The sequence below is a fragment of the Nocardia sp. NRRL WC-3656 genome (assembly GCF_000720265.1).
Classification (GTDB): Bacteria; Actinomycetota; Actinomycetes; order Mycobacteriales; family Mycobacteriaceae; genus Nocardia; species Nocardia nova.
On sequence record NZ_JOJF01000001.1, the window covers coordinates 514,061 to 600,599 of the forward strand.

An 86,539-nucleotide genomic window follows, 5' to 3' on the forward strand; every position below is an offset into this window, starting at 1 on the left:
GGCCGATTCGGCCCCCGTGGCCGAAACCCCTGCGGCGGCAGCGCGTCCCGATGCGGTGAAGCCCGGTCCGGCCGTCAGGCCCGGTCCGAAGCCGGCCGCTCCTGCGGCCTCCGCCGGTGCGGCGCCGTCGGCGTCCGCTCCGTCGGCTCCGGCGCAGCAGCCCGGTGCCCGGCCGGCCCAGGGCGCGCCGCGTCCCGGTCAGCCGCGCACACCGGGTGGGCAGCAGGGTGCGCCGCGTCCGGCGACGCCCGGCCCCAAGCCCGGTCCGAAGACCCCGCGGGTGGGCAACAATCCGTTCTCCTCGGCGCCCGAGCGCCCGGCGCCGCGTCCGGCTCCCGGCCCGCGTCCGGGGCCCGGTCAGGGTGCGCCGCGTCCGGGTCAGGGCGGTCCGCGCCCCGGCCAGGGTGGCCCGCGTCCGGGCCCGGGTCAGGGCGCGCCGCGTCCGGCCGCCGGTCAGGGCGGTCCCCGTCCCGGTGGCCCGCGTCCGTCTCCCGGCTCGATGCCGCCCCGGCCGAATCCGGGTGCGATGCCCGCTCGTGCGGCCCGTCCGGGCCCGTCGGCGGGTCGTCCGGGTCGTCCCGGCGGTGCGCCGGGTGGCGGTGGCGGTCGTCCCGGTGGCGGCGGCGGCGGTAACTACCGCGGTGGCGGCGGTGCCGGTGGCGGCGGTGGCGCGGGTGCGCCCGTGGCCGGTGGTTTCCGCGGTCGTCCCGGTGGCGGCGGTGGCCGTCCGGGTGGTGGCGGCGGTCGCGGCGGTGCCGCGGGTGCCTTCGGCCGTCCCGGTGGCGCCCCCCGCAAGGGCCGCAAGTCGAAGCGGGCGAAACGCGCCGAATACGAGAACATGCAGGCACCGTCGGTCGGTGGCGTGCGGCTGCCGCGCGGCAACGGCGAGATCATCCGTCTCGCCCGCGGCGCGTCGCTGTCGGACTTCGCCGAGAAGATCAACGCCAACCCGGCCTCGCTGGTGCAGGTGCTGTTCAACCTCGGTGAGATGGTCACCGCGACCCAGTCGGTCAACGACGAGATCTTCGAGCTGCTCGGCGGCGAGATGAACTACGTCGTGCACGTGGTCTCGCCCGAGGACGAGGACCGCGAGCTGCTGGAGAGCTTCGACCTCAGCTACGGCGAGGACGAGGGCGACGAAGGCGACCTGCAGGTCCGCCCCCCGGTCGTGACCGTCATGGGTCACGTCGACCACGGTAAGACCCGACTGCTGGACACGATCCGCAAGACCAACGTCCGCGAGGGCGAGGCCGGCGGTATCACCCAGCACATCGGCGCCTACCAGGTCCTCACCAACGTCAACGACGAAGAGCGCCTGATCACCTTCATCGACACCCCGGGTCACGAGGCGTTCACCGCCATGCGTGCCCGTGGTGCCAAGGCCACCGACATCGCGATCCTGGTGGTCGCCGCCGACGACGGCGTCATGCCGCAGACGGTGGAGGCCATCAACCACGCGCAGGCCGCGGATGTGCCGATCGTGGTGGCGGTCAACAAGATCGACAAGGAAGGCGCGAACCCGGAGAAGGTCCGCCAGCAGCTCACCGAATACAACCTGGTGGCCGAGGAGTACGGCGGCGACACCATGTTCGTCAACATCTCGGCGCGTCAGGGCACCAATATCGAAGCCCTGCTCGAGGCCGTGGTGCTGACCGCGGACGCCGCACTGGACCTGCGGGCCAACCCGGATATGGACGCCCAGGGTGTCGCCATCGAGGCGCATCTGGACCGCGGCCGTGGTCCGGTGGCCACCGTGCTGGTGCAGCGCGGTACCTTGCGCGTCGGTGACTCGATCGTGGCGGGTGACGCCTACGGCCGCGTCCGCCGCATGGTCGACGAACACGGCGAGGACGTGGACGCGGCGCTGCCGTCGCGTCCGGTGCAGGTCATCGGTTTCACCTCGGTGCCGGGCGCGGGCGACAACCTGCTCGTCGTCGAGGAGGACCGCATCGCCCGCCAGATCGCGGACCGGCGCAATGCGCGCAAGCGCAACGCTCTGGCCGCGCGCAGCCGCAAGCGGATCAGCCTGGAAGATCTGGATGCCGCTCTGAAGGAGACCTCGGAGCTCAACCTGATCCTCAAGGGCGACAACTCCGGTACGGTCGAGGCCCTGGAAGAGGCGCTGCTCGGCATCGAGATCAGCGACGAGGTCCGGCTGCGGGTCATCGACCGCGGTGTCGGTGGTGTCACCGAGACCAACGTCAACCTGGCCTCGGCGTCGAACGCGATCATCATCGGGTTCAACGTCCGGGCCGAGGGCAAGGCCACCGAACTCGCCAACCGCGAGGGTGTGGACATCCGCTACTACTCGGTGATCTACCAGGCCATCGACGAGATCGAGAAGGCCCTCAAGGGCATGCTCAAGCCGATCTACGAAGAGGCCGAACTGGGTCGCGCCGAGATCCGCGCGGTGTTCCGCTCCTCGAAGTTCGGCAACATCGCCGGCTGCATGATCACCTCCGGGACGGTCAAGCGCAACGCCAAGGCCCGCCTGCTGCGCGACAGCGTGGTGATCGCCGATACGACGATCCAATCGCTGCGCCGGGAGAAGGACGACGCCACCGAGGTCCGCGAGGGCTTCGAATGCGGTATGACGTTGGGCTACAACGACATCAAGGAAGGCGACATCGTCGAGGCCTACGAGCTTCGGGAGAAGCCGCGCGACTGAGTCGTCCACAGTGAACGAACGTCACGTTCGGTGCAGGCATTGACCGGACGTGACGTTCGCTTCGCGGGCGCTGTGTCGCGACACGTGAAGAGGTGAGCCGTTGTTCGTCGGTGCGCTGGAGTTCGACATCCTGCTCGGCGATGTGCACTCGTTGAAGGAAAAGCGGTCGATGATCCGCCCGATACTGGCCGAACTGCAGCGCTTCGGCGTCAGCGCGGTCGAGGGCGGAGATCACGATCAACACCGCCGTTCACAGTTGGGCGTCGCACTGGTCAGCTCCGAGATGGGACATCTCACAGCGGTGCTGGACAAGTGTGAACGCCACGTGGCGGCCCGTCCGGAGTTACAGTTGCTGGCAGTACGCCGCCGCATCTTCGGACCCGAAGACTGAATGACAAGTGAGGAGGGCCCGCCATGGTGGATCAGGCCAGGGCACGCCGACTCGCGAAGCGGATCGTCTCGATCGTCGGGACGGCGATCGAATACGAGATCAAGGATCCGCGGCTGCGTTTCGTCACCGTCACCGATGCCAAGGTGACCGGTGATCTGCGGGAGGCGACCGTCTATTACACGGTGATGGGTGAAACCCTCGCCGCCGAACCGGATTTCGCGGGCGCCGCGGCCGGACTGGAGAAGGCCAAGGGTGTGCTGCGGTCCAAGGTGGGCGCGGCCACCGGGATCAAGTTCACGCCGTCGCTGAGTTTCGTCCTCGACACGGTGCCGGATGCGGCGCGCGAGATGGAACAGCTGCTGGCGAAGGCCCGTGCGGCCGACGAGAAGGTGGCGCAGGTCGCGGCCAACGCCACCCATGCCGGCGACGCCGATCCCTACAAACCCGACCCCGACGAGGAAGACTGACCGCGACGGCGGTCGACGCGGTGGACGGGCCGGGCTCGCGAGGCGGTTCCCCGGTTCTGTCGCCGGTGAGTCGAGCGCCGGAGAATCGAGCTTGGAAATGACAGCTGTGACGTCGTCGGCGGATCCGGCCGCGGCCGTCGAAGTATTGGCGGCCGCGCGATCGGTGACCGTGCTGTGTCATGTGCAGCCGGACGCCGATACCGTCGGCAGTGGACTGGCACTGGCGCAGGTGCTGCATCGGCGCGGTGTGCCGGTGCAGGTGTCCTTCGCCGAGCCGGCCGAACTCCCGGCATCGATGCGCTCGCTGCCCGGCGTGGAGTTTCTGGTGCCCCCCGAACAGGTGGCGGAGCGAGTGGACCTGCTGGTCACCGTCGACTGCGGCAGCGTCGGGCGCCTGGGCGCGCTCGCGGACCGAATCGACGGCGCCGCAACCACTGTGGTGATCGACCATCATCGCTCCAACACCCGCTTCGGTGATGTGAACCTGATCGACGAGACCGCGGAGTCCACCACCAGTGTGCTGGCGCGGCTGTTCGACGCCTGGGGTGAGGAGATCGACCGGGACATCGCGCACTGCCTGTTCGCCGGTCTGGTCACCGATACCGGGTGTTTTCGCTGGGGCGGTCCGGGCACCCATCTGCTAGCCGATCGTTTGCTGTCCACCGGAATCGACGGCGCGGGAATCACTCGCACGCTGATGGACACCCATCCCTTCGGCTGGTTGCCGATGTTGTCGCGGGTGCTCGGATCGGCGCGACTGGAACCGCGGGCGGCCGGCGGCGCCGGACTGGTCTACGCCTTCGTCCGCAGCGACGACTCCGACGGTTTGCGGTCGGAAGAGGTGGAAAGCGTCATCGACGTCGTCCGCACCACCGCCGAGGCGGATGTGGCGGCGGTATTCAAACAGTCCCGCACCGACGCCGGCTGCTGGACGGTATCGCTGCGCTCGCGCGACAGCGGTGTCGGCACCGGCGATGCCGTCGACGTCGCCCGGGTCGCGACCGGTCTGGGCGGTGGTGGCCACCGCTACGCCGCCGGCTATACGACATACGGGACGTCCGAAGACGTGGTTGCCGATCTGCTCGCGGAATTGGCCCCCGGCCGGGAGAGCTGAGCATGGGACGCGGCGGGTGGCCGGCAGCGGTCCCCGCGGACGTTCGCCGCGGCCTCCGAGGCCGGGTCTGACGGCATGGTCGAGACACATCCCGAAGGCGGTGTCACGGCCGTTGCCGGCGCCGCGCGCCACGATGCGGGTCCGCGGCGCATCCTAGGCATCGCGATCCCCACGCTGGGAGTGCTTGTCGCCGAACCGATCTACCTTCTCTTCGATATGGCGGTGGTGGGCCGGCTGGGAGCGCTGGCGCTCGCGGGACTCGCCGTGGGTGGCTTGATACTCGGTCAGGTCAGCACGCAGTTGACGTTCCTGAGCTACGGGACCACCGCTCGCTCAGCGCGCCGCCACGGCGCCGGTGACGAACGAGGCGCGGTCGCCGAAGGGGTGCAGGCGAGTTGGCTCGCGGTGGCCGCCGGACTGGCGATCGTCGTTGTGCTGCAAGTGTTCGCACGACCCGTCGTGGATGTGATCGCGGGCGGCGCCGATATCGCGGACGAGGCGTTGCGCTGGTTGCGGATCGCGCTGTTCGGAGTCCCGTTGATCCTGCTGACCATGGCCGGTAACGGCTGGTTGCGCGGGGTGCAGCAGACACGGCGTCCGCTCGTGTATGTGATTGCGGGACTGGTTGTTTCGGCACTGCTGTGCCCGCTGCTGGTGCACGGCCTGCTGGGGGCGCCCCGGATGGAACTGGCCGGATCGGCCGTGGCCAATGTGGCCGGGCAGGTCGTCTCGGCCGGGCTGTTCGTGGCCGCGCTGGTGCGCCGGCGGGTGCCGCTGCGGCCCCATCCGCGAGTCATGCGGGCGCAGTTGGTGCTCGGCCGGGATCTGATCGTCCGGAGTCTGGCGTTCCAGGCCTGTTTCGTCTCCGCCGGTGCGGTCGCCGCCCGGTTCGGCGCCGCCTCGGTGGCGGCGCACCAACTCGTGCTGCAGCTGTGGAATTTCCTTGCCCTGACGCTCGATTCGCTGGCCATCGCGGCGCAGACCCTCACCGGTGCGGCGCTGGGCTCCGGCGACGCATCCGGCGCGCGCGTGCTGGCCCGCCGGATCACGGTGTGGTCCACCCTGTTCGCGGTGGTGCTCGCCGTGATCTTCGCCGCCGGATATGCCGTCGTCCCACAGGTTTTCACCGACGATCCGGCGGTCCTGGACCGCGTGCATGTGATCTGGTGGTTCTTCGTGCCCCTCATACCCGCCGCCGGGGTGGTCTTCGCCCTCGACGGTGTGCTGCTGGGCGCGGGCGACGCCTCGTATCTGCGCACCACCACGATGGCCGCGGCGCTGCTGGGATTCCTGCCCGCGATTTGGCTGTCGCTGCGCTTCGACTGGGGTATCGCCGGGATCTGGTCCGGGCTGAGTGCCTTCATTCTGCTGCGCCTGATCGCGGTGAGCTGGCGGGCGCTGTCGGGACGCTGGGCTCGAGTCGGCAGTGAGATCCCGCGGTCGGTATGACCGCACACGATGTCGTATCCGGAAGCGTGTCGGTACCCGGCCGCCGACGTGCGCACCGCGGACGGTGTGCGAAATACGCGGCGCCGGGTATGTCCGCACGCGAGGGTCGGGTGTGCTCGCATCACGATGATCATGGGATGGTGGAACGGTGATTCCTAAGTTGATGGCGGTGAGCGATATCCATGTCGGTCATCAGGGGAACAAACCGGTGGTCGAGCAGATCCGCGCGGATTCGCCCGAGGACTGGCTGATCGTCGCCGGTGACGTGGGGGAGAAGACCGACGACATCCGCTGGGCGCTGCGTACCCTGCGGGAACGCTTCGCCAAGGTGATCTGGGTCCCGGGCAATCACGAATTGTGGACCACCACCAAGGATCCCGTGCAGATCAAGGGCGCCCCCCGCTACGACTACCTGGTCGCGCTGTGCCGCGACCTCGATGTGGTGACCCCGGAGGACGAATTCCCGGTCTGGGAGGGCGCGGGCGCCGAACAGTACGGCGGGCGGGTGACGATCGCGCCGCTGTTCATCCTCTACGACTATTCGTGGATGCCCGAGGGCGCGTACACCAAGGCCGAGGCGCTGGCCATCGCCCGGGACCGCAATGTGGTCGCCACCGACGAATTCCTGCTGGCCAGCGACCCCTACCTGACGCGCGACGCCTGGTGCCGGGCTCGCGTCCAGTACAGTAGGCGCCGGCTCGACGCGCTGGAGCCCGATACCGCGGTGGTGCTGATCAACCATTTCCCGATGCTGCGCGAACCCACCCGGATGCTGTTCTATCCGGAATTCTCGCTGTGGTGCGGGACCGAGGACACCGCCGACTGGCACACCCGCTACAACGTGGTGTGCTCGGTCTACGGCCACCTGCACATCCCGCGCACCACCTTCTACGACGGTGTCCGGTTCGAGGAGGTTTCGCTCGGCTATCCGCGCGAATGGCAGCGCCGCGGCCTGCCGGACAAGCTCCTGCGCCAGATCCTGCCCGCCCCGGAATACGGGCCGGACGACCTGAACGAATGGGGCGGCCACTTCAAGATCACCCCCGAGATGCGGGCGGCCGCCGAAGAGATGCGCCGCCTCGCCGACCGCCGCCGCGGCGTGCGCTGACCGCGCGGGCGTGCGCGCCGACCTGCGGTGACAGGCCGCAGCGGCGTGCGCGGGACGGCGCGTCACCACGGACGCCGGTGTGCGCCGCGGTAGTCCAGACATGCGCTGCCGGGCCGGCCCGCCCGGGGCGATTCGGTGTGCTCGCGGTAGATCCGCAGCCCCTCACGGATCTTCCACGCGGCCCGCTCGAGCTGATCGGGGGTCAGCGCCTTGTCGAAGGCGGCTGCGTCGACCAGTTGGGCTCGTACCTGTTCCAGGTTCAGTCGTGCGTACTCCAGCGGGGTGAGCTCCATGCGCGGGAGATTACTCCAATTCGAACATACTTTCGATACCAGGCTTCGCTCTGTAGTGGTCGGTGTCCGGTGTGCGGACGCTCGCCGGTTCAGCGGAAGCGATGCACCATGGTCACGCTCGTCGTACCGGCCCGGTTGACGACATGCGAGCCCGGGACGATGTCGAAACCGAGTCGCTCGTACAGCCGCAGCGCCGGATTGGATTGCCGCACACTGAGACTCACCGCGTCGTAGCGCTGCCGGGCATCCGCCAGCAGACGGCGCAGCAGGGTGGTGCCGAGCCCGCTGCCGCGCAGCTGTGGCGCCACTCCGATCGCGAGTTCGGGTGTCGCGTCGTCGACGTATCCGTAACCGGGGTTGTCGGCGGGAAACAGTCGCAGCCAGGCGGCACCTGCGCCGCCGGTAGGCCCGCCGACGACCCCGAGATCCCCCTGGCGGCCCCACCCCTCGACATAGCGTGCGAGTTCGGGCACCGAGCGCAGTTCGTCCGAAGTCATGTTCTGTTCGGCCGCGTGGGAGGCTTCGAACAGCATCGCCCACAGCAGGGGCTCGTCAGCAGGTGTGGCGGTGGCGACCGAATGGGGCATGTCGCGCGACTCTACGGCCTTCGACCCCGACGGATCCTCCCATTTTCCGGTGCGCCTTCTGCGGTGGGCCGCTGCCTCGTCCCCAAAGCTGGCTGAGTCCGGGTACCGCCCGCACCGCTAGGCTCGTAGCGCAGACAGGGTCGACTCAGGAGGCGGTCATCGAGGAACAGGCGCGCGTCATCGGCAGCATTCTGCCCGCGGGAGTTGCCGCGGCGGAGCTGTTGCGGTATCCGGAGGATCTGAAACCGCATCCCGGTGAGGAACATCTGATCGCGCAATCGGTCGAGAAGCGGCGGCGCGATTTCATCGGCGCCCGGCACTGTGCGCGGCTGGCGCTGGCCCAGCTCGGTGAGCCGCCGGCGGCGATCGGCAAGGGCGAGCGCGGGATGCCGCTGTTTCCGCGCGGAGTCGTCGGCAGCCTCACCCACTGTGACGGGTACCGAGCGGCGGTGCTGGCGCATCGGCTGCGCTGGCGGTCGGTGGGCATCGACGCCGAACCGCACGACACGCTGCCCGAGGGGGTGCTGGACTCGGTGAGCCTGCCCGCCGAACGGGACTGGCTGCGCGGCGCGATCCCCGCGACCGGACTGCATATGGACCGGCTGCTGTTCTGCGCGAAGGAGGCCACCTACAAGGCGTGGTTCCCGCTCACCCAGCGCTGGCTCGGCTTCGAGGACGCCCACATCACCTTCACCGTCGACGACACCGGCACTGCGGGCACCTTTCACAGTGCGCTGCTGGTTCCCGGGCAGACCCTCGACGGCGGTGCGCCGCTGACCGCGTTCGACGGCCGCTGGACGATCGCCGAGGGGCTGATCCTGACCGCGATCGTGGCCGGCTGATGGCCGAACGCGAGGCGATCGTCGATCCGCTCGGCGGTCTGCTGATCATCGACAAGGACGGTGGGCAGACCAGCCACGACGTGGTCGCACGCTGCCGGAAGATCCTGCATACCAGGAAGATCGGCCACGCCGGCACGCTCGACCCGATGGCCACCGGCGTGCTGGTGCTCGGCGTCGAGCGCGCCACCAAACTGCTGGGCCTGCTGAGCCTGACCACCAAGTCCTATGCCGCGACGATTCGCCTCGGCCAGGCCACCGTCACCGACGATGCCGAGGGTGAGGTGCTGGCCACCATCCCCGCCGGCCATCTCGCCGACGCCGATATCGCCGCGGCCGTCGCCGCGCTCACCGGCGATATCGAGCAGGTGCCCTCGACGGTGAGCGCGATCAAGGTCGACGGTGAGCGGGCGTACGCGCGCGCCCGGGCGGGTGAACAGGTGAAACTGGCGGCCCGGCCGGTCACGGTCTCCCGGTTCGATATCCTGGACCGGCGTGATATCGACACCGGCGCAACGACATTCGTCGATCTGGACGTCGAGGTCGACTGTTCCTCGGGCACCTACATCCGGGCGCTGGCCCGCGATCTCGGCACCGCGCTGGGGGTCGGCGGACATCTGACCGCGTTGCGCCGCACCCGGGTCGGCCCGTTCACTCTCGAACACGCTCGCACCCTGGAGCAGCTCGCCGACGATCCGAGCCTGAATCTCGACGTCGATGCCGCTGTGCGCCTTGCCTTTCCGCATCGGGAGATCGACGCCGAACAGGCCGAATCGCTGCGCGACGGGCGCTGGCTGGACCCGGTCGGCCTGCGCGGTGTGCACGCGGCCACGACCACCGACGGCCGGACCATCGCCCTGCTCGAGGAGAAGGGCAAGCGCTCCTCGCCGGTCTTCGTGGTGCGCCCGCGCGGGCTCATCGACTGAGTGCAGGTCTATCCTTCGCCGATCTGCTCACGGAGCCGATCGACCGCGTCGCGCATATGCCCGACGAGCAGTTCGTGCACATCGCGCGGCGGGCCGGCGGCGATGGCCTCGCGCAGCGCCACATGTTCGCGGACCTGCTCGCCGAGGTCGGTGTAGGTCGTCTGCAGGGCGCCCAGGCACATCCGGGTCTCGATCAGCAGTGTCCGCGCGGCCCGCACCAGCCGCGGGCTGTCGGCGCTGGTGACCAGCGCCTGATGGAATTCGTGGTCGGCATCGGTGACGCCGGTGGCATCGCCGCGTTCGGCACAGGCTTGCATATCGGCGACGCTCGATTGCAAGGCCTCGTAGGCGATCTCGCGGCGGCCGTCCAGGATCAGGTCCAGCGCACCGCCCTCGATCGCGGTGCGGGCGCGGTAGATGTCGACGACGTCGGCCAGGCTGAGTTCGATGACGAAGATGCCGCGATGCCGCACGCTGTGCAGCAGCCCTTCGGAAACCAAGCGCTGCATGGCCTCCCGGACGGGTCCGCGCGAGACGTCGAACTGCGCGGCCAGTTCGGCCTCCACCAGTTGGGTCCCCGGCGCCAGCGTGCCGCGCACGATCGCCGCGCGCAGCCGGTCGGCGATCATCTCCGCCGTGGACTGCCGATTCACGGGTTCGAACTCAATCACCGACATGAATCGGCCTTTCCGAGAAGAGCGTTCCGAGCCCCGGTCCGGACGCAGGCGTGTGGGCGGGCAGTCCCGCCAGTCGCAGCCCGTGCCAGACGGTGACCTGGTTCGCGGTGAGTACCGGCTTGCCGAGCGCTGATTCCAGCTCCGGAAGCAGTTGTATCGTATGCATCGCGGTATCGGGAATCAGCAGCGCCTCGGCGTCGGGATGGTCGTTCGCCGCCGCCAGGTCCAGCACCTGCGACGGTGTCAGCGTCCCCACTTCGGCGGCCGTGTCGATTCCGGCGCTCGACATCGAGACCACCCGGATGCCGGCGGCGTCGAGGAAGTCCACGAAGAGGGCGGCGACCTCGTCCGGATAGCTCGCGCACACGGCGACGCGGCCGGCGGCTATCGCCCGCACCGCCTCCACGAACGCGAAACTGGTGCTCGACGCGGGGACGCCGCAGATCCGGGAGAGCTCCTCCGCCTGTTCGCGCGCACCCTGCGGCCCGTAGACGAAGCTGCCCGAGGTGCAGGCCCACACCACAGCCAGGGGATCGAAGGGCGCCAGCAGATCCGCGCCCCGGCGCAACTTGTCCGGACTGCCCAGCTCGAGCAGTTCGGGCACCGCGTGCAGGTCGGTGCCGTAGATGTGCGCGACACGAAGATCGACGCCGAGATGCGCTGCTGCCCAGGGATATTCGTCCTCGGCGGCGTGATCGGGATAGATGAATCCGACGGTCGGTGTCCGTTCCACAGCGCCTCCTAGAAAACGTTCTGCAGCCACTTGCCCGGGCCCATCATCGGCAGTTTCATCCGTCCGAGACAGGCCCACATGGTCAGTTGGTTGGCGGTCAGGACCGGTTTGCCGAGCAGCTGTTCCAGCGGTTCGACCAGGTCGTAGGTGGGAAGGTTGGTGCAGCTGACGAAGATGGCCTGCGCGGCGGGATCGTCGGCGGCCATGATGCGCTCGGCGATCGTGCGATAGCTGACCTTCCAGATGCCGCCGCCGAGTCCCAGATGATCCGATCGCAGGACCTCGCAACCGGCCTCGTGCAGGAACTCGTGCAGCTTCGTGGTCAGAATCTCGTCGTAGGGCGTGATGACCGACATCTTGGACAACTGCAGTTTGTGCACGGCCTCGACCAGTGCGCCGGAGGTGGTGATCGCGTCGCGGGCGCCGGCCCGGCAGATGGTGTCGCGCAGCGCCCGTTCGTAGGCCAGCCCCTTGATGAAGCTGCCCGAGGTGCACAGATAGGCGATCACCTCGGGTTCCACGTGCAGGACGTTGCGCGTCGCCGCGGTCAGATGTGCTGCGTCGGAGACCAATTCGGCCATCTCGAGCGAGACCGGCACCGGCTCGTACGGCGTGCGCGCCAGATGCAGGCTCACTTCCAGGGGAGCCCACCGCCACAGTTCGCGCTCGAGCGCCAGATCGAACGGCGCGATGATCCCGATGCCCCGTTGCGCGACAGGCCCGTCCAACTCGGGAAAATTCAGTTCCACGAGGGCCCCTCTCGCGTTCGGGCGACAATCCTCCGCGCACAATCGGATTGTTGACAAGCATACGATGGGTTTTTAGCCTGTCAATATGAACGCGGGCCCAGTTGTCACCGTCCTGCACGACGGCGTCGAGCCCGACGCGGAATTTATGCGTCCGGTGTTGGAGCAAGCCACCGTCCGCTTCGCCGACTGGGCGTCGCTCGCGGACGCGCTGCCCGGCGCCGAGGCGCTGTTCGTCTACGACTTCCGCAGCACCGCCCTGCCCGGCGCCTGGGATCGCGCCGATCGGATGCGGTGGGTGCATGTGGGCGGCACGGGTGTCGACGCCGTGATGTTCGACGCACTGATCGACAGCGACGTACAGGTCACCAACACCCGCGGCCTGTTCGACGAGCCCATCGCGGAATACGTTCTCGCCCAGGTGCTCGCCTTCGCCAAGGATCTGCCCGAATCGCTGCGGCTGCAGCAGCGTCACCAGTGGCGCCACCGCGAATCCGAGCGGGTGGCGGGAGCCGCGGTGCTGGTGGTCGGCACCGGCTCGATCGGACGCGCGATCGCCCGCCTGCTGCGCGCGGCCGGGATGCGGGTGCGCGGGGTGGGGCGGACCGCGCGCATCGGCGATCCCGATTTCGGCACGGTGGCAACCGATTTGCACGCCGAACTGCCCGGGGCGGATTACGTGGTCTGCGTGACGCCGCTCACCCCGCAGACCCGGCACATGTTCGACGCGAGCGCCTTCGCGGCGATGAAGCCACATGCGCGTTTCATCAATGTCGGGCGTGGGGAATCCGTGGTCACCGACGATCTGGTCGCGGCGCTGCGCGGCGGTGTGCTCGCCGGTGCGGCGCTGGACGTGGTCGATCCGGAACCGCTGCCGGCCGGCCACCCGCTGTGGGATCTGCCCAATGTCGTTGTCACCCCGCACAACAGCGGCGACTTCATCGGCTGGCGGGCGGAGATCGTCGCCGCGTTCACCGAGAATTTCGAGCGGTGGGCAAGCGGTCAGCCCTTACACAATGTGGTCGACAAGAAGCTGGGTTACGTGCCCAGCTGAAGGGAGTCACGATGGCCCACCCCGATACAGGGACCGACCCCGCGGCGATGACCGCGGCCGAGTTGGCCGCCGCCTATTCGGCCGGGGTCTTGTCTCCCGTCGAGGCCACCCAGGCCGCGCTGGACGCGATCGCGGCCCGCGACGACGTCCTCGACGCGTTCTGCCTGGTCGACCCGGAGCGGGCGATGGTGCAGGCCAAGGAGTCCGAGGCGCGCTGGCAGGGTGGTCATGCGCAGGGCCTGCTCGACGGCGTGCCGATCTCGATCAAGGACATCTTCCTCACCGAGGGGTGGCCGACGCTGCGCGGTTCGACCTCGATCCGGCCGGATGTGCCGTGGCCGGTCGACAGCCCGGCCACCGCCCGGCTGCGCGAGGACGGACTCGTGTTCCTGGGTAAGACCACCACGCCGGAGCTGGCGTGGAAGGCCACCACCGACAGCGCGCTGACGGGAATCACCCGTAATCCGGTCGACCCGGACAAGACGTCCGGCGGTTCCTCCGGCGGTTCGGCGGTGGCCGTCGCGGCCGGCATGGGACCGGTGTCGATCGGGACCGACGGCGGTGGCAGCATCCGGATTCCGGCCTCGTTCTGCGGCGTGGTGGGATTCAAGCCCACCCACGGCCGCGTCCCGCTGTACCCGGCCAGCCCGTTCGGGCCGCTGGCACACGCCGGGCCCATCGCGCGCACCGTCGAGGACGTGGCGCTGCTGATGGACATCCTGTCGCTGCCCGATCACCGCGATCCGACCGCGGGTGCGCCGCCGCTGCTGACCTTTCGTGGCGAACTGCAGCGCGAGGTGCGCGGTGCGACGGTCGGCTTTTCGGCGAATCTCGGTTTCGCGCAGGTCGATCCGGAGGTCGCGGCGGTCGTCGCGGCGGCGGTGCGGGCGCTCGACGAGGCCGGTCTACGGGTGGTCGAGGCCGATCCCGGATTCGCCGATCCGCGCGCGGCGTTCGAAACGATGTGGGCGGCCGGTGCAGCGGCCATGCTCTCGACGTTCCCCGAGGGCACCCGGGAGCGGGTCGATCCCGGCCTGGGCGCCATGTGGGACCGCGGCCGCACGCTGAGCGCGGTCGACTACATCGAGGCGCGTGCGGTGGCGGCGGAGATCGGCATCGTGATGGGGGCCTTCCATACCGCCTACGACGTCCTCGTCACGCCGACGATGCCGATCACCGCATTCGACGCGGGATACGATGTGCCACCGGGTAGTTCGATGGACAGCTGGCCGCAGTGGACCCCGTTCACCTATCCGTTCAATCTCACCCAGCAGCCGGCGATCACCATTCCCGCCGGGCGGACCGCGGCGGGAATGCCGGTGGGGCTGCAGATCGTCGGGCCGCGCCACTCCGACGATTTCGTGCTCGCGGTGGCCCGCTTCGCCGAGGCGGTGCTGAGCTGAAATGCGACGCGGCCCGGACCTGTTCGGACCGGGCCGCTCAGTCGCACCTGCGACGTGTCGTTACTCCGAAGACCGTGTGAAGGACAGTGTTTCGCCTTCCACGCCGCGCAGCCACAGCGCGTTGCACGCGGCGGCCAGCTCCGGCAGTCCTTCCTCGATGGTCGCGAACACATTGCCCGGAACCCAGCCCATATCGCCGTTGATCAGCAGGTTGTTGCGGTCGTAGAACAGTGCCAGATCGGTGGCGCCCTGCGCGTCGTGCGCGGCCGAGCCCGGTTCGTAGCCGTAGGCGGGATTGCCGATCTCCCACGGTTCGAAGTCGAACAGGCAGACGTCACCGGGAATCGGTGTGACGGTGGGGTTTTCGCGATGCGGCGCGGCGGTGATGCGCGGCACGAGGGTGTACACCTCGTTGCGGGCGTATTTGGCGTGGAATGCGTCGCCCTCCTGCGGCAGCGCGTCCCACACCGCCGCGCAGGTGTGCGGGGCCGGCTCGTCCAGCAGTCGCGCGCGAGCCCGCACGCCGGCCTTGGTCAGGGTGATGGTGATGTATCGGGCCATCGAGATCTCCTGTTCCGCTCGGGACGTGGGTATCGCTACAGCTCGTCCAGGACGCCGGTCCACAGCGCCAGCGCCTCGTCGACCTGCTCCGCGGTCACGATCAGGGGCGGGATCATTCGCACGACGTTGCTGTAGGCCCCGCAGGTCAACAGGAGCAGGCCGCGCTCGGCGGCCAGCCGCTGGGCCGCCGCGGCCGTGGCGGTATCGGGTTCGCCTGCCGCCGTGGTGAATTCGCTGCCCACGAGCAGGCCGAGGCCGCGCACGTCGCCGATCGCCTTGGTGGCGCAGGCCCGGGCGCCTGCCAGCAATTGGTCCCCGCGGGCGGCGGCGTTGTCCACCAGCCCCTCGGATTCGATGACGTCGATCGTGGCGACCGCGGCCGCGCAGGCCACGGCATTGGCGCCGTAGGTGCCGCCTTGAGATCCCGGCCAGGCCTTGGCCATCAGCTCCTGTGGCGCGGCGATTCCCGACAGCGGAAAACCACTGGCCAACCCCTTGGCTATGGTGATGACGTCGGGCTGCACGTCGAAATGCTGGTGCCCGAAGAACTTTCCGGTGCGGCCGAACCCGGTCTGGATCTCGTCGAAGATCAACAGGATGCCGTGCCGGTCGGCGCGCTCGCGCAGGCCCTGGAAGAACCGGGTGTTGCCCGGGATGTAGCCGCCCTCGCCGAGCACGGGTTCGACGATGAAGGCGGCCGTCTCGGCCGGGGCGGTGAGCGTGGTGAGGATGTAGTCGAGCTCGCGCAAGGCGAAATCGGTCGCCTCCTCCTCCGACCAGCCGTAGCGGTAGGCAGTGGGGAACGGCGCCACGTGCACACCACCCATGAGCGGGCTGAAACCGGCCGAGAAGCGGGTTCCGGACGTGGTCATGGTCGCGGCGGCGACCGTGCGGCCGTGGAAGCCGCCGTGGAACACCACCACATTGGGGCGGCCGGTGGCCTGCCGGGCCAGCCGCAGCGCGGCCTCCACGGCCTCGCTGCCGGAGTTGGCGAAGAACACCGAATCCAGGTGGGCGGGAAGCACATCGGCGAGCCGTTCGGTCAGCCGCAGCAGCGGCCGGTGCATAACCGTCGTGTACTGGCCGTGGATGAGGCTGCCGATCTGTTCGCGCGCGGCCTCGACCACCCGCGGATGACAGTGCCCGGTGCTGGTGACGCCGATCCCGGCGGTGAAGTCGAGGTACCGGCGACCGTCGGTGCCGTACAGGTAGCAGCCCTCGCCGTGATCGACGGTGACCGGCGTGGCCTGCCGGAGAACGGGGGAAAGTGCAGTCATGGTGATCCGCCTCCCGGGCGACGGGAAATCCGCACCGGTGACGGCCGGATTCTTATTGTCGGATTGTTGACAATGTGTATAACATGGCCGCGACGGTGACGGCAACGACTGCGCCGAACCGACCTGCTGTTCCGAGAAGAGGAGCGAGCGATGACGTATACCGTTGCGGATCCGGATGCCGCGACGCGCGCGGCGATCGACAGCGTGCCGACCGGCCTGTTCATCGGCGGGCGCCGGCGCGAGGTCGCCACCCGGCTGGACGTGGAGGACCCGGCCACCGGTCAGATCCTGACCGCCGTCGCCGATGCCGGTCCCGAGGACGGCGTCGCCGCGCTGGCCGCGGCCGCAGCGGCTCAGGACGCGTGGGCCGAGGTGCCCGCGCGGACCCGGTCGGAGATCCTGATGCGCGCCCATCGGGCCATGCTCGACGACACCGACCGGCTCGCCCGCATCGCCACCGCCGAGATGGGCAAACCGCTGGCCGAGGCGCGCGGCGAGGTCGCGTACGCGGCGGAGTTCTTCCGCTGGTTCGCCGAGGAGGCGGTGCGGCTGGACGGCGGATATATGCCCGCGCCGGCCGGTGGATCCCGCTTCGTGGTGGCGCGCCGGCCCGTAGGACCGAGCATCCTGATCACCCCGTGGAACTTCCCCATGGCGATGGCGACCCGCAAGATCGGCCCGGCCCTGGCCGCGGGCTGCACCTGTGTGGTCAAACCCGCAGAGCAGACGCCGCTGTGCACCCTGGCGATCGCCGAAATACTGTCCGCCGCAGGGGTTCCCGACGGCGTGGTCAATGTCGTGACCACCTCCGATCCGGCGGCGGTGACCGGCGCGATGATCGCGGATCCGCGCTCGCGCAAACTGTCGTTCACGGGATCGACCGCGGTCGGGAAGTTGCTGCTGGAACAGTGCGCGAGATCCGTGATGCGCACGTCGATGGAATTGGGCGGCAACGCCCCGCTGATCGTGTTCGACGACGCCGATCTCGATACCGCGGTGGAGGGCGCGCTCGCGGCGAAGATGCGTAATATCGGCCAGGCCTGCACCGCGGCCAACCGGATCTACCTGCAACGCGGCATCGCCGACGAATTCACCCGCCGCTTCACCGAACGCATGGCGGCCCTGCCGATGGGCCGCGGGGCCGATCCCGGCGTGGTGGTCGGACCGCTGATCGACGCCGCCGCGGTCGCGAAGGTGTCGGAACTGGTCGCCGATGCGCGCCGGCGCGGCGCCACCGTCCTGCTCGGCGGAAACGCCGCCGAAGGACCCGGATATTTCTATCCACCCACGGTGCTGACCGGTGTCCCGGACGACGCCGCGATGTTCGGCACCGAAATCTTCGGCCCCGTAGCGGGTTTGGCCGTCTTCGACACCGAGGACGAGGTGATCGAACGCGCCGACGACACGCCCTACGGTTTGGTGGCGTACGTGTTCACCGAGAATCTGCGGCGCGGATTGCGGGTGAGCGAAGCGCTCGACACCGGCATGGTGGGACTAAACCAGGGCGTGGTGTCCAATCCGGCGGCGCCGTTCGGCGGAGTGAAGGAATCGGGTCTCGGACGCGAGGGCGGCTTCACCGGCATCGACGAATTCCTGGAGACCAAATACATCGGTGTGGCACTGTGATGCCGGTGTATCGCATTGCCACCATTCCCGGCGACGGTATCGGCGTGGACGTCACGGCCGAGGCGGTCAAGGTTCTCGACGCGGTTCTGCCCGGCATCGCCTGGACCGAATTCGACTGGTCCTGTGAGCAATATCTGCGCACCGGCGCGATGATGCCCGAGGACGGTCCGCAGCAGCTGACGGATTTCGACGCGATTCTGCTCGGCGCCGTGGGATTTCCCGGTGTGGCCGACCATATTTCGCTGTGGGGTCTGCTGATCCCACTGCGGCGCGCCTTCGGGCAGTATGTGAATCTGCGCCCGGTCCGGCTGCTGCCCGGCACCGAATCCGCGCTCCGCGGACGCGGCGCCGACGATCTCGACATCCTCATCGTGCGGGAGAATTCCGAGGGCGAATATTCCGCGATCGGGGGTATGCACAATCCCGGGCGGCCGGACGAATTCGTGGTTCAGGAATCGATATTCACCCGCACCGGATGTGAACGCATCATCCGATACGCGTTCGAGCAGGCGCGCCGGCGCGACCGCAGACTGTGTTCGGCCACCAAGTCCAACGGCCTCATTCATTCGATGCCATACTGGGACAGCGTTTTCGAGCGGATCGCCGCCGAGTATCCGGACGTCGAGACGCGGCAGATGCATGTCGATGCGCTGGCCGCGGAGATCGTGCTGCATCCGGATCGGCTGGACGTGATCGTCGGCTCGAATCTGTTCGGCGACATCCTGTCCGACCTCGCCGCCGCGGTGACCGGCGGGCTCGGGCTCGCACCCTCGGGGAATATCAATCCCGCGCGCGAGGCGCCCTCGATGTTCGAGGCGGTGCACGGCAGTGCGCCCGATATCGCGGGTATGGGCATCGCCGATCCGGTGGCGCAGATCCTCGCCGGCGCGATGATGCTCGACCACCTGGGCGAATCCGCGGCGGCCGCGGCCGTCGACCGCGCGGTCTGCGATGTGCTGGCCGCGGGGGAGGTGCTCACCCCCGATCTGGGCGGTACGGCGACCACTGCCGAACTCGGCACCGCGATCGCCGAGCGCGCCGCGGCGCTGGTCACACAGTAGGGACGGCGATACGCCGCGACTCCCGGTGCCGGGGCGGCGCTGCGGTGGCCGGTCAGGAGGTCAGCCAGATCGCTTCTGCCGCAGGGCTTCCCAGGTCGATGGTGTGCTCGCCGATCCGCACCGCGATGGTGCCGGCGAAATCGCGCCGCTCCACCACGGTGATCACGGTGTCGAGCGCGATGCCGACGGAATCGAAATACCGCAGCATGGCGGGATCGAAATCGGAGATGCGCGCCACCCGGCCGGATTGTCCGGCCTGGAAGTCGCTGAGCTGATGGGCGGGCGGTGTGGGGACCGCACCGTCGACGGAGGGGATCGGGTCGCCGTGCGGATCGCGATCGGGATGGCCGAGTTTGGCGTCGATGCGTTCCACCAGGGTCTCCGACACCGCGTGCTCGAGCACCTCGGCCTCGTCGTGCACCTCGTCCCAGCCGTAGCCGAGCTCGCTGACCAGGAACGTTTCGATCAGCCGATGGCGGCGCACCATGGCGACGGCGGCCCGGCGGCCGTTGTCGGTCAGCGTGATGGCGCCGTAGCGGGCGTGTTCGACCAGGCCCTGATCGGCGAGTTTGCGCACCGCCTCCGACACCGTCGACGCCGACACACCGATCCGCTCGGCCAGCAGTTTGGTCGACACCTTCTCCTGCGACCACTCCTGCGCACTCCAGATGACCTTCAGATAATCCTGAGCGACCGACGACAGCGATGGGGCCACATTCGCCGCGCGCCCGGCCGCCCCCGCATCGGGAGACGCTTGTGACGCAGCGGAATCTGCCAGCTCACGCCGGGTGGCGACATCACGTTTTCCGGGCACGTATCGAGCTTAGCGGGGGCAGCGTTGCGGCCGGAGGAGGCAGCCTGCGTAACCACGGAGGCCGCCGCGAACCCCGCGATCGAGCACAGCGGGGGCGGCGTTGCGGCCGGAGGAGGCAGCCTGCGTAACCACGGAGGCCGCCGCGGACCCGCCATCAGGTACAGCGGGGCCATTGCGGCCGCAGCCCGCAAGCCCGCACAACCTCGCGCTCGCCGCGTGCGGGTGACGGTCGGGTGAACAACCGCCCCGCCGAATCCCGGTTCGTGACCGCGCTTGCGTAGGCTTCGGTGTGTGCAGAGATGGCGAAGTCTCGAGGAAATGCCACCGGACTGGGGTCGGTGTGTGCTCACCATCGGCGTGTTCGACGGTGTGCACCGCGGTCACGCCCAATTGATCAGCCGTGCGGTGAAATCCGCTGCGGTGCGCGGTGTTCCCTCGGTTCTCATGACCTTCGACCCGCATCCGATGGAAGTGGTGCGTCCCGGATCGCATCCGGCGCAGCTCACCACGTTGACCCGGCGCGCGGAGCTGGTCGAGGAACTCGGTATCGATGTGTTCCTGGTGATGCCGTTCACCCAGGACTTCATGAAGCTCACCCCCGGCCGCTACGTGCACGACCTTCTGGTCGAGAAGCTGCATGTCGCCGAGGTCGTGGTCGGCGACAACTTCACCTTCGGAAAGAAGGCGGCCGGCACCGTCGAGACCATGCGCGAGCTGGGCGGCCGGTTCGGCTTCGAGGTCGACGGTGTGAAGCTGGTCGGCGAACACGCGGTCACGTTCTCCTCCACCTACATCCGGGCCTGTGTCGACGCCGGTGACATGGCCGCGGCCGCCGACGCGCTCGGCCGCCCGCACCGGGTCGAGGGTGTCGTCGTCCACGGCGACGGCCGCGGTCGCGAACTCGGTTTCCCGACCGCCAACGTGGCTCCGCCGATGCATGCGGCGATCCCGGCCGACGGCGTATACGCGGGCTGGTTCACCGTGCTGGCCGCCGGAGAGACGGTCGGCGTCACACGGCCGGGCAAGCGGGCCATGGCCGCGATCTCGGTGGGCACCAACCCGACCTTCTCCGGCCGCACCCGCACGGTCGAGGCCTTCGTCCTCGACACCGAGGCGGATCTGTACGGCCAGCACGTCGCCGTGGACTTCGTGCAGCATCTGCGCGGTATGCGCCGCTTCGACTCGATCGACGATCTGGTCCGGGCCATGGGCGACGACGTCGAACAGACGCGGCAGGTGCTGGCCGCCGCCGAGGCGAGCGACGCCCAGCGCTGAGCGAATCCGCCGGCCGAACAGATCCCCGGTGTGGGGCCGGCCGGCTCGGGCCGATTCGGTCCGACGTGCGGTGATCCGGTAGGCTGGCTCGTCGGGTCTGCTGCGGTCCGCGGTGGCGCCCGCCCGGGGTTTCCCGGTCTCCTCGAGCGCGGACTGAAAAACAAGGAGTGAATTCGTGGCTCTGACCACCGAGCAGAAGTCGGCCATCCTCAAGGAGTACGGCCTGCACGAGAAGGACACCGGTTCGCCGGAGGCCCAGATCGCGATGCTGTCCAAGCGGATCTCCGACCTGACCGAGCACCTGAAGGTGCACAAGCACGATCACCACACCCGCCACGGCCTGCTGGGCCTGATCGGTCGCCGCCGGCGGCTGTCGAAGTACCTGCAGGACAAGGACATCGAGCGCTACCGTTCGCTGATCGAGCGGCTGGGACTGCGGCGTTGATCTGTTCGCGCCCGCACGGACGCGAGACAGACGCGCTGACAATCACAGGTAGTTAACGCGCAGCCGACGGGGAGGCATAGAATCTCCCCGTCGGCTAGTCGTATATCGGCACCGCACCAGCCGTATGCACCCGCACGCGTGGCGTCGGTCTTCGGTAGTGGCCTTTCGGCGAGAGTTGCCGGCGGGCTTCGATCGATGACCGCCTCCGCGTCGCCGGTTCCATGGGGGATCGGCCGGGTGTCGCGCCACAGCCAGGAGGGCTGTCGCGCGCCCGAGCCCGGGTACGGCTGCCCTCGCGCAGACAAGCCGCTGCCTCCGGGCAGGGATGAAACAGCGCGGGGACACCCAGCCGGATCGCGCCTCGACGGCGTTCGATCCGGCGAGACGAGAGGTTGAGACAGAAATATGACCGAATCCCAGACGAGCTCCGCCATCGAGGTCGAACCCGGTGTGTTCGAATCGGTGGCCCTGATCGACAACGGGAGCTACGGCACCCGCACCGTCCGGTTCGAGACCGGGCGCCTGGCCAAGCAGGCCGCCGGCTCCGTCGTCGCCTACCTGGACGACGAGACCATGCTGCTGTCGGCCACCACGGCCGGTAAGCACCCCAAGGACCAGTTCGACTTCTTCCCGCTGACGGTCGACGTCGAGGAGCGGATGTACGCCGCGGGCCGCATCCCCGGCTCGTTCTTCCGTCGCGAGGGCCGGCCCTCCACCGACGCGATCCTGACCTGCCGCCTGATCGACCGTCCGCTGCGCCCGTCGTTCGTCGACGGCCTGCGCAACGAGATCCAGGTCGTGGTCACGGTGATGAGCCTGGATCCCAACGATCTCTACGACGTGGTCGCCATCAACGCGGCCTCCGCCTCGACTCAGATTGCGGGACTGCCGTTCTCGGGTCCGGTCGGCGGTGTGCGGGTGGCCCTGATCCAGGGCCAGTGGGTCGCATTCCCGACCGTCGAGCAGCTCGAAGAGGCCGTGTTCGACATGGTCGTCGCCGGCCGCGTGGTCGAATCCGGTGACGTCGCGATCATGATGGTCGAGGCCGAGGCGACCGAGAAGGTCATCGCCCTGGTCGAGGACGGTGCTCAGGCGCCGACGGAAACCGTTGTGGCCGAAGGTCTCGAGGCCGCCAAGCCGTTCATCGCGCGGCTGTGCAAGGCGCAGGCCGACCTGGCGGCGCTTGCCTCCAAGCCCACAGAGGAGTTCCCGCTCTTCCCGCCGTACGAGGCCGACGTCTACACCGCTGTCGAGGGCACCGCGAAGAACCCGCTGGGCGAGGCGCTGTCGATCGCCGGCAAGCAGGAGCGCGAGGAGCGCATCGACGAGATCAAGCTCGAGGTGCTCTCGGCGCTGACCGAGGACTTCGAGGGCCGCGAGAAGGAGATCGGCGCGGCGTTCCGCTCGGTCACCAAGAAGCTTGTGCGCCAGCGCATCCTGTCCGACGGCTTCCGCATCGACGGTCGTGGCCTGGCCGACATCCGGGCACTGTCCGCCGAGGTCGCCGTGGTGCCGCGGGCGCACGGTTCGGCGCTGTTCGAGCGCGGTGAGACCCAGATCCTGGGCGTCACCACCCTCGACATGGTGAAGATGGCCCAGCAGGTCGACTCGCTCGGCCCGGAGACCAGCAAGCGCTACATGCACCACTACAACTTCCCGCCGTTCTCCACCGGTGAGACCGGCCGCGTCGGCTCGCCCAAGCGGCGCGAGATCGGCCACGGCGCGCTCGCCGAGCGGGCGCTGGTTCCGGTACTGCCGAGCCAGGAGGAGTTCCCCTACGCCATCCGTCAGGTGTCGGAAGCGCTGAGCTCCAACGGATCCACCTCGATGGGTTCGGTGTGTGCCTCCACGCTGTCGCTGCTCAACGCGGGTGTGCCGCTGAAGTCGCCGGTCGCCGGTATCGCGATGGGCCTGGTGTCCGACGAGGTCACCAACGACAAGGGTGAGACCGAGACCCGCTACGTCGCGCTGACCGACATCCTCGGCGCCGAAGACGCCTTCGGTGACATGGACTTCAAGGTCGCCGGAACCCCGGACTTCGTCACCGCACTGCAGTTGGACACCAAGCTCGACGGCATCCCCTCCAAGGTGCTGGCGGGTGCGCTGAACCAGGCTCGCGACGCGCGCCTGACCATTCTGGACGTGATGGCCGAGGCCATCGCCACCCCGGACGAGATGAGCCCCTACGCGCCGCGCGTCACCGCGATCAAGATCCCGGTCGACAAGATCGGCGAGGTGATCGGGCCCAAGGGCAAGGTCATCAACCAGATCACCGAGGACACCGGCGCCAACATCTCCATCGAGGACGACGGCACCGTGTTCGTCGGCGCGACCGACGGCCCGTCGGCGCAGGCCGCGATCGACGCGATCAACGCCATCGCCAACCCGCAGCTGCCGAAGGTCGGCGAGCGCTTCCTGGGCACGGTCGTCAAGACCACCGCCTTCGGCGCGTTCGTCTCGCTGCTGCCGGGCCGCGACGGTCTGGTGCACATCTCGAAGTTGGGCAACGGCAAGCGGGTCGGCAAGGTCGAGGACGTGGTGAACGTCGGCGACAAGATCCGCGTCGAGATCGCCGATATCGACAACCGCGGCAAGATCTCGCTGGTCCCGGTCGCCGAAGAAGACGCCGCAGAGGCATCCGCCCCCGCCGCCGACGAGGCTCCGGCTGCAGCCGAGGCCGCGGCCGAGTAAATAGTTGGATGTGACGAAGAAGAAGTCCTCGGCGCGCGCCGCGAAGCCCTCGGTTTCGACGCGCGCGCCGGGCAGCACAGCTCGCGCGCCGAAGACGAAGCAAGCCTCGCGCGCGAGGACTCCGGCGAAGACCCCCAGCGCCGACGCCCCCTTGCTCGCCCTCGAGCAGGGGGGCTCTTCGCTGGTGCTCGCCGAGGACGGTTCGTTCTCCGACACGGGGGTCCGGCGTACGGTACTGCCCGGCGGATTGCGGGTGGTCACCGAACATGTGCCCGGCGTGCGATCGGCATCGATCGGCGTGTGGGTGGGTGTGGGTTCGCGCGATGAGGGCCCCACCGTGGCCGGCGCCGCGCATTTCCTGGAACACCTGCTGTTCAAGGCGACCCCGACTCGGACGGCGCTGGACATCGCCGAGGCCGTCGACGCGGTCGGCGGAGAACTCAACGCGTTCACCGCCAAGGAGCAGACCTGCTACTACGCGCACGTACTGGACGACGATCTGCCGCTCGCGGTCGACGTCGTCTCCGACGTGGTGCTGAACGGATTGTGCCGGCCGATCGATGTGGACGTGGAACGTCAGGTGGTGCTCGAGGAGATCTCGATGCGCGACGACGATCCGGAGGACCTGGTCGGTGACTCGTTCCTGACCGCGCTGTTCGGCGATCATCCGATCGGGCGGCCGGTGATCGGCACCGTCGACTCGATCGAGCAGATGACGGCCGCGCAGCTGCGCGGGTTTCATCTGCGGCGTTACCGTCCGGACCGGATGGTCGTGGCGGTGGCCGGCAATATCGAGCACGAACACACCGTGGAGCTGGTGCACCGCGCGTTCGCCGACCGGCTCGATCCGTTGCGGGAACCGGCGCCGCGCCGGGAGGGCCACTTCCGCAAGCGCACGTCACCGCAGTTGCAGTGGACCTACCGTGACAGCGAACAGGCGCATCTGGTGTTCGGGGTGCGCGCGTTCGGCCGGCACGAAGGGCATAAGCGCTGGCCGCTGTCGGTGCTGAACACCGTGCTCGGCGGCGGGCTCAGTTCCCGTCTCTTCCAGAAGATTCGGGAGGAACGGGGCCTGGCGTATTCGGTGTACTCCAGTGTCGACACCTTCGCCGACACCGGCGCGTTCTCGGTCTATCTGGGATGTCAGCCGGAGAACCTGGCCGAGGTGACGACGCTGGCGCGCGAGGTGCTGGACGAGGTGGCCACGAACGGGATCACCGACGCCGAATGCGCACGGGCCAAGGGCTCGTTGCGCGGCGGGCTGGTGCTGGGCCTCGAGGATTCCGGCTCCCGGATGAACCGCATCGGCCGCAGTGAACTCAGCTACGGCAATCACCGCAGCGTCTCGGAGACGCTGGCGCGCATCGATGCCGTCACCACCGCGGAGGTCTCCGCGATCGCTCGCACCCTGCTGGCGCGGCCGTACGCGGCCTCGGTGGCGGGGCCGTATCGGCGCGCGCGCGACCTGCCCGGTGCGGTGAAGCGATTGGTGGACTGAGTCAGTCGCGCGGTGCGGCGCCGGAGTCGCCCGCGCGATTGGCGGCGCCCACCACCGCCGCGAGCAGTCCGGGCAGGGCGTGCTCGACCTCCTCGGAGCGCAGCCGGGCATAGGTCTGGCCGTCGGCGACGATGCGTTCGGTGACCCCGGCCTCGCGCAGGATCTTCAGGTGGTGGGTCGCGGTCGATTTGTTGATGGTGTCGTAGAGCATGCCGCAGCGCACCGGGCCGCCGGCATTGCTGAGCCTGCGCACCATCTCGAGTCGTACCGGGTCGTGCAGGGCACCGAGCACCTCCTGCACGGTGGCGACCGGATGCGATTCCACGGTCTTGTTGCTGTCGCTCATGATCTTTCTCACGGGAAATTCGGTTTGATGGGAATCAAACCATCGCTACGGTGGTTGAGTTCGATCGCAATCAAACTTACCTGATGGAGAGAATCGATGGCCGCAACTGTCACGGTTGCACCGGCTCAGCGGACCACACAGTCCTGGGCCTATGCACTGATTCTGGTCGCCAGTGGAGTAGCGCTCGGTGTGTCCGGTGTTCCCGCGCCGCTCTACGGCCTGTACCAGAAGGAATGGCATTTCTCGCCGCTGACCACCACCATCGTCTTCGCCGTCTACGCCGTCGCCGCCCTGGCCGCGGTGCTGGTGTCGGGCAAGATCTCCGATGTGGTCGGCCGCAAGCCGGTGCTGCTGGGCGCACTCGCCACGATGGTGCTCGGGCTGATCGTCTTCCTGTTCGCCGACAATGTCGCGATGTTGCTGGTGGCGCGGGCGCTGCACGGTGTGGCCGTCGGTGCCACCGTCGTCGCCGGGGCGGCGGCGCTGCTGGATCTGCGTCCCCAGCACGGCGCGCGGTCGGGGCAGCTGACGGGTGTGGCCTTCAATGTCGGTATGGCCGTGGCCATTCTGGGGTCGGCACTGCTCGCCCAGTACGTTCCGCATCCGCTGCGCACGCCGTATGTGGTGATCACGGTGTTCTGCCTGCTGATCGGCGTGGGCGTGGTGGTGATGACCGAAACGCACACCGCGCGGATGTCGGGTCCCATCCGGATCGCGAAACCGGCGGTACCGCAGGAGATCCGGGCCGATTTCTGGTTCTCGGCGCTGGGCGTCATGGCGGCCTGGTCGGTACTGGGTGTGCTGCTGTCGCTGTATCCCTCGCTGGCCGCGGAGAAGACCGGCGTGCACAATCTGGTCTTCGGTGGTGCCGTGGTCGCCTCGACCGCGACGGCCGGGGCGCTGGCTCAGCTGTTCGCGACCGCGATTCCGGCGCGTCGCGCGGCCGTCGGCGGTGATACCGGGATGGCGATCGCGCTGCTGCTGACCATTCCGGCGCTGGCGACCCACAACTGGGTCGTGGTGCTGCTGGCCGGTGTTCTGCTCGGCGCGACCTTCGGCCTGGGCTTCGGCGGATCGCTGCGGCATCTGTCGAATGTGGTGCCGCAGCACAAGCGCGGCGAGACCATGTCCGCCTATTACCTGCTGGCCTATACGGCGATGGCCCTGCCGACCGTGCTGGCCGGTTGGGCGGCCACGCAGTGGGGGATGGGCACGATCTTCCCGTGGTTCGTGGTGGTGGTCGCCGCGGCCTGCCTGACCGCGGCCGCGATCGGGGTGCGCGGGAGTCGCGCGGCGAACTGATCGGCGCGAAACAGTCTGCCGGACAAGACGATGCGGCGTCCGCCCGAAAGGCGGGCGCCGCATCGTCGTTCGGCCGGGCCGAATCCTCCACCGGCTGTGGCGGATCCGGAATTGTCGTTACTATGCGCCCATGGCTCGGCGGGGGACATTTGTGCAGCGGCAGGCTCAGCGGATACAACGTTCGGCATTGCTGGTATCGGTCGTCTCGGTGGTGCTCGGCGGTTTGGCGATCGCGGGTATCGCCTGGTGGGTGCTGTGGCTCGCGCTCGGCGCGAAGGCCGATACGCCGAACCAGCTGGATCTGACGAAGATCGCGTTGTCGGTCTCGGCCGGTGTGGGCGGTGCGGTAGCGCTGGTTGTGGCCTATCGCAAACAGCGCGACAACGAACGCGGCCGCTTCGCGCAGCTGTTCGGGGCCGCCGCGGCGCAACTGGGTAATGCCGATGTCGCGGTGCGCATGGCGGGCGTCTACGCGATGGCGGGGGTGGCCGACGAATTCGCCGCGCGCGGCATGCGCCAGCAGTGCATCGACGTGCTGTGCGGCTATCTGCGACTGCCCTACGACCCCGACGAAGGGGCTACCCACCTGAGCTCTCGCAAGATCACCGACGGAGCGGGCGGGCCGCAGGTGGAGCGCGCCTACCAGCTGCGGCAGAACGATCGCGAGGTGCGGCGCACCATCGTCGCGGTGATCGTGACCCATCTGCGCCCGCAGGCCGAAACATCGTGGTCGCACTGCGATTTCAACTTCGACGACGCGGTGCTCGAGGATGTCGACTTCCGCTGGGCGGTCTTCGCCGGCGGGCATACGCATCTGCGCGGTACCCGCTTCATCGGTGAGCGGTCCGCCAACTTCGAGAACGTGGAATTCGTCGGCACGCACGTGACGTTCCACAGCGCGCACTTCGAGAGCGACGCGCTGTTCCGGGGCACGAAATTCACCCCGACCTCGGGTGACGTCTATACCGGGCGCGCCGGCACCAGCTTCGTAGGTGCGGTCTTCCGCGGGAAGGCCGACTTCACCGAGGCCGAATTCGGCGGGCCCCGAACACGATTCACCGGCGCCCGGTTCACCGGCCCGACGACGTCGTTCAGCCGGGCGCGTTTCACCGCCGACAGCACCTTCTTCGACGGCGTCGAGGTGGCGGGGGACAGTGCGCGTTTCGACGGCATCGTGGTCGTCAGCTCGCGAATCACCTGTGCCGACACACGTTTCGACTCCGGCGACACGGTGTTCGACAACGCTCGCATCGGTGGCGAACGGGATGTGCCCGATGTCGATCTCCGGGGAGTCACCTGTCGTGGCACGGTGTCGGCGGAGCACGCCCTCATCCCGGGGTGGCCGTGCGGCCCGAGCGCACCGGACCCGGCGCCGGTGGAGTCGGATGCCGAGGAGGCGGGTCTTCCCGCCGGCGCCGGTTCGGTCGTCGGACCACTGGAGGACTGAGTAGTCGGCGCCGGTACTCGGCGCGGCGCTCGCCCGGTACCGTCGGTGCCATGAAGATTCGTGGTGCTGTGCTGGAGCGGATCGGCGACCCGACTCCCTATGCCGATTCGACCCCGATCGTGATCGAGGATCTGGAGTTGGCGGAGCCGGGACCGGGGGAGCTGCTGGTCCGGATCGAGGCGGCCGGACTGTGTCATTCGGACCTGTCGGTGGTGGATGGAAACCGGGTGCGGCCGGTGCCGATGCTGCTCGGCCACGAGGCGGCCGGACGGGTCGAGCAGGTGGGTCCCGGCGACAGCGATCTGCGGGTCGGCCAGCGGGTCGTGATGACGTTCCTGCCGCGCTGCGGACAGTGCGAGGGCTGCGCCACCGACGGCCGCACCCCGTGTGTGCCGGGCAGCGTCGCCAACAACGAGGGCGAGCTGCTGGGCGGCGGCCGCCGACTGCGCCGCGCGAACGGACCCGTCCACCACCATCTCGGCGTCTCCGGATTCGCCACCCACGCCGTGGTCGATCGGCGGTCGGTGGTGCCGGTCGACGACGATGTCCCGCCGGAGGTCGCCGCCGTACTGGGCTGCGCGGTCCTGACCGGCGGCGGGGCCTTGCTGAATTCGGCCCGGCCCGGCGCGGGGGACCGCATCATGGTCGTCGGTCTCGGTGGCGTGGGTATGGCCGCCGTGCTGGCGGCCGCCTCGCTGCGGGACAGCCTCGGCGCCGAGGTCATCGCCGTCGACACCGTGCCCGAAAAGCTCACGCTGGCAAAGGAATTGGGCGCCACGCAGGTCTACACGCCGGTGGAGGTGGCCGAGCGCGGCATCGCGGCGGAGGTCGTGGTGGAGGCCGCGGGGAATGTGCGGGCCTTCGAGACCGCGGTGGCGGCCACCGCGCCCGGCGGCACCACGGTGACCGTCGGGCTACCCAATCCCGAAGCGCGCGCGAGTATTTCACCGCTCGGTCTGGTCGCGCAGGGACGTTCCATCGTGGGCAGCTACCTCGGCTCGGCGGTTCCGGCGCGCGACATCCCGGAGTACGTGCGGATGTGGCGGGAGGGCCGGCTGCCCGTCGAACGACTGGTCTCCTCGCGTATCCGGCTCGACGAGATCAACCACGCCATGGACGAGCTGGCCGCCGGGCACGCCTTGCGTCAGGTGATCGTCTTCGACTGAGTCGCCGGCCTCGCCTCTGCCATCGGCTCTCGGTGGTCGCGCCGGGTGACGCACGCGACTTCCGGGTGACCGGTGTGGTGGCGCCCGGCACCCCTGCCGATAGGCTCTGACGGCAACGGGCATCGAACGGTATGTGAGGAGTTCACGGTGGCGACGAACCGGATCCGGGTGGGCGTACTCGGCGCGCAGGGCAAGGTCGGGCAGGCGATCTGCGCGGCGGTCGAGGCCGCCGACGACCTGGAGCTGGTCGCCGGGGTCGACAAGGACGACGCGCTCGAGGCCTTCACCGAGGCCGGCGCCCAGGTCGTGGTCGACTTCACCCACCCCGACGTGGTGATGCCGAATCTGAAGTGGTTGGTGGAACACGGTATTCACGCCGTGGTCGGCACGACCGGTTTCGACGAATCCCGGCTCGCGCAGGTGCGCTCCTGGCTGGCGGACAATCCCGAGGTGGGCGTGCTGATCGCCCCAAACTTCGCCATCGGCGCGGTGCTGTCGATGCGGTTCGCCGAACAGGCCGCCCGCTGGTTCGATTCGGTCGAGGTCATCGAACTGCACCACCCGAACAAGGCCGACGCACCCTCCGGCACCGCCTATCGCACCGCCGGCATCATCGCCGAGGCCCGCAAGCAGGCCGGCGTGGGCCCGAGCCCCGATGCCACCACCACCGAACTCGACGGCGCGCGCGGGGCGAGCGTCGACGGGGTGCGGGTGCATTCGGTGCGGCTGGCCGGGCTGGTCGCGCATCAGGAGGTGCTGTTCGGCACCCAGGGCGAAACGCTCACGATCCGCCACGATTCGATCGACCGCACCTCCTTCGCACCGGGTGTACTGCTGGGTGTGCGCCAGATCGGCGCCCGCCCGGGCCTCACCGTCGGGCTCGATCCGCTGCTGGACCTGTGAACGAGCGCGACAGCGGGCGACAGGTGCTGCGCATCGTCGCCTTCATCGTCTTCCTGGTCGTCGCGCTGGCCTTCTACTTCCTGCTGCTGGGTCGCATCGCGATCGAACTGATGACCTCGGGCAAGCCCGCCGCCGTCGCGATGGGCGTGGGCGTGCTGATCCTGCCGATCCTCGGAGTGTGGGTAGTGGCCACCAGCATTCGCGCCGCCCTCGCCCACCAGCATCTGGCGCGGCGCATCCATGACGAGGGCCTCGAACTCGACGTCTCCGACCTGCCCCGGCGCCCCTCCGGCCGGCTGGAGAAGGCCGCCGCCGACGAACTGTTCGAACAGGTCAAGAAAGAGTGGGAAGCCGACCCCGACAACTGGCGCACCAACTATCGCGCCGCCCGGGCCTACGACTACGCCGGCGACCGCTCGCGCGCTCGCGAAACCATGCGCCGCGCCGTGGAACTCGAGCGCGTCGAACGCCGGACCGGGTCCTGACGCACCGCCGGCCCCACTAGGCTCGCCTGGGTGCCGACGTTGCTGATCATCCATCACACGCCTTCGCCGTTCCTGCAGGACATGTTCGAAGCGGTGGTCGCGGGCGCCACCGACCCCGAGATCGAGGGAGTCGAGGTGGTGCGGCGGGCGGCGCTGGCGGTGACCGCGAGCGATGTCCTCGCCGCCGACGGCTACGTGCTGGGCACGCCGGCCAATCTGGGCTACATGTCGGGCGCGCTCAAACACGCCTTCGACACCTTCTACTACCCCTGCCTCGACAGCACCCGCGGCCGGCCGTTCGGGGTGTACATCCACGGCAATCAGGGCACCGAGGGCGCCGAACGCAGCATCACGACCGTGACGACCGGGATGGGGTGGCAACAGGCCGCCGCGCCCGTGATCGTCACCGGTCAGCCGGGCAAGGACGACCGGGAGAAGTGCTGGGAACTGGGCGCGACGATAGCGGCGCAATTGACCGCCTGAGCCGGTGACCCGATTTCTGGTGTCTCACACCGATATCACCGGCACCGTCATACTCGACGGCAGGACGTCGCGTTCCCGGCCGGGGCGCGGCGTGGTGTTCGGGTTTCGGGAAGGGTGAGGACCATATGACGCCACCGCGGCGGATCGGTCTGGTCGAGGACCACGAGTCGGTCGCGCTCGGCCTGGCCAGCATGCTGGCCGGCGAAAGCGATCTGGAACTGGTCATCACCGCCGGAACGGTGTCCGAATTGCTCTCGGCGGCACCGGAACTGGATCTGGTGATCCTCGATCTGCGGCTCGCCGACGGCTCCACCCCGCAGTCCAATGTGCAGGCCCTGCGCGACCGCGGGCTCGAGGTGCTGGTGTTCACCGGAGCCGATAATCCGTTCCTGGTGCGCTCGGCCGCGCGCGCCGGGGTGCTGGGCGTGGTGCGCAAATCCGAGGATGTGCAGACCGTGGTCGCCGCGGTGCGCGCCGCCGCGAGCGGCGAACAGGTGGTCACCACCGATTGGGCGGCCGCCATCGACGGCGATCCGCAGCTGCGCGATGTCGGATTGAGCCCGCGTCAGCAGGAGGTGCTGACCCTCTACGCATCCGGCGAGAAGGCTTCCCGGGTGGCGCGGCTGACCGGGCTCTCGGAACAGACGGTCAACGACTACCTGGGCCGGATCCGCCAGAAATACGCCGACGCCGGCCGCCCCGCGCCCACCAAGACCGACCTCTACAAGCGCGCGGTGGAGGACGGATGGCTTCCGGTGCCCGAACGCAACAACCAGGCATGATCGCGGTCGACGCACCCGGAGTCTTCGCACGCACCGCAGCCGCGGCCCGCATCCGGGTTCCCGGCCGCGCGCAGGTGCGCTCCGATACGCCTGCGGTGGAGCGCGTCATGCGCCGGCTCGGGCTCTCGATCGGCGCGGGTGGGGTGATCATGGGCCTCGCCGATCTTCCGGAGATCACCGAGCAGGCGCGGTTCACGCCCGCCTGGTGGACGCCGAGTGCCAGCGCGCTGGCGTTCGGACTGTTCCCGGTCCTGGCCGTGCTGTCGATCCGGTCGAGCCCGCGCACCATCCGGCTGGTGTCGAGTTGCGCCGCGGTGGCCTTCCTGTCCGCGGTGGCGACCATGCTGATCGGGCTCGACACCCACAGCATCGGCGCGAATTCGGTGTGGCTGTATCGGATGCTGCCACTCGGTGTGCTCGCGGCGACGTTGGCGTGGCCGGCGCTCGTCGCGGTGGCGTATCTGCTGATCGGGTCGGCGGCCGTCGCGTTGACGAATATCTATCTGGCGGAACAGTTCACGGCAGCGTCCGTGCTCAGCGCGTTCGCCCGCGCCGTCGGGTTGTCGGCGCTGTTCCTGTGGTGTGTGGTTTCGGCGCTGTCGGCCGCGGCCCGGGTGGACCGCGAATCGGTGGCGGCGAGTAGACAGGCTGCCGAAGCGGCCGCGGCCGCGGCGCGCGACAACGAGAGCGCCCGCTTCGCCGCCCTCATTCACGACGCCGTTCTCTCCACGCTGCTGGACGCCTCGCGCGGCAGCGAACCCTCGGACGTGTTGCGCCGGCAGGCCGAACGCACCCTGGACCAACTCGACGAGATCCGCGTCGAATCGCGCGAACCCGATATGCTCGACGCTCGTGCGGCCGTGGCTTTCCTGCGCGCCTCGGTGCACGAGGTGAATGCCGGCATTCGGTTCACCACCAGGACCTGGCCGGGCTTCGACGACCTGCGCATGCCCGCCGCCGCCGCGCGCACCCTCGCCGCCGCCCTGGCCGAAGCGGTCCGCAACAGCCTGCGCCACGCGGCAGTGCCCGGTCGCGCGGTGACGCGCACGGTGACCTGCACGATCAGCGCGGGCAGCATCCGGGTCGTCTTCACCGACGACGGCGCGGGATTCGACGTGAACGCGGTCTCCGCGGACCGCCTCGGCATCTCGGTGAGCATTCTCGGCCGCATGCGCCAGCTGGCCGGTGGCGCCGGATTCGTGGAATCGCAACCCGGGGAGGGCGCCGCTGTGACCTTGGTATGGGGCGGTGACGGTGCGCACTGAATCCGGTCGTGAACAAGCGTTCGGGTTGCGTGAGCTGCTCGGACTGCGCGGTCCTACCGCGTGGCTGTTTCTGGTCCTGCTGGAGGGGACCATCACCCTCTACATGGTCCGCAACCTCGACTCCACCACTGCGCTGCCGGCGGTGACCGCGCTGATCGTGATGGTGGTAGGCGGTGCACTGGTGCTGGTGGTCCCCGGCGATCCGCTGCCCTGGACCGTGACGATCTTCGTCGCCGCCGCCGGACCGGTCGCCACCGCCCTGACCTCGGTCGCTCCCGGCATACCGGAAACCCGGCAGATGGTGTGGACCACCTTCGCGACCTCGTATGTGCTGGCCGTGCTGGTGCTGCGCGGCCGGATGGGCACGGCGTGGCTCGGCGTGGCCGGAGTCGCGGTCGTCATCGGTGTCGACGGCGCGCGGGCCTGGCTGAACGCGAGCGCGATCGTCGCCGCGATCGTGCCCATCGGCACCGTCATCGCCATCTCGGTGTTCGCGCAGATCATGCGACCCACCCAGCGTTCGCTGCGGGGGTTGCGCGAGGAAGCGAGCGCCCAGGCCGCCGCGGAGGCGACGATGGCGGCCGCCGACGGCGAACGCACGCGGCAGCTGGAGCGCCTGGACCGGGTGGCCCGCCCGATCCTGGAACGGATCGCCGACGGCGCGGTCCTCACCGTCGGTGAACGGGAACAGTGCCGGCTCCTGGAGGCGGAACTGCGCGACGGACTGCGCGCCCCGCAGTTGATGACCGAGGAGCTCAGCGGTGCCGCGCGGGGTGCGCGGGCACGCGGGGTGGAGGTCGTCCTGCTCGACGACGGTGGGTTCACCGATGCGCCGAAGTGGTTGCGCGAACGCGTCATCGACGTCGCCACACGGGAATTGGACGCGGCCAACGCCGGTTCGGTGACGGTGCGCATCCTGCCGCCGGGGCGGCGGGTGCTGTCGACGGTGCTCGCGCAGGCGCCCGACCACGACCGCCGCACCGAGATCGGCCCCACCGGCACCGTGACGGTGATGGACTGACTCAGCTGTCGCAGCGCCCGGGGCCGCCCTTGCGCATCTGATCACGCAGGGCGCCCTGTACCGCGCCGGAGAGCCAGGAATTCAGCGATTGACCGCTCTGGGTCGCGGCCTCCTCGGCCCGGGCCTTCAGATTCTCGACCATGCGCAGGGTGACCCGGCTGATGTCGCCGGTCATCTCCTCGAAGGTGGGGTGCGACTCCTCGCTCGCGATGCGGCGTACCTCCACCTGCGCGTCGGTACCCGACAGCGAGACGTGCACGGTGCGATCGTCGAGGGTCGCGTTGACCTCCTCGGCCAGGTCCGAGAGCGCGGCCAGCAGCGTCAGCCGCAGCGAATTCTCGGTGGCGGCGGCCAGCGCGGCGGCGGTCGCCTGGGTCTTCTCGTCGCCCAGGGCGGCCGCCGCGATGAGATCGTCGCGCAGGCGGGCGGTGTACTTGTTCAGATCCATGACATCAGTATGACGTCATTTGTGACATTACGCCACCGCCAGGATGTCGTCACGGTTGCTGTCATTGCTGGAATGTGACCGGAATGTCTGCCGATATCACGGGCGACGGTTCGGTGTCGTCTCCGCGACCGGGTAGCCTTTCTGACCATGACGAACGGTGAATCGACGCGAATAGGGCTGCGCGCGTCCGGCACGGTCGGTGTCGCGATGGTGACCCCCTTTACCGCCGAGGGCAAGCTCGATGTCGATTCCGGCGTCGCCTTGGCCGCACGCCTGGTCGACCGCGGTGTCGACCTGCTCGCCATCTCCGGCACCACCGGGGAATCGCCGACCACCACCGAATCGGAGAAGTTCGACCTGCTGCACGCCGTCGTCGACGCCGTGGGCGACCGCGCCACCGTCATCGCGGGCGCCGGCACCTACGACACCGCGCACAGCATCGAGCTCGCTCGCAACGCCGAGCGTGCGGGTGCGCACGGTTTGCTGGTGGTGACGCCGTACTACTCGCGTCCGTCACAGGAAGGCCTGCTGGCGCATTTCACCGCCGTCGCCGATGCCACCGATCTGCCGGTGACGCTCTACGACATTCCGCCGCGCTCGATCGTGCCGATCGCCCCGGATACGCTGCGTCGCCTGGCCGAACATCCGAATATCGTCGCGGTGAAGGACGCCAAGGGCGACCTGGGCGCGGGGGCGGAACTGATCGCCGACACCGGACTGGCCTACTACTCCGGGGACGATGTGCTCAACCTGCCGTGGTTGTCGGTCGGCGCGGTCGGATTCATCAGCGTGATCGGGCATCTGGTGCCGGAGCGGCTGGTGCAGCTGCGCGACGCGTACGCGGCCGGTGAGGTCGCGCTGGCGCGCGACATCAACGCCGGCCTGCTGCCGGTCAACCGCGCGATGGCCCGCGTGGGCGGCGTGGCCCTGATCAAATCCTCGCTGCGACTGCTCGGAATGGATGTCGGCGAGCCGCGGCTGCCGCAGCTGATGCCCGTGGGTGTGAACTTGGAATCGATCGTCGCCGAACTGCGGCTGGCGGGAGTGCTTGCATGAGTGAACCGGTGAACCGTCGTCCGCGCCGGACCGCGAGCCGAGTGGCGGGAGCGCCGGCTCCGGCGCCGCCGCCCGCGCCGCGCAAGGAGCCCGAAGCGCCTGCGGTGCAAGAGGTTTCAGCGCCCGCGACGCAACAGGCGCCGCCGCCGGAGCCCGCGCGCGCCGCCGAACCGGCCGTCGAGCGCCGGACCGCCCCTGAGCGACGCGAATCTGCTCCCGCGGCCCAGCGCGAAACCGCTCCCGCGGCACAGCGCGGCGAATCGGCTCCCGCGCAGCGCGGCGAGCAGATCGGCGACCGAGGCCGTTCCCGGCGTTCCGGCCGGGGCCGCCAGTCGGGCCGTGGTCGTACGGAACAGGCTGCGCCGCAGCCGGTTTCGTCGGAATTGCCGATCGGGCTGCCGCCCAAGCTGCCGAAGCAGGGCCTGCGCGTCTACGCCCTCGGCGGCATCGGTGAAATCGGCCGCAATATGACCGTGTTCGAATACGACGGCGCGATGTTGATCGTCGACTGCGGTGTGTTGTTCCCCGAGGATCAGCAGCCCGGCGTCGACCTGATCCTGCCCGACTTCCGGCCGATCGAGGACCGGATCGACGAGGTGGCCGCCGTGGTGCTGACCCACGGGCACGAGGACCACATCGGCGCGGTGCCGTTCCTGTTGCGGCTGCGTCCCGACATCCCGGTCGTCGGTTCGAAATTCACGCTCGCGCTGGTGGCCGCGAAATGCCGCGAACATCGCCTGCAGCCCAAGCTGATCGAGGTCATCGAGGGCCAGCGGACCACCCACGGCCCGTTCGACTGCGAGTACTTCGCGGTCAACCACTCCATTCCCGACGCCATCGCGGTCGCGGTGCGCACGCCGGCCGGACTGGCCCTGCACACCGGTGACATCAAACTCGATCAGTTGCCGCTCGACGGCCGCCTCACCGACCTGGCCGGGTTCTCCCGCCTCGGCGACGAGGGTGTGGACCTGTTCCTGGTCGATTCGACCAACGCCGAGGTCCCCGGCTTCGTCACTCCGGAACGGGAGATCGGCCCGGTCCTCGACAGTGTGATCGGCAAGGCCAAGGGCCGCGTGATCGTGGCCTCCTTCGCCAGCCACGTCCATCGCATCCAGCAGGTCGTCGACGTGGCGCAGCGCTACAACCGGCGGGTGTGCTTCGTCGGTCGTTCGATGGTCCGCAATATGCAGATCGCGCAGGATCTCGGGTATCTGAACATTCCCGAGGGCATCGTGGTCGATCTGGATCAGGCCGCGAATCTGCCCGTGCACAAACTGGTGCTGATCTCGACCGGCTCGCAGGGCGAACCGCTCTCGGCGCTGTCGCGGATGGCGCGCGGCGACCATCGTCAGATCAACATCCGCGCCGACGATCTGGTGGTGCTGGCCTCCTCGCTGATCCCGGGCAACGAGAACGCGGTGTTCGCGGTGGTCAACGGCCTGGCCCGGCTGGGCGCCACCGTGGTGACCCAGCAGAGCGCGAAGGTGCACGTCTCCGGGCACGCCTCGGCCGGTGAGCTGCTCTACCTGTACAACGCGGTCCGCCCCACGAATGCCATGCCGGTGCACGGCGAGTGGCGGCATCTGCGCGCCAATGCCGCGCTCGCGGTGGCGACCGGCGTGCCCGAGGAACGGGTCATGCTCGCCGAGGACGGTGTGGTGGTCGACCTGGTCGACGGCATCGCCTCGATCGTCGGCCGCTATCCGGTCGGGCAGGTTTACGTCGACGGTTTGTCGGTCGGCGACGTGGGTGAATCGACGCTGTCGGACCGTCTGGTACTCGGTGAGGGCGGTTTCATCGCGATCACCGTGGTCGTCGACGAGACCACGGGTAAGGCGGTCAGCACGCCCGAGGTCAGCGGCCGCGGCTTCTCCGACGATCCGGGTGCGCTGCTGGGTGCGCAGGAGCTGGTGGAGGCCGAACTGCTGCGCCTGGCCGGGGAGGGTGTCACCGATACGCACCGCATCGCGCAGGGTGTGCGGCGCGTGGTGGGCCGCTGGGTCGCCGACACCTACCGCCGCCGCCCGATGATCGTGCCGACCGTCATGGGCGTCTGATCCTTCGGGATGTGGCCCCGCCCGCAGCGATGAGCCCGGGCGGGGCCGCTGCGCAGTGCCGATGAAGCGCAGGAACACCTGTGGGGTGACGCTGCCTACCTCCACCGGGCTCGGAACCATTACGCTCGGCCCATGAGTATGGCTCAACGGGAACGCCGGGCCCTGGTGTCGACCATGACGGCGGTCGGTCCCGACGCCCCGACCCTGTGCGGTACCTGGACGGTGCACGATCTGGCCGCGCATCTGGTGGTACGGGAACGCCATCCCGCGGCCGCGCCGGGGATTCTGCTGAAACCTCTTGCGGGATATCTCGATTCGGTGCAGGCGAAGGTGTCCGAGAAGCCGTTCACCGAACTGCTGGAGCAGATCCGCACCGGGCCGCCGTGGTGGTCGCCGCTGAAGCCGGTCGACGCCGTGGTCAACCTGACCGAGATGTTCGTCCACCACGAGGACGTGCGCCGCGCCGACCCGGAGTGGAAGCCCCGCACCTTGTCGGCCGAGGACGAGCGCAAGTTGTGGTCGGCGACGCGGCGGATGGCGCGGATGGCGTATCGCAAATCCCCGGTCACCGTCGTGCTGGCGACGCCGGAGGGTGATCGCGTGACGGCGCACAACGTCGGCGGCGATGCGGTGGTACTCACCGGGCAGCCCTCCGAACTGCTGCTTCACGCATTCGGGCGCAACGAGGTCCGCATCGATGCCGCCGGCGGGGTGGACGATGTGGCCGCGGTCTTCGCCTCCGATCGCAGCGTCTGAGGCCTTCGCGCGCGTCGTTTCCGGCCGCTGACGGCGTTGTGAGGTCGGCAATGATGTGGTTGGGATGGGTGTTGCGGATGGTCCCGATGGGGCTGTTGCGGCTAGCCTGAGGTCATGGCAGGTAAGTCCCGCGGCACCACGACGTCGAGTTCGCGGGCGGGATCCACCCGGGGGCGGGCTCCGGCGCGGACTCGCTCGGGAGGCGGACGCACCCGATCGGCGCCGCGTGGCCGCACCACCGCGACCCGCCGGCCGGTGCGCCGGTCACCGCAGACCGCGCCGCTGGCGGTGCTCGGACGCGGTATCGGCAACGGCTGGTCGGTGCTGGCGCGCGGATTCGGCGCCACCACCCGCACCATCAGCCGCGCGGGGGAGATCGAACACGGTCACCGCCGCGACGGAATCGCGTTGGCGCTGGTCGCTTTCAGCGTCGTCATCGCGGCGGCGGTCTGGATGTCGGCGGGCGGTCCGGTGGGGCACTGGGTCGACACCGCGGTGCGCGCGATCGCCGGATCCGCCGCCGCCGTGCTGCCGTTCGTGGCCTCCGGTATCGCGGTGGTGCTCATGCGCACCGAACCGCGGCCCGAGATCCGGCCCCGGCTGGTGCTCGGCGGATTGCTGGTGGGACTGCCGGCGCTCGGAATCTGGCATATCTTCGCGGGCGCGCCGTCCGATGCGCACGGGCGCGCCCATGCGGCGGGTTTCGTCGGCTATGTGCTGGGCGGGCCGCTTCGCAACGGGCTCACCGCGTGGCTGGCGGTGCCGCTGCTGTTGCTGGCCATGCTCTTCGGACTGCTGCTGGTGACCGGGACGACCGTGCGCGAGGTCCCGCACCGGCTGCGTGAACTGTTCGGCCTGCCCGATCCCGAATACGGCGACGACGACGGGCAATACGGGCTCTACGACCCGGAAAACTATGACGCCGACGGCTTTCCGATGCACAAGAGCCGTTCCTCGCGGCGTCGCCGCACCCCGGAGGAGAATTATCCGACCGACGAATTCGGTGGCGCCGACGCCGTCACCGAGGTTCTCGGCGAACCGCCGTTGCGCGATGCGAAGGATATCGCCGAGCCGGACGAAACACCGCCCCCCGCAAGCAAACCCAAGACGCGCAAGCCGCCGAAGGTCGTCGACCAGACACCCGAGCCGCAGCCTCCGCAGCAACTGGAATTCGTCACCGACCGCGAGGTCGACGGGGATTATCAGCTGCCGCCGCTGACCCTGCTGACCGACGGCGATCCGCCGAAGAAGCGCAGCGCCGCCAACGAATCGATGATCGAGGCGATCACCGAGGTGCTGGTGCAGTTCAAGATCGACGCGGCGGTCACCGGTTTCGTGCGCGGTCCCACGGTCACCCGGTACGAGGTCGAACTCGGCCCCGGTGTGAAGGTCGAGAAGATCACCGCCCTGGCCCGCAATATCGCTTATGCGGTGGCCACCGAGAATGTGCGTTTGCTCGCACCGATTCCGGGCAAGTCGGCGGTCGGTATCGAGGTGCCGAACGCCGACCGCGAACTGGTCCGGCTGGCCGATGTGCTCAAGGCGCCGTCCACGCGAAACGACCACCACCCCTTGGTGATCGGCCTCGGCAAGAACATCGAGGGCGAATTCGTCTCCGCGAATCTGGCGAAGATGCCGCATCTGCTGGTCGCCGGTTCCACCGGTTCGGGTAAGTCGAGTTTCGTCAACTCGATGCTGGTCTCGCTGCTGGGCCGCGCCACTCCGGACGAGGTCCGGATGATCCTCATCGACCCGAAGATGGTGGAACTCACGCCGTACGAAGGCATTCCGCATCTGATCACGCCCATCATCACCCAGCCCAAGAAGGCCGCTGCCGCGCTGGCCTGGCTGGTGGAGGAGATGGAACAGCGGTATCAGGACATGCAGGCCAGCAAGGTCCGCCACATCGACGATTTCAACAAGAAGGTGAAATCGGGCCAGATCACCACGCCGCTGGGCAGCGAGCGCGTGTACCGGCCCTACCCCTACATTTTGGCGATCGTCGACGAGCTGGCCGATCTGATGATGACCGCGCCGCGCGACGTCGAGGACGCCATCGTGCGTATCACCCAGAAGGCGCGCGCGGCCGGTATCCATCTGGTGCTGGCGACCCAGCGGCCCTCGGTGGACGTGGTGACCGGTCTGATCAAGACCAACGTCCCCTCCCGGCTGGCGTTCGCGACGTCCTCGCTCACCGACTCCCGCGTCATCCTGGACCAGCCGGGTGCGGAGAAATTGATCGGTATGGGCGACGGCCTGTTCCTGCCGATGGGCGCATCCAAGCCGACCCGATTGCAGGGCGCGTTCATCTCCGACGAGGAGATTCAGGCCGTCGTCGACTTCGCCAAGAATCAGGCCGAACCCGAGTACCAGGAAGGCGTCACCACCGCCAAGGCCGGGGAGAAGAAGGACGTCGACCCGGATATCGGCGACGATCTGGACGTCTTCCTGCAGGCCGTCGAATTGGTCGTCACCTCGCAGTTCGGTTCCACCTCGATGCTGCAGCGCAAACTGCGCGTCGGATTCGCCAAGGCGGGCCGCCTGATGGATCTGATGGAGACCCGCGGCGTGGTCGGCCCGAGCGAGGGCTCCAAGGCGCGCGACGTGCTCGTCAAACCCGATGAGCTGGACGGACTGCTGTATTCGATCCGCGGCGGTGGAGAGGCGGAGCCGGCGGCCGAACCCGATGCGATCGATGCCTAGGCTCCCGGCGTAGGCCTCACCCGGTGTAGGCCCAGCCGGTGACGGTCCGGATCTTGACCCGGATGACCGGTCCGCGCGGGGCGTTGTCGCGATACTGCGGGTATTTCGCGGTGAGCCAGGCGATCGCCTCCGCGCGTTCGGTGTCGCCGGTGGCGACGGCGGCGGTGCCGTCGAGCCGGACCCACCACAGCCGCGACCAGTCCTCGTCGTATTCGTCGGCCAGCACCGAGACCCGGTTCTCGGCCGCGATATTGCGCAGCCGCCGCAAATCCGTCGTCGATTTGGGCTTCTGATCGACCGCGGTGACCAGGATGCGGTCCGTCGGAGAGAGCGCGAAGGTCACGGGCACCAGGTGGGGCCGGCCGGTCGGATCGGTCGTACCCAGCCGGGCCACGCGGGCCGCGCGAACTCGCGCCAGCGCCGTATCGGGGTCCAATCGCACCGGTTCACGGTAGATCGCCGGACGGCGCGGTGTGGCCTACAGCGTCGCGTTCTCTCGCTGGATCTGCTCGGCCGCCTCCGCCTGGATGCGCTCGAACTGCGCACCCATCGCCGCGGCCAGGGCATTGGCCGCCGAAAGCGGACGGACCATCACCATCAGATCGTCGATGCGGCCCGCCTCGTCGGTATGGATGAAATCCGCGCCGGTGACGTGCTTACCGTCGACCGTCGCCTCGAAAATCAGCGTCGAGTCGTGCCCGCCGGCGTCGGTGATCTCGCGGACGTAGCGGAAGTCCTCGAACACCCGCATGACGCCGCGCAGAATCGCGGCGGTGATGGCCCGGCCGGGGTAAGGCTTGAACGCCACCGGGCTGGTGAACACGACGTTCTCGGCGAGCAACGCCTCGATCGCCGCGCTGTCACGTGCCTCCACGGCCTGTCGGAATGCCTGCATCGCCACCTCGCATATGCAACTGGTTGACTATGCCGAGCATCGTAGCGGGCTTCGCCGCGCCTGCCTAGGCGTTCGGCGCCGCCTGTGCCGAGAAGGCGCCCATCACCGGGGTCCATTCCAGGAATCGCTTCGCGTCGATCAGCCCCTCCCGGGCGAACGGATCGGCCGCGAGCAGCTCCTCCAACGCCGCGGCATCGTCGGCGCGGAACAGCAGCAGCGCGCCGGAGCCGTCGGCATACGGCCCGGTCGACAGGACCACACCCCGGTCGACCAGATTAGACAGCCATTCCCGATGGCGGGGCCGACGCTCGTCGCGCCCGGCGACGGTGGCATCGGAATAGGTGTAGTGGACGGCGAAGATCGGCACGCGAGCTCCCGAAAGATTCAGAGGGTCAACAGCATTCGAGTATTGCCGAGGGTGTTCGGCTTGACGTAGCTGAGGTCGAGGAATTCGGCCACACCGGTGTCGTAGGAGCGGCACATCTCCGCGAACACTTCCGCCGTGACGGGCGTGCCGTCGATCTCGGCGAACCCGTGCCGGGAAAAGAACTCCACCTCGAAGGTCAGCACGAACAATCGCTGCAGCTGGAGTTCGCGGGCGGTCGCGATCAGCTGATCCACGATCAGGCGCCCGACGCCCTGTCCTTTGGCATCGGGGTGGACCGCGACCGTACGCACCTCGCCCAGATCGGCCCACAGCACGTGTAATGCGCCACATCCGACCAGGCGCCCGTCGACCTCGGCCACCCAGAATTCCTGGACCGACTCGTAGAGTGTGACGAGATTCTTCTCCAGCAGAATGCGGCCCGCGTAGACGTCGACAAGGCTTTTGATCTCGGGCACATCCGAGGTGCGGGCGCGTCGGACGACCACGGTGCCGGGGCCGGTGGCGCCGATCGAATCAGTGTGGTGTGCCCGCGTCGTCATGGGGTGCACAGTAGTCGGGTCGTTAACCGATAGTCTGGTGGAGTGCCGCACATCTCGTCCGCCCGCCTGCCTCGATCCGCCGGGGGCCGCGGCTGCGTGCATTCCGTCCGGGGGTGCCGGTGAGCGTGCAGAGCGACGACATGGACCGGACCTGGGCCGAGGCCGGCAGAGCGCGGGCGAATCTCGTTCCGCCGCAACCGAAGCGGACGGTCGAGCCGTCCGCGGTGCCACTGATGAACATCGCCAACATTCTCACGGTCCTGCGCATCGTGATCGTGCCGATCTTCCTGCTGGCGTTGTTCGCCGCCGGCGGCCACGACACCGGGTGGCGGATCGCCGCGGCCGCGCTGTTCGGCGTCGCGGCCATCACCGACCGCATCGACGGACAGCTCGCGCGCAAGTACGGACTGGTCACCGACTTCGGCAAATTGGCGGATCCGATCGCCGACAAGGCGTTGATCGGTGCGGCCCTGATCGGATTGTCGGCGCTGGGCGATCTGCCGTGGTGGATCACCGTCGTGATCTGTGCCCGCGAGATCGGCGTGACGTTGCTGCGACTGGCGGTGGTGCGCCGCGGCGTGATTCCGGCCGGCCGCGGCGGTAAGGCCAAGACCCTGGTGCAGTCGGTGGCGATCGCCGTTCTGCTGCTGCCGCTGGCGGACGCGTGGGCGAGCGCCGGAATGGCGCTGATGTATGTCGCCGTGGTGCTGACCGTGGTGACCGGACTGGATTACGTGGTGCAGGCGGCCCGATTGTGGGCGCGGCCGGTCGAGCGGCGGTGACGCCGGTGGGCACCGAGGTGGCCGCCGCCGACCCGCTGGCCGCTGTCCCCGAGGCCGCCGAGCTGGTGGCGACGCTGACCCGCATCGGTCAGACCGTGGCCACCGCCGAATCCCTGACCGCCGGTTTGCTCGCGGCCACCATCGCGGGGGTGCCGGGAGCCAGTGTGGTGTTGCGCGGCGGAGTGATCGTCTACGCCACCGATCTCAAACATCGCCTGGCCGGCGTGAGCGAGGACACCCTGGCCACGGACGGGCCGGTCGCGGCGGGAACCGCCGAACAGCTCGCCGTCGGCGCGCGCACGGTGTGCGGGGCCGACTGGGGAATCGGATTGACCGGCGTCGCCGGGCCGGACCCGCAGAACGGCTGCCCGGTCGGCACCGTCTTCCTGGGGCTGAGCGGGCCCGAAGGGACCGAGGTGGTGCGGTTGCAGCTGGCCGGGGACCGGTGGACGATCAGGATGAGCGCGGTTCGCACGGCCGTCGCGGAGCTGCTGCGCCGCGTCGGTGGCGGCGACCGCATCGGCACCGGCTGACGACGGCTTTCCGGTGGCTGCCGATCGGTTCCCGCGGACGGGAACCAACGGGGTGGCATGCGACGTTGGCACTGTAGACGGAGGGTGCGTCACGCTCGACGGCGGTCGCGCTCGGCCCGGTGAGGCGAGAACGTGAGGAGAACGAGATGACGCTGCTTCGAGAGGCCATCGGCGAGAGTCTGCGGCGCGCTCGGATCGCCCAGAGCCGGACCCTGCGCGAGGTGTCCACGTCGGCACGCGTGAGCCTGGGCTATCTGTCCGAAGTCGAACGCGGCCGGAAAGAGGCCTCGAGCGAACTGCTGGCCGCGATCTGCCAGGCGCTGGACGTGCCGCTGTCGCAGGTGCTGGTCGACGTGAGCGCCACCATGGCCGACGCCGACGCCCCGGCCCCCGCGACGGAGACCGCCGACACCGCGCCCGCCGCGAGTGCGTCGGCCCGTGCGGGAATCGCCGAGGACACCCGGATCGTGATTCCCGCCCCGAAGGCCGAGAAACTGGTCTTGGTGCAAGCGAAGTGACTCGCCGCGAACCGGCGATCACAACTGCCGGCGCCGGATCGGCGCCGGCAAGGCTGTACGACGGAGCGGAAACCGATAGATTCTCTGTAAGCGTCGGTTACGGGTGGTTCGGCAGCCCGGATCCGATGCCGTGGAGGATAGGGACACAGGGGTGCGTGACGGTCGCGCACCGCCGCCGTGCTGGGGCGCGGCGTAGTCAGATGGAGGCGGGATCAATCGATGGCTAATCCGTTCGTGAAGGCCTGGAAGTACCTGATGGCCCTCTTCGATTCGAAGATCGAGGAGCATGCGGATCCGAAGGTGCAGATTCAGCAGGCTATCGAGGAAGCCCAGCGTCAACACCAGGCCCTGTCGCAGCAGGCCGCGTCCGTGATCGGTAACCAGCGCCAGCTGGAGATGAAGCTCAACCGTCAGCTCGACGAGGTCGAGAAGCTCAACGCCAACGCGCGCCAGGCCGTCCAGCTGGCCGATCAGGCCAATGCCGCCGGCGACGCCGACAAGGCGATCCAGTACACCAACGCCGCCGAGGCGTTCGCGGCCCAGCTGGTCACCGCGGAACAGTCCGTCGAGGACCTGAAGGTGCTGCACGACCAGTCGCTGCAGGCCGCCGCCCAGGCCAAGAAGGCGGTCGAGCAGAACGCCATGCTGCTGCAGCAGAAGGTCGCCGAGCGCACCAAGCTGCTCAGCCAGCTCGAGCAGGCCAAGATGCAGGAGCAGGTCTCCGCATCGCTGCAGCAGATGGATTCGACGCTGTCCGCACCCGGCAGCACCCCCAGCCTGGACGCGGTGCGCGAGAAGATCGAGCGTCGCTACGCCAACGCGCTGGGCGCCGCCGAGCTCGCGCAGAACACCGTGCAGGGTCGCATGATGGAGGTGCAGCAGGCCAGCGTGCAGATGGCCGGCCACAACCGCCTCGAGCAGATCCGCGCCTCCATGCGTGGCGACGCGCTGCCCTCGGGTGACTCCGCCGGTCAGTCCATCGCCAACCCGGCTCAGCCGCAGGTGAACAAGGGCCAGGCCGCGCAGCAGTAAGGCGCGCAGCGGGTCGATCGGAAGGCTGGGCAGATGGGACGAACGCGGGCAGGTAACGAGCCCGCGCCGACCCGCGCGCGGCCCTGGTCCCGATCCGCTCGCGGCGCCGCGTCTGCGCCGCCCGCCTCCGCCGCACCGTCGGCCGATGCGGCGCGGACGCCACTGACGACCTCCCCACCCGTCGCCGACGCCGCCGCGTGGCAGTCGATCGCCGAATCCATTGAGCGGCATCGCGTTTCCGGTGCGGCCGCGCCTTCACCGGCTTTCGAGGAGAACGCGGTGACCGGCGTCGACGCACCCTCACCGCCGGGCGTGACCGGATCCGCCGCGTATGCCGAGCCTGAAGGTGCCGGTGCACACCGTCGATCGTCCGAGGCGGTGGACGACACGGGTACGGACCGGAACTCCCGGGCCGAGGGCCGAGACGTGAACACCCGTCGCCGCGCGGCGCGCGAGATTCTGCGCGGTCGTCGTGTAGCGCCGTCCGGTCGTCGGTCTCGTCGGCGTGGTAAGGCTGCCGATATCGAATCCGATGGCCGCCGAACGATAGTCGATCCCGCATCGGACACGGACAACCCGAGCGCTCACGGCGTCGACCACGAGACCCGTGAGCCGGACAGCGGGCCCACGTGGTCGCCCACCGGATCACGCGGAGTCGGTGGGAATGCGCGCGAGCGCCGTCGTTCGCCTGGCCGAGGTGCGTTTCGCGATCCCATCGCCCACACCGTGGCCGCGGAGGAGCCGCTCGCACGCGCCGGGCGGGTTCCGGGCGCGCTGCGCGACGCCGGGGAATTCGCCTTGCATGCGGTCCGGAAGTGGGCCGACCCGCGGGAGCGGGAACTTCGCCGCCGGCGGCGGGTGCGGCGGCGCAGCCTCCGCTGGAGCGCGGCCTCGGGCGTGACCGCGCTGGGAACGGCCGGACTGGTCGCGATCTCGGCGCCCGTGTGGGCGGTTGTCGTGGTCGGTGGTGGTGCGGCCGCGCTGGTGACCGGCGCGGCGGTGAGCACCCGCCGATACCTGGAGTTGCGTCGAAACCCCTTGCCGCCCGCGGCGTTCGTACCCCGGCGGCTGCCCGCAGTGCAGTCCGCGGCGCGGGCGCCCATCGCCAGGTTGGTCCGGGCGGAACGCGCCTTTCACGCCCTCGGCCGTCAGATCGAGGCGAGCGGGCGAATCCCGGCCGACGATTTCGCCGACACCGTGGCGACCGCGGCATCCGGCGCGGCCGCCCTGCACGCTCTCGCCGGGGATATCGCGGCGATGGAGAAGGCGCTCGCGGTGGTTGCGACGTCCCATGCCGGGGCGGGATTGCGGCAGCAATCGGCCGCGATGGTCGGCCGGCTGGAATCCGGCGTGACCGAATACGAGCAGCTTGTCGCCGCAGCCGGTCAGATCCTGGCGGCCGGGGCGAGCGAAGCGCCGACCCCGGCGGACGAATTCGGCTGGGCCATGTTCATCCTGCGCGAGGCGGCCGACCGACTGGACGGCTGGGCTCAGGCGCTCACCGACCTGGCCGACCGGCACTGAGCGCGGGCGCCTGGGCGGCGTCGGGTCCCTGGGGCCGGTGGCGCCCCGTTCACGGACCGATCCTCGCGGCTGATCAGGCTAGGGGTTCACCCTGATATTTCCCGGATATCGGTTGTGACCTGGTGATTTTCCGGCGCCGAGTTGACAGTATGGAGGAGTCGGATCGCGTTGACGGCGGTTCGGAAACCTTCGGGAGGAATGGACATGTTCTGGAAGATTCTGGGCGTCGTCGCGCTCGTGTGGCTGGCGCTGATCGTGATCGGCGCGCTGGTCAAGGCGTTGTTCCCGATCCTGATGATCAGCGTCGTGGTCTTCGGCCTGTACCTGCTGTACAAGGCCGTCTCCGGCTCGAACAAGTCGACGGTCACCAAACTGTAGTGAGCCAACCCAGGGCCGTTCGGTACGAATACCGAACGGCCCCTTGCTGTTTCGCGACGGCGAAGCCGAGCACCCAGTCGTGTTAGCGTTTCGGGGCGGTGCACGTTCATGGTTCTCGGCCGCCTCGATTGTGGACCGACGGAGCGAAGCGGAGGCAAATGCTGGAGCTACCCGAGGATTGGGAGCGCGGTCTGGTGATCGTCGCCCATCCCGACGATATCGAGTACGGTGCCGCGGCCGCGGTCGCGCGCTGGACGAAGCAGGGTAAGAACATCCGGTATCTGCTGGCGACCAGCGGTGAGGCCGGGATCGCGGGCCTGCCGCCGGCCGAGTGTGGTCCGGTGCGAAAGCAGGAGGAGATCGCGTCGGCGCGCACGGTCGGGGTCGAGGATGTGGAGTTTCTCGGCTATCCGGACGGGCGGATCGAGGGTGGGCTCGGGTTGCGCCGCGATCTGGCCGCGGCGATCCGGCGGCACCGTCCGGAGATGGTGGTGTTGTTCAATTTCGGCGACACCTGGGCACCGGGTTATGCGAACAGCGCCGATCATCGCGCGGTGGGGCGTAGTGCGCTGGACGCGATCTCGGACGCGGGCAACGAGTGGATCTTCCCGGAGCTGGCCGAATTGCCGATCTGGACGCCGCGCTGGGCGGCGGTGGTGGGTCCGGTGGTGACGCATGCGGTGGATGTCACCGATACCGTTCGGGCGGCGGTGGATTCGCTGATGCAGCACAGTCGCTATCTGAGCGCGCTGAGCGATGAGCCGGTGGCGGATCAGGCCCGCGCCATCGTGGATCGGGCCACGGGACCGCAGGCGGGTTTCGATGCCGAGCGGGCGGTCGGGTTCGAGCTGTACCACTTCGCCGACTGATCGCCGGCACTGTGAGCGGCCACGATCGTCCCGGTCGCCGTTCATGACCGTCGGGTAGCTGTGCCCGCCCGGCATCGGGTGGGGAGGGGGTATGGCAGGGTGGGGCGCATGCGAGTGGCTGTCGTCGCGGGTCCGGATCCGGGTCATGCGTTTCCGGCGATCGCGCTGTGCCTGCGGTTTCTTCAGGCGGGCGATGATCCGGTGTTGTTCACCAGTCCGCGCTGGTTCGATGCGGCGCGGGACGCGGGCATCGCGGTGCGGCGGTTGAAGGGTTTGGCGCCGCGCCCGCAGGACGACGACGCCGACGCCGGCGCGCGGATCCACGAACGCGCGGCGCATATCTCCTCGGAGATCCTCCCCGATCTCAGTGCGATGCTCCCGGAGCTGGTGGTTTCGGATGTGCTCACCGCCGGCGGTGGGATGGCCGCCGAGCGGCTGGGGGTGCCGTGGGTCGAGTTGTCGCCGCATCCGCTGTATCTGCCGTCGAAAGCGTTGCCGCCCATCGGCAGTGGGCTCGCGCCGGGGGAGGGCCTGCGTGGGCGGATGCGCGATACGGTGCTGCGCGGGCTGACCGCGCGCGCGATCACCCGCGGTGAGCGCCAGCGTGGAGCGGCCCGGGCGAGTGTGGGCCTGCCGGAAGTGGATCCGGGTCCGGACGCGCGGTTGATCGCCACGCTGCCCGCTTTGGAGGTCGAACGGCCGGATTGGCCCGCGACCGCGCACGTGGTGGGGCCGCTGTTGTGGGAGCCGACCTCGGAGGTGCTGGCGCCGCCGCCCGGTGACCGGCCGCTGGTGGTGGTCGCGCCCTCGACCGCCCGGAGCGGGTTCGGTGATCTGGCGACCGGTGCGTTGGAGGCGCTCGCGGACAGTGATGTGCGCGTGGCGATTTCGATGCTCGATACGCCCCCGGCGGATCTTCCGCCGTGGGCGACGGCGGGTCTGGGACGGCAGGACGAGCTGTTGCGCCACGCCGCCGTGGTGGTCGGCGGCGGGGGACACGGCTTGCTGGCCAAAACTCTGCTCGCCGGTGTGCCGATCGTGACGGTGCCCGGCGGCGGGGATCAGTGGGAACTGGCCAATCGTGCGGTCCGCCAGGGGAGTTCGCTGCTGGTGCGGCCGTTCACCCCGGAGTCGCTGCGCGCGGCGGTGCACACGGTTCTCGGCGACGAGTCCTATCGCAAGGCCGCCGCCGCGGCCGCTGCCACCGTCTCCGATGTCGCCGATCCGATCGACATCTGTCACCGCACGCTGGATCGGGCTCGCGCGAGCTGACCGCACGCCCGCCGGCGGTTCGTGCGCGACCGGTACCCTCGGCACGGTGCGGTTGACTGAATTTCAGGAACTCTTGCATACCGAATTCGGCGTCGCCCGCGGCGACCTGCTGCTGGCCGATCATGTCCTGCCCTCGATGAACGGCCGTACCGGCGCCCAGGCGATCGAGGACGGTATCGACCCGCGCGAGGTCTGGCGGGCCTTGTGTGCGGAATTCGACGTACCGAAGAACCGCTGGTGATCGCCGGCCGTCGGCTGCGTCACAGCGACCTTGACCTCGAGCTTGCTTGAGGTTGCAGGGTGGTCGCATGGATACCGAGATCACCGAGAACCGGATTCGGGAACTACTGGACCGGTCCGAGATAACCGACCTGCTGGACCGCTATCTGCGTTCGCTCGACGAGGGTGTGTTCGACGACCGGTGGGCGCGCACCTACTACACCGAGGACGCGACCGCGGAGATGCCGATCGGCACCGTCCACGGCCGCGACGCCGTACTCGCGCACATCCGGCGTGGGATGGCGCTGTTCGATCGGACCGTTCACCTGGGAACCAACGCGGTGATCGAGATCGACGGCGACCGCGCCACGGCGCGCGGCGCTCAGTTGAGCACCCATGTTCTCGCCGATGGTTCCGAGGAGGTGTTCATCTCTGCGGGCCATGCCGACACCGAATTGGTCCGCACAGCCGACGGCTGGCGGATCCGGGCCTCCTCGCTGCGCATCACCTGGACTCAGGGAACCCCGCCGCGATTGCCGGCGGGGCTCGGATCCGAAGGGTGACCGCATTTTCTCCGGGGAATCGGCGTCGATTCAGCCGACCTGGATCTCGGCGGCAGCCGGCTCCGCCGGCTCGGCGGTCCCGGTACGGGGGCGGAACAGGGCGAAGGCGATGATGCCGAGAACGATGCCCACACCCGCCGCCACCGCGACCGCGGCGTCCAGCCCGGACACGAACTGCGACACCGTGATCCGGCCCTCGCCCGCCGAGCTGCGGAATACCGTGCCGAGTACCGCGACACCGAGGGCCAGGCCCAGCTGCCGGGCGGTGTTCACCGCTCCGGCGGCGGTGCCGCTCTGCTGCGGAGGCACCGCGGCCATCGCGACCGCCACCAGCGGCGGCGCGAGCACACCGATGCCGATGCCGATCACCACGTAGCCGAAAAGGAGTGCGCTCCAGGTGGATCCGGCGTCGATCACGCCGAGCAGGCCCGCCCCGATACCGGTGATCACCAATCCACCACCGATGGTCCAGCGGGGCGCCACGTCGTGCAGCCACCGCCCGAACGCGCCCGAGACCACGAACGCCGTCGCCGCCATCGGCAGCATGGACAGGCCGGCGCGCAGCGGGCTGAGCTGCAACGGCTGCTGCAACCACAGCGAGATCAGGGGACTGCTCGCGAAGGCGGCGAAATTGAAGCCCGCCGCCGCGACCAGGGTGGCCGTGAATTCCCGGTTGCGCAGCAGCGCGAGCGGGAACATCGGTGTGGCGCTGCGTGATTCGACGAGAGCGAAGCCGGCGAGCGCGATCGCGCCGAGGATCAGTGTGCCGACTGCCGCGCCGTCGCCCCACCCGTCTTCCCCGCCCCGGATGATGCCGTAGGTCAGCGCGGTCGCCGCGATGGCGAAGGCGGCCATTCCGGCGACGTCCACGCTACGGCCTGGCCGGCGCGGCGAAGGGCCGAAGGCGTACAGCGACAGCACGATGGTGACCGCCGCGATCGGCAGGTTCACCAGGAAGATCCACCGCCACGACAGCAGGTCGGTCAGTACCCCGCCGAGCACCACACCGATGCCGGCGGCCGCCCCGGCGACCGCACCCCAGGCACCGAACGCGGTGCCGCGATCGCGGCCGGTGTAGGTGGCGTGCAGCAGCGACAGGGTGGTCGCGAACATGGCCGCACCGCCCACTCCCTGCACGGCCCGCGCGGCCACCAGCAGGGCCGAGGACTGAGCCAGTCCGCAGGCCAGAGAGGCGGCCGCGAATATCGCCAGACCCGCGAGATAGGTGGGTTTGGCGCCGAACCGGTCGGCGAACGAGCCCAGCACCAGCAGCAGTGCCGCCAGGCCCAGCGCGTAGCCGTCGACGACCCATTGCAACCCCGACAGTCCGGTGCCGAGATCGGCGGCGATGTCCGGGAGGGCGACGTTGACGATCGTTACGTCGATGAGCAGCATGAGCGTGCCGAGGCACGCCGCGAACAAGGGGAGCCATTTCCGCATGGCGACCTCCGGGTAGTGCGAACGATATCGACGCCAAGCGTGCGAGATGTTTGAATAACCATCCAGCTATCCGGCCGTCGATGTGAGATTCCGCCTGTGAACCCCGAAGACGAACTCGAATCCTCCGTTCTCGATACGCTCGACAAGCAGATCGTGCACGGCCTGGTCACCGATGCCCGCATCCCGTTCGCCACCCTCGGCGCGATCCTCGGTGTCTCCGAACAAACCGTGGCCCGCCGCTATCGATCGATGCGTCAACGCGGCATCCTGCACGTCTCCGGCCAGGTCAACGCTATGCCGCTGGGGAATACGCGCTGGATGCTGCGGGTGCGGTCCACCCCGGACAAGGCGCTGCGACTGGCCGAATCGCTGGCGCGGCTGCCGGATGTGAGCTGGGTGGCGCTGCTGTCGACCGGTTCGGAGGTCACCTGTGTGAGCCGCCCGCGCTCGATCGAACAGCGAGACGCGTTGCTGCTCAACGTTCTTCCGCGGGCCAGCCAGGTCACCGGGTTGATGGCCTACGAGATCATCCACCGGTTTCCGCTGGCGGAGGAGTGGCCGCGCTACAGCCGCTTGCTGACCGCCGAACAGCTGCGGCAGCTGGGACCGCGGCCCGCGATGAACGATCAGCGTGGACCCGACGCGCCGATGGACCTGTCCGCGGCCGACGAGGCGATGCTCGCGCTGCTGGCCCGCGACGGGCGTGCCTCCTATGCCCGGCTGGCGGCCGAAACCGGCTGGAGCCCGACCCGGGTCGCGCGGCGGATGTCCGAGCTGGCGGCGGCGGGCGTGCTGTATTTCGATCTCGATTTCGCCGTCGAGCGCATGGGATACGCGGTGCGGGCCTCGCTGTGGGTGCGGACGAGCCCGGCCGAGCTCGACGCCGTCGGCCGGGCGATCGCCACCCATTCGGAGACGGCGTTCGTCGCGGCGACCACCGGGCCCACCAATCTGGTCGCCTCCATCGTCTGCCGCGACAGTTCGCACCTGTACCGCTACCTCACCGAGCGGCTGGGGGCTCTGGACGGGATCGTCGACGTCGAGGTCACCCCGACGCTGCGGATGCTGAAACAGGCGCAGGCGTTGATGCAGACCGACCGGATCGCGGTGGTGCCGACGGCGACTCGATGACGAGGACACGGCCGGATCGAGGCCGCATGACCGGCCGGATAGCGCGGCGATTGCCGGGAACGGGGTGCGGCTGTGCGGCTGCCGTGCGTGTCGGCGGGCGCGTCGCTTGCCTCGAACACGTGTTCGTCTAAGCTTGCCGTCAGAACTTGTCGGTGCCGCCCTCTACCGTGGGCGCCAACCACACAACGAGACTTACCCGTCAGAAGGGGAACAGACGATGGCACCACAGGCCTACGACCGCGACAAGGCGCTCGAGCTCGCTCTGGCGCAGGTCGAGAAGAGCTTCGGTAAGGGCGCGATCATGCGCCTGGGCGAGGAGGCGCATCAGCCCATCTCGGTCATTCCGACGGGTTCGATCGCGCTGGATGTGGCGCTGGGCATCGGCGGTCTGCCGCGTGGCCGCGTCGTGGAGATCTACGGTCCGGAATCCTCCGGTAAGACCACGGTCGCTCTGCACGCCATCGCCAACGCGCAGGCCAACGGCGGACTCGCGGCCTTCATCGACGCCGAGCACGCGCTGGATCCGGAATACGCCCGCAAACTCGGTGTCGACACCGACGCCCTGCTGGTGTCGCAGCCCGACACCGGTGAGCAGGCGCTGGAGATCGCCGACATGCTTGTGCGCTCCGGCGCGCTGGACATCATCGTCATCGACTCCGTCGCGGCGCTGGTACCGCGCGCGGAAATCGAGGGCGAGATGGGCGACAGCCACGTCGGCCTGCAGGCCCGCCTGATGAGCCAGGCGCTGCGCAAGATGACCAGTGCGCTCAACAACTCCGGCACCACCGCCATCTTCATCAACCAGCTGCGCGAGAAGATCGGCGTAATGTTCGGCTCGCCCGAAACCACCACGGGTGGTAAGGCATTGAAGTTCTACGCCTCCGTGCGTCTGGATGTGCGCCGCATCGAGACGCTGAAGGACGGCAGCGATGCGGTGGGTAACCGCACTCGCGTCAAGGTCGTCAAGAACAAGGTGTCGCCGCCGTTCAAGCAGGCCGAATTCGACATCCTCTACGGTGTCGGCATCTCCAAGGAGGGCTCGATCATCGATATGGGTGTCGATCAGGGTTTCATCCGCAAGTCCGGCTCCTGGTACACCTACGAGGGCGATCAGCTCGGCCAGGGCAAGGAGAACGCCCGCAAGTTCCTGCTGGAGAACAAGGACGTGCGCGACGAGATCGAGAAGAAGATCAAGGAGAAGCTCGGCATCGGTGCCGACGTCACCGCAGACGCGGGTGCCGAGGCGCCCGTCGACTTCTAACCGATGCCGCACCGGGAAGCGCCGGGGTCCACACCCCTCCCGGACCCTGGCGCCTCTCGGCTCGACGCCGTCGAACGCCTGCGGCGGCAACTGGAAGACATCGACTCCCGCTCCCGACGCAGTGGCGACCCGGACGACGAGTCGTGGCCGAAACCCGTTCGCCGACAGGGCGGTTCGCCCCGTCGCCGGCGATCGAAGCAGGACGCGGGGGATTCGCCCACCGGTGTATGGCGTTCCGACGACGGCCCGGTGGCCCAGCATGATTCGGTCGATGCCACGGGCACATCCGGCCCCGTCGACCGGCCGGTATTCGAGCCCGAGCTTCCGCCCCGCATCGAGCCGGAGATTCGGTCCGGTTCCGAGTCCGAGGTTCGGCGTGGTGGTGGGCCGGAGGTTCGCTCTGGTTCTCAGTCCGACGGTCGATCTCGTGGTGGACGCGAAGTTCGCTCCGGCTCCGAGACCCAGGCTCGGTCTCATGGTGGGCCTGAAGTTCGCTGCGGCTCCGAGCCCGAGTTTTGGCGTGATGAGCCGGAGGTTTCGTCCGGTTCCGAGCCCGACGCTGGGCGTCGTGGTGGGCTCGAGGGGCGGGACGGTTCCGAGCCTGAGGGGCGGATGCGGTCGAGTGTCGAAGCCGCGACCTCCGGTCGATTCGGTGATGGCTCTGCGACACAAGACTCCCAGGTGCGCAATCGAATTCGCGCACTGCAGGCCGAGGTCGACGCGCTGCAGCGCGGGTGGGGCGAGCGTGGCGACGGAGATCGTCGGCATGGCCGCGCTCACCGGGCGGAGGGGCACTCGAAGGGTGGCGACAACGGCTCGTTTGTTCCGGGCGACGGCCCCGTGGCGGACCCCCGGTCGGATGACGGGGCGGACGACCGCGGCTCGAGAAAACGGTCACGCGGGGACGGCGGCGACAGGGGAGAGCACCGGGGTTCGCGGCGTCGATCCGGCACCGACGGCGGGAAGCGTTCCGACGCCGCGCAATCCGCTGCACCGAAGGCGGGGACCGAGGCGCAGGCCAAGGACATTTGCCTGCGCTTGCTCACCGATCGGGCGCGCAGCCACGCCGAACTGGCGGACAAACTGGCGGCCAAGGGGTTCGCGCCCGAGGTCGCCGAGCGGGCACTGAACCGCCTCGCCGAGGTCGGGCTGATCGACGATGCCGCCTTCGCCGAACAGTGGGTGCATTCCCGCCACACCTTCTCCGGCAAGGGGAAAAAGGTTCTTGCGCAAGAACTTCGACGTAAAGGGGTGTCCGACGCTGACGCCGGGCCCGCGCTGGCCGCCATCACCCCGGCCGACGAGAGCGCCCGCGCCGCCGAACTGGTCCGCCGCAAACTCACCACCCTGCCGTCGGATCTCCCCACCGACAAGAGGACCAACCGGCTGGTGAGCATGCTCGCCCGCCGCGGCTACAACCAGTCCATGGCCTACGCGGTGGTCAAGGACGAACTCGCCGCGGCCGCCACGTCGAGCAGTGGCCCCGACGGTTTCGACCACACAGATCACGTCGCGGACGACGAACCCGCCGACGGTGCCGGGCCTCTTGCAGCGGAACATCATTCGCCGAAGGGCCGGGACGGCGGAGGGGCCGGGCTCGGCGGGACCGGGGCGGTGTCGCGGAAGTCCGGGCCCGACGACGCCGAGCACGCCGCAGAGTTGGTGCGGAAAAAGCTCGCAACGCTGTCGCGCGACGTACCGCGGGACAAGGCAACCGCGCGGCTGGTGGGCATGCTCGCCCGCCGCGGTTACCCGCAGTCCATGGCGTATGCCGTGGTGAAGGATGAAATGTCCGCGGCCGCGCAATCCTTTGCCGCACAGCCGAACCGGACCGAGAACTCCGTCGGCGATACCGAGGAGAGCGCCGGCACGGATGCGGTAGCGGCGGATTCCGGCCACGACGACGCGGAGCGAGCAGCGGAACTGGTGCGCCGCAAAATGCGCACCCTGCCGCGCAACCTCTCTGAGGACAAGGTGGTCAACCGCCTCGTCGGCATGCTCGCCCGCCAGGGATACCGGCAGTCGGTCGCCTACGCCGCCGTGCGCGCCGAACTCGCGCAGGGTTACCCGCCCGCGTGACTCGACCGGTGTCCGGCGTAGGCCCTATGCTGCGCTGATGACCACCGACGTGCGGGGCGGCGGCAGCAGGCGCCGACGCGTCGGGGCGGTCGCCGTCTGGGTGGGGCTGGCGGTGGCGGGGTCGTTCACCCGTCCGTTCGGCGTTGCCGCGACGGCGCTGGTCGCCGGTGTGGCAGTCGTGGTCGCCGCCGGTGCCCTTCGGGTCGGGACACGACGAATGTCGCTCACGCCGGCGGTTCGGCGCGGGGTGGTGGTGTGGCCGATCCTGTTCGCAGCCGTACTGGCGTGGGAACTGTATGCCTGGCTGTCCCAGCCCGCACTGCTCGTCCCGGACGCTGCCCATCCGACCCTGTCGACCCTGCTCAGCCCCGCGCTGGAGGCTGGGCCGGGTCGCTTCCTCGGATGGCTGATCTGGTTGGGGGCCGGATGGTGGCTGGTGCGGAAATGACCGATCGCGCCCTCGTGATCACGGGATTCGCAGTTCTGGCCGTCATCGCGGTCAGCATGGCGGTGGTGGCACATCGGCGCCGCATGTCGTTCGCCGGCCTCGGCGCCACCGTGCGCTATCTGACCCGCACCCGAACCGCCCGCATCGTCGCGGTAATCCTGTGGGCGTGGCTCGGTTGGCATTTCCTGGCCAGATAGTGGGCAGGGAGGTGCAGCGGCCGATTGGACACCCATCCCCGGTCGCCGCGAGTGGCGTGGCCCGGCGACCGGGGCGGTGCGCGTCCAGGATCGACCATCGAGCCGGCGGGTGCGAGGGTTGTGCTCGGTGCGAGCGCAACTCGTCCCGCGGAGGACGTCGACACCGCCGCCCTGCCCAGCCTGCGCGCCCGAATCCGCCGCGTTCGCCGAACTGCCCGGTTACCGCGCGGTGGTCCGGCTCAGCGACATATCCACGCCCGGCGCGGCATCGGTGAGCACCGAATTCACACCCAGCACCGTCCGCCCTCGGCGCCGCGATCGCAACCGCTGCTCCACCCTGGTGGCGAGGAAGGTCAGCGCCCAGTTCAGGGCGATCATGATGACGGCGACCACGATCAGCGCCGGCACGGTGTTCTGCTCGGCCGCGCCCAGCTGCTGCCCCTGGCGCACGATTTCCTGATAGGTGATCTGGTAGCCGAGCGCGGTGTCCTTGAGCGCCACCACCATCTGCGAGATCAGCGCCGGCAGCATCGCCGTCACCGCCTGCGGCAGCAGGATGATCCGCATCATCTGACCCTTGCGCAATCCCAGCGCCTGGGCCGCCTCGGTCTGGCCGCGCGGCAGCGACCGAATGCCCGAGCGCACGATCTCGGCGATCACCGACCCGTTGTACACGGTCAGCGCGATCACCACGGCCGCCAGCGTCAGCTGATCGGAGGCGAACAGATTGTCCTTGGCGAACCAGTTGTAGAGGAAGATCATCAGGATCAGCACCGGAATGGCCCGGGCCACCTCGACGATCACTCCCGCCACCCACCGCACGACGCGATGATCGGACATGCGCAGCAAGCCGAAGACCACGCCGATCACCATCGCGAACACGATCGCCAGCGCGGCGGCCACCACGGTGCCGCGCAAGCCGGGCAGGATGTAGGTCTGCCAGACTTCCGACTCTACGAACGGCTTCCACTTCTCGGCGGTGAGCTGGCCCTTCTCGTCGAACGCCCGCCACACCAGCCAGCCGAGCACCACCAGGACCGCCAGCACCAGCACCGAATACAGCGCATGCCGCCGGCGCGCCTTCGGGCCGGGGACGTCGTAGAGGACCGAGGCATTCGCACTCATCGCTTCACCTCGAATCGCTTGGCCAGCCAGCCGAACAGCAATCCGGTGGGCAGCGTGAGAATGACGAAGCCGAGGGCGAAGATCGCGCCGATGGCGAGAATGTCGGCCTCGGTCTCGTTCATGGAGGCCATCAGTGCCGCCGCCTCGGCCACGCCGATCGCCGACGCGATCGTGGAATTCTTCGTCAGCGCGATCAATACGCTGCCCAGTGGCGCGATCACCGACCGGAACGCCTGCGGCAACACCACATGTCGCAGATTCTGACCGAAGGTCAAGCCCAGTGACCGTCCCGCCTCGGACTGCCCCAGCGGCACGGTGTTGATACCCGCGCGCAGCGATTCACACACGAACGACGCCGTGTACACGCTCAAGCCGAGGACGGCGAAACGAAAGTTGTTGGTGGGCAGGAAATCCAGCCCCGAACTCTCACTCGCGAGTTTGATGCCCAGGGTCGTGTAGAGACCGAGTGAGCAGAACACCAGGATCAACGTGAGCGGAGTATTGCGGAACACGGTCACATACGCGGTACCGATCCACCGCGCCACCGGAATCGGCGACACCCGCATCGCCGCCACCAGGGTGCCGATGATCAGCGCCCCGACGGCGGAGAACACGGTCAGTTTGATGGTTACCCAGAAGGCGTCCCACAGCTGATTGTCGTATCGGGAGATCAAGTCGAACACGGTGGACGCGCCCTCCTACTTCTCTGTGCCGGACAGGGTTCCGGGCGGCCGGAACCCGCGCCGAATCAGTAGCGGTCGACCTGCGGCGGCGACGGGATCGGGAAGGTATTGCCGAAGTTCTTCTCCAGCGACGCTTTCCAGGAGCCGTCGTTGATCATCGACTCGATCGCATCGTTGATCTTGTCGCGAGACTCCTTGTCGCCCTTCTTCAGGCCGATGCCGTAGTTCTCGGTCGTGAACGGCTGCCCGACCACCTTCAACTGGCCCGGAGATTGCGCGGCGTAACCGGCCAGAATGATGTTGTCGGTGGTGACCGCGTCCACCGCCCCGGATTTCAGCGCCTCCACGCACAGCGAATAGGTGTCGTATTCCTGCAGCTGCACATCGTTGGCGAAATTCTTCTGAATGTTCTGCGCCGGTGTGGATCCCTTCACCGAGCAGAGTTTCTTGCCGCCCTTCAGCGATTCCGGGCCGGTGATATCGGTGTTGTCGGCGCGCACCAGCAAGGATTGGCCCGCAACGTAATACGGCCCGGCGAAGTCGACCTTCTGCTTGCGCTGATCGGTGATCGAATAGGTGGCGACCACATAATCGACCTGCCCGTTCTGGATCAGCGTCTCGCGTTGCGCGGAGGGAGCCTCCTTGAAGGTGATCTTGTCCGGGCTCACGCCGAGCTTTCCGGCGACGTAGGTCGCCACGTCCACATCGAATCCGGAGAACGACCCGTCCCGATTGCGCAGGCCCAGACCCGGCTGATCGAATTTGATGCCGATGGTGAGTTTGCCTTCCGACGCGTGTTCGGTGGCGGTCTTGTTGCTGCCGCCGCCGCATCCGGTCGCGACGACCGCGATGGCCAGCGCGCCGATGCCGAACCGCAGCGCTCGGGTGATCCTCATCGAATGCCTTCTCTCTCGTGAAGTGTGAAGGGTCCTCCGCGGTGCGCGGGCCGGTCATCGATCCCGCCGCGGTCGTGCAGTGCGATCAATGGCTCAAGATTTTGCCCAGGAAATCCTTGGCACGCTCGGAAGCGGGTGCGGTGAAGAAGGTTTCGGGCGCCGCGTCCTCGACGATCCGGCCGTCGGCCATGAACAGCACCCGGTCTCCGGCGCGGCGGGCGAATCCCATCTCGTGCGTGACCACCAGCATCGTCATGCCCTCCTTGGCCAATGCGACCATCACCTCCAGCACCTCGTTGACCATTTCCGGATCCAGGGCCGAGGTGGGCTCGTCGAACAGCATCACCTTCGGATTCATCGCCAACGCCCGGGCGATGGCCACGCGCTGCTGCTGACCGCCCGACAGCTGCGCCGGATACTTGTCGGCCTGATCGGCGATGCCGACCCGCTCGAGCAGTTCCAGTGCCCGCGCGCGGGCCTGCTTCTTGTCGATGCGGCGCACCTTGACCGGCCCGAGCACGACATTGTCCAGGATCGTCTTGTGTGCGAACAGATTGAACGACTGGAACACCATGCCCACGTCGGCGCGCAACTTCGCCAGTGCGCGGCCCTCGGCCGGAAGCTCGACACCGTCGACGGCGATGGTGCCGGAATCGATCGGCTCGAGCCGATTGACGGTGCGGCACAACGTGGATTTGCCCGACCCGGAGGGGCCGAGCACGATCACCACCTGCCCCCGCGGCACCTCCAGATTCACATCGCGCAGCACATGCAGATCACCGAAATGCTTGTCCACGTTGCGGATCGAGATCATCGGCGGAACGGTCGCGGTTCCCGCGGATGCCTCGGCCGCGACCGGATCGGAGGTGTTCCCAGCGCTGGCGGTGCCGGGTGTTGCGTCGGCAGCATCGGTCATGACAGTCGACCCTAGAGCGGTCCTGCGCGAAATGCGCACTTTTGGCGCGTGCGTCGCGCCGTCGCCGCCTGCGCTTAACCCGGTGGTGACCTGGGCACCCGCCCGCGTGACCGGCGTCACCGCGGACCGGTCGCGGGCGACCGGGGTGGGCGTCCGATTTCGCGCAGCGTCTACCCTGGACCCGTGAATTCGTCCATGCAGGTTGCAGCGCATTCGGCTGCGGGACGCGCCCCCGGTTCGGCCACCGATCCGCAGTCCCCGCGGACCTACGAGGTGCGCACCTACGGCTGCCAGATGAACGTGCACGACTCCGAACGGCTGTCGGGCCTGCTCGAGGACGCCGGATACACCAAGGCGACGGGCGGGCAGACCGCCGATCTGGTGGTGTTCAACACCTGCGCGGTGCGCGAGAACGCCGACAACAAGCTGTACGGAACGCTCGGACATCTGGCGCCGATCAAGGCCGAGCGGCCCGGTATGCAGATCGCGGTCGGCGGCTGCCTGGCGCAGAAGGACCGCGACACCGTCGTGCGCAAGGCGCCCTGGGTCGATGTCGTCTTCGGCACCCACAACATCGGGTCGCTGCCGGTGCTGCTCGAGCGCGCCCGCCACAACGAGCAGGCGCAGGTCGAAATCCTGGAATCGCTGGAGGCGTTCCCGTCCACGCTGCCGGCTCGTCGCGAATCCGCCTACGCCGGCTGGGTGTCGATCTCGGTGGGCTGCAACAACACCTGCACGTTCTGCATCGTGCCCTCGCTGCGCGGCAAAGAGGTCGACCGGCGGCCGGGCGATGTGCTGGCCGAGGTGCAGGCGCTGGTGGATCAGGGTGTGCTCGAGGTGACGCTGCTCGGGCAGAACGTCAACTCCTACGGGGTGAACTTCGCCGAACCCGCACTGCCGCAAGGACATCCGGCCGATTTCGCACCCGAACACCGGGACCGCGGCGCCTTCGCGAAATTGCTGCGCGCCTGCGGCAGCATCGACGGGCTCGAGCGGGTGCGTTTCACCTCGCCGCATCCGGCGGAATTCACCGACGACGTCATCGAGGCGATGGCGCAGACTCCGAACGTGTGCCCGCAGCTGCACATGCCGCTGCAATCGGGTTCGGACCGCGTGCTCAAGGCGATGCGCCGGTCCTACCGCAAGGATCGCTACCTCGGCATCATCGAGAAGGTGCGGGCCGCGATGCCGCACGCCGCGATCACCACCGACATCATCGTCGGCTTCCCCGGCGAGACCGAGGAGGATTTCCAGGAGACCCTGGACGTGGTCCGGCAGGCGCGGTTCACCAGCGCCTTCACCTTCCAGTATTCGATCCGTCCCGGCACGCCCGCGGCCACCATGGCGGATCAGGTGCCCAAGGCGGTGGTCCAGGAGCGCTACGACCGGCTGATCGAACTGCAGGAACAGATCTCGCTGGAAGCCAATCGCGCGCTGATCGGCACCGAGGTCGAACTGCTGGTCGCCGAGGGCGCCGGTAAGAAGAACGCGGCGACCGCGCGGATGAGCGGCCGGGCGCGCGACGGCCGGCTGGTGCACTTCCGGCCCGGCGACGCGGCGATCCGGCCCGGCGATATCGTCACCGTCGACATCACCGAGGCGGCGCCCCACCACCTCATCGCCGACAGCCCGGTCCACACCCACCGCCGCACCCGCGCCGGCGATGCGCACGAACGCGGTGTACTGCCGAAGACCGCACCGATCGGGGTGGGCCTCGGATTGCCGCGGATCGGTGCCCCGGAGACTCTGCCGGCGGCCGCCGGTTGTGACACCGGATGCGAGGCGTGACCGATGGCCGAACGCGGGAACGAGGATGCCGATCGCGACGCCACGCCGGAGCGATCCGGTGACGCGTCCGCGCCGCAGCACCCGCACCAGCCACCGGCGCAGCAGCCGAACGATGCGACCGAGCCGAATGAGGAGAGCATGAACCCCGCAGAGTCGAAGGTCTTCGAGCAGTTCCGCGGCGACCTCGAGGCCGTCGAACGCAAGATCGCCGGCGAGATCGATCCCGGGACGCGAGCGATGGTCGTCGCGATCGCGGTGTTCGTCCTGCTGCTGTCGCTGATCCTGCCGCATGCCGGCGCCGCCCGCGGCCTGGATGTGCTGGCCTTCGACAACCACGCGCAGGCCGAGCACATCGGGCTGCCGTCGCGGGTCTTCGAATGGTTCGTGGTGATCTTCGGGATCGGGTTCTCGTCGCTGGCGCTGGTCACCCGCCGCTGGGCGCTGGCATGGGTCGCGGTCGCCGGATCCGCGGTGGGCAGCGTCTTCGGGGTGCTCTCGATCTGGCACCGCCAGACCCCCGGCCTCGGCAACTACCACGGCGCCGGACCGGGCATCGGACTGATTCTGGCCACGATCGGGATCGTGGTGCTGACCTTCCACTGGATCCGCGTGGTGTGGAGCCGGACCGCGCTCCAGCTCGAGGCCGAAGAGCGCCGGCGCATCGCGGCCGCCGAAAAGGAAGAGCAGGACCGGCGCCGGCTGTTCGGCGACGACAAGTAGCCGGTCCGGCGCTCAGCGTTGCAGCGCCACCACGGGGATGGTGCGCTCGGTCTTCTTCGCGTGGTCGGCGAAGAACGGATACAACGCGGTGAGCTCCGTCCACGCCCGGTCGTAGTCGGCGCCCTGCAGCGGTACCGCGGTGGCCGGATAGGTCTCCCGGTCGACCTCGACCGTCACCGCCGGATCGGCGACGAGGTTCAGATACCAGTCCGGATGTTGCAGGGCGCCCACGTTCGAGGCGACGACGAGCAACCGGTCGCCGTCGGGATGGAACATCATCGGCGTGGTGTGCGGCGTCCCCGACCGCCGGCCGGTGGTGGTGAGAAGCACCAGACGATCCCGGTGCATCCCCTCGATCGGGCCACCGGCGCGGAACTGCTCGATGACGCCTCGATTGATCTCGCGGACATCCATGGTCGGCTCCTCGTCGAGATTGCTGCGCGGCGGCGGCGCGCACCGGCCGGTCGGCGGCGAACTCGACACCGCCGGTCGGCGAACGAACGGCTCAGCGCCGGCTGACCGCACCCTCGGCGGCATCCGCCCATTCACGCCATTGCTTGGCCTGCTCGAGCGCCTTCTCGGCATCGCGGGTGCGGCCCGCCGCCTCGGCCTTGGCCGCCTGCTCCTCGAACTGGGCGACCCGCTCGCGGAACTGCGCCGCGCGAGCCATCGCCTCGGGATCGGTACGCCGCCACTGGGCGTCCACCGCCTCGCGTACCCGCTTCTCCAGCGCCCGCAGTTTGCCCTCGAGTTCGTGCATGCGCTCGCGCGGCACCTTGCCGATCGCATCCCACCGCTCCTGCAATTCGCGCAGGGCGGCACGCGCGGAATCCAGTGTCGCGGAATCGGGTTCGATGTGCTCGGGGATGCGGTCCTCGTAGTGGCGCAGCAGTTCCTCCTTGGCCGCCGCGTTCTGCCCGAATTCGGCATCGCGTTCGGAGGCGGCGGCGTTGCGCGCGGCGAAGAAGACGTCCTGGGCGCTCTTGAAGCGCCGCCACAACTGCTCGTCGGCCTCGCGGGGGGCGCGCCCGGCCGCCTTCCACTCGGTCAGCAGATCCCGGAAGACCGCGGCGGTGCCCACCCAGTCGGTGGAATCGGACAGCTCCTCGGCCCGCGCGCACAGTTCCTCTTTGCGTGCCTTCGCGGCGGCGCGTTCGCGATCGAGTTCGGCGAAGTGCGCGCCCCGGCGGCGGTTGAACGCCTCGCGCGCCTTGGAGAAGCGCCGCCACAGCGCGTCGTCGACCTTGCGGTCCACGCCGCGGATGGACTTCCACTCCTCGAGGATTTCACGCAGCCGGTCACCGGCCGCCTTCCACTGGGTGGATTCGGCGGCGATCTGCTCGGCCTCCGCGCACAGCGCCTCCTTGCGCTCGGTGTGCTCGTGCCGGGTGCGTTCCTTCTCCTCCTTGGCGTGGGCGGCCGCCTCGTCGGAATGTTCGATGATTGCTTGCAAACGCTGCGCCAGACCGTCCACATCGCCGATCACCGCCGCGGTGGGCAGGGATTCGGCGAGCGCGACGGCCGCGGCCTTGGTCTTGCGGGCGTCCGTGCCGGCCGCGAGGCGAGCCTCGAGCAGCGCGACCTCGGTGGCCAGATCGTCGAAGCGTCGCCCGAAATGCGCCAGGCCCTCGGCGGCGTCACCGGCCTGCCACGAGCCGACGACGCGTTCGCCGCCGGCGGTTTTGACCCAGGCGGTGCCGTCGTCGTCGACCCGGCCCCATTCGCTGGGATCGCTGACGGTCGGCACGACCACCGGATGCGGATGCTCATGGGCGGGGCCGGGGACGGGAGCTGGTTTGACGTGGTGCGTCGCCGCCGGTTTCGCCGCCGGTTCGGCTCGCGCCGCGGAGGGTTTGGGCGCCCCCGGCTTGGGTACTCCCGGGCGTGGCGCCGCGCCGGGCTTCGGGGCGGCATCGGCCGGAGTCGGACGCTTCGCGGCGGGATTGCTGGACTGCTGCGCCGCGCCGGTTTCCGGATGCACTGCCTTCTCGGTTCCGCTGTTGTCGGTCATCGCTCCTCATCCCTGCCGCGCGTCACGGCTGCCTGGTTACGCCCTAGCAGATCCCATTCAACCAGCCAATAGACAGAATTGCCCTCTCTTGCGAACGGTGGCGTGGACCGAGTGACGGTTGAGGGTGGTGGGAACACGATCACCCCGGGTGAGCGGCGGCCTCGGCTGCCGTTTCCCGGCGGCCGCTACCGTTGACGGGTGTTTCGTGTCGCCGCGCTGATTCCCTCGCCGCTCGTGCTGATTCCCGAACTGGGCGGTGCGACCCCGCTGACCGACGCCACCCACCCGGCCGCGCAGGTACCGCAACTGCGCGAGGCCGTCCTGGAGGCGGGGCGGCTGCTGGCCCGGCAGGCCCGGCACTGGACCATCGTCGGCGCGGGCACCGAGCCGCCGACCGGCGTGGGCAGTTTCCGCGGCTTCGGCGCGGACGTCCGGGTCGCGTTGTCGGCGACGGACCCCGGCGGTGAGCCGCGATTCGACTGGCCGACCGCACTGCTGGTGGGCGCATGGCTGCGCGGACGGATCGCGGCCGAGGACGGCGAGGACATCGAGGCGCGGGCGCTGCCGGTCGATCCCGGCGCCGAGCCCGCCCGCTGCGTGGATCTGGGGGCCCGATTGCGCGGCGAGCTGGACGCCGACCCGCGTGCGCACGGTGTGCTGATCGTGGCCGACGGCGCCGCGACCCTGTCCACCACCTCGCCCGGATACCTCGATCCCCGTGCCGAGGGCGAACAACAGCGGATCGACGCCGCTCTCGACGCCGGTGACCGCGCGGCGCTCGGCGCACTGGACCCGCGGCTGTGTGCTGAACTCGAGGTGGCGGGCCGTCCCGGCTTTCAGGTGCTGGCCGGCCTGTTCGGTATCGACACCGCCGATCCGAAGGTCGAAACCCTCTATCGCGCAGCACCTTTCGGTGTGGGCTACCACGCGTCGGTCTGGTATCCGGCGGGTGCGCGATGAGTGCGCCCATCGCCGTCATCGGCCCGACCGCGACCGGAAAGTCGGATCTGGCACTGGAATTGGCGGTTCGCCTGGACGGGGAGATCGTCAATATCGACGCCATGCAGCTGTATCGCGGCATGGATATCGGCACCGCCAAACTGCCGCCGCAGCAGCGCCGCGGCATTCCGCACCACCAGCTCGACGTGCTGGAGGTGACCGAAACGGCCACCGTCGCCGCGTATCAGGCCGCGGCCTCCGCCGACGTCGAGGACATTCTCGCGCGCGGCCGGGTGCCGGTCATCGTGGGCGGGTCGATGATGTACGTCCAGGCGCTGCTGGACGAGTGGGAATTCCCGGCCACCGACACCCGCGTCCGCGAGAAGTGGGAGGCGGTCCTCGAACGCGACGGGGTCGCCGCCGTCCATGCCGCCCTGCGCGCGGCCGATCCCGTTGCGGCGCAGACCATTCTGCCCACCGACGGGCGGCGGATCGTCCGGGCGCTCGAGGTCGTCGAACTCACCGGCCGTCCGTTCGCCGCCTCGCAGCCGCAACGCGGCACGCCCCGATGGAATACCACGATCATCGGGGTCGACCGCGAGACCGCCGAACTCGACGCGCGCATCGAGACCCGCACCGAGACGATGTTCGCGCAGGGTCTCGTCGACGAGGTGCGCGAATTGATCGGCCGCGGCCTGCGCCGGGGCCAGACGGCACGCCGGGCGATCGGTTACGCACAAGTCCTGGCTCATCTCGGCAACGAATACGACCTGAGCCATGCGCGTGAGCGCACGCTGATCGGCACCCGCCGCTACGTGCGCCGGCAACGCTCGTGGTTCCGCCGTGACCCGCGCGTGCACTGGGTCGACGGCGCCGATCCGCGCCTGGCGGATGCGGTACTGGCCCATGTGCTCGACGAACAGGAATCGATTCGGCAGTGACCCGCCCATCGACCACCCGCCCATCGACGATCCGTAATGCCTCCGTGGGGGAGTGGCGAGCCTATCTCGGCAACCGCGCCCGCCGCCGGCGCGACGGCCGCTTTCTCGTCCACGGCCGCGAACCGATCACCGCGGCGGTGGCGAACGGCTGGCCGCTGGAGGCGGTGCTGTACCGCCTCGGCGCCCCGCTGCCGGCGTGGGCGCGCGAGGTGCTCGCCAACGACGCGGTGCCGGCGATCGGACTGGTCGGTGACGCCCTCGACGAACTCGCCGAACCCGATACCGGCACACCGGAACTGGTGGCGCTGGCGCACACCCGCAGCCGGGACGGCTCGGAGGTCCGCCTCGATCCGGCACGTCCGGTGGTCGTGATCGATAGACCGGCCTCCGCGCTGCGGCTGGGCAGTGTGCTGCGCACCGCGCACGCCTTCGGCGCCGCCGCGGTGGTGATCAGCGGTTCCGGCGCGGACGAATACGACCCGCGGTGTGTGCGCGCCTCGGCCGGCGCGTTGTTCGCGGTGCCGGTGGTGCGAGTGCCCGGCCCGGCTGCCGTCGCCGAACTGCGTGCGGGCGCGGGAGTCCCGGCCCGGCTGGTCGGTGTCGGTGCGGACCCCGCCGACGAGCCGGTCGATGCGCACACCTTCGCGGATGCGACGATCATGGTGCTCGCCGACGAGGGCGAGCTCGACGCGCGGTGGCGCGACGCATGCGACGAGATGGTGCGGATTCCGGCGGGTGCGATGCCGGTCACCCCCTGCGCCGTATCGGTCGTGCTGTACGAAATATCCCGGCAGCGCCGGGTGTCGGTATCGAAGGTGAACGCCGGCGCGGCCGGTGAATAGTGCGGGACGGGTGGAGGAACGACGTCGATGAGCGAGCAGGTGCAGACGGTGTCCGGCGCGGCCGATATCGAATTCGGCAAGGGCCACGGGACCCAGAACGATTTCGTGGTGCTGCCCGACGCCGACGCCCGCCTGCGCCTGGCCCCCGACACCGTCGCCGTGCTGTGTGACCGGCGCCAGGGTATCGGCGCCGACGGTGTGCTGCGCGTCGCCCGGGCGGGGGCGCTGGTGGAGCGCGGCGAGCTGGCCGAACTGCCCGACGGTGTGGCCGCGGCGGACTGGTTCATGGACTATCGCAACGCCGACGGGTCGATCGCGGAGATGTGTGGCAACGGCGTGCGCGTGTTCGCCCACTATCTGCTCGCCACCGGAATGCAGCGGGATACCGAATTCGTGGTCGGCACGCGGGCGGGCGCGCGCTCGGTGGTCGTGCATTCCTTCGACGAGGTGCACGGCGAGGTCACCGTCGGTATGGGCCGCGTGCGGATGCTCGGTGATTCCACCGCCACGGTCGCCGGCAGCGCGTTGCCCGGAGTCGGGGTCGACGTGGGCAATCCGCATCTGGCCTGTGTCGATCCCGGGCTCACCGCCGACGGATTGGCCGCGCTCGACCTCACCGTGCCACCCGGTTTCGATCCGGAGTTGTTCCCGCACGGTGTGAACGTGGAGATCCTGACCGCGCTCGGCGAGGACGGCGCGGTCGATATGCGGGTCTACGAACGCGGTGTCGGCGAAACCCGCTCCTGCGGCACCGGCACGGTCGCCGCCGCGGCCGCGGCACTGACGAGTGCGGGCATCGATCCGGCGGCGGATTCGGCGCAGGTAAAAGTCCGGGTGCCCGGCGGCGCCGTCACCGTGGGCATCGATCACGGGCAGGCGTGGTTGCGCGGCCCCTCGGTGCTGGTCGGTTCCGGACACCTCGCCGGTGAGTGGTGGGCCGGTGCCTGATCCGTGTGAGCTGCGCTGTACCGGGGCCGCTCCCGGCGTCAGCGGAAATATCCGAGTGCGCCCGGTGGTTATGGCGTGGGACCATGGAGGTGTATGAGGAAATCACAAACGTACGAGTTCACCCCGATCGAGCAGCTCGACTCGGAGACGGACGGCTACGCGGACCAGGACTACAGCATCGGCGATGACGACGCCGATACCGGCGTGACCGATTACGACGCCGACGAGGACGACGGCAGCGGCTACTCCGGCAACGGCTGGGCGGCCGCGCCCACGGTCGGTGAACTGCAACTCGACGAACGCAGCGCGCTGCGCCGTGTCGCGGGGCTGTCCACCGAGCTCACCGACGTCACCGAGGTCGAGTACCGGCAGCTGCGACTGGAGCGAGTCGTGCTGGTCGGCGTGTGGACCGAGGGCAACGCCGCGCAGGCCGACGCCAGCATGGCCGAATTGGCCGCGCTCGCCGAAACCGCCGGCTCCCAGGTGCTCGACGCGCTGATCCAGCGCCGCGACAAGCCCGATCCGGCCACCTACATCGGCTCGGGTAAGGCCGACGAATTGCGGTCGGTGGTGCTCGGGACCGGCGCCGACACGGTGATCTGCGACGGTGAGCTGACCCCCGCGCAGCTGAACGCGCTGGAGAAGGTCGTCAAGGTGAAGGTCATCGACCGCACCGCGCTGATTCTGGACATCTTCGCCCAGCACGCCACCTCCCGCGAGGGTAAGGCGCAGGTGTCGCTGGCACAGATGGAGTACATGCTGCCGCGACTGCGCGGCTGGGGTGAATCGATGTCGCGGCAGGCCGGTGGCCGCGCCGGTGGTGCGGGCGGCGGTGTGGGTACCCGTGGCCCCGGTGAGACCAAGATTGAAACCGATCGCCGCCGGATCCGCGAGCGGATGGCCAAGTTGCGCCGCGAGATCAAGGAGATGAAGACCGCCCGTGACACCAAGCGGTCGCGGCGCACCTCCAGCGGCATTCCGGCGGTGGCGATCGTCGGCTACACCAACGCCGGGAAATCCAGCCTGATGAACGCCCTGACCGGCGCGGGCATCCTGGTGCAGGACGCGCTGTTCGCCACCCTGGATCCGACGACTCGCCGGGCCGCGCTCGACGACGGCCGCGAGGTCGTCTTCACCGACACCGTCGGATTCGTCCGGCATCTGCCGACCCAGCTGGTGGAGGCGTTCCGGTCCACCCTCGAGGAGGTCACCGGCGCCGATCTGCTGCTGCACGTGGTCGACGGTTCCGACGCATTGCCCGATCAGCAGATCAAGGCCGTGCGCGAGGTGATCACCGATGTGCTGCGCGAGCAGGGCGAGGGGTCCGGGCCGCCGGAGTTGCTGGTGGTGAACAAGATCGACGCGTTGGACGCGACGCAGCTGGCGCATCTGCGGGCGCAGCTGCCGGGCGCGGTGTTCGTCTCGGCCCGCAGCGGACGCGGCATCGACCAGTTGCGCGAACGGCTGGCGGAGATCCTCGGCGGGCTCGATGTCGAGGTGAGTGTGCTGCTCCCGTACACTCGTGGTGATCTGCTCGCGCGCATCCACTCCGACGGCCGCATCATCAGTTCCTCGCACGAGGAGGGTGGTACGCGGGTGCGGGCCCGGGTTCCCCGGGCGCTCGCACCGACCCTGTCGCAGTACGCGCACGCGGGCACCATCGGCAGTGCGGAAGCAGCGGGGCCTTCGCACTGAAGCTTTCGTAGTCTGTGTGCCACAGTCGTTTTCGGTAGAATCGCGTCGTCACCGAACGGCTGCAGGGAGGGTGCAAATGTCCGGGAACGATGTCATGCCTGTCGATTCCATGCCTGTCGAATCCACCGCCGAGCGCTCGTCGGCAACACCGGGGCAGTCCGCGTCGCCGGACGCTTCCGTACGGCCGAGCGCCGGCGCGAAGCCGAGCGTTCCCGCCACGCTCAGTGACGGCGCACCGTTGCGAATGACGGTGCCCGCCATCGATCTTCGCGTTTTCGACGCGCTGTCGACGCCGGTGCGGCTGTGGAACAGTCCGGTTTTCCACGGGCTGGACAACATTCCCGAGACCGGCCCGGTCATGCTCGTCGGCAACCACACGCTGCTCGGCGGCGTGGACGCGCCGCTGCTGGTGCACGAGATCTACCACCGCACCGGCCGGGTGGTGCGCGGCCTCGCGGAGAACGTGCTGATGCGGGTGCCGCCGGTGCGTGAGCTCGTGCACCGGATCGGCAGCGTGCGCGGTTCGCGCGACAACTGCCGCACCCTGCTCGACAACGGCGAGGCCGTCATCGTGTTCCCCGGCGGCGGCCGCGAGGCGATGCGCCGCAAGGGTGAGAAATACCACCTCAAATGGGAGGGGCGTACCGGCTTCGCCCGCATGGCGATCGAGGCCGGCGCACCGATCCTGCCCACCGCGATGATCGGTGCCGACGACGTGTTCGACGTGGTCTTCGACGGCGATCATCCGGTGATGAGCCCGCTGCGCTGGACCGTCGAGGCGCTCGGTATCCGCGGCAATCTCACTCCGCCGCTCATGCGCGGAATCGGTCCCACCGTCGTGCCCCGGCCCGAACGGTTCTACTACTCGATCGGCACGCCCATCGAGACCACGCCGTGGCAGGACGCCACCGATCTGGACGCCGCCGCCGAGGAATTGCAGCAGGTGGTGCGCAAGGCGCTGGAGGAGGAGATCACCGCTCTGCTGGCCGAGCGCGATCGTGATCGCGGTCGCACCCTGTGGGGCCGCGTCCGCGGCGCTGTCGGACTGTAGAGGTTTACCCGCGTTCAGGGTGCGCAGAGATCACCTGCTGAAGCTTTTCGCACAGGTGGGCGACTTTTTTCGGATCTGAAGTGAACCGCGATTCCCCTTCCGGGTACCGTATGTGGCAGGCGAGTTGCCGATGTGGTCACTAGGAGGTTGGCGTGGAGCGCACCCTTTTCGAGCCCGAACACGATCTGTTCCGGGAGTCCTACCGTAAATTTCTGGATCAGCACGTCGCGCCGCACCATGCCGAGTGGGAGCAGGCGGGCGTCGTGGATCGCCAGCTGTGGCTGGAGGCCGGTAAGCAGGGTTTCCTCGGCATGGCCGTGCCCGAGGAGTTCGGCGGCGGCGGCGTCAAGGATTTCTGCTACAACGCGGTGATCACCGAGGAGACCACCAAGGGTCAGTACTCGGGTCTGGGCTTCTCGCTGCACAACGACGTGATTGCGCCGTATCTGCTGGAGCTGGCCAACGACGAGCAGAAGCAGCGCTGGCTGCCCGGATTCTGCTCCGGTGAGATCATCACCGCCATCGCCATGACCGAGCCGGGCACCGGTTCGGATCTGCAGGGCATCAAGACCCGCGCGGTGAAGGACGGCGACGACTGGGTCATCAACGGCGCCAAGACCTTCATCACCAACGGCATCAACTCCGACATCGTGATCGTGGTCGCGCAGACCGATCCCGAGAAGGGGGCGATGGGCTTCTCGCTGCTCGTCGTCGAGCGCGGCATGCCCGGCTTCGAGCGCGGCCGCAACCTCGACAAGATCGGTCTCAAGGCGCAGGACACCGCCGAGCTCAGCTTCACCGACGTGCGGGTTCCGGCCAAAAACCTGCTCGGCACCGAGGGCATGGGCTTCATCCACCTGATGCAGAACCTGCCGCAGGAGCGGATGTCGATCGCCGTGATGGCCGCCGCCGCGATGGAAGGCTGCCTGGAGACCACCATCCAGTACGTGCGCGACCGCAAGGCCTTCGGCAAACCGATCGGCGCCCAGCAGAACACGCGTTTCGTCCTGGCCGAGCTGGCCACCAAGACCACCGCGGTGCGCGTGCTGGTCGACCGCTTCATCGAGGCCCTCAACGTCGGCACGCTCTCGGCCGAGGATGCCGCGATGGCCAAGTGGTGGAGCACCGAGGAACAGCTCGACCTGATCACCAAATGCCTGCAGCTGCACGGCGGTTACGGCTACATGCGCGAGTACCCCATCGCCAAGGCGTATATGGATGCGCGCGTGCAGACCATCTACGGTGGCACCACCGAGATCATGAAGGAGATCATCGGCCGCTCCTTGAAGCTGAGCTGACGACGCCGAGCTGACGTACTTCGGCTGCCCGTCTCCGGCAGCAACGGCCGCCGCCGGACCACCGGCGGCGGCCGTGGTGTGCCGCAAGCGTTTTCGCTCCTAGGAGCCCGTTCCGGACAGTGCGGTGGCCGCCTCGGTGAGGTCGGCGACCAGCCCTTCGTAGGCCTCGTCGCGATCGGGAGCGCGCAGCGCGGCGGCCGGATGGATGGTGGCCAGCGCACGGTGATCGTCGTGCGCGATCAGCCGCCCGCGGTCGCGGGTGATCCGGAAATCGGGACCGAAGACGGCCTGGGCGGCCACCGCACCCAGGCAGACCACCAACTGCGGGCGGATCGCGTCGAGTTCGGCGGTCAGCCAGGGCGTGCACGCGACGATCTCGGTGCGCCCGGGCTTCTGATGGATGCGTCGCTTACCACGCTCGGTGAACTTGAAATGCTTCACCGCGTTCGTGAGATACACCGCGTCACGGTCGATTCCGGCATCGGCGAGGGCGCGATTCAGCAGCGTCCCGGCAGGGCCGACGAACGGGTGTCCGGCCAAATCCTCACGGTCGCCGGGTTGCTCGCCGATCATCACCATCGGGGCGTGCGCCGGGCCCTCGCCGAAGACGGTCCGGCTCGCATGCCGGTACAGATCGCAGCCGTGACATCCGCCCGCGGCCTCGCGCAATCGCGCGAGATCCATGGTGTCCGGCACGAATTCCGCCGCACCCGGGGCTTTCACCATGATCGTGCCGTCACCGTCACTTCGCGCCCATTTCGGTCTCGATCGCCGAACAGAACGCGTCCAGATCGCGCGGATTGCGGGAGGTGATCAGCGTCCAGCCGTCCTGCGTCCGGACCACCTGCTCGTCGACCCACTGACCGCCCGCGTTGCGCACATCGGTCTGCAGCGACGGATACGAGGTCATGGTCTTGCCGCGGATCAGATCGGCCTCCACCAGCAGCCACGGGCCGTGGCAGATCGCGGCGATCGTCTTTCCGGCGTCGGCGAATCCGCGCGCCAAGTCGACGGCCTCCTTGGTGGTGCGCAACTTGTCGGCGTTGACGGTGCCACCGGGCACCACCAGCGCGTCGAAATCGCTCACCGACACCGAGGCCAGATCGGTGTCGGGGTCGACGGTGGTGTCGGCTTCGGTGTCGTGCACGAAGGTCTGCACCGCATCGGTGGACGGGGCGGCGTGGGTGACGTGAATTCCGTTGGCGCGCAACTGCTTCAGCGGCTTCAGCAGCTCGTCGCGTTCCACACCGGTCTGTGAGGTGACCACCAGGACGGTGGGCTCTCGCTCGGGTCGGCTCATCTCGTCTCCTTCTCGCGGCTCGCGCGGGCGCTCAGGCGCCCTGCAGGCGAATCAGCGTGTTGAGTAGTTCGGCCTGCTCGGCCAGTTCGTGCTGATCGGGGTGGTCGCCGATGCGGTCGGCCAGTTCGGGGCGCCGGATCAACTCCATTCCGTCCTCACCACTGTCGGTGGCGAGCCGGACCCGGCCTTCGGTCAGCACCAGGCGGGTGCCGGGACTGCCCGCGTCCAGCAGCATCCGCAGATCCTCGGCGGTGACCTGCGGATGCGTTCCAGGGGTCTGCTCATCGGATGTCATGTCCGGCGGGTGCCCGGCGCGGGGCCGGTGAAACACCGGCCTGCTGAACCGGTGGCCGCGGATCACGGCCGGGTACGGACGGGTTCGGGTCGGGCGTCGGGCCGGGGATCGGACGGCCAGGATCAGGCGGCGGCTCGGGAATGGGCTCCGGTGGTATCGGTCGGCCGGGGTCGGGCGGCGGCTCCGGAACGGGCTCCGGAGGGACCGGTCGGCCGGGGCTCGGCGGCGGAGGGCCGGGGATCGGATCCGGGGCGGGTCCCGGTATCGGGCGGCCGGGTTCGGGCGGACGGCCCGGAACGGGACCGGGCTCCGGGAACGGCGGCCGCGGATCGGGCTCCGGGGCCGGGATCGGACGTTCGGGCGTGGGATCCGGAACCGGCTGTGGCGGAACCGGTTCCGGGACCGGGGTCTCGCTCGCCCGTATTCGCGGTCCGGCGCTTTCGGTGTACATATCGGCTCCTCGAACGCATGAAGATTCGCGGTGCGATCCGCCCGGGCCCTACGACGGATAGGCCGGATAGGGCGCGGCCTTCAGGGTCCGCGCCAGATGCGCGGCATTGCGTGCCATGCCCGCGGTGGTCGTCGCGACGGCCTCGGGAGTGCTGTCCAGGTCCAGATAGTCGACGCCGCTCATGGCCTCGCCGTTCCAGTAGGTGCACCCCTGGGCCGGCACGGTGAAGCCGATGTCGTTGAGTGCCTGGAACGTATCGGCGCAGATCTTGTGCGCGCCGTCCTCGTTGCCGACGACGGCGGCAATCCCTACCTTGCCCACCATGGCGGGCCGGTTCTGGTCGTCGGTGACCGACAGTTCGGCGTCGAGGCGTTCGAGTACCCGCTGAGCGACCGAGGACATGTGGCCCAGCCAGGTGGGCGTCGCGATCAGTACGATGTCGGCCGCGCTGATCTGTTCGCGCAGGTGGGGCCACTGATCGCCGTCACCCTCATCCGCGGTGATGCCGGGTCGGATGTCCAGGTCGACCGCGCGCACGGTCTTGCCGGTGACGCCGTGGTTCGACAGTTCGCGCAGTACTTGTTCGGCGATCAGCTCGCTGCTCGATCGATCGGGCGACTTCTTCAGGGTGCAACTGATCGCGATGGCGGTGAGGTCGTCCCCGGGAGCTCGGGAACCGGTCGGGTCGTTCACAAGGTGCTCCTTTCGACGGGCGACGGGATGCTCTGTTTCGCGCATACCCGCCGATCTGCGCTCGAACCTGTCTGCCCCGGTGCGCCGATTGAAGGCGACGAGCACCGGGTATGCGGCGCCTATGGAGATTCCGCACCCCGAAGTGCGCCGAACATCCGGCCATCGGCACCTCTCGGCGTCCCGGCATCGGCCCACCCCGGCGCCGGTGACGGCGAACACCGGCGCGCCGCCGCTACCGCAGCCGCGCGGCGAACTCTCCGCCGGTCTGTGCGCACTGCTCAGCGGCACCGCCTGCCACGTCGATTTCGACACCGCGAACACCGACCCGTACGGCGAGGATCTGCAGCTGGCGTTGCACCTGTGCTACGAGTTGCATTACCGCGGATTCGATTCCGTCGACCCGCGTTGGGAGTGGGACCCGGCGTTGCTGCGCATGCGCGCCCACCTCGAGGACCGGTTCCTGGCCGCGATGCGACGCGATGTGCCCGGCGGCGACGACCTCGACGGCGAACTCGACGATCTGCTCGTCGAGCCGGTCGAGGGCACGGGCGTCGGGCACTTCCTGAACGAACAGGGCCAGTGGTGGCAGGTATGCGAATACTTCGCGCACCGCTCGATCTACCACCACAAGGAGGCCGATCCCTACGCGTGGGTGATTCCCCGTCTGCGCGGTCAGGCGAAGGCCGCGCTGGTCGCGGTCGAATACGACGAGTTCGGCGCCGGCCGGGGCGAGGACGTCCACGCTCAGCTGTTCGCCGATCTGCTGGCCGGCGCCGGCCTCGACGACACCTACCTGCACTATCTCGATGCCGTCCCGGCGCCGATGCTGGCGCTGGTGAACATGATGTCGCTGTTCGGCCTGCACCGGCAGTTCCGGGGCGAGCTGGTCGGCCACTTCGCGAGCGTCGAGATCGGGTCGCCACCCGCGGCGCGCCGCATGGTCGACACGCTGCGGCGGCTGGACGCGCATCCGGCGTGTGTGCGCTTCTACGCCGAACACGTGGAGGCCGACGCGGTGCACGAACAGGTGATGCGCCGCGACGTCATCGGGGATCTGTCGGTCCGCGAGCCCGAGTTGATCGCACCGATGGTCTTCGGCATCCAGGCGACGACATTGCTGGAGAACGCCATCGACCGCCACATGCTCGACAGCTGGTCGGCCGGGCGCAGCTCACTTCGTGACCCGGAGGCGATCCCGCGCGATCGCGCGGATTGATCATCGGAAGGCGGGTATTCGGCGATCATGAGATTGTTCCGCGCACCGGGTGTCTACGCCCCGACAGCCGATACCGGACTGCTGATCAGAGCGCTGGGGGCCGCCGCCATCCCGGAGGGGTCCCAGGTGGTGGACGTGTGCACCGGTACCGGCGCCGTGGCGATCGAGGCGGGGCGGGCCGGTGCGTCCGCGGTCACCGCGGTGGACATCTCGCGCCGCGCGCTGGCCTCGGCGTGGCTCAACAGCAGGTTGCACGGGGTGCCGCTGGAATTGCTGCACGGCGATTTCGGCCGGGTGCTGCACCGGCGTACCTTCGACGCGGTGCTGGCGAACCCGCCCTACGTGCCGGGCCCCGCGGAGATCCCGGCACACGGCCGGGCACGAGCCTGGGAGGGCGGGCCACGCGGGCGGGCGTTGCTCGACCCGCTGTGCCGGCTGATGCCGGAGCTGTTGCGCACCAAGGGAATCGCGCTGATCGTGCATTCCTCGCTGTGTGATCCGGATCTGACCGTACGTCAACTGCGCCACGGCGGGCTCAAGGCCGCGATCGTGGTGCGGGAAACCTGCGACTTCGGTCCGGTACTGAACCGGCGCGCGCACTGGCTGGAGCAACAGCGCCTGATCGAACCGGGAACACGGCAAGAGGAGTTGGTGGTGATCCGTGCCGATCGAGAATGACGAGCCCACCCCCGGCCCGGCCCGCCGCACGCGGGTCACGCTCACCAAGGACGGTCCGGCGCTCGTCGAGGGGCCGGTGGAGTTGGTGACCGACGACGGCCGCGTCGTGCGCTGCGATCGGTTCGTGGTCGCGGTGTGCACCTGCCGCCGGTCCGGGATCTATCCGCTCTGCGATACCACCCATCGCCGCCATCGCCGCAAACGCGGCGGCTGAACGCGCGTTCGGCGCGCGCGTCAGTGCTGCGGTGTCACGCTGGTGTGCCGCGGGATCAGTATCGCGGTGAGAACCGCGACCGCAGCCACCACACCGGCGGCCGCGTACGAGGTGACCGTGAGTGCGGAATCGAATGCCGTCGAAGCCATCTCGTGCACTCGGCTCCCGAGTTCACCGCCGATGTCGCCGGCCACCGCGATCGCGCCGCCGGCCGATTCGCGGGCCGTCTCGCCCTGGGCTCCGGTCAGCGGGACCTCGCTCATGTAATGGGTGAACAGCGCGCCGTGCACACTGCCCAGCAGCGCCACCCCCAGGCCGTTGCCCAGTTCGTAGCTGGTCTCCTCGACCGCCCCGCCCTGGCCGGCGCGTTCGGCCGGCACCGAGGAAACCAGAACCGCCGCGGCGGCGGTGACCGCGATGCCGTCACCGATGCCCAGGCAGACCAGGACCAGCGCGACCACGGCATAGCTGGTGGGTTCGGGCGAGATCGCCAGGACCGCGAAGCCCGCGGCGAGGATGAGCAGGCTGGTGACCATCACCCCGCGCACACCGATCCAGCGAAGCAGCGCCGGCGTCGTCAGCGAGCCGACCAGAGTCGCGACCGCGGCCGGCGCCGTCCGGATCCCGGCTTCGGCGGGAGAGTAGCCGTGAATGTATTGCAGCCACAACGAAATCAGGAACAGGGCGGCGCCGATCGCGATCATCGCCATCAGTGTCGCCAGGGCCGCGGCGAGGAAGACCGGTCGCCGGAACAGCCGGATGTCGAGCAGCGGATCGGTCAGCCGCAACTGCCGGCGCGCGAACCAGAACAGCATGGCGAGCCCGGCCGGCAGGACGCACACATTCAGCACGATGTCCTCCCCGCGCGCGAGATGTTTGACGCCCCAGACGAATCCGACGATACCGAGCACCGACAACGGCACACTCGGCCAGTCGAACGGGGTGGTCGACGGTGCCCGGTATTCGGGCAGCAAACCGATACCGGCCGCCAACGTGAGCACGACCACCGGCACGTTGATCCAGAACGCCGCGGCCCAGCCGAAGTGTTCGACCAGGACGCCACCCACGATCGGACCCACTGCCGCGCCGACCCCGGCGATGGCCGCCCAGATCGCGATGGCGCGGGTGCGTTCGTGCGGATCGTCGAAGATGTTGCGGATCAGCGAGAGCGTCGAGGGCATCACCATCGCGCCGCCCACCGCCAGGAGCACGCGGCCGCCGATGAGCTGACCGGTGACCTGTGCGGTCGCCGCGACCACCGACGCGACGCCGAACAGCGCGAATCCGGTCAGGAACAGCCGCTTGCGGCCGATCCGGTCGCCGATCGCGCCGAAGGTGATCAGCAGGCCGCCCAGAACCAACCCGTAGATGTCGACGATCCACAGCTGGGCGACCGCCCCCGGTTGCAGGTCCTCGATCAGCGAGGGCAACGCGACGTTGAGCACGGTGGCGTCCATCGCGACGAGCAGCAGGCTCGCGCACAGCACCGCCAGCATGCCCCAGCGGCCGCGTACGGGTGTCGCCGTCCGGTTCCGGTCGATCATCGGGCCTCCCGATTGCCGAAGCAGCTCCTGCTACTTTCCGGCAATCCTACAAATCCCGGATCGATGACCAAGGTCCCCGATTGCGGGGAATTTCCGCCCTGATCCGGCCACGTCGCGGCTGTTGAGCTGAGGGGCCGGCAAGGGAGACGGGTGAGGTGGCGCGAGGCAACGGGCACGGCTCATGATGTTCGCCGACGTCCACGACCCGGAGGGCAAGCGCGCGGCGTATGCGGGCCGCGGACTGCCGGTCACGATGATCGGTCCCCGGCCGCATCTGGTGACCGGTGGCCGATTCGGCCTGATCGCTGTGCCGAACCGACTGGGGCACAGGGTGATCGGCGCACTGCCGATCTGCGGTCCGGTGCTCTGGCATCCGCGGTCGCGGCGCCTGGCTTTCGTGGTCACCGCACCCGCCCCCGATCCGCCGCTGGCGCTGCTGCATCTGCTGCGTCTGCACTGTGTCGTGGTGGTCGGGCCGCGGCGCTGCGTGGCGCTGCCCCGCTTCGACGGCGCCGGCCAGACGGTGCTGTGGGTGAACGAACCTCGCCGCGACGTCGTGGCACCGCGTGAGGCGGTGATCATCGACCTGGCCCTGCGCTTGTCGATCGACTAGTGCCGCGCCCGACTAGTGCTGTGCCGCGGCCGCCTTGCGCAACCCGTCGAGAATGAGATCCAGGCCGAACAGGTACTGCTCCTCGCCGCTGCCGTGTGTGATCACCAGTTCGGGCATCAGATCGGTGATCGTCGGATGGGCCACCGGATCCAGCATCTGCAGGCGGCTGGGGATGTTCTCACCGTTGCGGCGCGCCGGGGCGAACACATGACGCAGCGCCGAGCCGAAGGTGTATTGCAACAGCACCACGTATCCGCGCGCGGTCTCCTGCCGGCCGAGGCCGGCGGCCCGTAACTGGGAGAGCACCAATTCCAGTGCGGCGGTGGCGGTATCGGCGAAATCGCCGTCGCCGTCGGGCTTCACGGCGAGTACCCGAAGCACCGCCGGGCGCTCCACGAGCAGCCGGTACAGCGCCTGGCAGCACGCCCGTACCCGGTCGGCCCAGTCGCCGGAGACGTCCGGCGGATGGAAGCTGTCGAGCACCTGATCGCGCGCGGCCTGCAGCAGTTCGTCCTTGCTGCGGAAGTAGGTGTAGAGCGTCATCGTGCCGACGTCCAGTTCGGCGGCGAGGGCGCGCATGGAGATGCCTTCGCAGTCGGTGTCGTCGAGCATGCGCAGCGCGGCGTCCACGATCGCCTCGGCGCTGAGCGTATGGCGCGGTACTCGGCGGCGGCCGCCCCCGGTTCGGGTTCGTCGGGCGGGCTCAGATGTCACGGCACTGTCTCCGGTCGGGATGAAATCCGGTCTCGCCGCCATTGTAGTATGCACGTACGACGTACCGTACGTTGTACGTCAGCCCTCGTCGTGGAGGTCGGGTCGTGGCTGCAACAACCATCTCGGGTCCGCTCGCGCAGGCTCCGGCGCGAGCCGGGGGCTGGTTTCGGGAAGTGGTGCTGGTCGTCGTGGTGTATTTCGCCTACGACGGCGCCCGGCTGCTGTTCGGCAGCGGTATCGACCACGCCCGTCACGACGCGCACGCGCTGCTGCGGATCGAGGACTGGCTGTGGCTGGACCCCGAACTGTGGCTGAACCGGATCTTCGTCGGCCACGCCTGGATCGCGATTCCGGCCGACTTCGCCTACGCCACGCTGCACTACGTCGTGACTCCGGCGATCCTGATCTGGATGTGGTGGGCGCACCGCGAGCAGTACCGGGCGGCTCGCACCCAGCTGGGCATCGCGACCGTCGCGGGCCTGATCGGATTCGTGGCATTGCCCACCGCGCCGCCGCGACTGCTGGAAGAGTCCCACGGTTTCATCGACGTGATGGCACTGCACGCCTCGGTGGGCTGGTGGCAGGGTGATGCCAGCACGCCGCGCGGATTGGATTCGCTCACCAACGATTTCGCCGCGATGCCGAGCCTGCACGTCGGCTGGGCGCTGTGGTGCGGGCTGATGCTGTACCGCTTCGGCCGGACTCCGCTCGCCCGCTGGGCCGGTGTCGGCTATCCGATTCTCATCACGCTGGTGGTGATCGGGACCGCGAACCACTATCTGCTCGACTGCGCCGCCGGTGCGGTCCTGATCCTCGCCGCCGGTTACGCCGCCGTGCCGTATCTGCGCCTCTGCGACGCGACCGCGGACGGCATCCGGGTCTGGTGGGCGATGGTGCGCGCGACGTCGCCGTGGCCCGCTCGGCGGCGCGCGGTGGTCGCCCCCTTCGCACCGGGCGCGCTCGCCGGGCCGGCACTCGGAATCGGCGCCGGGCCGGCCGGTGTCCTGCCGGAGCCGACGCGGGAGCCGCCCGTGCGCGGACCGGATCGGACCATCGACCGGGTCGCGGACGCCTCCGCGGGCGGACGAGGTGCGGCCGGATGCCGGGCGGCCGGCCGATCGCCGCGGCGTGCCGGACACCCGCTCGGGGCCGAGATCCGGTCCGGGCCGGACCTGGGCTGAACGTCGTCGCTCGCCTGGCGATGTCACCGGCCGCCGGTAGAGTGACATCTTTCGGTCGGGCCAGTCAGGAGGCAACAGGTGGACGTCAAATCGGCCGTGCGCGGCTTCAATTCGGTGGTACTCACGCTGACGGAGGCGCCGGTTCTCGGCCCGCTGATGCGGAAGGGGTTCGTCGAGATCAGCTATGTCGGGCGAAAGTCGGGTAAGACGTTCAGCACACCGGTGAACTATCGGCGTTCCGGCGATTCCATCCTCATCGGCGTCGCTATGCCCGATCGCAAGAGCTGGTGGCGCAACTTCACCGGCGAGGGCGGCCCCATCACGCTGCATCTGGACGGTGGCGACCGTCGCGGCCACGCCGTGGCGACGCGTGACGAGAAGGGCCGGGTGCGGGTACGGGTGCAGCTGGACGACAACACCGCCGCGGGCTCGGACTGATCCGGACACTCTGCGGCGCAGGAGTTTTCGAGGGGAGCGGTGCCCGCGCGGGCGGGCACCGGAGGCGTGCGGGAGCCGCTAGGCCGGTATTCGAGCCGTGAGACCGCTTGCGCGAGTGTCGTATTCGGCACCGTCGAGCGTCGGTGCGGTGAATCTGTGCAGATCGAATTCGTGGGTCCGTACACCGTGGTGGAAGGCGTCGAGCTCGGCTCGATCGAAGACGAGCTCCACATCCGTTGCGCGACGGCTGGTTTCGGTGCGCAGCACATAGCGTCCGTCGGGGCGCCGCAACTGCGTGATCGGTAATCGCTCGGTGCGCCCCGCGCGGATACCCGCCTGGTAGTTGTCGAACTGTTCGTCGGTGACCAGCAGCATCTCGGTGCTGCCCACGGCCGTGGCGGCGGTGGTGGCGGCAGTAGCGCACTTGTCGTCCCAGACGGCGGTCCATCCGTGTTTGCGTGCGACGCGCACGCAGTTCTGGTGCGGGGAACTGGCTGAGGCTTTTCGGAATTCACCTACGGTGAAGGTCGGTGGCCGCGTCATCGGATGCCCTTTCTACGGAGTAAAGCTGCCGGCGCACCGATGCGCGGACCGCCGCGCCGACCGTGCCGGCTAAGGCTTGTAGCCGACGGCCGCGAAATTACACGGCCGTGCCGGATCCGCTATGTCCACCGGTGCAGAGGGCCGCCAATCGGGGGCGTGCACGATCCCGGGATTCAGGAGTTCGAGGCCGTCGTAGAAGGCGGCGAAATCGTCACGGCGGCGCAGGGTCAACGGATCCGAGGTCTGCTTGTAGAGCTCTGCCGCCGCGGCCATTCCGCGTCTGACATCCTCGGACGCGTCGTCGAGACCGGCATGGCTCATCGCCACACAGCTGCCGCGCGGGAGCCGATCTCGCAGCTGGGCCATCAGCCGGTACGGGCGGTCGCTGTCCGGCACGAACGGCCAGACGCCGACGATGAGCAATCCGAGGGGCTGATCCGGATCGATGAGGCGCCGGGTCTCGGGATGGTCGAAAATATCGTCGGGACATCGCAGATCGGCATCGATGACCGCGGTGGTGGCGAGAGCGTCGGTACGGCGCAGCAGATCGAGCCAGCGCGCCACCGCCTCGGTGTTGTTGTCCACGTACACGACCCGGGTCCGCGGCTCGTGGGCCCGTGCGATCTCGTGGGTGTTGCCCGCCGTCGGCAGGCCGGCGCCGATGTCGAGGAACTGCCGGATTCCGAGTGTGGCCATGAAATCGACTGCGCGGCGCAGGAATTCGCGATTGTGCCGCGCCCAGGCATCGGCGTGGGGGAACAGCGCGAACACCCGCTCACCGAAGACCTTGTCGACGTCGAACAGCGCCTGTCCCGACAGATAGTAGTGGTACATGCGCGCCGCCGAGGGCCGGCTCGTGTCGATGTCGCGTGAGGGAAAGTCGTTGTCGCTCATAGCTGCCCGGCACTCCTTAGGCTTTGCAGATTACGGACGGTGGGTCACGTCCCGGTGACGCTCTCGCGTCGGAACGAACGCGCGATCCGGTCGATGAACGCTCGCGACCGATCGGGATCCGCTGCGGCCGCGGATAATCGGTCCCAGACGGTCTCCCGGGCGCGTACCGCGGGCTTGTCGTCGATATAGCGAATGTCGCCCTGGCTCTCCACGATCGCCATGTCCAGGTCGCCCGCCGCGCCGGGGGAGGGGACCCGCACCAGCGTGAAGCGGTCCTCCATCCCCGCGCCGCGGGTGGGGACGGTGAACGGCAGCACCTGCAGGATGATGTTGGGCCGATGCGACAGTTCGAGCAGGTATTCCAGTTGTTCGGCCATCACCGCGCGGCCGCCGTATTCGCGGCGCAGGCACGATTCCGAGAGCACGGCGTGGAAACGCGGTGCGGCGGGACCGGTGAGGACGTCCTGGCGGGCCAGCCGCGCGCGTACGGAATCCTCCACGGTGACCGCACAGGGATCGGCGGACGCGGTCTGCCCGTCGTGCGGGGGTTCGTGCAGGGCCCGGATATAGGACTCGCATTGGATCAGTCCGGGCACGATCTCGGCCTCGGTGACCCGCAGCAGACTGGCGTGGGCCTCGAGGTCCACCAGCAGACGCAATTCCTCGAGGTAGGCGCGGCGGTGCCCGGTGTTCCAGAAACCGCGTTTGTGGTTGTCCCGGCGTAACGCCTCGAGGCTGTCGAGATACCCGGGGTCGGTGAAACCCAATGCGACCGCGAGGCGTTCGAGATCGCCCACGGTGATCGAGCTGGCGCCGTTGATCAACATCGCGATCCGGCTCTGGCTGGTGTCGATGATCCGCGCGGCCTCCGCCTGATTCACCCCCGCGGCGCTGATCATATGGTCGATCTCGCGGCCCAGCAGCAATTTTCGCGCGGTACGTAATCGGGCTCCCATGGGTGCCAGCGTATCGGCGCGGCGCGCGGCCCGGGAGGTCGACGAAACGAAGCACTGCTGCGTGATGATCATACGTCCGACGAAATCTCTTCCGCCCCAATCGCTTTCCTTCGCGTGATAATCACGCTAGCATGTATCACGTTCAGGCTATCACGGTTTCGGCGACAGCCGAGCGCGGCCGGAGTCGCGAATACCCGCGGATCTGCCGGAATGGGCCGACGGTTCTCGTATGCCGGACCGGGCCGTCCGAATTGCGGACGGATGACCCGAATTCCGCCGATGATTGGGAGATCTCACAACCGCGGACCCCTGTGGTTCGGATGTTTGGGCCAACCCGCGCCGACTGCTCGTAATCACCGCGCGTCACCGTTACCTTCGTCAGTGCGATGGGGATCGGGCGCACGGAAGGAGCGCGATGCCGGCCTACGACTCCTGGGATGCGGAATCCGCGGAGGGCGATGGATTCGATTCCGGAAATGCCGGGAGTGCAACGCATTCCGATCCCGCGATAGTCATGCGAATGGGATTCGAACTGGCACTCATCCTGCTCGGCGATGCGCCCACCGGCGCGGCGCGGGCGCTGCGGCGACTCGAACACGCCGCGGCGGTGTGGGCGCGCGACGGCGTACCGATCGATATCGTGCAGCACGCGATTCACGACGGGGTGAAACTGACCCTTGATCGCATCGATCCGGCCGGTGGTAAAGGAACCACCGATCCGGTGGCCGATCGCAGCTTCCTGGTCGACATGCTGGATCTGCTGACCTGCACCGTCTCCCGCGCCTACGTCGCCGAAATACGCAGACACCCTGCCCACTGACCGCCGCTGCGGTGCGGCGACCGATGCCTTTTCCGGTGGTTGGGCCTCATGCGGTGGTGTAGGTGCGGGCGACGAGTGCGGAGCGGAGGTACCAGAGTCCGCTGGCTTGGGTGGGGTCGAAGCCGGTGAGTTGGGCGATGCGTTT

At 69.0% G+C, this 86,539-nt stretch carries 89 protein-coding genes and 1 pseudogene (1 of these 90 only partly in view); 60 read left to right on the forward strand and 30 right to left on the reverse strand.

The window, feature by feature from the left end:
* The 6 genes from infB to IG65_RS0102530 form a co-directional block, all read left to right on the forward strand.
* On the forward strand, positions 1 to 2,668 hold the 3' portion of the coding sequence (infB, locus tag IG65_RS0102505; protein WP_030513160.1) for a translation initiation factor IF-2. The gene continues 296 nt to the left of window position 1, outside the view; 2,668 of the gene's 2,964 nt are visible here — the last part of the coding sequence; its start codon lies beyond the left edge, outside the window; its stop codon occupies positions 2,666 to 2,668.
* Positions 2,669 to 2,768: 100 nt separating this feature from the next.
* A complete protein-coding gene (locus IG65_RS0102510) occupies positions 2,769 to 3,059 on the forward strand; it encodes a DUF503 domain-containing protein (RefSeq protein ID WP_030513161.1) in 291 nt (96 codons plus the stop codon).
* 23 nt (positions 3,060 to 3,082) lie between these two features.
* Entirely contained in the window at positions 3,083 to 3,526 is a 444-nt protein-coding gene (gene rbfA, locus IG65_RS0102515) for a 30S ribosome-binding factor RbfA (protein ID WP_030513162.1), read from the forward strand.
* A gap of 97 nt (positions 3,527 to 3,623) precedes the next feature.
* On the forward strand, positions 3,624 to 4,640 hold the full coding sequence (locus IG65_RS0102520) for a bifunctional oligoribonuclease/PAP phosphatase NrnA (RefSeq protein ID WP_036522744.1): 1,017 nt from the start codon (positions 3,624 to 3,626) through the stop codon (positions 4,638 to 4,640).
* A gap of 75 nt (positions 4,641 to 4,715) precedes the next feature.
* Complete coding sequence (locus tag IG65_RS0102525; RefSeq protein ID WP_030513164.1) at positions 4,716 to 6,089, forward strand: MATE family efflux transporter; 1,374 nt, start codon at positions 4,716 to 4,718, stop codon at positions 6,087 to 6,089.
* Positions 6,090 to 6,237: 148 nt separating this feature from the next.
* Positions 6,238 to 7,197, forward strand: a complete 960-nt coding sequence (locus IG65_RS0102530; protein WP_104363038.1) for a metallophosphoesterase — start codon at positions 6,238 to 6,240, stop codon at positions 7,195 to 7,197.
* Between the two features lie 62 nt (positions 7,198 to 7,259).
* On the opposite strand, the gene IG65_RS0102535 is transcribed toward IG65_RS0102530, so the two are convergent.
* Both IG65_RS0102535 and IG65_RS0102540 read right to left on the reverse strand, forming a co-directional pair.
* Positions 7,260 to 7,490 carry a DUF6374 family protein gene (locus IG65_RS0102535; protein WP_030513166.1) on the reverse strand — a complete coding sequence of 77 codons (231 nt, stop codon included), beginning with the start codon at positions 7,488 to 7,490 and terminating at the stop codon, positions 7,260 to 7,262.
* An 89-nt stretch (positions 7,491 to 7,579) separates the two neighbouring features.
* Positions 7,580 to 8,077 carry a GNAT family N-acetyltransferase gene (locus IG65_RS0102540; protein WP_030513167.1) on the reverse strand — a complete coding sequence of 166 codons (498 nt, stop codon included), beginning with the start codon at positions 8,075 to 8,077 and terminating at the stop codon, positions 7,580 to 7,582.
* A 158-nt stretch (positions 8,078 to 8,235) separates the two neighbouring features.
* On the opposite strand from IG65_RS0102540, the gene npt reads away from it, so the two are divergent.
* Together npt and truB are read left to right on the forward strand one after the other, a co-directional pair.
* Positions 8,236 to 8,919 (forward strand): 4'-phosphopantetheinyl transferase Npt, encoded by a 684-nt coding sequence (gene npt, locus IG65_RS0102545; protein ID WP_030513168.1) that lies wholly within the window; start codon positions 8,236 to 8,238, stop codon positions 8,917 to 8,919.
* Complete coding sequence (truB, locus tag IG65_RS0102550) at positions 8,919 to 9,842, forward strand: tRNA pseudouridine(55) synthase TruB (RefSeq protein WP_030513169.1); 924 nt, start codon at positions 8,919 to 8,921, stop codon at positions 9,840 to 9,842. Before npt ends, truB begins: the two co-directional genes overlap by 1 nt.
* 8 nt (positions 9,843 to 9,850) lie before the next feature.
* Here truB and IG65_RS0102555 read toward each other — a convergent pair whose 3' ends face one another.
* From IG65_RS0102555 to IG65_RS0102565, 3 genes are read right to left on the reverse strand one after another with little or no spacing between them, the layout of a single operon-like run.
* Entirely contained in the window at positions 9,851 to 10,519 is a 669-nt protein-coding gene (locus IG65_RS0102555; RefSeq protein ID WP_030513170.1) for a GntR family transcriptional regulator, read from the reverse strand.
* Positions 10,506 to 11,252 carry a maleate cis-trans isomerase gene (locus IG65_RS0102560; protein ID WP_030513171.1) on the reverse strand — a complete coding sequence of 249 codons (747 nt, stop codon included), beginning with the start codon at positions 11,250 to 11,252 and terminating at the stop codon, positions 10,506 to 10,508. The genes IG65_RS0102555 and IG65_RS0102560 overlap by 14 nt, the downstream gene beginning before the upstream one ends.
* Positions 11,253 to 11,260: 8 nt before the next feature.
* Positions 11,261 to 12,001 (reverse strand): Asp/Glu/hydantoin racemase, encoded by a 741-nt coding sequence (locus tag IG65_RS0102565; RefSeq protein ID WP_030513172.1) that lies wholly within the window; start codon positions 11,999 to 12,001, stop codon positions 11,261 to 11,263.
* 85 nt (positions 12,002 to 12,086) lie between these two features.
* Here IG65_RS0102565 and IG65_RS0102570 point away from each other — a divergent pair, with 85 nt between their 5' ends.
* Positions 12,087 to 13,052, forward strand: a complete 966-nt coding sequence (locus tag IG65_RS0102570; RefSeq protein ID WP_030513173.1) for a D-2-hydroxyacid dehydrogenase — start codon at positions 12,087 to 12,089, stop codon at positions 13,050 to 13,052.
* An 11-nt stretch (positions 13,053 to 13,063) separates the two neighbouring features.
* Positions 13,064 to 14,455, forward strand: coding sequence for an amidase (locus IG65_RS0102575; protein ID WP_231509019.1), 1,392 nt, complete (start codon positions 13,064 to 13,066; stop codon positions 14,453 to 14,455).
* Between the two features lie 60 nt (positions 14,456 to 14,515).
* Here IG65_RS0102575 and IG65_RS0102580 read toward each other — a convergent pair whose 3' ends face one another.
* A complete protein-coding gene (locus tag IG65_RS0102580) occupies positions 14,516 to 15,016 on the reverse strand; it encodes a DUF3830 family protein (RefSeq protein ID WP_030513175.1) in 501 nt (166 codons plus the stop codon).
* A gap of 35 nt (positions 15,017 to 15,051) precedes the next feature.
* Positions 15,052 to 16,293 (reverse strand): aspartate aminotransferase family protein, encoded by a 1,242-nt coding sequence (locus tag IG65_RS0102585; protein ID WP_030513176.1) that lies wholly within the window; start codon positions 16,291 to 16,293, stop codon positions 15,052 to 15,054.
* 150 nt (positions 16,294 to 16,443) lie between these two features.
* Here IG65_RS0102585 and IG65_RS0102590 point away from each other — a divergent pair, with 150 nt between their 5' ends.
* Both IG65_RS0102590 and IG65_RS0102595 read left to right on the forward strand, forming a co-directional pair.
* On the forward strand, positions 16,444 to 17,919 hold the full coding sequence (locus IG65_RS0102590; protein ID WP_036522751.1) for an NAD-dependent succinate-semialdehyde dehydrogenase: 1,476 nt from the start codon (positions 16,444 to 16,446) through the stop codon (positions 17,917 to 17,919).
* Positions 17,919 to 18,980, forward strand: coding sequence for a tartrate dehydrogenase (locus IG65_RS0102595; RefSeq protein WP_030513178.1), 1,062 nt, complete (start codon positions 17,919 to 17,921; stop codon positions 18,978 to 18,980). Before IG65_RS0102590 ends, IG65_RS0102595 begins: the two co-directional genes overlap by 1 nt.
* Before the next feature lie 52 nt (positions 18,981 to 19,032).
* Here IG65_RS0102595 and IG65_RS0102600 read toward each other — a convergent pair whose 3' ends face one another.
* Positions 19,033 to 19,695 carry a metal-dependent transcriptional regulator gene (locus IG65_RS0102600; protein WP_051755147.1) on the reverse strand — a complete coding sequence of 221 codons (663 nt, stop codon included), beginning with the start codon at positions 19,693 to 19,695 and terminating at the stop codon, positions 19,033 to 19,035.
* Positions 19,696 to 20,085: 390 nt separating this feature from the next.
* Here IG65_RS0102600 and IG65_RS0102605 point away from each other — a divergent pair, with 390 nt between their 5' ends.
* The 4 genes from IG65_RS0102605 (at position 20,086) to IG65_RS0102620 (ending at position 25,703) form a co-directional block, all read left to right on the forward strand.
* Positions 20,086 to 21,069 (forward strand): bifunctional riboflavin kinase/FAD synthetase, encoded by a 984-nt coding sequence (locus IG65_RS0102605; RefSeq protein WP_030513180.1) that lies wholly within the window; start codon positions 20,086 to 20,088, stop codon positions 21,067 to 21,069.
* A gap of 175 nt (positions 21,070 to 21,244) precedes the next feature.
* Positions 21,245 to 21,514 carry a 30S ribosomal protein S15 gene (gene rpsO / locus IG65_RS0102610; protein WP_030513181.1) on the forward strand — a complete coding sequence of 90 codons (270 nt, stop codon included), beginning with the start codon at positions 21,245 to 21,247 and terminating at the stop codon, positions 21,512 to 21,514.
* Between the two features lie 405 nt (positions 21,515 to 21,919).
* Positions 21,920 to 24,205 carry a polyribonucleotide nucleotidyltransferase gene (locus tag IG65_RS0102615; RefSeq protein ID WP_030513182.1) on the forward strand — a complete coding sequence of 762 codons (2,286 nt, stop codon included), beginning with the start codon at positions 21,920 to 21,922 and terminating at the stop codon, positions 24,203 to 24,205.
* A gap of 181 nt (positions 24,206 to 24,386) precedes the next feature.
* Entirely contained in the window at positions 24,387 to 25,703 is a 1,317-nt protein-coding gene (locus tag IG65_RS0102620; RefSeq protein ID WP_030513183.1) for a pitrilysin family protein, read from the forward strand.
* A gap of 1 nt (position 25,704) precedes the next feature.
* Here IG65_RS0102620 and IG65_RS0102625 read toward each other — a convergent pair whose 3' ends face one another.
* Complete coding sequence (locus IG65_RS0102625) at positions 25,705 to 26,049, reverse strand: helix-turn-helix transcriptional regulator (RefSeq protein ID WP_030513184.1); 345 nt, start codon at positions 26,047 to 26,049, stop codon at positions 25,705 to 25,707.
* Between the two features lie 96 nt (positions 26,050 to 26,145).
* Between IG65_RS0102625 and IG65_RS0102630 the strand changes: the two genes are divergently transcribed.
* The 9 genes from IG65_RS0102630 to IG65_RS0102670 all read left to right on the forward strand — a co-directional run bounded on the left by IG65_RS0102630 (position 26,146) and on the right by IG65_RS0102670 (position 34,903).
* Positions 26,146 to 27,351, forward strand: coding sequence for an MFS transporter (locus tag IG65_RS0102630; RefSeq protein ID WP_030513185.1), 1,206 nt, complete (start codon positions 26,146 to 26,148; stop codon positions 27,349 to 27,351).
* Positions 27,352 to 27,538: 187 nt separating this feature from the next.
* Entirely contained in the window at positions 27,539 to 28,798 is a 1,260-nt protein-coding gene (locus IG65_RS0102635; protein WP_051755149.1) for a pentapeptide repeat-containing protein, read from the forward strand.
* Positions 28,799 to 28,848: 50 nt separating this feature from the next.
* Positions 28,849 to 29,964: an alcohol dehydrogenase catalytic domain-containing protein gene (locus IG65_RS0102640; RefSeq protein ID WP_030513187.1), complete on the forward strand. Its 1,116-nt coding sequence runs from the start codon at positions 28,849 to 28,851 to the stop codon at positions 29,962 to 29,964.
* A gap of 147 nt (positions 29,965 to 30,111) precedes the next feature.
* Positions 30,112 to 30,867, forward strand: coding sequence for a 4-hydroxy-tetrahydrodipicolinate reductase (gene dapB, locus IG65_RS0102645; protein WP_030513188.1), 756 nt, complete (start codon positions 30,112 to 30,114; stop codon positions 30,865 to 30,867).
* Positions 30,864 to 31,352, forward strand: coding sequence for a hypothetical protein (locus tag IG65_RS0102650; RefSeq protein ID WP_030513189.1), 489 nt, complete (start codon positions 30,864 to 30,866; stop codon positions 31,350 to 31,352). Before dapB ends, IG65_RS0102650 begins: the two co-directional genes overlap by 4 nt.
* 30 nt (positions 31,353 to 31,382) lie before the next feature.
* On the forward strand, positions 31,383 to 31,835 hold the full coding sequence (locus IG65_RS0102655; RefSeq protein ID WP_030513190.1) for a flavodoxin family protein: 453 nt from the start codon (positions 31,383 to 31,385) through the stop codon (positions 31,833 to 31,835).
* A gap of 125 nt (positions 31,836 to 31,960) precedes the next feature.
* Positions 31,961 to 32,617, forward strand: a complete 657-nt coding sequence (locus tag IG65_RS0102660; RefSeq protein WP_030513191.1) for a response regulator transcription factor — start codon at positions 31,961 to 31,963, stop codon at positions 32,615 to 32,617.
* On the forward strand, positions 32,581 to 33,882 hold the full coding sequence (locus IG65_RS0102665) for an ATP-binding protein (protein ID WP_156055463.1): 1,302 nt from the start codon (positions 32,581 to 32,583) through the stop codon (positions 33,880 to 33,882). Before IG65_RS0102660 ends, IG65_RS0102665 begins: the two co-directional genes overlap by 37 nt.
* Entirely contained in the window at positions 33,866 to 34,903 is a 1,038-nt protein-coding gene (locus tag IG65_RS0102670; protein WP_030513193.1) for a hypothetical protein, read from the forward strand. Before IG65_RS0102665 ends, IG65_RS0102670 begins: the two co-directional genes overlap by 17 nt.
* A gap of 1 nt (position 34,904) precedes the next feature.
* Here IG65_RS0102670 and IG65_RS0102675 read toward each other — a convergent pair whose 3' ends face one another.
* The gene (locus IG65_RS0102675) at positions 34,905 to 35,351 is read right to left on the reverse strand and encodes a hypothetical protein (protein WP_030513194.1); all 447 of its coding nucleotides are present in this window, start codon (positions 35,349 to 35,351) and stop codon (positions 34,905 to 34,907) included.
* 147 nt (positions 35,352 to 35,498) lie between these two features.
* Here IG65_RS0102675 and dapA point away from each other — a divergent pair, with 147 nt between their 5' ends.
* The 4 genes from dapA (at position 35,499) to IG65_RS0102695 (ending at position 41,923) form a co-directional block, all read left to right on the forward strand.
* Complete coding sequence (dapA, locus tag IG65_RS0102680; RefSeq protein ID WP_030513195.1) at positions 35,499 to 36,407, forward strand: 4-hydroxy-tetrahydrodipicolinate synthase; 909 nt, start codon at positions 35,499 to 35,501, stop codon at positions 36,405 to 36,407.
* A complete protein-coding gene (locus tag IG65_RS0102685; RefSeq protein WP_030513196.1) occupies positions 36,404 to 38,464 on the forward strand; it encodes a ribonuclease J in 2,061 nt (686 codons plus the stop codon). Before dapA ends, IG65_RS0102685 begins: the two co-directional genes overlap by 4 nt.
* A 132-nt stretch (positions 38,465 to 38,596) precedes the next feature.
* Entirely contained in the window at positions 38,597 to 39,220 is a 624-nt protein-coding gene (locus IG65_RS0102690; RefSeq protein ID WP_030513197.1) for a TIGR03085 family metal-binding protein, read from the forward strand.
* Positions 39,221 to 39,334: 114 nt separating this feature from the next.
* Positions 39,335 to 41,923 carry a DNA translocase FtsK gene (locus IG65_RS0102695; RefSeq protein ID WP_036522755.1) on the forward strand — a complete coding sequence of 863 codons (2,589 nt, stop codon included), beginning with the start codon at positions 39,335 to 39,337 and terminating at the stop codon, positions 41,921 to 41,923.
* A 16-nt stretch (positions 41,924 to 41,939) separates the two neighbouring features.
* On the opposite strand, the gene IG65_RS0102700 is transcribed toward IG65_RS0102695, so the two are convergent.
* From IG65_RS0102700 to IG65_RS0102715, 4 genes are all read right to left on the reverse strand, one after another.
* Positions 41,940 to 42,365: a TIGR03668 family PPOX class F420-dependent oxidoreductase gene (locus tag IG65_RS0102700; RefSeq protein ID WP_030513199.1), complete on the reverse strand. Its 426-nt coding sequence runs from the start codon at positions 42,363 to 42,365 to the stop codon at positions 41,940 to 41,942.
* Between the two features lie 36 nt (positions 42,366 to 42,401).
* Positions 42,402 to 42,818: a nuclear transport factor 2 family protein gene (locus IG65_RS0102705; RefSeq protein WP_030513200.1), complete on the reverse strand. Its 417-nt coding sequence runs from the start codon at positions 42,816 to 42,818 to the stop codon at positions 42,402 to 42,404.
* A gap of 64 nt (positions 42,819 to 42,882) precedes the next feature.
* Entirely contained in the window at positions 42,883 to 43,185 is a 303-nt protein-coding gene (locus tag IG65_RS0102710) for a YciI family protein (RefSeq protein ID WP_030513201.1), read from the reverse strand.
* Between the two features lie 17 nt (positions 43,186 to 43,202).
* Positions 43,203 to 43,745 (reverse strand): amino-acid N-acetyltransferase, encoded by a 543-nt coding sequence (locus IG65_RS0102715; RefSeq protein WP_030513202.1) that lies wholly within the window; start codon positions 43,743 to 43,745, stop codon positions 43,203 to 43,205.
* Between the two features lie 119 nt (positions 43,746 to 43,864).
* Between IG65_RS0102715 and pgsA the strand changes: the two genes are divergently transcribed.
* The 10 genes from pgsA (at position 43,865) to IG65_RS0102770 (ending at position 51,435) form a co-directional block, all read left to right on the forward strand.
* Positions 43,865 to 44,527 carry a CDP-diacylglycerol--glycerol-3-phosphate 3-phosphatidyltransferase gene (gene pgsA / locus IG65_RS0102720; RefSeq protein WP_036522992.1) on the forward strand — a complete coding sequence of 221 codons (663 nt, stop codon included), beginning with the start codon at positions 43,865 to 43,867 and terminating at the stop codon, positions 44,525 to 44,527.
* A gap of 5 nt (positions 44,528 to 44,532) precedes the next feature.
* Positions 44,533 to 45,060, forward strand: coding sequence for a CinA family protein (locus IG65_RS0102725; protein WP_369801450.1), 528 nt, complete (start codon positions 44,533 to 44,535; stop codon positions 45,058 to 45,060).
* 146 nt (positions 45,061 to 45,206) lie between these two features.
* Positions 45,207 to 45,578: a helix-turn-helix domain-containing protein gene (locus IG65_RS0102730; RefSeq protein ID WP_030513205.1), complete on the forward strand. Its 372-nt coding sequence runs from the start codon at positions 45,207 to 45,209 to the stop codon at positions 45,576 to 45,578.
* A gap of 219 nt (positions 45,579 to 45,797) precedes the next feature.
* Entirely contained in the window at positions 45,798 to 46,610 is an 813-nt protein-coding gene (gene pspA / locus IG65_RS0102735) for a phage shock protein PspA (protein WP_030513206.1), read from the forward strand.
* 726 nt (positions 46,611 to 47,336) lie between these two features.
* Positions 47,337 to 48,134, forward strand: coding sequence for a hypothetical protein (locus IG65_RS0102745; RefSeq protein WP_156055464.1), 798 nt, complete (start codon positions 47,337 to 47,339; stop codon positions 48,132 to 48,134).
* Between the two features lie 204 nt (positions 48,135 to 48,338).
* A complete protein-coding gene (locus IG65_RS38350; protein ID WP_030513209.1) occupies positions 48,339 to 48,512 on the forward strand; it encodes a hypothetical protein in 174 nt (57 codons plus the stop codon).
* Positions 48,513 to 48,670: 158 nt separating this feature from the next.
* On the forward strand, positions 48,671 to 49,381 hold the full coding sequence (locus IG65_RS0102755; RefSeq protein WP_030513210.1) for a PIG-L deacetylase family protein: 711 nt from the start codon (positions 48,671 to 48,673) through the stop codon (positions 49,379 to 49,381).
* Between the two features lie 108 nt (positions 49,382 to 49,489).
* Positions 49,490 to 50,653, forward strand: a complete 1,164-nt coding sequence (locus tag IG65_RS0102760; protein WP_030513211.1) for a glycosyltransferase — start codon at positions 49,490 to 49,492, stop codon at positions 50,651 to 50,653.
* A 46-nt stretch (positions 50,654 to 50,699) separates the two neighbouring features.
* Positions 50,700 to 50,894 carry a DUF3046 domain-containing protein gene (locus IG65_RS0102765; protein WP_030513212.1) on the forward strand — a complete coding sequence of 65 codons (195 nt, stop codon included), beginning with the start codon at positions 50,700 to 50,702 and terminating at the stop codon, positions 50,892 to 50,894.
* Positions 50,895 to 50,961: 67 nt separating this feature from the next.
* A complete protein-coding gene (locus IG65_RS0102770) occupies positions 50,962 to 51,435 on the forward strand; it encodes a nuclear transport factor 2 family protein (RefSeq protein WP_030513213.1) in 474 nt (157 codons plus the stop codon).
* 30 nt (positions 51,436 to 51,465) lie between these two features.
* Here the strand turns inward: IG65_RS0102770 and IG65_RS0102775 are convergent, their stop codons facing one another.
* Positions 51,466 to 52,875, reverse strand: a complete 1,410-nt coding sequence (locus tag IG65_RS0102775) for an MFS transporter (RefSeq protein ID WP_030513214.1) — start codon at positions 52,873 to 52,875, stop codon at positions 51,466 to 51,468.
* 96 nt (positions 52,876 to 52,971) lie between these two features.
* On the opposite strand from IG65_RS0102775, the gene IG65_RS0102780 reads away from it, so the two are divergent.
* From IG65_RS0102780 to IG65_RS0102800, 5 genes and pseudogenes are all read left to right on the forward strand, one after another.
* Positions 52,972 to 54,006 carry an Lrp/AsnC family transcriptional regulator gene (locus IG65_RS0102780; protein WP_036522758.1) on the forward strand — a complete coding sequence of 345 codons (1,035 nt, stop codon included), beginning with the start codon at positions 52,972 to 52,974 and terminating at the stop codon, positions 54,004 to 54,006.
* 217 nt (positions 54,007 to 54,223) lie between these two features.
* Complete coding sequence (gene recA / locus IG65_RS0102785) at positions 54,224 to 55,267, forward strand: recombinase RecA (RefSeq protein WP_030513216.1); 1,044 nt, start codon at positions 54,224 to 54,226, stop codon at positions 55,265 to 55,267.
* A gap of 840 nt (positions 55,268 to 56,107) precedes the next feature.
* Positions 56,108 to 56,740: pseudogene (recX, locus tag IG65_RS36630) on the forward strand (recombination regulator RecX); the annotation flags it as partial.
* A gap of 643 nt (positions 56,741 to 57,383) precedes the next feature.
* On the forward strand, positions 57,384 to 57,794 hold the full coding sequence (locus IG65_RS0102795) for a hypothetical protein (protein WP_030513218.1): 411 nt from the start codon (positions 57,384 to 57,386) through the stop codon (positions 57,792 to 57,794).
* The gene (locus tag IG65_RS0102800) at positions 57,791 to 57,991 is read left to right on the forward strand and encodes a DUF6186 family protein (protein WP_030513219.1); all 201 of its coding nucleotides are present in this window, start codon (positions 57,791 to 57,793) and stop codon (positions 57,989 to 57,991) included. Before IG65_RS0102795 ends, IG65_RS0102800 begins: the two co-directional genes overlap by 4 nt.
* A 219-nt stretch (positions 57,992 to 58,210) precedes the next feature.
* Here the strand turns inward: IG65_RS0102800 and IG65_RS0102805 are convergent, their stop codons facing one another.
* The 4 genes from IG65_RS0102805 to IG65_RS0102820 form a co-directional block, all read right to left on the reverse strand.
* Positions 58,211 to 59,116, reverse strand: a complete 906-nt coding sequence (locus tag IG65_RS0102805) for an amino acid ABC transporter permease (protein ID WP_030513220.1) — start codon at positions 59,114 to 59,116, stop codon at positions 58,211 to 58,213.
* The gene (locus IG65_RS0102810) at positions 59,113 to 59,799 is read right to left on the reverse strand and encodes an amino acid ABC transporter permease (RefSeq protein ID WP_030513221.1); all 687 of its coding nucleotides are present in this window, start codon (positions 59,797 to 59,799) and stop codon (positions 59,113 to 59,115) included. Before IG65_RS0102810 ends, IG65_RS0102805 begins: the two co-directional genes overlap by 4 nt.
* A 65-nt stretch (positions 59,800 to 59,864) precedes the next feature.
* Entirely contained in the window at positions 59,865 to 60,695 is an 831-nt protein-coding gene (locus IG65_RS0102815) for a glutamate ABC transporter substrate-binding protein (RefSeq protein ID WP_030513222.1), read from the reverse strand.
* Positions 60,696 to 60,780: 85 nt separating this feature from the next.
* Complete coding sequence (locus tag IG65_RS0102820) at positions 60,781 to 61,509, reverse strand: amino acid ABC transporter ATP-binding protein (RefSeq protein WP_030513223.1); 729 nt, start codon at positions 61,507 to 61,509, stop codon at positions 60,781 to 60,783.
* 297 nt (positions 61,510 to 61,806) lie between these two features.
* Here IG65_RS0102820 and miaB point away from each other — a divergent pair, with 297 nt between their 5' ends.
* Together miaB and IG65_RS0102830 are read left to right on the forward strand one after the other, a co-directional pair.
* The gene (miaB, locus tag IG65_RS0102825) at positions 61,807 to 63,399 is read left to right on the forward strand and encodes a tRNA (N6-isopentenyl adenosine(37)-C2)-methylthiotransferase MiaB (protein WP_051755237.1); all 1,593 of its coding nucleotides are present in this window, start codon (positions 61,807 to 61,809) and stop codon (positions 63,397 to 63,399) included.
* Positions 63,400 to 63,537: 138 nt separating this feature from the next.
* Positions 63,538 to 64,119 carry a hypothetical protein gene (locus IG65_RS0102830; protein WP_030513225.1) on the forward strand — a complete coding sequence of 194 codons (582 nt, stop codon included), beginning with the start codon at positions 63,538 to 63,540 and terminating at the stop codon, positions 64,117 to 64,119.
* 12 nt (positions 64,120 to 64,131) lie between these two features.
* On the opposite strand, the gene IG65_RS0102835 is transcribed toward IG65_RS0102830, so the two are convergent.
* Positions 64,132 to 64,533: a nitroreductase family deazaflavin-dependent oxidoreductase gene (locus IG65_RS0102835; RefSeq protein ID WP_030513226.1), complete on the reverse strand. Its 402-nt coding sequence runs from the start codon at positions 64,531 to 64,533 to the stop codon at positions 64,132 to 64,134.
* Positions 64,534 to 64,624: 91 nt separating this feature from the next.
* The gene (locus IG65_RS0102840; RefSeq protein ID WP_030513227.1) at positions 64,625 to 66,130 is read right to left on the reverse strand and encodes a DUF349 domain-containing protein; all 1,506 of its coding nucleotides are present in this window, start codon (positions 66,128 to 66,130) and stop codon (positions 64,625 to 64,627) included.
* A gap of 198 nt (positions 66,131 to 66,328) precedes the next feature.
* Here IG65_RS0102840 and IG65_RS0102845 point away from each other — a divergent pair, with 198 nt between their 5' ends.
* From IG65_RS0102845 to IG65_RS0102875, 7 genes are all read left to right on the forward strand, one after another.
* Positions 66,329 to 67,090: a hypothetical protein gene (locus IG65_RS0102845; RefSeq protein ID WP_030513228.1), complete on the forward strand. Its 762-nt coding sequence runs from the start codon at positions 66,329 to 66,331 to the stop codon at positions 67,088 to 67,090.
* A complete protein-coding gene (gene miaA, locus IG65_RS0102850; protein WP_030513229.1) occupies positions 67,087 to 68,010 on the forward strand; it encodes a tRNA (adenosine(37)-N6)-dimethylallyltransferase MiaA in 924 nt (307 codons plus the stop codon). Before IG65_RS0102845 ends, miaA begins: the two co-directional genes overlap by 4 nt.
* Positions 68,011 to 68,054: 44 nt before the next feature.
* The gene (locus tag IG65_RS0102855; RefSeq protein WP_231509020.1) at positions 68,055 to 68,852 is read left to right on the forward strand and encodes an RNA methyltransferase; all 798 of its coding nucleotides are present in this window, start codon (positions 68,055 to 68,057) and stop codon (positions 68,850 to 68,852) included.
* Between the two features lie 66 nt (positions 68,853 to 68,918).
* A complete protein-coding gene (dapF, locus tag IG65_RS0102860; RefSeq protein WP_030513231.1) occupies positions 68,919 to 69,800 on the forward strand; it encodes a diaminopimelate epimerase in 882 nt (293 codons plus the stop codon).
* Positions 69,801 to 69,893: 93 nt separating this feature from the next.
* Positions 69,894 to 71,495 carry a GTPase HflX gene (hflX, locus tag IG65_RS0102865; protein WP_036522767.1) on the forward strand — a complete coding sequence of 534 codons (1,602 nt, stop codon included), beginning with the start codon at positions 69,894 to 69,896 and terminating at the stop codon, positions 71,493 to 71,495.
* Positions 71,496 to 71,589: 94 nt separating this feature from the next.
* Positions 71,590 to 72,546 carry a lysophospholipid acyltransferase family protein gene (locus IG65_RS0102870; RefSeq protein WP_231509021.1) on the forward strand — a complete coding sequence of 319 codons (957 nt, stop codon included), beginning with the start codon at positions 71,590 to 71,592 and terminating at the stop codon, positions 72,544 to 72,546.
* Positions 72,547 to 72,698: 152 nt separating this feature from the next.
* Positions 72,699 to 73,844: an acyl-CoA dehydrogenase family protein gene (locus IG65_RS0102875; RefSeq protein WP_030513234.1), complete on the forward strand. Its 1,146-nt coding sequence runs from the start codon at positions 72,699 to 72,701 to the stop codon at positions 73,842 to 73,844.
* A 99-nt stretch (positions 73,845 to 73,943) separates the two neighbouring features.
* Here IG65_RS0102875 and IG65_RS0102880 read toward each other — a convergent pair whose 3' ends face one another.
* The 4 genes from IG65_RS0102880 to IG65_RS0102895 all read right to left on the reverse strand — a co-directional run bounded on the left by IG65_RS0102880 (position 73,944) and on the right by IG65_RS0102895 (position 76,583).
* The gene (locus IG65_RS0102880) at positions 73,944 to 74,570 is read right to left on the reverse strand and encodes a UdgX family uracil-DNA binding protein (protein WP_030513235.1); all 627 of its coding nucleotides are present in this window, start codon (positions 74,568 to 74,570) and stop codon (positions 73,944 to 73,946) included.
* 16 nt (positions 74,571 to 74,586) lie between these two features.
* Positions 74,587 to 75,144: a type 1 glutamine amidotransferase domain-containing protein gene (locus tag IG65_RS0102885; protein WP_030513236.1), complete on the reverse strand. Its 558-nt coding sequence runs from the start codon at positions 75,142 to 75,144 to the stop codon at positions 74,587 to 74,589.
* A 31-nt stretch (positions 75,145 to 75,175) separates the two neighbouring features.
* Complete coding sequence (locus IG65_RS0102890; RefSeq protein WP_030513237.1) at positions 75,176 to 75,439, reverse strand: hypothetical protein; 264 nt, start codon at positions 75,437 to 75,439, stop codon at positions 75,176 to 75,178.
* 499 nt (positions 75,440 to 75,938) lie between these two features.
* Positions 75,939 to 76,583: a flavodoxin family protein gene (locus IG65_RS0102895; protein WP_051755157.1), complete on the reverse strand. Its 645-nt coding sequence runs from the start codon at positions 76,581 to 76,583 to the stop codon at positions 75,939 to 75,941.
* A 205-nt stretch (positions 76,584 to 76,788) separates the two neighbouring features.
* Between IG65_RS0102895 and IG65_RS0102900 the strand changes: the two genes are divergently transcribed.
* The 3 genes from IG65_RS0102900 to IG65_RS0102910 are packed head-to-tail and all read left to right on the forward strand — an operon-like array spanning position 76,789 to position 78,691.
* Positions 76,789 to 77,799 (forward strand): iron-containing redox enzyme family protein, encoded by a 1,011-nt coding sequence (locus IG65_RS0102900; RefSeq protein WP_030513239.1) that lies wholly within the window; start codon positions 76,789 to 76,791, stop codon positions 77,797 to 77,799.
* Positions 77,800 to 77,826: 27 nt separating this feature from the next.
* On the forward strand, positions 77,827 to 78,477 hold the full coding sequence (locus IG65_RS0102905; RefSeq protein WP_030513240.1) for a HemK2/MTQ2 family protein methyltransferase: 651 nt from the start codon (positions 77,827 to 77,829) through the stop codon (positions 78,475 to 78,477).
* Positions 78,467 to 78,691, forward strand: coding sequence for a CDGSH iron-sulfur domain-containing protein (locus IG65_RS0102910; protein WP_197039777.1), 225 nt, complete (start codon positions 78,467 to 78,469; stop codon positions 78,689 to 78,691). Before IG65_RS0102905 ends, IG65_RS0102910 begins: the two co-directional genes overlap by 11 nt.
* A gap of 20 nt (positions 78,692 to 78,711) precedes the next feature.
* Here IG65_RS0102910 and IG65_RS0102915 read toward each other — a convergent pair whose 3' ends face one another.
* A complete protein-coding gene (locus IG65_RS0102915) occupies positions 78,712 to 80,235 on the reverse strand; it encodes an MFS transporter (protein ID WP_030513242.1) in 1,524 nt (507 codons plus the stop codon).
* A 181-nt stretch (positions 80,236 to 80,416) separates the two neighbouring features.
* On the opposite strand from IG65_RS0102915, the gene IG65_RS35665 reads away from it, so the two are divergent.
* On the forward strand, positions 80,417 to 80,848 hold the full coding sequence (locus IG65_RS35665) for a hypothetical protein (RefSeq protein WP_030513243.1): 432 nt from the start codon (positions 80,417 to 80,419) through the stop codon (positions 80,846 to 80,848).
* 12 nt (positions 80,849 to 80,860) lie between these two features.
* On the opposite strand, the gene IG65_RS0102925 is transcribed toward IG65_RS35665, so the two are convergent.
* Positions 80,861 to 81,562, reverse strand: coding sequence for a TetR/AcrR family transcriptional regulator (locus tag IG65_RS0102925; protein ID WP_197039765.1), 702 nt, complete (start codon positions 81,560 to 81,562; stop codon positions 80,861 to 80,863).
* A gap of 104 nt (positions 81,563 to 81,666) precedes the next feature.
* On the opposite strand from IG65_RS0102925, the gene IG65_RS0102930 reads away from it, so the two are divergent.
* Complete coding sequence (locus tag IG65_RS0102930; RefSeq protein ID WP_197039766.1) at positions 81,667 to 82,743, forward strand: phosphatase PAP2 family protein; 1,077 nt, start codon at positions 81,667 to 81,669, stop codon at positions 82,741 to 82,743.
* Between the two features lie 78 nt (positions 82,744 to 82,821).
* Positions 82,822 to 83,181 (forward strand): hypothetical protein, encoded by a 360-nt coding sequence (locus tag IG65_RS0102935; RefSeq protein ID WP_030513246.1) that lies wholly within the window; start codon positions 82,822 to 82,824, stop codon positions 83,179 to 83,181.
* 78 nt (positions 83,182 to 83,259) lie between these two features.
* Here the strand turns inward: IG65_RS0102935 and IG65_RS0102940 are convergent, their stop codons facing one another.
* From IG65_RS0102940 to IG65_RS0102950, 3 genes are all read right to left on the reverse strand, one after another.
* Complete coding sequence (locus IG65_RS0102940) at positions 83,260 to 83,652, reverse strand: hypothetical protein (RefSeq protein WP_030513247.1); 393 nt, start codon at positions 83,650 to 83,652, stop codon at positions 83,260 to 83,262.
* Between the two features lie 141 nt (positions 83,653 to 83,793).
* Positions 83,794 to 84,618 (reverse strand): SAM-dependent methyltransferase, encoded by an 825-nt coding sequence (locus IG65_RS0102945; RefSeq protein ID WP_030513248.1) that lies wholly within the window; start codon positions 84,616 to 84,618, stop codon positions 83,794 to 83,796.
* Positions 84,619 to 84,662: 44 nt separating this feature from the next.
* Positions 84,663 to 85,646: a helix-turn-helix transcriptional regulator gene (locus IG65_RS0102950; protein ID WP_231509022.1), complete on the reverse strand. Its 984-nt coding sequence runs from the start codon at positions 85,644 to 85,646 to the stop codon at positions 84,663 to 84,665.
* A 343-nt stretch (positions 85,647 to 85,989) separates the two neighbouring features.
* Between IG65_RS0102950 and IG65_RS0102955 the strand changes: the two genes are divergently transcribed.
* Positions 85,990 to 86,394, forward strand: coding sequence for a hypothetical protein (locus IG65_RS0102955; protein ID WP_030513250.1), 405 nt, complete (start codon positions 85,990 to 85,992; stop codon positions 86,392 to 86,394).
* Positions 86,395 to 86,539: the final 145 nt, after the last annotated feature.

Bases quoted from the DNA above. Each gene is read 5' to 3' on its own strand.
- rbfA (WP_030513162.1), top strand. From the start codon at position 3,083: ATGGTGGATCAGGCCAGGGCACGCCGACTCGCGAAGCGGATCGTCTCG.
- IG65_RS0102520 (WP_036522744.1), top strand. From the start codon at position 3,624: ATGACAGCTGTGACGTCGTCGGCGGATCCGGCCGCGGCCGTCGAAGTA.
- IG65_RS0102525 (WP_030513164.1), top strand. From the start codon at position 4,716: ATGGTCGAGACACATCCCGAAGGCGGTGTCACGGCCGTTGCCGGCGCC.
- IG65_RS0102535 (WP_030513166.1), bottom strand. From the start codon at position 7,490: ATGGAGCTCACCCCGCTGGAGTACGCACGACTGAACCTGGAACAGGTA.
- IG65_RS0102540 (WP_030513167.1), bottom strand. From the start codon at position 8,077: ATGCCCCATTCGGTCGCCACCGCCACACCTGCTGACGAGCCCCTGCTG.
- truB (WP_030513169.1), top strand. From the start codon at position 8,919: ATGGCCGAACGCGAGGCGATCGTCGATCCGCTCGGCGGTCTGCTGATC.
- IG65_RS0102555 (WP_030513170.1), bottom strand. From the start codon at position 10,519: ATGTCGGTGATTGAGTTCGAACCCGTGAATCGGCAGTCCACGGCGGAG.
- IG65_RS0102570 (WP_030513173.1), top strand. From the start codon at position 12,087: ATGAACGCGGGCCCAGTTGTCACCGTCCTGCACGACGGCGTCGAGCCC.
- IG65_RS0102575 (WP_231509019.1), top strand. From the start codon at position 13,064: ATGGCCCACCCCGATACAGGGACCGACCCCGCGGCGATGACCGCGGCC.
- IG65_RS0102580 (WP_030513175.1), bottom strand. From the start codon at position 15,016: ATGGCCCGATACATCACCATCACCCTGACCAAGGCCGGCGTGCGGGCT.
- IG65_RS0102585 (WP_030513176.1), bottom strand. From the start codon at position 16,293: ATGACTGCACTTTCCCCCGTTCTCCGGCAGGCCACGCCGGTCACCGTC.
- IG65_RS0102590 (WP_036522751.1), top strand. From the start codon at position 16,444: ATGACGTATACCGTTGCGGATCCGGATGCCGCGACGCGCGCGGCGATC.
- IG65_RS0102595 (WP_030513178.1), top strand. From the start codon at position 17,919: ATGCCGGTGTATCGCATTGCCACCATTCCCGGCGACGGTATCGGCGTG.
- IG65_RS0102615 (WP_030513182.1), top strand. From the start codon at position 21,920: ATGACCGAATCCCAGACGAGCTCCGCCATCGAGGTCGAACCCGGTGTG.
- IG65_RS0102625 (WP_030513184.1), bottom strand. From the start codon at position 26,049: ATGAGCGACAGCAACAAGACCGTGGAATCGCATCCGGTCGCCACCGTG.
- IG65_RS0102630 (WP_030513185.1), top strand. From the start codon at position 26,146: ATGGCCGCAACTGTCACGGTTGCACCGGCTCAGCGGACCACACAGTCC.
- IG65_RS0102640 (WP_030513187.1), top strand. From the start codon at position 28,849: ATGAAGATTCGTGGTGCTGTGCTGGAGCGGATCGGCGACCCGACTCCC.
- IG65_RS0102660 (WP_030513191.1), top strand. From the start codon at position 31,961: ATGACGCCACCGCGGCGGATCGGTCTGGTCGAGGACCACGAGTCGGTC.
- IG65_RS0102665 (WP_156055463.1), top strand. From the start codon at position 32,581: ATGGCTTCCGGTGCCCGAACGCAACAACCAGGCATGATCGCGGTCGAC.
- IG65_RS0102675 (WP_030513194.1), bottom strand. From the start codon at position 35,351: ATGGATCTGAACAAGTACACCGCCCGCCTGCGCGACGATCTCATCGCG.
- dapA (WP_030513195.1), top strand. From the start codon at position 35,499: ATGACGAACGGTGAATCGACGCGAATAGGGCTGCGCGCGTCCGGCACG.
- IG65_RS0102685 (WP_030513196.1), top strand. From the start codon at position 36,404: ATGAGTGAACCGGTGAACCGTCGTCCGCGCCGGACCGCGAGCCGAGTG.
- IG65_RS0102690 (WP_030513197.1), top strand. From the start codon at position 38,597: ATGAGTATGGCTCAACGGGAACGCCGGGCCCTGGTGTCGACCATGACG.
- IG65_RS0102695 (WP_036522755.1), top strand. From the start codon at position 39,335: ATGGCAGGTAAGTCCCGCGGCACCACGACGTCGAGTTCGCGGGCGGGA.
- IG65_RS0102705 (WP_030513200.1), bottom strand. From the start codon at position 42,818: ATGCAGGCATTCCGACAGGCCGTGGAGGCACGTGACAGCGCGGCGATC.
- IG65_RS0102715 (WP_030513202.1), bottom strand. From the start codon at position 43,745: ATGACGACGCGGGCACACCACACTGATTCGATCGGCGCCACCGGCCCC.
- IG65_RS0102730 (WP_030513205.1), top strand. From the start codon at position 45,207: ATGACGCTGCTTCGAGAGGCCATCGGCGAGAGTCTGCGGCGCGCTCGG.
- pspA (WP_030513206.1), top strand. From the start codon at position 45,798: ATGGCTAATCCGTTCGTGAAGGCCTGGAAGTACCTGATGGCCCTCTTC.
- IG65_RS38350 (WP_030513209.1), top strand. From the start codon at position 48,339: ATGTTCTGGAAGATTCTGGGCGTCGTCGCGCTCGTGTGGCTGGCGCTG.
- IG65_RS0102755 (WP_030513210.1), top strand. From the start codon at position 48,671: ATGCTGGAGCTACCCGAGGATTGGGAGCGCGGTCTGGTGATCGTCGCC.
- IG65_RS0102760 (WP_030513211.1), top strand. From the start codon at position 49,490: ATGCGAGTGGCTGTCGTCGCGGGTCCGGATCCGGGTCATGCGTTTCCG.
- IG65_RS0102770 (WP_030513213.1), top strand. From the start codon at position 50,962: ATGGATACCGAGATCACCGAGAACCGGATTCGGGAACTACTGGACCGG.
- IG65_RS0102775 (WP_030513214.1), bottom strand. From the start codon at position 52,875: ATGCGGAAATGGCTCCCCTTGTTCGCGGCGTGCCTCGGCACGCTCATG.
- recA (WP_030513216.1), top strand. From the start codon at position 54,224: ATGGCACCACAGGCCTACGACCGCGACAAGGCGCTCGAGCTCGCTCTG.
- IG65_RS0102795 (WP_030513218.1), top strand. From the start codon at position 57,384: ATGACCACCGACGTGCGGGGCGGCGGCAGCAGGCGCCGACGCGTCGGG.
- IG65_RS0102800 (WP_030513219.1), top strand. From the start codon at position 57,791: ATGACCGATCGCGCCCTCGTGATCACGGGATTCGCAGTTCTGGCCGTC.
- IG65_RS0102805 (WP_030513220.1), bottom strand. From the start codon at position 59,116: ATGAGTGCGAATGCCTCGGTCCTCTACGACGTCCCCGGCCCGAAGGCG.
- IG65_RS0102815 (WP_030513222.1), bottom strand. From the start codon at position 60,695: ATGAGGATCACCCGAGCGCTGCGGTTCGGCATCGGCGCGCTGGCCATC.
- IG65_RS0102820 (WP_030513223.1), bottom strand. From the start codon at position 61,509: ATGATCTCGATCCGCAACGTGGACAAGCATTTCGGTGATCTGCATGTG.
- miaB (WP_051755237.1), top strand. From the start codon at position 61,807: ATGCAGGTTGCAGCGCATTCGGCTGCGGGACGCGCCCCCGGTTCGGCC.
- IG65_RS0102830 (WP_030513225.1), top strand. From the start codon at position 63,538: ATGAACCCCGCAGAGTCGAAGGTCTTCGAGCAGTTCCGCGGCGACCTC.
- IG65_RS0102835 (WP_030513226.1), bottom strand. From the start codon at position 64,533: ATGGATGTCCGCGAGATCAATCGAGGCGTCATCGAGCAGTTCCGCGCC.
- IG65_RS0102840 (WP_030513227.1), bottom strand. From the start codon at position 66,130: ATGACCGACAACAGCGGAACCGAGAAGGCAGTGCATCCGGAAACCGGC.
- miaA (WP_030513229.1), top strand. From the start codon at position 67,087: ATGAGTGCGCCCATCGCCGTCATCGGCCCGACCGCGACCGGAAAGTCG.
- hflX (WP_036522767.1), top strand. From the start codon at position 69,894: ATGAGGAAATCACAAACGTACGAGTTCACCCCGATCGAGCAGCTCGAC.
- IG65_RS0102870 (WP_231509021.1), top strand. From the start codon at position 71,590: ATGCCTGTCGATTCCATGCCTGTCGAATCCACCGCCGAGCGCTCGTCG.
- IG65_RS0102880 (WP_030513235.1), bottom strand. From the start codon at position 74,570: ATGGTGAAAGCCCCGGGTGCGGCGGAATTCGTGCCGGACACCATGGAT.
- IG65_RS0102885 (WP_030513236.1), bottom strand. From the start codon at position 75,144: ATGAGCCGACCCGAGCGAGAGCCCACCGTCCTGGTGGTCACCTCACAG.
- IG65_RS0102890 (WP_030513237.1), bottom strand. From the start codon at position 75,439: ATGACATCCGATGAGCAGACCCCTGGAACGCATCCGCAGGTCACCGCC.
- IG65_RS0102905 (WP_030513240.1), top strand. From the start codon at position 77,827: ATGAGATTGTTCCGCGCACCGGGTGTCTACGCCCCGACAGCCGATACC.
- IG65_RS0102915 (WP_030513242.1), bottom strand. From the start codon at position 80,235: ATGATCGACCGGAACCGGACGGCGACACCCGTACGCGGCCGCTGGGGC.
- IG65_RS35665 (WP_030513243.1), top strand. From the start codon at position 80,417: ATGATGTTCGCCGACGTCCACGACCCGGAGGGCAAGCGCGCGGCGTAT.
- IG65_RS0102945 (WP_030513248.1), bottom strand. From the start codon at position 84,618: ATGAGCGACAACGACTTTCCCTCACGCGACATCGACACGAGCCGGCCC.
- IG65_RS0102950 (WP_231509022.1), bottom strand. From the start codon at position 85,646: ATGATCATCACGCAGCAGTGCTTCGTTTCGTCGACCTCCCGGGCCGCG.
- IG65_RS0102955 (WP_030513250.1), top strand. From the start codon at position 85,990: ATGCCGGCCTACGACTCCTGGGATGCGGAATCCGCGGAGGGCGATGGA.